This is a genomic window from Paenibacillus sp. JCM 9796, assembly GCF_055379675.1.
Genome location: NZ_AP043723.1, coordinates 1,434,988 through 1,550,330 on the forward strand (window position 1 = coordinate 1,434,988; position 115,343 = coordinate 1,550,330).

The following is a 115,343-nucleotide window of genomic DNA, read 5'->3' on the forward strand; positions in this document are numbered from 1 at the left end:
ACTTCTTCTTAGAAATTTACCAATTGAAGTTATGCGATCATCATCTTTCATAACCTCTTTTCCTTTAACCATTTTTTCGGACCCAAGTCGCATAGTTCGAAATTTGTATACCTTAAATATTTTCTTGTGAAGCCCCGGTCTTTCTTGTAAGAAGAACACTGGACCAGGTGAAGTAGCCTTAATTAAAACTGCAACTACAATCCATAAAGGAAGAAACATTACAAGTACTATTAAAGAGACCACGATATCAAATACACGCTTGATTATTTTTTGAAGTTTCTTATTGACCATCGCTATCCCTCTACCTCATAATCAATAGGAATCAAATACCCATCGCTAAGTTTTATTTCACCTTCGTGTTCACTCGTCTTAGCTGACCAAATTCTGAAAGTCTTACCTCCATTAATATAGAAAGCACCTGGATAAGGATGTGTGACTGCTCTAACCAATTTATCTGCTTCATCCATAGTCATGCTACTTAAAACCTCACCATCTTCTGGCTTTCTTCCTGGCCATTCAGTGGCATCAGATTCATTCTGTTTTGTAAGTGTGATGTTTTTATTGACAATATCATCCCAGTACTTTGAAATAAGAGTAATATGCATAGCATCCACTTTTTGATAAAGGTCAGTTGCTGTTGTGTTCTTATCAAGACTGATAACAGCTTGACCAATAATTTCTCCAGTGTCAACACCCTCATCAAGCTTAAACATCGTTACACCCGTTTCTTTTAATCCTTTAATAATGGCCCATGGTATTGCTGCTCTCCCTCTACCTACTGGTAATAAAGTAGGGTGCATTCCAATGCAGCCATACGTAGGTGTTTCAAGCACTTCTTTCCTGGCAATTTGTGACCATCCAATGATGAATAGCCAATCAATTTGATGTTCTTTCAAAGCATTAAGAACTTCTTGATCATTTATATTATCGATTTTCAAAAGCGGAGCACTATGTTCTGTTGCTATATCATCAAGATATATTCTTCCAGACTTATTCTTTGCTTTTTCATCCTTAAGCGTGATAAGTAAGTCCATGTTCCCGCCAATTCTATATATTTCTTCAATGCAACTTAGCCCCAATCGAACACAAGTAGCAAATGCTATTTTCTTCTTCAACCTATATCATCCTCACTAATATCTAGAATCCACGTCTAAATACACTTTCAAAGGCTTCAGCATAAACCATCCCAGCTTGTCCACCACGATAAGCAGCTAGTCCCTTAATTGCTTCATTACTTCTAGGATGAGGGTAATCTCTCATAACTCCGCGATATTGTGCTAGAGCCTCTATCTTTTTATCAACACTCACTTCACCAACTTCAATAAAAGTATTCGGTGAAAACTGGTTTATTGTTTTATTTAATCCCCATTCTGTAGATGATGGCACTTCCATGAAAAGCAGTTCTTTTAACGGCGTAACATCATTTCTGCGTTGGAATAGCCTCACTGCTGCTTGGCAAGCAAGGGAAGTATGCAGATGATCATTATTTAAGTCTGCTGGATGATGCGTAAAAACTACATCCGCTTCTGTTTCTATAATTGCTTTTTCTATAAATTGAACAAGCTTTAAGTGCGGTACCATGTTAAATTCAATGTTTGGAAAGTCACCTGTAATAACTTTATCAACGCCTAAAATATTCATAGAACTGTTCACATCTTCATTTAACTCTTCCGTGCTTGGTCGGTGATTTCTTGCATTAACATCACCCGATAAGATGCAAACATTCACTGAATGTCCTTCTTGAGCAAGCTTATACATGGTAGCGCCTGCCCCCAAAACTTCATCATCTGGGTGTGCAACAACAACTATATATGACATTATTATTTACCTCGCTTATGGTTGATTTAATTACTTAACTATAAACCCATCCCCAACTTTTTCTATGAGTATTACTAACTACAAGGCTTGTTGTAATTTCAACTCTTGCAACCTATAAATCCAGCCTTTAGATTGAACTTTAGTTGGCTAGTACTTAACTGGGATGTCAACATAATCCAACCAACTACTTACCCACTAAATACTAATTCCATCTACTCCACATACCCACGTCACAAACTCCATCCAATCAACCATACTAAATCAATAAATTTTTTCACTATACTTCTAACCCCAACCGTCTTCCTTTCTATTTCTCTACCATTCAATCATTCTCCTAAATCTGCTCAAAACTCCCAAAAACCTTGCTACACCTATGTTTCATACCTAATATCTATCTCAAATAGTCCCTTCCGATTTAACATTCAATATTTTAAATCGCAAACAGGACCGCACTTCACCATCATCTTAATTAGTTTCATTTTTGACGCTCTTATGATGAATGCTACATCAACCTTGCCATCTATAACAGCTACTTGCTTGTCTTTAAGTCTCCATCCATCTCACACAGCGAGAGTAACGTAATAACACGTCACTCTCCATAGGTAATTACCATTCGTTCATGTACAATAACTAATACAGACCTGTGGAATAGTCACAAAGTGAATTAAATTCTACATAGACCATCTTTTTCTCTTAATACACTACTCTCTCAATGTAGTGTCATTGTAAGTAAAAAATTTATTAATATGTCAATTATGCTTAATGCTAATGATTATCTTCTGTTTATCATACAAACTACAAATGGCCCCCTTATTATGAAGAAAGCCATTCCCAATAGCGCTAATATATATGTATGGATTTACGAAACATTCAAATAGCTCGGCACCATACTCTTCAAATACTCTCTGATCATGGCACGATCTTCGATTAACACTCTCTCCAGCTTCTTAAGCTCAAACTCAAGCTGCGATTGGTTAACAAACGTAGGTTTTCCGATGAAGATCCTGTCATGTTTCGTAGAGCCAATCCCTTCCTCATCGGTTAAGAGCTCCTCAAATAGCTTCTCACCGGGCCGAATACCGCTGAACTGAATCTCAATGTCCTCATACGGCTCAAACCCGGACAAACGAATCAAATCCTCGGCCAGTTGTACGATTCGCACCGGCTCGCCCATATCCAGGATGAATACCTCTCCACCTTGCGCTAGAGCACCGGCTTGAATGACTAGCTGCACAGCTTCAGGTATCGTCATGAAATAACGGATCATGTCGGGATGGGTAACCGTAACCGGACCTCCTAGTGCAATTTGCTGTTTGAAGTACGGAATTACACTACCGCGACTTCCGAGAACATTGCCAAATCGTACGGCTACAAACTTCGTTTTACTTGTCTTGTCCAGAGTCTGAACGATCATTTCCGCAATACGTTTGGTCGTCCCCATAATACTGGTCGGGTTGACCGCTTTATCCGTGGAGATGAGCACGAATCTTTCGCTTTCGAAGCGGTCCGCCGCCTCCGCAACGTTCTTCGTACCGAACACATTGTTCTTGATTGCTTCCGCCGGATTGCGTTCCATCAGGGGCACATGCTTATGCGCCGCCGCGTGGAAAACGACCTCTGGGCGAAACGTTTGAAACACTTCGTTAATTCTTTCTCTATCTTGTATATCGGCAATAACGGTCTCAATCGGTAATGCCGGATATTTCCTGCGCAGCTCCATCTCGATGTTGTAAATGCTGTTTTCTCCGTGTCCTAATAGCAGTAAGCATTTCGGATGGAAGGGAGCAATCTGTCTGCACAGCTCGGACCCGATGGAACCGCCGGCTCCCGTAATCAAGACCATCTTATTTTCCACATAATTCGCAATACCCTCAAGGTCAACCTTGATCGGGTCTCGACCCAATAAATCTTCAACTTCGACTTCCCGAATTTCTTTAACGGTTACTTTGCCGTTAATCAGATCGTTAAGTCTCGGAATAATTTTCAGTTTAGCTTTCGTCGACTTGCACACTTCAATAATTTCGGCAATCTCTTTCTTGGATAAAGAAGGAATGGCGATCACAATCTCATGAATGTTCATTTTATGTACAAGGTCGCTAATATTTTTTCTCGACCCGATAACAGGCAGGTTATGTATGCGCTGCTTATGTTTGGTCTTGTCATCATCAATAAAGGCAATCGGATAGAGTTCGGCATCCGGTTGATTCAGCATTTCTTTCGCAATCATCGCCCCGCAGTCTCCGGCGCCATAGATAAGGGCATGCTTCTTGGTCTCTCTCGGCTTTAAGAAGAAGCGATCCCGTACAATTCTCCAAGCAAACCGGGAGCCGCCGATCATGAGCATCAAAGTCTCGTAGTTACGAAGCATCACAGATAACGGAACTCTTTGCAGCGTAAACAAATATACAAGCGCGTATGAAATAATAACGCCTATGGTGACCGATTTGAAAATAGCTACAATTTCATGAACACTGGCATACTGCCATACCCGGTTGTAGAGCTTGAAATAACGCATCGTGAGGAAACATACGATACTGGAAATGACGCCGTAGAGCATCGCTTGCGTAAGGGTAGAGGATGGAATTTGCCCGTCAAAACGCAGTACATACGATGTCATGATGCTAAACCATATAATCATGATGTCCAACATGACAAGCATTGATAGCCGTTTCTCGTAACTCATGTCCATCCCCCAATTAATCATTACAATTTAATTTTTGGACTCAGGAGCCCCGTAGTAATAATAGTAATACGACTCCGCATTCTTCCGATCCATATTATTCAGAACGACGCCCAAGATCCGGGCCTTCACATGTTCCAGATGGGCCTTGGCTTTAATCGCCATGTCGCGCTTGACTTTCCCCGAGTCTATCACCAGGATAACGCCATCGCACTTGGTAGCGACAATCTGCGAATCGGTAACGGCCAATATAGGCGGCGCATCGATTAAGATGACATCGAACCGTTCCTTGAGATCATCCAGAAGCTTGGTCATCCGCTTGGAGGCCAGCATTTCTGACGGATTCGGCGGTATAGGACCGGATGTAATCAAGTTCAGGTTCGGAATATAAGACTCCCGAACGACTTCATCCAGTTCAGCTTGCCCGGAAAGAACGGAGGTCAAGCCCATACGATTAGACAAAGAAAAAGTATGATGCATGGTCGGTTTACGCAAATCCGCATCGATTAGGACCACTCGCATGTCCGACTGCGCATAAGCGACGGCCAAATTCGTTAACGTCGTCGATTTCCCTTCTCCCGGACCGGCCGAGGTTGCCATAATGACACGCAGCTCCTCATCGATTGCAGAGAACTGAATATTCGTACGCAGTGTCCGGTAAGCCTCCGAAATCGGCGACTTCGGATTCTCGTGTGTAATGATCGGCCTGCGATTATTGGTTGATGGTAACACGTGACGGTTCACCTACCTGTCCTGATCTTGTAGACGCGGAAGTGGCTTTCGTGCCGACCATATCTTCAGGCTTAATTCTTGCGATCATCGCCACAGTCGGCAGATCGAGATATTGCTTGATATCTTCCTCGGTCTTAATCGAGTCATCCAAATAGTCCATGACGAAAGCAAGTCCGACGGCAATCATCAGCGAGACGACTAAACTGATGGCAATGTTTAAGTTCGAATTCGGCTTTACTGGAACCGGATTATCCACATATACCGCTTCATTAAGCAGAGAAACATTGTCCACTTTCATAATGGATGGGATCTCATCTTGAAACACTTTCGAAACGGCATTCACAATGTCTACCGCTTTATTGTATGAGTTGTCTTGAACGACTAACGTCATTACTTGCGTATTATTGACGGAGCTTACCCGAACCTTATCGATTAATTGCTCAGCAGTCAGATTGAACTGCGGATACTCCGCCGCCACTTTCCCCATAATACGCGGTGTCTTGATGACTTCCTTGTACGTATCGATCAACCGAATATTCAAGTTGACCGAGTTGATATCGACTTGCTGGAGTCCTTGCTGCTCATTCGATTTATTCACAATTAATTTGGTAGAAGCCTCATAAACAGGTGCTATGAAAAAGTAACTAACTACGCCGGTCGAAATGGTACAGACCAGTACAAAAATTAGGATTAACCAGATCCGTTTGCGAATGATCTTGATGTAATCCCGCAAATCGAGTTCCATTATGTTCCCCCATCCCTAGCAAGACACCTATTGTCTAAAACTCGAAGCATTTAACACGGGTAAATTTACCATTTGTGTCTTCTCAAAGAGTGTACCTCCCCCCGCAAGGAGGGAGGTACATGATAGTAAATTACTTATTCAGCAAACGATAAATGACGACTGCCGCTTGCGCACGGGTGGAGTTAGCGTTCGGATTAAATGCCCCGCCTTCTTCGCCGACAATGATGCCCTGCGATGCGGACAATGCGACACCCGCTTTCAACGATGCGTTGATCGATGCGCTGTCGTTGAATGCTTTCAACGCTGCATCCGCATCGGCGACCGGCGCCAGATCCTTCACAGCTGTCAAGGCTCTGGCTGCAATAGTAGCCATCTCGGCACGCGTAATTTTACCGTTCGGATCGAATTGGCCTTCGGAACGACCGTTCACAAGACCGTGCTTCACTGCCGAAGCCACATACGGCTTGAACCAGTCGGAATCGTTCACGTCGTCGAAGCTTTCTGCTGCATTCGGAACATCGAGACCGAACGTATTGATGATCATTTTCGCGAACTCTGCACGAGTCACCGTATCATTCGGAACGAATTGCTTGTCCGCGCGACCTTCGACGATTCCCTTAGCCGCTGCCACCTCGATCTGACGTCCGGCCCACGCTTTAACGGATGCCGTGTCATCGAAGGTTACGTTGTTCTCGACGACTGTATAGGACGAGAATCCGCTGCGGTTGGCCGTTAGCTGGTTCGTGTCTGCATCGTACATCCCGCCGTAAATCACGAGTGCGCCGTCAACGATTTTCGCCAGTGTCAGTTTTTCTTTATCGAACTTGGAAGCATCCTTGATCGGGAGGCTTAATTGGACCGGTTCACTGAAGGTGGATACGACTTTGCCGTCAACTGTAATCGTAAAATCAAGCACCACAGAAGCGACCGGCAAGTCCGTGGCAGCCGTTGCTACGGACGCATCCAGGTTTTGCACATCCAAGGTGGTATCGCCTTTAAACGCATCCGGGCTGAGAGCAACACCGATGCCGTTAAACTCGACTTTGACATGCGCTACACCATTGCTTTGCGCAGCCGCCAAGATGTCTTTCGCGAGCGGAACCGCTACGGACTTCGCATTGATGTTGCCCAGCGAGAGCTTAAGCTCCACTTTCAGGCCTGCGGTGTTTGCACCTAGCGCTTTCAGCTTGTCCGTCAATTGCTTGGCTTGCTCCGCGAGCGCTTGGATCTGTTTAACCAAAGCGGCCGCTTCGATTTTCACTTCCGCTTTATCTCCGGTCACGGTAACTTTACCGGAAAGATCGATCGTCGCTGCTTTCTCAAGAGCTTCCGCCGCTTTAGCTGCCAGGTTGTCGAGGTACGCTTTCTTGCCGGCAGCATCCAGCTTCTCCAGCTCTTTAGCCGCATTATCCAATTCTTTGTTCACCGTATCGACTTGCGGGCTGGTCGGATTGCTTGGCGTTCCGCCGCCACCACCGCCCGTGCCGCCACCGCCGCCGCTGCCGTCGTCATAAGACAAGGTGATTTCTTTCTTCAGTAAAACTTTATTATGTAACGGAAGCGTATCGACTAATTGGATCCGGGCATAAATTTCGCCGGTATAAGTGCCTTCCGTCTTGGTGCTTGCCATCACTTTGCCTGTATTCTCATCATACGAAATGGCAGCGTTGCCGTTCGCAGGCTCGAAGCTCCAATCCAAAATAGCTGCCGGCACTTTTTGTCCCATAACATCAAAGGTAAAGCTGGTAGAGCCGCTTGTTCCGGATTCTACGACATTGCCTACCGAAGTGGCCGCCTCGTAACGCAGAACGGAAAGAGCTATATTTTCCAAAGCCTTATGTTCAGGATCCGCTTCATTGATGAGATTCATAGCCACATCGGCTACATCTTCTTCATTAATCGGGTTCGATTCATTAACCTTTTTCAAAACCGTGCTGAAATAATTGTTTGGATCATCCATCACTTTCTTAATAGCAGCTTTAATTTCGACTTTCATTTTGTTCTCGTCAACGGCTAATGCAGCCAGCTGCGCAAGAGACTTCTTACTGATCTGAGTCAGCAGCGAATCTTGAACCGCAAGCGCGTATTTAATCGCTTCATCGATCGTTAATTGAGGATCGTTCAAGTCCGTGTGGGCTTTATTCGCCAAGTCATTCAAGGTTTGGCGGATGACCGGATCGTTTAAATAATCGTAAGCCGCTTCTTTGTTCGTATTAAAGAACAAGCCGAGACTCGCAAACAAATTCAAAACCTTGGCCGAGCTAATGTCCTGACCAATCTTATCGGTAAGCGGTTGTACCAAGGCTACATCGTCAATCGCTTTAAGCTTGGCGCGGGCATCGCGGATCGGTTGCTTTTCCGTTGCGTCGTCCCACAGGAATGCCCGGTATTGCTGCAGCCTCGTTGCAACATCATCAATATCCGTTGCGGCATAAGCCGTGCTAATCCCAATCTTCTCGAACAAACCTTTGTTGCTCAGCGGCAGGCCTGCAAATGCGCTAAACGTTAAACTTGCAGCTACTGTAGTGGCTAATACCTTCTTCTTCACTATTCACATTCCTCTCCTCGTCAAACTTTATGTATAAAGTAATAGTCGAAGACACATCATCCCGTACCTGTGCGGCTGTAAGATATAGCGAACAGAGAGATTCACCTTCTATATAACTTTATCGACAGTTATAGATCTATTTGCATAGTTCTTTATACTCATTCTTCAATCTTGCTTTAAAAATGTTAACATGATCGGATAAGTCGGTCAATAAATATTGTTAAATCTAAACGTTTTTTTAGTTCCCGGGAACCGTGTCGCTATGACCAGAAGCTCCACCATTTCTTCTTATGCGCTTGGGGCGCAAGCACCGGGACTTCTTCATTATGAATGATTCTTCTCGCATTTTCTGTGAAATAGTCCACCCTGGCCTCCCCGCATTGCTCAGCCACCAGCGAATAGGCCTGACGAAGGGCGAACGCCCGGCTGTCGACATTGTGAGCGTCGGATGAGATAAAGTGAGCCAGGCCTTGCTCGCACCAAGCGAAGCATAGCTTCTGCAGCTTGCGGCCGAAGGCGCCGTTGACGGAATGGGACGTAAGCTGGGCCAGGGCGCCCAGATCGATGAGGCGGGCCAGCTTATCGGGAGATGCGGCAAGAACTGCGTTGCGTTCCGGGTGGGCGATGATCGGAATGCGGTTCATGAGCCTCAGCTCATGAATCATTTCTTCCGTGTAAGCAGGCACGTCGGCGGACGGCAGCTCAAGGAGCAGATAAGCGGTATCATGCAAAGTAATCGCATGGCCGGACTGCAGCTCGTCCAGCAGGTCCCGGTGAATCCGCACCTCTTGCCCGGCAAGCACCTTGACGGATATAGCGTTCTCCTCCAGCAGCGTGTTCAGCTTAGCGACGTTATGGCGAACTTGACCGCCGGGGTTCGTGTATTTTCCGTTATAATGATGAGGTGTAGCGATGAGGGTATGTATGCCTTCCTTCTCGGCCGCTCGAGCCATGAGAAGGGCTTGACGCTCGTCCGCAGCGCCGTCGTCGATACCGGGCAGTATATGCGTATGTATATCAATCAAGTTTCCATTCTCCCTACCTTCATATCATTCTTTATTGCATAATTAATTATAGAGGTTCGGGAACACGTTTGTCATTCGCGTTTTCTGTGAATTTTCGCACCATTTCAATGTTGGGATTTACTTCACAAATCGACAAGCAGTATAATGAATGACTGTGAACTGTTACGTTACTACCATCCATGTTATAATGAAATGAATGCGACAGGCAGGTGATCTCATTTCATGCAGAAAATTCCAGTTGTTCGTGATAAAAGAAGCTCCGATATTCTGATCATTCCGTCGGATGAAGTCGTGAAGATCGAAAGCATACGCGATAAAGAATACATCGTTCATACGGCGAACGATAAATTTTATTGGGCTGCCTCCCTCGAAGCTTTCGAAGAGTGTCTGTTCGAAGAAGGCTTTCGTTTGATCGATCAGATGAACGTCGTGAACATGAACCATGTGAAAGAATATGATCCGCGCAAAGGCGTCGTCAAACTGCAAACCGGCTCCTCCACCTCCTACAAGACCGCGTCGGCGGCATGGATACAAGGCGAACATGTCACCAACGTCATCAATCTCTTACGCAAGATGAAAGATCTGGACCACGGCATCCCGGAAGAGGACGACGACATCTTCGAAACGATCTTGGCGCAGGAAGAAGACTATCGGTTTGCCCGTTCATATGCGATGATTAAAGCGCTTTACGAGAAAAAAAAAGCCGAGATTCTGCTCGAAGAAAGCGAGCTGCGGTATAAATCGTTGTTCGAGCATAACCCCGATCCGATCTGCTCGCTCAATTTGAGCGGGCACATCACCAGCGTAAACCCGGCGATGTTCGCCGTTGCCGGCTATACGGAGAAAGATTTGCTTCACAAAACGATCGATACGCTGCTTGTTCCGGAACATTACGCCCGTTGGTCGCAGAGCTTCTTCGAAACGCTGAAAGGCGCGACCCCTCATTACGAGCTTTCGTTCCGGCACAAAAATGAGGACCGGCTGGTCGAGCTGAGCGTATTGAACTTCCCGATCTTCGTAGGCAAACAGATCGCAGGCGTCTATATGATCGGCCAGGACATCAGCGAACGCAAACGCGCGGAAGAAATGCTCATCCGTTCGGAGAAGCTGTCCATCGTCGGACAACTCGCGGCCGGTGTCGCGCACGAAATCCGTAATCCGCTGACTTCGCTCAAAGGGTTCGTACAGTTGATGCAATCCCGGGTAGCCGGGTTCGACAACTACTTCAACATCATGATGGAGGAGCTCGAACGCATCAACTTTATCGTCAGCGAATTTCTCGTCATCGCCAAGCCGCAATCGGTCAAGTTCCAGCCGAAGGATGCGGCCGTTATTTTGCACAATACGATATTGCTGATCGGTTCCCAAGCGATTATCCATAACGTCAATATTGTCACCGAAACGGATCACGACGTGCCGCTCATCAATTGCGACGAGAATCAAATCAAGCAGGTGTTCATCAATATTTTGAACAACTCGGTAGATTCCATGGAAGAAGGCGGCGAAATCCGCATTCAATTCAAAAAACAAGAGGACGGTTATGTCCTGATGCGTTTCACCGACCAGGGCTGCGGGATTCCGGAGGATCGCATTCCGAGATTGGGCGAGCCGTTCTATACGACGAAGGAGAAGGGCACAGGCCTCGGCCTGATGGTCACGTTCAAAATCATCGAAAGCCACGGGGGCAAAATGAAAATATTCAGCGAAGTCGGAAAAGGGACGACGGTTGAGATTTATATGCCCGCGGCTGATTCCGCTCCTTGTTAGCACCCTCATGAGAAAAGCCTGCCGATACCTCACAAGGTTTCGGCAGGCTTTTCCGTTGTAACGCCGGCAGGACTATCGGTTCAGCAGGCTTCCCACATAACGCAGCAGCTCGTTAGCCGAGGCTGTCGTGTACCCGTGTTCTTCCACAAGCCGCTTGATCACTTCGTTGATCCGTTTCAATTGATTTTCATCCGGCGTCTTGGTGGACGTCGTAATTTTCACGATATCCTTCAGATCGGTGAACAGCTTCTTCTCAATCGCCTCGCGCAGCCGCTCGTGGCTGCTGTAATCGAACCGCCGCCCCTTGCGGGAGTACGTGGACATGCGGATCAAAATTTCTTCGCGGAACGCCTTCTTCGCATTCTCCGAAATGCCGATCTGCTCCTCGATCGATCGCATCAGCCTCTCGTCCGGGTCCATCTCCTCGCCGGTCAGCGGGTCTTTAATTTTCCCCCAGTTGCAGTAAGCTTCAATGTTGTCGAGGTAGTTGTTGAACAGCGTCTTGGCCGACTCGTCGAACGAGTAAACGAACGCCTTCTGCACTTCCTTCTTCGCCAGCTCGTCGTACTCTTTACGCGCGATCGAGATGAAGTTCAAGTACCGTTCACGCTCATCCTTCGTAATCGAAGGATGCTGATCGAGACCGTCCTTCAGGGCGCGAAGCACGTCGAGCGCGTTAATGAACTCCAGGTCGTGACGAATCAAGGCGCTGGAGATGCGGTTGATGACATAACGCGGGTCGATCCCGGTCATGCCTTCCTCCAGAAATTCGTTCTGCATCTCCTTCAAATCGGCATCCTTGTAGCCCTCGACTTCTTGCCCGTCATACATGCGCATCTTCTTGACGAGGTCCATCCCCTGCTTCTTCGATTCCTTCAAGCGCGTCAAAATCGAGAAGATCGCCGCCGCCCGCAGCGAATGCGGAGCGATATGTACGTGTTTCATGTCACTCTGCTGGATCAGCTTCCCATATATTTTCTCCTCTTCCGATACCTTCAGGTTGTACGGGATCGGCATGACGATCATACGCGACTGAAGCGCTTCGTTCTTCTTGTTCGCAATGAACGACTTGTACTCGGATTCGTTCGTATGCGCCACGATAAGCTCATCTGCCGATATTAACGCAAACCGCCCCGCTTTAAAGTTGCCTTCTTGCGTCAAGGAAAGCAGGTTCCACAAAAATTTCTCGTCGCACTTCAGCATTTCCTGGAACTCCATTAACCCCCGGTTCGCCTTGTTCAGCTCCCCGTCGAAACGGTATGCGCGCGGATCCGATTCGGAGCCGAACTCCGTAATCGTGGAAAAGTCGATGCTGCCCGTCAAATCCGCAATGTCCTGCGACTTCGGATCGGAAGGACTGAACGTCCCGATCCCTGTACGGGTGTCCTCGGAAATAAGCACCCGCTCCACCAGCACGTCCTCGATGCGCCCCCCATATTCCTCCCGAACCCGAATTTGGCACGACGGGCACAGGTTGCCCTCAATCTTCACGCCGAACTCCCGCTCCACATCCGGCCGAAGCTCCAGCGGAATCAGGTGCAGCGGCTCCTCATGCATCGGGCAGCCCTTGATCGCGAAGACGGCGCCTTCGTCGGTACGCGAATATCGCTCCAGCCCGCGCTTAAGCATCGTGACGATTGTCGATTTCCCCCCGCTGACAGGTCCCATCAGCAGCAAGATGCGTTTGCGGACGTCCAGACGTCTTGCCGCCGAATGAAAGTATTCTTCGACCAATTTCTCGATCGGATGATTGAGCCCGAAAATTTCTTTCTCAAAAAATTGATATTTTCGATGCCCATTCTCCTCTACAATTCCATGAGAGGCGATCATTTCGTACACGCGCGCATGAGCCGTCATGGCAAGTCGAGGATTGTCGCGGAGCTTCTCCAGGTACTCGGCGAAGGTACCGGTCCATGCCAGTCTTTCGGTTTCCGTGCGATAATCGGCAATTTTCTTGAATATATTCATGATTCATAACCTCCTCCGGGCTTTGCGGCGCAAAACCAGCTTCATGAGCATCGGTACAGGATAAGGGCAGCAATAACATCCTTTGTATCGACATCGGGAACCCTCTTTCAGTAATCCGAAGTGTATTAAATACCTATGCAGGAAAGCGGACGAAGTTGACCGAAATTTTTAGACAAATTGTTGGATATGGCCTATAATGGCTGTAGTTAACAACCGATGGAAGGAGTGCGGACCCGAGTGGCGATCAAAAGCGAAACCGAGCTGTACGCCCCCGTCAAAACTTACCTGGAGCAGCTCGGCTATGAGGTGCGGGGCGAGGTGCGCCACTGCGATTTGGTCGCGATCCGCGGCGACGAGCCGCCGCTTATCGTAGAGCTGAAGCGAAGCTTCTCGATTCCGCTGCTGCTGCAAGCCATCGACCGGCTGCGGATGTCTCGCACCGTCTACGTCGCCTTCGAGAAGCCGGACAAAGGCAGAGCGCCTCACCGTGCAAGCTGGCCCGAGCTTCGAACCTTATGCGGCATGCTCGGGCTCGGGATGATGACCGTGCAGTTCTACAAAACAAAAAAACCTCGCGTCGAGGTTGAATGTCATCCGCCCGAAGCGGCCGAAGGCCGGCTGAGCGCCGGAAACGGACGGAGGCCCAGAACGAGCAAATATGCGGCCGGCAAGCTGGAGCAGGAGTTCCGCGAACGACAGGGCGACTACAACGTTGGCGGGAGCTCGAAGCGCAAGCTCGTGACCGCGTATCGCGAGAAATCGCTGCACCTCGCCGCACTGCTAAGGCAGTACGGACCGATGTCTCCGCGCAAGCTGCGCGACATGACCGGAAACAGCCGTTCGGCCGCCATGCTCCAGAAGAACGTATACCTCTGGTTTCAACGCGTGGAACGAGGCGTATACCAGCTCACCCCGCAGGGCGAGGAAGCGCTGCTGACGTACGCTCATGTCGTCCAGGCATTCCGGCTGGAACCCGTCCCCCTAACCGGGGAAACGAACGAAGCTGCAGCCGAACCCATCGGCAGCCTCAGCGGCTCCGTGTGACCGCGCAGCCCTGCGCTTCAACCCTGAATGTGCCGTCGGGCTCCCCGCTTGAGCAGCTCCTTGTGAATCCAAATCGCGGCTTGCGACCCTTCGCCCATGGCGATGACCGATTGCTCGGCATGCACGCCGATGTCTCCGGCCGCCCATACGCCGGGCACCTGGGTCATTTTCGTTCGCGGGTCGGTGACGATGTGTTTGTTCTCCATCCGCTCGATGCCGAGCGAGACCGCCCAATCGGAGTGAACCCTGTTCCCGCCGAAGGCGATGAATCCCCGTTCTCCCTGTATCGTCTCGCCCGTCGTTAAACGAACGCCGCCGAAGGCTCCCTCTTCCGAACCTCCGTTTCCTAAGACTTCAGCAATCTCCGCCTCCACGTATGCAATGCCAAGCTCCTCGAGCTTTCCCCTATGCGCGCTGCGGGTCGCCTTCCGTTCATGATTGACATACACCAGATCATCGCACCAATACTTCAGCGCGAGCGCCATTCCGGAGCCGGCTTCGCCCGCCCCCATCACGATCGTTCGTCTGCCGACCGTCTCGTAGCCGTCGCAATCCGGGCATACATACACGCTATAACCGAGTCTCTCTACCAATCCGGGTAAGGCCGGATAGCGGTCGGCAATGCCTGTCGCGATCAGCAGCGTTCTGCCCTTCAGGACCCCTCCGCTCCCACCGCCGTATAAGGCGACCTCGAACGTCTCCCCGTCGCGCGCGGCGGCAAGCGCTTCATCCTGCACGAACTCCACCCCTAACCGCTGCGCCTGGAGCTGTCCGAGCCGCCGCAGCTTCTGTCCGGAGACGCCGTCCGGCCAACCGATGAGGTTCCGGTAGCTGCGGCATAGCGTTGACCTGCCGTAACCCTTGTCCACAACCTTGACGCGGTGGCCGTAACGGCCTAGCTGAATCGCCGCTTGAAGCCCGGCAAACCCTCCGCCGACAATGATGCAATCGTACATAAGCAGAATGCTCCTTCCTCTCCCCGTTCAGTTACAACTAGTTTCCCCATAAGGATGGACATTCCATGCATGATGCTTCACGTAGACCTAAAAGCCTAATCTAAACTTTATAACTAGGTAAATTGGCCTATCCCCAGTTTTTAATGTACACTAAATTGGTAGGAGTCATTTGTATAGGAGGGGTCATCTTGCTTCGAACGCTTATGTGGATGTACCATCGCTTAATGAAAAACATTTATAAACGGAAAGGCTCTTGGCAAAGCGAGAAGTTTTACTATCACCATCAAAAGGAAAAACAGTACCGCGGGAGGTAAACTTGCCATATATTCTCCAGCCTCTCCGGCCTTACCCCTCCGTCGTGTGCGATGGCGAAGGTTCCGGAACGCGATCCGCCTCGATCAACCCGTACAGCGCGATTTGCAGCGCGGAGCTGCCGAGCAGTACCCAGGGCAGCACTTCAATGCCTGCGTTCTCCACCATGTATCTGGCGATTAATACGATAACGTTCACGCTTGGCCGGCTGATCAACCGGATCCGGTTCGTATCGGTCGATACGTCATACACGAGCGTCAAATAACCTACGCAATAGAAAGCGCTTGCAATCCCGTTGCAGACAGCGAACAGGAGATAGTAATTCACGAGATGTTCTCCCGTAAACACGACGGACAAATAAAAGACGGCATGCATGCCGATTCCGATACGGTAGCCGACCATGCGATCATTTTGCTTGATCTGCCACCCCCGATGATGAATGAGAAAATAACGGAAGTGTAGTTAACTGCGTAATAGATGCCGTTAATGGCCATACTTTCGGTCAACCGCCTCAGGTAAAGAAAGACACCGAACATGGAAGCTCCGAACTGAAAGCAAAGTGAATGAATAGCGATACGCCCGCCTCAACCGCCGCTCCAAGTCTCGCCTGCAGCAAACCGGGGCGCGTACCGTTCGTACGACGCCGGCTCTAGTCTCCGCTCCGGAAGGGAAGCCGTAAAAACCGCTTTCTCGCGACGTTTGAGCGCAATATCGGGCGCCTGCTTCTTTCTCTTGTATGAAGCGCAGTTATTTCCCGGAAACTCTCCCGAATGGATTGCAAAAGACACCGGTCCTGTAACCGGACCGGTGTCTTTGAATCGACCTTATTTTTTCAAGCTGTCCCATGTTTGTTGGAACTCGGTCAGCATTTGATCTTTCGTTTTTTGCTTCGCGACATAAGCCTGCATCGTAGCCGCGAACTTCTTGCTGGACGCTTCGCCGCCCGGGAATTTGAACCAGTTCCAGCTAAGCGTTTTGTTGTCTTTGCTGTAACGGATAATGTCGGCTGCCAAAGGTCCGAGAATCTTCTCGTCAGCTGGAATCGATTTGAACGCCGGGATAAATTTGAACTCTTCAACAATGTACTTTTTACCCATATCGGACGTTACGAGCCAGTTAAGGAACTTCTTCGCCTCTTCTTTGTTCGGCGAGTTTTTGTTAATCACCCAGTTGTTCGGTACGCCGACCGGCAGCTTGTCGTTCGCCGCTGCGTCGTCACTGATCGGCATCGGCAGGAAGCCGACCTTCAGGTTCGGGTTCGTCTGCGTCAATTGCAGCTGCGTCCAGTTCCCTTGCTGCGTCATCGCCGCTTTGCCTGTCGCGAACTCGGTCACTTGTGTTTTGTAGTCGGTTTGCAGCGGGTTTTTGTTGCCGTATTGCAGCTGCAGATCGAACAATTTCACCCATTGATCGAACACAGGGTTGCCCGGGATTTTAGCCGCACCGCTGTTCAAGTCGGCGATAAATTTGTTAGGATCCGGTTGGTAAGCGAACGGCAGGTTCACGAAGTGGTTGCCAAGCACCCACCATTCCGCATAACCGTTCACGAACGGTGTAATGTTTTTGGCTTGCAGCTTCTTCGCCGCATCCTCGAGCTGCGAGATCGTCTTCGGCGTCTCGGTGATGCCGGCTTGCGCGAACAAGTCCTTGTTATACAGGAAGCCGTACCCTTCCAGGTTAAGCGGCTGACCGTACAGCTTGCCGTCCTTGGTCATCGGTTCTTTCGCAACGTCGACGAGGTCCTTCACCCATGGCTCTGCGGAGAGATCCTCCAGGTGCTCAATCCATTTGTCAAGATCGGAGAAACCGCCGTTGTTGAAGATATCCGGTTTATCTCCGGAATTGAACTTCGCCATCAGCGCTGCGCCGTAGTCCGCGCCGCCGCCAACGGTGTCGATTTGAATTTTTACGCCCGGGTTCGCCTTCTCGTACTCGGCTGCCAATTTGGCAAGCGGCTCGGCGATTTCCACTTTAAACTGGAACATTTTCAGGGTGACGTTCTTCGCCGCTCCGGCATTACCTTCCGTTCCGCCCGTGCTTGGCGCTTCCTCTTTCTTAGCGCAACCTGCGGCAACGGACATCGCCATAATGGCCGCCAGACTCAAGCTTACGATTTTCTTTGCATTCATCGAAGTAACCTCCCTTATTTCTGAACCATTTTTATTTATGATTTACAAGTTTATTGTATAAAATGCCCACCTTGCCGAACACAGAGAAAATTGATCGAAAAGGTGGAACATTTTGAACAAACGCTTTCATTGGAAGTTCGTAACCCTGGGTATCCGGTTAGCCCTTAACCGAACCGGCCGTAATTCCTTCGATAATGAAGCGCTGCATCGACAGGAAGAAGATGATGATCGGAATGACGCCGAGCACGAGCGCCGCGAGCGCCATATCCCACTGCTTCGTATACTGACCGAAGAACGAATACGTCGCCAGCGGAATCGTCCGCAGATCCGGATTGTTCAATACGAGAAGCGGCAGCAGAAAGTCGTTCCAAATCCATAAGCTGTTCAGCAGGACGATCGTAACCGACATCGGCTTCAAGAGCGGGAAAATGATTTTCCAGAACACGCCGTACGGGGTGCATCCGTCCACCGTTGCGGACTCCTCGATTTCCTTCGGAATCGATTTAATGAAGCCGTGATACAGGAACACGTTCAACGATACGCCGAAACCGAAGTAACAAATGATGAGACCGAGCCGGCTGTCCATCAGACCGACCTCGCTGGCAACCTTCACGAGCGGGATCATGATCGATTGGAACGGAATGACCATCGCGGCCACGAACGCAAGAAACAGCCAATTATTGAAACGCGACGGATGGCGGACGAGCCGGTAAGCCGCCATGGAGCTGATCAAGACGAGTCCCAGGTTGCTGACCACGGTGATGATCAGCGAGTTCGAGAACACTCTTGGGAACTTCATAATCCCCCAAACCTTCGCATAGTTGGCGAGGTTGAACGATTGCGGCAAATTGGCCGAATTCACGAGCAGCTCCCCGAACGTTTTCATCGAATTGACGATAACGAAATAGAACGGTACGAGGAACAGCAGGCCCAGCACAATGCCCAGCACTTCAAGCGAGAACAGGCGGAAGTTGTAGTTTTTGCCCGATTCCATTACGCTTCGACCTCCTTCCGCTTCGTAACGGTAACTTGAATCATCGTAATGATGGCAACGACGATGAAGAAAATGAACGCTTTTGCCGTTCCGAGACCGTATCGGTTGTTCCGGAACGCTTCTTCATAGATGTTCAGCGCTACCGACTGGGTCGAGTTGAACGGACCGCCTTGCGTCAGCGACACGTTAAGATCGTACATTTTGAACGCCCATGAGATGGTAAGGAACAGACAGACCGTGATGGACGGCATGATCATCGGGAACGTGATGTTCTTCAATGTCTGCCAGCGATTGGCGCCGTCGATATACGCGGCCTCCTGCAGCTCCTTCGGCACGTTCGCCAGCCCCGCAATGTAGATGACCATCAAATAACCGGCATGCTGCCAGACGCTGACGATGACAAGCGCCCAGAAGGCGGTCGGCGAATCGCCCAGCCAAGGAAGCTGAAAAAACCAAAGTCCCGTCAGTTCGCCGATGTTGGAGAATCCTTTGACGAAGATGAACTGCCAGATGAACCCGAGCAGCAGGCCGCCAATGACGTTCGGCATGAAAAATACGGTACGGAGCATGTTGCGCGTCTTGAGCGCCTGCGTCAGCAGAAGCGCCAAGCCGAACGCCACCACGTTCGCAAGAAGAACTTCGGTGACGGTGAATCGTGTCGTGAACCAGAACGACCTATGGAAATCTTTATCCTCCAGGAGGATATGTTTGAAATTGTCAAAACCGATCCACTTGACGTTTGAGGTGACCCCGTTCCACTCGGTGAACGAGTAGTACATACTCATGACGAACGGGACGATGACGATGATGCCGAAGAAAATGAAAGCCGGCCCTACGAACACGAGCTGCTGCAGCGCGCTTGATAACCGCTGATTTGCTTTCATGGGTACCTCCCCCTTTTGGTCTTAAAGTTTGCAAAATTCTTGTAAAGTATACCCTTAGTATAGAAAGTGCGGCTGACAATGAACATGGAATCTCTTGTCGGATCAGGTGGAATTTATTGATCTTTGTTGGTACAATTAAGGGCGCTAGCGCCAAAATCAGGAGGGACGCCCTTGATCCGAAACAGCATCCGCAACAAGCTGATCTTATTTCTGCTGGCCGCAACCATCTTGCCGATCTCCACGTCGATCGTGATGACGTATTACGTCACCGAACGCCAGGTCATCCAAGATACGATACAGACTAACTCCAACCTGATTTATCAAGGAAAAACGAATCTCGTCAACTATTTGAACGGGGTCAAGCAGGCGACGCTGCTCGTTTACAATGACAACAATTTATATACGGTGATCGAGAACGGGGCCACCGGATTCGGCAGCCGCCAGGAAATTATACGGGGCTTGCTGAGCATCAACAACGCGGTTCAAGAAATTCATCAAGTGTACCTGTATCTGAGCAAAACGGATAAAGCGTTCCTGTATACGCAGGGCAATACGAATTCAAATGAAAGCAGCCAATCCAAATATGTGCCCAGCGTGGATAAAGGCAACGTCTGGATCGAGCCTACGCATTCGAGCCATACGTATGCGATGTTCCCTTTCAATCCGCTGCCGACCGCTACCGTCTTTACGTTTCACCGCTCGATTACCAACTCGCTGACGATGGAAGATCTCGGCACCCTCTCGGTAGACGTCAACGTCTCGTTCATCGAGTCAATCTGCAACCAGCTGATGTCGCAAGGCGAAGAGCTGTTCGTGCTGGACGCCGGCGGCAATGTGGTGTACGGCTCCAATGCCGAGTACCGCGGCAAGATGCTGGATGAGCCCTGGGTGCGCGACTTGCTCGCTCGCGAAGAGGAACGCGGCAGTCTGGAGTGGAACGGCGGCGGCTTTAGCGGCATCCAAATGTATGAGCGTATCCGCGAGCCATACGCCGATTGGATCATTGTCAAGCGTATTCCCAACGAGCTGTTGTATGAACATGCCAAACGGCTGACGTTCGCCAATACGCTCATTTTGCTCGCCTTCATGGCAGTCGTCATCATCGGGACCGTGATTGTCTCGATCCGGTTTACGGCGCCAATCCGGAAGCTGCTCGGGTATATCGGCAAAATTCAGACCGGCAACATGCAGGTCGATATTCACGTCAAAGGCAATGACGAGTTCAGCATTCTCGCCCATCGCTTTCGGGTGATGATGCAGACGATCAACCAGCTGATCACGAAGGAATATAAGCTGGAGATCGCCAACAAGACGAATCAGTTGAAGGCGCTGCAAGCGCAGATCAATCCGCATTTTCTTTATAATGCCCTGCAGTCGATCGGAACCCTTGCCCTGCAGCACGAGGCGCCCAAAATTTATTCACTGCTGTCCGCTCTCGCCAAAATCATGCGCTACAGCATGAACACGGGCGAACCGATCGTCCCCTTCAAACGGGAAGTCGATCACGTCCGTTCGTATTTGGCTTTGCAGCTGCACCGGTTCGAGAACGAGCTGACCGTCGAGTACCGCATCACGGACGAAGCGGCTGAGATTCCCGTACCGAAAATGATCCTGCAGCCGCTAGTCGAAAACTATTTCAAGCACGGGTTCGATCCGCGCAGCCAAATCGGGCGGCTCGAAATTGGCGGACGGCTGCTGGAGGGAAACCGGTTGGAGATCACCGTCGCCGATAACGGCAAAGGCATGAGCGCCCACCATTTGGAGCAGCTGCGCCGCAAGCTGAGACTTCCTATGGATGCCAGCGGCGAGGAGGACGGCATCGGGCTTTGGAATGTGCTAGCAAGACTCAAGCTCTACTATGACGACGAAGCGGCTATGATCGTTGAGCCTCATCAACCGGGCGGCCTCATAATCACCATAATCATTCCCTTACAACGCAAGGAGGCGGACGAAGATGATCGCCATGATCGTTGACGATGAGAAGCACGTGCGCGACGCGATTAAGCTGCTCGTGCCATGGACGACGTTCGGCATCGATACGGTGCTGGAGGCGCAGGACGGCGCCGAGGCTGTGGAGATGCTGCGGCAGCACCGGCCTCAGCTCGTATTCACCGATATGATGATGCCGCTGATGAACGGGATGGAGCTGATGGCGTGGCTGAGCGAGCATCTGCCATCCGCGAAGACGATCGTCATCAGCGGCCACGACGAATTCGACCTGGTGCGGCACGCAATCAAGCACGGCGGGGTCGACTACATCTTAAAGCCGATCGATGCGGAGCAGCTTGTGGAGACGACGCAGAAAACCGTCGCGCTGATTCGCAAGGAGCAGGACGAGCGGCGCCAGCAGCAAAGCTTGAACATGGAAATGAATCAGATTAAGCCCGTATACTGGGACACGATCTGGTCGAATTTGGTGAGCGAGCCCAAAACATACGAGAAGCATGCCAAAGAAATTGCCGAAGAGTACGGCTTGAGCCCCGACGTCACCTCGTGCCGTCTGGCGGTGCTAAGCCTCGATACGATCAGCGGCAAACTGAAGGACCGGTTCTGGTCGCAATGGGATCTGGTCTTCTTCTCGCTCATGAACGTCTGCAATGAAGTGCTGACGATGGACCGCGGTCAGCGGATCGGCGTCGCCTTCCGCTTCTGGAACAGCGAGAACGAGATCGTCCTCCTGCTGTTCCGTGAGCTGGAACGGTCGGAGGCCGTTTTCCTCCACATTCAGGAGTGCATCGTCAATACGTTCCAAAGCTCCATGGATATCGGCGTCAGCGGCGTACACCCGTTCCCGGACAAGCTGAAGGAAGCTTATGCGGAAGCGAAGCAAGCGCTGAGGCGCCGCAATCTGCTCGCCAGGCAGAAACGCATTCACGAGAACGACGACCGTCCGCCGCTCTCTGCCGGCGTGCTGTCGATGTCGGAGTACGCCGAAGCGATCCGCCTTGCGGTCCGCAGCGGCAGCGAAGAGCAAATTCGCAAATCCGTCGGCGAATGGATTGACGCCGTGCGGCGTCTTCCTTCGATCAATACGGAGCAGCTCGAGCTGTGGTGGCACGAATACAACACGCTGAAAACCCGCTGGATGAGCGAATGGTTCGGCGACGGTCCGCCTCCGCAGCGCACGCAGGACGACGCCCCGTTTCACGTCCCGATGGATGACGAAGGACGCTTATCGATCGATATGTGGGAGCAGCAGCTCGTCCGCAGCTTAACCGAGCTTTCGAAGCACATGCTGAAGTCGCAGCAGCAGGACAGCAACGTCATGTTCGAAATCGCCAAATATATACGTAATCATTATCATCAGGATATTACCTTGCAGGAGATCGCCAACCATTTCTACTTGAGCCGTGAATATATTTCCCGCAAATTCAAACAAGAGTTCGGCGAGAACTTATCCGATTATCTCAGCGGCATCCGAATTGACAAAGCCAAGCTGCTGCTGTTAAACCCTCACCTGCGCATCGCGCAGGTCGCCGCCATGGTAGGGTACGAAGATGAGAAATATTTCAGCAAAGTGTTCAAGAAAACGGTCGGAGTCTCTCCGAACGAATACAGGAAGGGGAGAGAATCTTGAATACTCCGATCGAACCGAATTTGCCGCAAGCCCCGATTCGCACTGGCCGGCCGAAGCAGGCAAAGCCGAGAACGTATACGATACTGATCGTTTCGTGGATCATTCTTGTAGGCTTGGGCATATGGGGAGCCAAAGCCTATACCGATTATCTGCAATTGCAGATCAAGACAGATATCGCCGCGCAAATCGAGAACCAGCTTGCCGCTGTGCAGGAAGACTATCAGAAGCAGATCGGCGACTTGAAGCAAAGCATGTCCGCCGATATGACCCAGTTGCAGTCGAAAATCGATTCGGTCAATGAGCTTCTCTCTTTCACGAAGGACAGCGCCAGCAGCAAAACCGACAACAGCAACCAATTGTATACGCAGCTGGCCGATGTGACGAAGAAGCTCGACGACTTGAAAAAACAACTGGATGCGCTGCAATAGGAGGTGCACCTGCGATGAATCCGATTCAACAAATCAACCGGGTGATGCTTCTCGCGTTGGCTCCGTTCCTCGGCGCACTCGGTTTTCTGGCGGCGGCGCAGCTCTCCGTAGAGCTTCCTAAACCGGTTGAACGGCCGCAGGTCGACCTGCAGCTGAGGGAGAGCCTCCAATCGGCGCTGACGAAGCTCGACCGATCCAAGGAGGATGCGGCGCTTACCCGCACTACCGTCGAGAAATACTTTCAGTTCTACGCCAAAAGCGCCGACGAAGCCGCCCGCCTGTCGAAGCTGGCGGAAGCCGCCGCCGAGCGCCCGGCAGCGATCTTCGACACGCGCGTAGCTTCCAAGCTCGGGGGGAAGGTGAACCGCTCGGCTTCTTCGGCGAATATCGATCTGAAGCTGTACACCTTCTCCGAGGAGCGTTACAAAGGGTACGCCTTGAAAGTTAATCTAAAGACCGATAAAGGGATGACAATGGTTCTGGGCGGCGACAAAGTCGGCGGCAGCGAAACGACGCTGCAAGCGGTGCGCCGCTACGGAGCGGTAGCGGGGGTCAATGCGGGAGGCTTCGCCGACGATGCGAAGACGGGCAAGCGGTACCCGCTCAGCACGACGATGGTCGGCGGCAAGTACGTATACGGCTTCGAGCCTTCCTTCGAAGACTTGACGTTCATCGGACTGAGCACCGATCGCAAGCTGATCGGAGGCAAGTTCTATAAGCAGGAAGATCTTGACAAGCTGAAGCCGTCGTTCGGCTCCACCTTCGTGCCAATCTTGCTGCAGAACGGCAAGAAGCAGCCGATTCCGCCCCAATGGGTCAGTTCTCCGGCACGCGCGCCGCGCACCGTGGTCGGCAGCTTTAAGAACGACCAGCTGTTATTTATCGTAACGGACGGATACGACGAGCGCGGCAACTCCGGTGCTACGCTCGCCGAGCTTCAGGACAAGCTTCAGTCGCTCGGCATCAAGGACGCTTACAATCTGGACGGCGGCGGTTCGTCGAGCTTGATTTTCGACGGACAAGTGATCAACCATCCGTCGGATAACGGAAAGCTTCGTCCGCTGGCAACCAACTTCCTGTTTTTTAAATGAGGCAATTGTTCACAGATTTATTCATTTTCTTGGAGTTTTTACGTTTTCTTTTAGGGGAAGGTTGGTTATAATATAGGGCGGGAGGTGCTGAATCATGTCCGCTACGTTTTGGCTTGTTATTACGGTGTTTGCTATGTTTATTACTGCGATGCTCACGGCCGCCTACAATGAAGATAAAACAAAAGGCTTGTAAGCCGTTCGCATGCGCACTCGCGGGTTGAAGGAACTCGGATAACCGGAAACGGACCGAATCGTTCAACCCGTTTGATTTATCGCGGCCTTCTCGATACATTATGTATCCGAGTTTATATGATCTAACACCTTATTTATGATGGCTCTTCTTCGGAACGGCTGCCTTCTCGTTCCTGCTTTTCATCCGAACCGCTTCCCGAACTTAAACCGCGCCAACGTTCACCGTCTATGCCCAGTTGATCCAACAAATCATCTATATCCAATTCAATCGGGGCTCGATTGGTCGTTGTCATTGTTTGTCACGTCCTTTAAAGTTATCGTATGCTACTAAAGTTCAATTCCAGTATATTGTGAAGTTTAGCATAACAACCGTTACAAAAAGGTTACAAAACCAACAAAATAATATACTTTTATTGTATCCTTTCTTAAATTTTAACTAAATTTTTGGTACACTGGTGAAATACATAGTCCTAATTAATCATTTACCGCTAGAGACTCGTTCACATTGGAGGACTTTGGACTTATGGCCCTACTGGCAACCAGCTACAGGATGAGTTATGAATTTACACCGAACCCCGATCCTGACGCCAAAACAATCGTACTGCTTCACGGTCTCGGTCTATCCGGCTCCTTCTGGCGATCGTTGATCCCGCTGCTGTCGGTTCGTTACTCGCTGCTCGTCTGTGATTTGCCCGGACACGGCCTAAGCGGCGAAACGTCGGAAGACGTCACGTTCGCTACCCTCGCTGAAGATCTACGCTTGCTGCTCGAATCGTTGAACATAAGCTCGGTTGTCTTGGTTGCTCATGACGCGTCCGTGTATATCGCCAGGCGTTTGGCCTCGTTAACCCCTTCCAGCGTGGAGCGCATGATTTATATCTCTCCTTATATGCCCCACACGCTGCCGGCTACGCTTACCGAGCTGCAGGATCGCAGGCTTCTGCTCGAACAAGCGCCGATGACGGTCTACGCAGCCGCCATGGCGCACAAGCTGACGGGGACTCCCGGCGATGCGCTTCTGCATCAACGCATCGTCCAAGCCCATGAGCGCGTTTCTAAGGCTTTATACATACAATTGCTCGACCTCGCCGGCTCCGAGCAGGCATTACATGAACAAGCTCACATCCGCAAGCCGCTTATGATCATATCGGGCGAGCTGGATGCAAGCTTTCCGCCCGGCATGGCGCATATCGCGCACATGCTGTTCGACGCCTCCGCCTTCCTGATCGTACCAGGCGCCTCCAACCTCACCTTCGTGGATCAACCGTTGTATACCTCGGACTTTATCGACCGCTTCGTGCGGAAAACGCCCTTCGAACCCGGTAAGCCGAAACCGGTGGAGGACGAGCTTAAGCAAACGCTTCGTGTCCTCTGGTCGGGACGCCTCCCTTCTGCCCCTGAACGCAACCGGTTGACGATCCGTTGTATCGGAACGTTCGAAGTCAGTCTGGGCCAGCGGCCGATCCGGCTCGGTTGGAACACGCGGCACGCCAAGAGTATACTGATGTATTTGGCGTATCACCGCTCGGCAACGCGGGAACAGCTGTGCGAAACGTTGTTTCCGGAGACGGCTTTCCCCAAGGCCATGCGCAACCTTCGCGTGTATTTAAATCATTTTAGCAAGCTGCTCGAAACGGAAGACGGGCAAGAGCCTTGCTTAACGATCGAACGGGATACGATCAAATTGAATATTGAAATCGATTGCGATCTATTCGTCCTCCTGCGGGAATTGCAAAGCGCTTCCGAACAAGCGGACAGCGCTTACAAGCTCAATCAGTGTGTGACTCTTTCCGAGCAGCTGCAGAGCAAAATATTGTCCGGCTGCTTCGACCCGTTCTCCATCACGCTCAAGGAGACCGTCGAGCAAGCATGGGAACAGTTATCATTATGGGCCGCCGATAACTGCTGCGAACGGGAACAATATGCGGAAGCCGTCCGCTTCCTGCAAAGCGGCCTGCAGTATGGCACCGGGGAAGAGCTCTTGTTCTACGACCGCCTGATCGCGATTTCTCAACGAACAGGCAATGCGAAAGAGCTTCGCAAGTGGATGCGCATGCGGAAGAAGGCCTGCGTCCCGACATAGCTGATAGCAAAAAATAAGACTTGCCCCGGCGCACGGCCGTCCGGCAAGTCTCTTTCGCGTCACAACTGCAGCACCTACGCCTGAGTGTTCTTCATCTGTTGCATTTCACCCAAGCATTCGGAACAAATGTATCTTTCTTTGAAGTCGCTGACCTGATCCATGGACCCGCAAAATACGCAGCGTGGGCGATATCTTTCCAGAATAATATGATCGCCGCTCACTAAAATCTCTACCGGATCTCCTTCGTTCATTTGATACCGTTTGCGTAGCGACTTCGGGAGCACTATTCGTCCAAGCTGGTCGACCTTCCGTACGACACCTGCCGGTTTCATCATTAATTCACCTCACCTTTACTCTACTTAACTTCCCGACTTCCCTTATATGGTTTCGACGCCAGTGCATAAATTCCTGCCACCGGCTTTCTCGCAACCGGCTTCCTCCACTGTTCGTTACCCGTTTCTTGTCCTTCTGAATCAGCCTATATCCGGCTCCCGATCACGATAATCCCGGGAATCCGATTTGTCTTAAGCCTTCATACAAAATAATCGCTGCGGAATTCGATAAATTCAGCGAGCGCACCGCATCGGTCATTGGCATGCGCATCAGCGCATCGGGATGCTCCGCCAAAATTTCCGGCGCCAGCCCCTTTGTTTCTTTGCCGAATACCAGAAAATCGCCGTCGCAGAACGTAATGTCCGTGTACAGCTTGTCCGCTTTCGTCGTAGCGAAGAAAAACCGCGCGTCTTTATACTTCTCTTTCACTTCTGCGAACGAATCGTGATATTCGAGCTTAACCGCGTGCCAGTAATCGAGACCCGCACGCTTCAAGGTCCGGTCGTCGGTGTCGAAGCCGAGCGGCCGTACCAAATGAAGCCATGTTCCCGTAGCGGCGCACGTTCTGGAGATGTTGCCGGTGTTGGCCGGAATTTCAGGCTCGACCAATACGATATGAAACGCCATTGTTCAGTTCACCTCAATTTTAACACTCGTTTTACCTTTTTTTAATACATAGATGACGGTCGGCTGCGATAATGAAGCTACTATGTGCTAAAGGAGACATGTCGAATGATGAAGAAGAAAATCCTTGTCGTTGACGACGAACCTTCCATCTCGATGCTTATAGAATTCAACCTGAAGCTGGTCGGTTTCGAAGTCCACTGCGTATATGATGGCGAAGAGGTATTCAGCGCCATTCCTCAATTTCGCCCGGACTTGATTGTGCTCGACCTGATGCTTCCGAAGATGGACGGCATCCAGGTGTGCCGCAAGCTGCGGAGCCAGAATAACATGGTGCCGATCGTGATGCTGACCGCCATGCAGGACTTGTCCGATAAAATTGCGGGGCTCGATAACGGCGCTGACGACTACATGACGAAGCCATTCAGTCCGCAGGAGCTTATTTCCCGTATCCAGGCGATTATACGCCGTATTCAAATTTTACCTTCCGCAATGGAGAACACGCCTGTCCAAATTGGCCCTATCGTCATTCGACCAGACCAGCGGGAAGTGAAGGTCAAGGGCGAAACGATCGAGCTGACGCCTAAGGAATTCGATCTGCTGCTCTTCTTATGCAAGCACCGGGGCAAAGTGCTCAGCCGCCAGCAGCTGCTGCACGGCGTCTGGGATTATCATTTCCTCGGCGACACGCGAATCGTCGACGTTCACATCAGCCACCTGCGCGATAAGATCGAAACGAACGCGCGGACTCCCGAATATATTGTAACGATTCGCAACGTCGGTTACAAACTGATGGAACCTAGCGCGAAAGAATCCTTGGCCTGATCGACAAAAGGAGCACCGTACGCATCCGGCGCGGCGCTCTTTTTTTACGCGAAAAAGCAGCTCCGCAAGACCCGTAAGCGCCCTGACGAAGCTGCTTGTCCCGGCTGTTAGCCGTTACGCTTCTGGAAATCGGCCATGAACGAAGCGAGCGCCTCGCAAGCTTCGAACGGTACGGCATTATACGTGGAGGCGCGCAGTCCCCCGACGTCGCGGTGGCCCTTCAGCCCGACGAAGCCGTGCTGTTCGGATTCCTTCACGAATTTCTTCTCAAGCTCTTCGTTTTCCATGCGGAATGTAATGTTCATCAGGGAACGATATTCCGGTTGGACGACACCGCGGTAAAATCCGCCGCTTTGATCGATGGCTTGATAAATCAAGCTGGTTTTCTCCCGGTTGCGCTTCTCCATCGCAGCCACTCCGCCGTTCTCCTTGATCCACTGAAGAACCAGGTTGACCATGTATACCGAATAAACCGGAGGCGTGTTGTACAGGGAGTTGCCCTTGGTATGCGTATCGTAGCGAAGCATCGTCGGAATACCTTTAGGCGTATCTTGAAGTAAATCTTCGCGCAAAATAACAACGGTTACGCCGGACGGCCCCAGGTTTTTCTGAGCACCGGCGTATATCATCGCAAACTTGGAAACGTCGACCGGACGGCACAAAATGTCGCTGGACATATCGCCGATCAACGGAACGCTGCCGGTATCCGGGTATTGGACGAACTGGGCGCCCCCAATCGTTTCATTCGACGTAATATGCAGATAAGCCGCATGATCGCCGAGCTTAAGCCCGCTTAGATCCGGAATACGCGTAAAATTGTCCGCTTCGGAACTGGCCGCAATCGCCGTTTCGCCGATCAATTTCGCTTCCTTGATCGCTTTGCTGGCCCAAGCGCCCGTATGGACGTAATAGGCGATTTGACCCGCTTTCAGGAAGTTCATCGGGATCATCGCGAACTGGGTGCTCGCTCCGCCCTGCAGGAATAACGTCTTGTAACCGTCCGGAATCGAAAATAGCTCCTTCAACAAGGATTGCGTATCTTCGTTCAATTTCTCGTATTGAGCGCTTCGATGAGAAATCTCCATAATGGACATGCCAATGCCTTGATATTCCACAAACTCTTCCTGTGCCCGCCTTAGTACTTCCAAAGGCAGCGCAGCCGGTCCTGCATTGAAATTGTAAGCGCGCTTTGTCACGAGATTCACACCTTCACTTTTCATAGGATATGGCTATGATAGCAAAGGTTAGCGCGCCGATTCAAGTGTAAGTTTCATGAACGAGAAGGAGGATGGATTCCGATGATTCCGAAGTTTCGATTATTTGTGGCTGTGCCGCTGCCTGAACAGGTCCGTCTCGCCGTATCCGCTTGGCAGAACGTATTGAAGCGCGACCTCCCTTTTGCCAAATGGGTGCATCCGGATGACCTGCACATCACACTTCTTTTTATAGGAAACGTCAATGCCGAGCGTCTCCATGAAGTCCGGGCGGCGCTTGATGCTGCTTGTACGGGGGCAAGCGGAAAAACGTTCAACCTGCAGTTGGGTAAGCTCGGGACTTTCGGCAAGAAGCAATCGCCTTCGGTATTATGGGCGGACATTCAAGGGGAACTCGCGCCGCTGGGCGCGATACAACGCCGTGTCGAAACGGCCATGCAGGATCTGCTCGGGATCGAGCCGGAACAGCGTGCCTACAAACCGCACCTTACGCTTGCCAGAACATACAACGGAACATGGGTTTGGAGCCCCGAATTGATGCGGCTTCACCCTCCAACCGATGAAGCAAGCGCCTGGCGATGCGACGAAGTCGTCTTGTACCGCAGCCATTTGGGCCAAACGCCTATGTATGAGCCGGTAAGCAAGCATTCGTTAGACTGACTCCTGCTCCTGCGGATCGAATCCTATGGCGGGATTGCACGTTTGGAGGAATAGAGGGGTTGGAATGCGTCAGCTCTCTATGTCACGGGTGTAATAAGTATGATCATCGGTAAGAGCCGGCTCTTTCCGGATTTCCATCTGGGTAACTTGATCTACAGGGGAAAGGGCCAAAATCTCCATGGCTTTAGTCGGATTTATGCCCAGTTGGCGCAGAGCGTGCCTAATGTCCAACGATATGGTCTTCTCCATAATTACCTCTCTTTTAGATCGATTTCCAAGTCAGATTTTCTCCTCATCCTTGTTACACATTTTATCGGGAAATCGCATTTTTTTTGATAGTCTTAAATGTCTATTTTTTCCAATATAAAGATTTTTTTAGACATTCAACATATAGCGAGAATGGGGGATTTGTCAGCTATTGTCACTGCGCTTGTTCGAATACGGCGGTTTGACTGCTTTTCAGCTGATGAACGATTCGGCGAAGCGAGTCTTTGCCCAGGCCCAAATCAGTCAGCTCTTGAATGATTTGAATCCATTCTTGATCGATCGGCTCCGGCTTATCGGACTCGTCGTGAAGAATGAGGGTTTGAACGTTGACGCCCAGTACCGGAGCCAGCTTGCCAAGAAACTGGATCGAAGGGTTCGATTGCAGGTCGCGCTCGATCGAGCTCAGGTACGATTTGGCTACGCCCGCCCGGGCGGCAAGCTCTGTTAAGGACATGCGTTTTTGATGTCGAAGATTTTGAATACGTGCACCGATCATTCGAGGATTCCTCCTATAATATGGGATCAATTGATTCCTTCGACTTATTTCAATACTGATTGTATCACAATCAGATACACTATGTATCTATTTTTGTTGAAATTAACAAATTTTGAGGCAAAAGTCCCTGGTCTTTTCTCCCTCTAGTTCTTCACAAAACTTGCTACATAATGTATAATCTAGTCGTACGTTAAGCAACACGATTCGACAAACGATTCACTGCGGCATATTGTTGGATTTTGGAGGGAAATAACCATGATCAAGATCGGGGATAGGATCGCTCTTCTTCGAGAAAAATTCAAGCTGACACAGGAAGAACTTTCCAAGAAGATCGACATTTCCCGCGCTTCGCTGTCACATTACGAGAAAAATCGACGAGAGCCGGATTACGATACCATCGTCAAATTGGCGGATCTGTTCAAGGTCTCTTTGGACTATATGACGGGGAGGACGGAAGACCCTCAACGAACTTTAGACCCGGATATCCGTTCGTTCGTCGATCAACTGGAATTGTCGGACCAGCAAATCCTGGAACGGTTTCAATTGACGGTAGACGGGAAGAAACTGACGCCCGATGAGGCCCGTCGGTTTATCGCCTTCGTCAGAGCGGAGCGAGAAACCAGATGACGGCTCTTACCGCGGCTTCCGCGGCTTCTTAGTAACGAACACCCGCACGTCCTGAGCTGGTATGTTGCTTAACGCTCTTGAAACGTTTATTAACCCTATGGGATGGGAATGCTTAGCAATGGGACTGCAGCTTCGCGGGGGCTTCCGTCTTAGCTGCCCGATCGCGATCAACCTTCGATGTTTAAGCTCCATTTACAATACTTATTGTATCACAAATCGGATACATTTCGTAACTATTTAATTGAAATTTGATTTATTTTTGACTTTTTTTAAAATAAGCGGGCAAAAATCAAGGTTGCGTTCTTCACAAACTTCGATACGTAATGTATAATTTAGTTAATGTAACGAAGGTCCGCAGATCCCCCCCTGTTCTATATAGCTTACGAACCGTAATTTTGTTTAATCGGGAAACGCATTCAAAGCCATGAATTCAACCCTACGGTTAACGGCAGCTCGAACCATCATCGGGTAGAAGCAACGGGAACATGGCATGCGGTTCGGAAGACTTGCGTGTAGGTGCTGCGTACCTTATAACCTCTATCTTAACAAGATACAACTTTATACCGATCGGGGTGAACACCATTGGGGCAAATTGGAAATCGTATCGCCGCATTAAGGGAGAAGCAAGCCTTGACTCAAGAAGAGTTGTCAATCAAGCTGGACATTTCCCGCGCGTCGCTTTCGCACTACGAGAAAAATCGCAGGGAACCCGACTATGATACGTTGGTGAAAATAGCGAATTACTTTAAAGTATCCATCGATTATTTACTCGGCCGCACACAAGATCCGGAAATGGTTTTGGATGCTGACGTTCGGCAATTTGTAGATAGCCTTGAACTTTCCGACGAACGCATCATGCAGCAATTTTTGCTCACGATAGACGGGAAACAGCTGACGGCTGAGGAGGCGAAGCGGTTTATCGCTTTTGTTCGAGCAGAAAGAAGCTTGTGAATACTTCACTTATGACTGGCTCCCTACACCTACTATGGTACGGACAATTGGTTTGAATTGATTATTTTATTCAAGCATTTCACAATAACCTCCCCCTGACCAAAGCCGATCTCACTGGTGTCAGGAAGGTTATTTTTTTTAAACCAATGAAAATCCATGGCCTCATTTTGTGGAGTTAATACACCGTCAATCCATACGCAGTAGGTTAATCCTATAGCATGCTTTCTTGGATCAATGCCTTCAAACCCATCTACTGGAAAATTCGATGGAGCATATTGAGCTACGAATGCCGGTTCACCATCGTTCAATACTTTCTTCAACTTTACATGATTCCCCAGTGATTCTGCTAACTGCCGTTGGATAGCCGATTGAAGGGATTCGCTATGACGCAATCTTCCGCCAATTGTACACCACTTATTACCTTGATGCGGTGTTTCTCTGAAGATCAAACCGATGGACTCCTGATGACCTTCTTTGTTCAATTGAATGGGAATAACATCTACACAAATAATAGGCAGCCTTTTTTGAATATCTTCCCATATTCTTGACTCTAACCAATTTGACACTCGATCACTCTCATTTCTTAAGACTAAAAAATTCCTTCAACGCATCGAACCAAATTTGATATCCGAAGTCATTCGGGTGAACACCGTCTTTCAACATCACATTCAATCCCAGCTTAGTTTGCATAAAGGAATCATAGATATCAATGTAATCCAGTTGATAGAAATGGGCTACTTCTGCTGTTAAGTCCACGTATTCTTTATACGTAGCTCCACTACCATTTGGACTTGCATCTATTTTCGGATTAGGCGATAAGAGGATGATCTTGGCATTTGGCACATTTTCTTTTAATTTCTTAATCATAAAGTCAAGGTTATCTCTTGTTTCTTGCAGAGGTATCGATTGTCCATGGTCATTCAAAACAAAGGTTTCGAACAGAATAATATCCGGCTTCTCAGCAATGATTTTATCCTCATAATGATTGAATACGACCATTTCCGTTGAGTATCCGGGGAAAGCGTTGGACTGAATTGTCACTTGACCAAGGCCGTTTAGGCTCACCAGATAACGGTCCAAAACATTATGCCACTTCTTCTCCGGACTGCTTGCTCCATCCCCGTTAGTAACACTGCTGCCAAAAGTAGACACTTTGGCTTGACCCTTTGTTAATACAAGATAATGCAAGTCATCAAGAACAGACCGTGGATTACCGTTAGGCTTATACATATTGATTTCCTCGATTCTGCTCCTCTCTCGAATTGCAAGCTCCTCCTCATATTTCGCCTTCGCTTCTTGAGCTTGAATACTATTAATGGTTCGTAGATAGTTTTGCCCATAATATATAATGCCTACGTTCAACAACACACAGCATAGTCCTAAAGAAATAATTTTTTTGTTTCCTCTTCTAGATTTCTGACTTACGATTAATGGCAAACAGAACACCTCCAAATAATCTCCGTATCCCCTAGAATTAGCTAGGGACCCCTAACAATTCACCACGTTGCAAGACCTCATATATACATATTGTATCATCATTTCACTTTATTCAATACAAATTGTATCTTTATTCTCATGTTCAAACTTTTTTTAAAATAAGTACTTCGAACCAAAAATAGTACATTAGAATCAGAGAGTCCTTTTGATTACAATAGATTTGATCCTATTTTTTCACCTCACTTTCGACCAACATCTCCTTTTCAATCAAATGCCGAATATCATCAATACTCATACCAACGTCTTTAACTTCCTTTGCAAATTGCAGCCATTTCATTTCATTTCCGCTTAAAGGATATTCTGAATCAACGTCTTCCCTCACTAAAGTTTCAAGATCAACACCTAACACAGGCACAATTTTTTTCAAAAATTCAACCGACGGGTTTTTTTGAATGTTCCGCTCGATTGAGCTTAAATACGATTTGGCTACACCTGCGCGATTTGCTAATTCCGTTATCGATATTTTTCTTTGCTCTCTGTAATATTGAATGCGCTTTCCAATCACAATATCACCATCACTTTCTCCTTTAATTACTAGTTAATGAGCGAAGTCATGCCGGAGCTTATACAAGCTCCGGCTTTTTATTTGTAATGCTAGTTTGACATACCTACAACGCTCATGCTTTTTTTCTTCCTTCCATTAATAATACTCTGATATTCTTTCTCAAGCTGCTGACCAACATGTTCCCAATCATAATAATTAGCAACAAATCGTTTTCCACGTTCCCCCATATCATCGCATATTTGCGGATTAGAAAGCAGATCCTTCATTTCAGAAGCAAAAGCATTCGAATCGCAGGGGGCCGCTCGACCGGCTCTATGAACTACCACTTCTCTCCAAATATTCACTTTATCTGATATGAGCACAGGTGTCCCGCATATGAGTGCTTCAATTACAGATATACCGAAATTTTCCGAATACGAGGGCAAAACAAACAAATCAGCTTCTTGTAAGGCTTCCAGCTTCTTTGTTCCAGTCAACATACCGGTAAATAGCACCTTGTCACCTATGTTGCGTTCACCAATCCATTGACGCACTTTTTCTCCATAATTTTCGTTATCGGGGCCGGCAATGACCAGAAAGGCGTCCGGAATCTGTTGATGAATTTTTGAGAAAGCGTCGACTAATATATCCAGACCTTTTTTAAAATTAAGCCTGCTGAAAAACAAAATGATTTTTTTTCCCGTAAGCTCCGGATACTGTTTTCTAAATCCGCCGATCTCGGGCATATTCGCATATTCGTCCAAATCTACCCCGTTCGGTACTACGAAGCCTTTACTGTTAAATGTAACCGGCCTGGCAAGAAGCATTTCCTCTTCGGTTGTGTAATGAAGCGCTGAAGCACTTTTCATGTTTTTATTTTCAAACAAAAGCTCCATAATTCGTTTACGTGAACGATTGCGTTGATAAATATAGGGATCTAGGGTGCCATGCGGCCTAACAATAAAGGGTACTCTGTAATGCCTGCAATACATCCCAGCCATCCAATTATGAAATAAATAAAGGGAATGCGTGTGCACGATATCATAATTTGGAATTTCACGCCTTAAAGCATTGGCTAACGAGAACGAAGTACCCCAATAACGAGGATTCTGTATGGGAAAATACCTTATTTCGACACCCTCATGGAATGTCGGCTTATAAAGCGGAACATCCAATACTCCGGGTCCGTCTTGATTTGTCGTAAAGATGGTTACTTGATGCCCCAGTCCCACCAAAGAACGAGCCATACCCATGATTGCCTTTGCAGGACCTCCATATCTGGGGGCTAAATTCGCAATTACATGAAGGATCTTCATAGTGACGCTTCCTTTCCTTTAGCTTAGACTAATACTGAAGGATTCTCATAATCATGTAGCTTCAGCTTCTTTCGTATGGATTTCTTCTCAATCTCCAATGATTGTCCTTGACCTTCATGAATTAAATTGAAGTGAATTCCAATTGAGCACCACAAGAAGAAACTCACTGAATTTCCCAGTGTAAACAATATACTTTCGGTAAACGAATAAACGAGTAAAACGATAAAGAAGGAAATTAATAATTCAAGCGACATAAATGAAGATGACGAAAACCTTCTTAATAACACATGTAATGAATAAGTCACCATCATAAGAAAAATCGATAACCCTAAAAATCCGGTGTTCAGCAGGACAACGAAATAATAATTATCTCTAGAAACCTTGGAGCTTTCCATACCCTGTCCTACTAAATACTCTCCCCATGTTTCATTGCTAAATAAAAAATGAGTCCATATCGTTACACGGTTGCTTAATAATTGATCCATCTCGCTAAGCACGGTTTGAAGATCAATAAAATGAAAGACACAAACCGTTAACAGCCCGACACCAAGTACAATGGGGACGGAATTTCGGATCGTAACATGTAATGAACGAAGCACGTACTTTCGAAGTAGGACGATCAGGAGTAACAAAATGATAGCTGTGAGAGCTGTTCTGCTCGCACTTAAATAAACCAGGTAACCATATGCAGGGGCTGCTGCAAGATACCCCCGTTTTTTTGTCAAATAAAATAATAACACCGTAACAAGAAATCCAAGAAAAGCATACAACCCCATAAAATTAGGATGACGGAAAAATCCAAGATAACGATTACGCAGACTGAACGGATCGAAATGAAACGCTTTGGGATCCGTGAAACCGGCAGCAACAGCAAAAGCCATACATATCGCGATTGCATAAAACACCGTTTTAACAAATGACAAGTAATCAATTTGTTTCCGCTTCATATAATTTGGAAGTAATAAAATACTGTAGAAAAACAGCAGGACATAAGAGCCAATGGAAAGAAGACTATTGAAAAACTGGGTATAGGTTGAACTATTCATAAGTCCAAAGCACATCACTACTGTCCAGCAGTAGAAGATGGCACTAAGCCATTTTATCGATGGCGATACATTCATCTTCTGCCTGATCAAATGGAAGAACAGAAGAAGAAAATGCGCGCAAACGATTATAAATTTTGTAAAATAAAAGAGGTTATCATTAAATTTCATGAATGATAAAATATTTATGGTTACAATTAGAAATATCCAAACATGAAACGTAATGTTTCTCACTATGGAACACAACCTTTTTTCCAAGGAAGATGTTAAACAAGGGATTGCATAGACCTTATGATGTGAGGCCGCCCAACCGAGATGTAATCAATCCCGTCCTTTCTGGCATCGGAAAGTTGAAAGCAATTTCGTCCGTCAAAAATAACGGGGGTTTTCATCCACTTATGCAGCTTGGAGAGATCCATGTTTTTAATTTCATCCCATTCCGTCAAGATAAAAGCCCCATCCGCTTCCTGAAGCGCTTCCTCCGGTGATTTCGCATATTCAATATTGGAATGAAGAAATTTCTTTGCTTTGGAACCGGCAATGGGGTCATATGCGACAACTTGGGCACCGCTATTCATTAATTCATCGATCATTCGGATGGAAGGTGCTTCGCGCATATCATCCGTATTAGGTTTAAACGAAAGTCCCAGCACGGCAAATCGTAAGCCTTTTATACTTCCATAGAATGATATAGCCTTATGCAGCAAACTTATTTGCTGCTTTTCATTAACTTTCACTACGGAGCGCAACAATTCAAAATCATAATGCATATTCCCGGCAATTTGTATTAATGCTTTCGTATCTTTCGGAAAGCACGAACCGCCGTAGCCGATCCCAGCCTTCAAGAAATGGGGGCTTATTCGATGATCCATGCCCATACCTTCCGACACTTTATCGATATTTGCGCCTAGCATCTCACACAGGTTAGCAATTTCGTTGACAAAACTAATTTTCGTTGCTAAAAAAGCATTTGACGCATATTTTATCATCTCGGAGCTGCGTCGATCTGTGATAACGACAGGAATATTTAATGGTTCATGAATGCTTTGAATCAGCTTCGCTGCACGCTCCTGATTGGCCCCGATAACGATGCGGTCTCCGTGGAATGTATCTTGGATAGCAGTACCTTCTCTTAGAAACTCTGGATTCGACACGACTTGAATATTCATGTCCTCAGGAACGTATTCCTGGATAATCGCTTCTATGTAATCGCCAGTTCCTACCGGTACAGTGCTTTTCATAACCAACACCGCATTTCTTTTCATATAGGGTGTCGAAGATAGGGCTGCATGTTCAACAAAAGATATGTCCGCCATCCCGTTTTCCTTACTCGGAGTTCCTACGGCTATCACGATGATATCTGATTCAGGAACTGCTTCCTCATAGGAATCCGTAAATCGTAACTTGCCTTTCTCCATATTTTTCTTAAGCAGCAGTTCCAATCCCGGCTCATAAATGGGGGACTCATAGCGATTGAGTTTCTTGATCTTATCCGGGTCTGTATCCAGGCAAACGGTTTGGTAGCCCAATTCAGCATAACAAACCGAACTAATGAGCCCTACATACCCTGCCCCTATAACAGTGATTTTCATTTTTTTCTCCTTCCATTTGAAAGCCCTATTTTAATTCCATACCAGATGAAACACAATAAGACGCCCAACATAATTCCAATCATATCCAATATGACATCCGAAGCAAGAGATGTTCGGTGCGTTGCGAAACGCTGCTGAAATTCGTCCAATGCCGCCAGCAAGCAGCCGCAGCATAGCGTCAAAGCAAGTGAAGCTAGCGGTCTAAAAAATAGAACAAGGATTCTGAATATTACAACGCCCAAAATTGAAAATTCGACCAAATGCGCCAGTTTCCTAATCATAAAACCGACGAAGTTTAAATAACCGATATGTTGAATGCTGATTTCGTTACCGTTGTACTGAAATTGAATCCATGATAACTGAGACTTCCATGTTTTTTCAGGCAAATACGTTTGGATCCAATACGTAATGTCCTGTTTTTCGTAGGACTGATTCGAAAAGTAATAAATGAATGATACCCAAACAAGCGCTAGTGTGAAATAAATCCAGAAGGATTTGATTTTAAACGCATGATTCAACTCCCCAAGAACTTTCAAGCTCCCTCGTTCCTGCCTAAAAACGGCAATGTTCTTCAATTTCATCCCATTGTGAAAGCATTCTTACCGAATCTTCGGAATCGAGTTCGATTCCCATTTGAACTTCGATCCATTGCATGTCTATTAGCGCCTTAATACTATGGAAACTGCCTGACGGAATTTTCAGCATATCCCCGGCTTGAACGTCTTGAATTCTTCCATCCATCGCGAATTGTCCCTTCCCGGAAAGAATGGTCCAATATTCGCAGCGTTTTTTATGTTCATGGTAGCTTAGACACTGCCCCTCCGTTACTTGCACTAAACGAGTCAAAGTTTCCGTCCCGTTGATCTGTTTTTTATAATTAAGCACCTTATACTGTCCCCATCTTCTCTCCTCAAACATGGGTCGCTGCACATTATGTTTCAACAGCTCCTTTAATCTGGGACTGGATGCTTTATCTGCGACCAAAATACCGTCTGGACTTGCTGCTACTACAACATCCTTCATGCCGATAACGGTAACCAAAACGTCCAATTCGTTTACAACATGCGTATTGACCGAATGTTCGGAGATAATGCCGTTGCCCATAGTGTGTGTTGACATTTCCTCGGTTAATGTATTCCAGGTCCCCAGGTCTTTCCAATAACCGTCATAAGCGACTACAACGGAACGAGTCGTTTTTTCGACAACCTCATAATCAAAGCTGATATTGGGAAGTTTGTCGTATTGCTTCAGCATTTCTTCGTATTGAATAGGCAATCCTTTTTCGATGAGAAGATTTATTACATAGTTGAGTCTAAAAGCAAACACTCCGCAGTTCCATAATGCTTTTTGTTCGATCAAACGCTCAGCTTCTCGCTCCGTCGGCTTTTCTGTAAAAAAGTTAATATACTGATAGTTTTTTTCATGCAGTTCATCTGAATCGTTCGGGACGATGTATCCGTATTTTTCTGACGGGTACGTCGGCTTTACGCCGATTAACGCCAGATCGGCACCTGAGTTCTGCAGACTCTGCTCAAGCTCATTTATATTTTCAAAAAATTTATTTTCCACATAAGAGTCCACGGGCAAAATCGCAACCACTTCATTTAATGGTGTTCCGATTATGGAATATAAGTAGATAGCAGACAATGCGATGGCCGGAAACGTATCCCTGCGTTCAGGTTCAACGATAATTTCCGTAATATGATTTAATTGCCTCTGGACAATCTCCTTTTGACTCTTCCCCGTAGTAATGATAACATCCTTAGCCAGTCCGACCGAATCGAGCTGCCGCCATACTCTTTGAACCATGGATTCCTTTTCTCCCGATTCATTGTGCAGAACTTTAAGAAATTGTTTGGACCTGGCATCGTTAGATAACGGCCAGAGTCGCTTTCCGGAGCCTCCTGATAACAGAACAAGCTTCATTCCTACCACTCCCATCATTTTTATCTATTTGTGTACCCTTGCTTACTCTATGAATCTTTTCCTCAAATATTTTGCCGGTACGCCCGCATGAACTTCATTCTCGGGAATATCGCGCACGACGGTGCTTCTAGCGGCAACAACCGCCATGGTCCCTACATGAACCCCGGGGTAAATAAACACATCGCTTGCAATCCAAGCCCCGTCCCTAATCGTTAGGGGCTTCGTAATTAATCCGAATTTAGCATCTGTCATGTCATGAGTCCCTGTACATAAATAGCAATTTTGCGAAATTGTGCAGTGGCTGCCTACCTGAATGAAATCAAGGCTGTAAAACTCCGTGTTGTCGCCGATCCAAGAGTAGTCCCCGATCGTAACCTTCCATGGGTAAGTAAATTTTGCAGTAGCCCGAATTTGTGCGCCCTGACCAATCTTTGCGCCAAACAGCTGCAATAAGAAACGTCTCCATCCATACATGTTGTGAATTGAAAATCGGAATAACGTACCCTGAACGAACCACCATAACAGTACGATGACATTACTTCTGCCGCGGGTGTACCAGTCCTGATTATAATGATCCAAACGAATTCTGTTCTCCATACGCAGAACTCCCAACCTTGCTTTTTTGGATTTTTTGCAATTCAAGTATTTTGGCATCCACCAAAAATCGATACCAGCAGCCTTGAAGAAAATGAAATACAATCCCTTCTTTTCCATCGAGAAATCCGAGTTTAAAGATATACCTATAGATGAAATATACCATGGGTCTGGTAAATAATGGAATTCTATAATAAATAAAATATTTTAGCCACCTATTTCTTTCTGCCTGACCTTTAAACAAACTCGGAATGACTTCGTCCTGGTTTTTCTGGATTTGTTTTTTATTTTGAAGGAATTCGGAAACTTCTTTATTTGAATACCAATTATGTTTTTGAGTCCACCATTCAAGATTTTTTGTATTGTTGTCGATCATATCCTTATCAAAAGTAACGGTCTCCCCTCCCAGTAAGATGATGTGCTCATCCATGAGCTTTTGCTCGCAGACGGCAGTCCCTGTTCTGAAGACCCTTAATAGACATTGCGGATACACGCCGCCATGTTTAATCCACTTCCCCATAAAATATACCCGGCGTTTGAGAATGATCCCGTTTGTTTCCGGCGGGAGCAAATTAATTTTTGTTTGAATTTCTTCACAAAGCTCCTCCGTTAATTCCTCGTCCGCATCCATTCTCATCGTCCATTGCGTGGTAATATCCGTATGCTTCAAAGCCCAATTAAATTGGGAAGCATGATCTGTAAACTCGTGCTCATAAAAATCCAGCCCTAAGCCTAAACAAATTTCTTTAGTCCGGTCCTTGCTAAAGCTGTCAACGATAACAAACCTTTTGGCTATTCCCATAAAGGAACGGATACACTTTTCAATATTGTTCTCTTCATCTTTCGTCAGTATAATAACGGTCAAATCAATCATGTTCATTCACCACCCTTCTTTTAACCTTGGGCATTAATACCGCCTTCATTGACATTTTCTTTTCCCGACGCAAGATCACTAATATCTCTATGAAAATTATGCATGATCGAATCAAGACCAAGCCGGTTTTCCGCATAAGTCCTTGCATTTTTCCCGTAAATTCTCCGTAACTCTTTATCCAGCGATAGAGAGTAGATGGCATCGGCCAGTTGTTCCATCTGTTCAGCCTGAACGACAACTCCCGCATTCGCTTCGCTCATCGCTTGTGCAACCGATGTATTTTCGTTTGCGGTAGCGATAATACAACGACCGCTGGCTAGTATCCCCGTCAGCTTGGAGGGCATGACTAAATCGGAAGCATTGTTCTTTTGAATGAGCAGGTGCACGTCCGCGGTATTCAATAAATCGTTAAGGCGTTCAATAGGCTGCAGCGGAAGAAAATGAACTTGCTTCAATCGCTGCTGCTCAGCCTGGAGCAGCAATCTCTCTTTCGCCACTCCCTCCCCGCATAAAATAAAGTGAATATGCTTAAATCTCTTTAACCTTTTGGCAACCTCCAATACAATTTCTAACCCTTGCTTTTCCCCCATGTTGCCCGAGTATAAATAGACGATATCATCCTTCCGTATAGCTAATTGCTCCCGATACGCGCTTATGTACTCGTCTAAAGGATACACGGATCGGGTATTTACCCAGTTTGGGAAAAACCTGATTTTATTTAACGCGACCCCCTTTTTTACTAATTTAGCCTTCATTTTTGCTGAAATCGTAGATACAACATCAAACCGTTTCATTAACCATTGTTCCACAGAAAGAACAACTGTTTTAAATATGGATTGATTAGGAAGTAGCCCGAGATCAAACGCAGCATCCACCTCAAAATCCTGGACATGAAGCCATGTTTTTATCCTGAAGCACTTAGCAAGCAATACCGATGCAGGTGAAATGACTAGAGGCGGCTCTACAACAAATAACATATGAGGGCGCCAAAACAGCTGAATGAACAAGATTGGAAAACTGGTAATTGCAAATGACAATAAATGTAGAAGACGATTAACCCCGGATACTTTAGAAGGGATCCATATCGGACAACGCCATGCCAGAACGTTGGGAAATAATTGTTCTTTCTGGTATCGAGTAGCCGAGTATCCCTTCTTAATTGCCCACTGCGGATAGTAAGGGGGGGCCGTGATGACTCTTACCTGATACCCTTGCTTGGACAGCCATTCCGCCAATTCCCCGTTATATTTGCCAATACCGGTTAATTCAGGAGCAAAGTTCATACTATAGATCAGAATTTTTTTTGCAGGCCCCATTCGATTCTCCTTTCCCGGCTAAGAAGTACTGACGCTCTTCAAGTATTTATTTTCCAATTCATGCCGGATCACATTGTTATATTCATTTTCGAGCGATTGGCCGATTTGATCCCAATGGAAATATTTCCGAACCATTTCTTCGCCATTTTTACCCATCGTATTCCTTAGGTCGGAATCCTCTAATAAAGTCCGTATCCGATCCGCAACGGATTCTTCATTACACTGGGTAATCAATCCAGCGCCATTATCCTCTATCTCTTTGCAAATATTCACCTTATCGGAAATAATCACCGGAGTTTTGCAGATTAAGGATTCGATAACCGCAATTCCAAAGTTCTCCGAGTACGAGGGAAGCACGAAGACATCAGCATCCTGAAGCACAGCCAGTTTATCCTGATCTCTGAGCATTCCAGTAAAAATAACGTGATCCGACAGTTTTTTGTCCAAGACCCAGCGCTTTACCTGCTCTCCATAGCTCTCATTGTCCGGTCCTGTAATAACAAGAGCAGCATCCGGGTGAGCCTTTATAACAACCGAGAAAGCATTAACTAACAAGTCCAGACCTTTTTTATAGTTTAATCTTCCGAAAAACAGTATGATTTTTTTTCCTTTTAATTGTTCATACCGATTTCTAAATGCACCTTGTTCCGGCATGTTCTGAAATTCCGCCAAGTCCAAGCCAAGGGGAACAACCATTCCTTTTGTTTCATAGCTAACGGGTTTAGCTAAATTCATCTCTTCTTCCGTAATAAAATGCAGCGCGGCTGCATGCTTAAAGTTCCTTTTTTCGAACAAAAACTCCAGCAGTCTTTTGCGGTTTCTATGACGTTTATAAATAAATGGGTCCAGAGATCCGTGAGGACAAACGATGTACGGTACCTTGTATTTCCTGCAATAGTGGCCAGCCGCAAAATTATGGAACATGTATAACGCATGGATGTGGACTATATCATTCTTGGGTATCTCTTCTTTAAGAGCATTGGCCAAGGGCATAGAAGTGCTCCAAAAATTCGGCTTTTGTACAGGGAAATATGTGATTTCTACTCCATCTTTAACAACCGGCTCGAACAAAGGAACACTAAGCCGATCATCACCGTCCTGATCAGTTGTAAAAATTCGAACTTCATGTCCGAGATTGGCCAATGCTTTTGACATTTCTAAGACAGCTTTGACAGGTCCCCCGTATCTTGGAGCGAGGTTTGATATTACATGAAGTATTCTCACGCATTCATCTTCCTTCTCAATGAGAATGTTTTTTTTCTACAACGTAGTTGCCCTGTACCCTGCTCTTTCCTAAAAAACCTCTTATGTGACTTAGCTCAAGAAAGCAAATGCCTACAGATGACCAGACAAAGATGCTCAAGGCATTCCCTATCGTGAACAAGACGCTTTCAGTAAAGGAATAAAGAAGGAGAACGAGCAGCACAGCAATGATCATACCTAACGCCTTTTGGGGGCTTCGACTGTACTGCTTCAGAAGACTGTACAGGGAGTTTAGAACCATGGCCAAGAAGAAGGCGAGTCCTAATAACCCTGTGCTTGTGATGACGACCAGATAGTAGTTATCCATGATCTCATTCGTCTTCAAGGTTCCTTGGCCAATCAGATAATCAAACCACCCTTCGTTTTTGCTTAATACACCGTTCCAAATCGTGATCCTGTTGCTAAGTGCTTGATCCACAGTTTCCAGCAGCGCGTTCTTGTCTACTGAAATAGCTAATAATGCGACAGGTACCATGAACAGAGGTAAAAATACAACAGGATGTTTAATCATTTGCAATAACGGCGGGTAAATGAACTTTTTCAAGGCAAAGAGGAGCAGCATGGCTATAACACAGTACAATGCAGTTCGACTGCCGCTCATGTCAATCAGTATCAAATAGAAGGGAAGCGTGAGCATATAGATAAAACGGCGACGAAGCAAGCACAGGATCAGAGACAGATTGACTCCAAAAAAAGCGTACAGACCTACTGAATTCGGATGTTGAAAGTATGCTAGATAACGATTTCTCAAGCTATAAGGATCAAGGTGAAACGATTCGGGATCGTTCCAGCCCGCCAAAATCGATATTCCCATGGAAAACAATAGCGAGACATAAAAGACTTGAACGATATCGACATACTTGATGTTCTTTTGCCAGATATAGCTTGGAAGTAAAATTAATGTGAAGACAAAGAGCATAACATAAGAAATAATGGTCATGCCCATGGAAAGGATGTCACCCAGGGATGAACTGCTCATGAGCGCTAGTGACATGATGATTATCCACAAGTAAAAGAAAATGGCTGTTATTCTGAAATAGGGAGTTATAAAAAAATTTTTTTTCTCGGCCCAAAAATAGACCAATATTAACGCTGCACAGAACAAGAAAATGAGATACTTTAACACGTACAAATAATCCATAAAACTAAACCGCATAAATGAAAGCACATTGCTTGAGACTAGAAGGAATAATAAGGTCTTAAAGGCGGCATGCTTCATTCTCCCCAACCTTTGTTTACTTTTTTTGGTGGAAGAAAGATCCGTTTTTGATTACTTAGCATTTTAGTAATCGTTTTTAAACAAAACAGCATTTCACTCGATTTTAAGAGCAACGCAACACTTAGGTAGGTTAGTGCCGCTGCAGCCAGCACCAACATCGTTTCTCCTGTGAGTACTAGCTTCGAATCCATACTTATTGCCAGCAGATTGACTCCCAACATCCCGCACATGACATACATAACCCCACCCATTGCGATAACCGAAATAACTGACTTCATAAATGGAAAAAGCTGCATGCGCTTTCCCGTCTTCTTATATATTTTTCTTCGCAAGATGTTATAAAGAACAAGGAAACTAATGATTTCTGAGATTGATGTACTTAAGGCTAACCCTTTAACTCCAAAGAACGGTACGGATATGGCATTTAAAGTGATGTTGATGCTCACCAGCAGGCTCGTATTGATAACGGGAGTCCTTGAGTCCTTCATGGCATAAAACGTTCGGAGTAAAAACTCTTTCCAGGAAAGAAAGGGAAGGCCCAGAGCGTAAAAACAAACAATAGACGCTGTAATCACGGTTGCCGCTTGGTCAAATGCTCCCCGTTCAAACAATATTTGCGTAAACGGAATAGCCAGGAACATTAATACTGCGGAAATCGGGATCATAAAGAATGAAAGTATCCCCAGCCCTTTACGTATCAGTTCCTTAAATTCCTCGTCTTTGTTCAGACCTACATGTTCAGAAAGCTTTGGGAAAAGAACCATCAGAATCGGCATCTGGACAATTCCGATGAACAAACTAAAAATCCTCTGGCCATAACCCAGGGCCGCGACGCTTCCCACCATTAAACCCGATGAAAAAAAACGGTCTACGACGACATTAATCTGTGTACCTAACCCTGTTGCTATCGTTGAAGGGGCCATTCTCAAAATCTTCATGAAATCAGCGTCTTTCAGGTTTAAATTCCATTTGTAACGTATTTGTCTCAGCCCTGGAAGTTGAATCGCGAATTGGGCTGCCACTCCAAATACGTAACACAATGTGACCCATTCAATTCCGCCCAGGAATCCTGCGGCAAACATACCAACAATAACGACGCCATTGTTAGGTATATTACTTAATGCCGAATATCCAAACTTGCTTTGAGACTGAAGGACAGCGGTTGCCCAACCGGAAAGACCGAGAAAAACCGTTACCGGCATCATGATTCGGGTTAAATGTATCGCCAATTCGCTCTGGTGTTCCGTAAACCCCGGTGCGATTGTATGAATAAGGAAAGGCGCGATCCAATATCCCACGAATGCAAATACACCCAGTACCAAAAGTACGATATGCAGAAGACTTAAGCTTACATTTCGGAATACGTCAACCTTTTTGTCTGCATACAAGACAGAAAGAACCGGTATTCCCGCCGTACCTATTGATGTTCCCAAAAAGCTGAATAGTATAAACGTTACCGTTTGAGCCATGATAAAAGCGTCAACCTCAGGTCCTACTCCGAAAAATGCAGCTAACGTAGATTCTCTTACAAAGCCCAACAAACGTCCTAGTATTGTTGCAGCAAACAACCAAATTGCAGGTTTGGTTAATTTTTCAACCGCTTGACTTGCTTTGGACTTATCAGCAAGAGCTAGCTCAGACAATGTATTTTCCCCCATGAATGTTCAGGGAGGCCGAATGCTGGCACGACCTCCCTGCATGTAATTACAAATGATCAAACCACAGATAAAATATTATTTTTGATTTCACGTTCAACGCGGAACAGGTCAGCCTCAATCATCATATGAATCAATTCTTTAAAGCTGACTTCCTGCTTCCATCCAAGCATTTCTTTAGCTTTAGAACAATCGCCAAGCAACAAATCCACTTCCGCAGGTCGGAAAAATTGGGAATCGACGATTACATAGTTCTCGTAATTCAAACCGACGTAGGAAAATGCGACATCCAGCAGTTCCCTGACCGTATGCATTTCCCCCGTAGAGATGACAAAGTCCTCGGCCACATTTTGCTGGAGCATTAACCACATTGCCTTGACGTAATCACCTGCAAATCCCCAATCTCGTTTTGCATCGAGGTTTCCCATACGGAGTTCGTTTTGCAATCCCCATTTAATTCTAGCCACGCCATCTGTTACTTTGCGTGTAACGAATTCAATCCCCCGTCTTGGCGATTCGTGATTAAACAAAATTCCTGAGCAAGCAAACATATCGAAACTCTCGCGATAGTTCACTGTAATCCAATGGCCATACGCTTTGGAAACTCCATATGGGCTACGAGGATAGAAAGGGGTGGTCTCTTTTTGCGGGGTTTCAAGAACCTTCCCGAACATCTCACTGCTTGATGCCTGATAGAAGCGTGCTTCAGGGCGTACGATTCTTGCCGCTTCCAGCATGTTTGTGACCCCTAAAGCTGTAATTTGGCCTGTCAACATAGGCTGTGGCCAAGAAGTTTCCACAAATGACTGGGCGGCGAGATTGTAAATCTCATCTGGATTGGCGGTTTTAACCGCATGAATAAGCGAAGAAAGATCCGTTAAATCTCCAGAAACCCAGTCAATTTCATTTCTTATGTGCGCAATATTATCATAATTAGGAGTGCTGGTGCGTCTTCGCATTCCGTATACTTTGTATCCCTTCTCCAATAATAATTCTGCAAGGTATGATCCATCTTGACCAGTAGTTCCAGTAATTAAAGCTTTTTTCATGTAGTCCTCCCCATTCTCAAGCTAATTTTGTATACTCGTTCTCCATAAACCATTGATAAGTTTGGGCTAATCCATGCTCTAGCGAAATCATCGCTTTCCAGCCTAAATTGTTTATTTTTGTGGTGTCCACGAGCTTTCTTGGAGTTCCATCCGGTTTATTCGTATCCAGAATAATTTCTCCCTTGTAGCCGGTAATTTCCTTGATTTTCTCCGCAAGTTCAAGGATCGATATATCTTCCCCAATCCCGATATTTATGATTTCATCCTCATAATAATTGTTCATTAGGTACAAACATGCATCAGCCAGGTCGTCGGCATGCAAAAATTCTCGCTTGGCGGTTCCCGTTCCCCAGATGGTAACTGATGGAGAATTTTGCAATTGGGCCTCATGGAATTTTCTCATTAGGGCAGGGAGTACGTGGGAATGATGTAAGTCATAATTATCATTTGGTCCGTAAAGATTCGTAGGCATAACAGAAATATATTGGGTACCATACTGCCGGTTATAGGCTTGACACATTTTGATACCTGCTATTTTCGCAATGGCATAAGGTTCATTTGTAGGTTCAAGCTGTCCTTCAAGCAAATACTCCTCCTTCAAAGGCTGCGAAGCATATTTAGGATAAATGCAGGTGCTGCCTAAAAACAGAAGACGCTTGATACCGTTACGATAAGCAGCATCGATCACATTAGTCTGAATGAGGAGATTATCCCGAATGAAGTCTGCCGGATACTCATTGTTCGCAACGATTCCTCCTACCTTCGCCGCAGCCAAAAATACATAATCGATCGAATGCCCTTGAAAGAACTCTTCTACTGCTTTGTAATCTCTTAAATCCAATTCCGAAGATGTTCGGGTTACAATATTAAGGTACCCGTTAGCTTCTAAACTTCTCACGATCGCAGATCCTACTAAGCCTCGATGACCCGCAACATAAATGGAACATGTTTTCTCCATATGTACTATATCCGCCTACCTTTCACTAATAAGCATCCTTCGATCCTAAAAGAAGTCTGATCGTTTTCAAAATAATTTTCAGGTCGAAAAAAAAGTCCCGCTGCATGATATATCGAATGTCCAACTCAATCATTTGCTCAAAATCCAGGTTATTTCTTCCGCTAACCTGCCACAGACCCGTACAACCCGGAGTAACCTTGAGCCGATTCATGTGGTAAGGGGAGTAATCCTTGACTTCTCTTGGAAGAGGAGGACGAGGGCCAACCAAGCTCATTTCACCCTTGATTACATTAAATAATTGCGGAAGCTCATCTATGCTTGTTCTACGAATAAACTTGCCTATATTGGTAATTCTTGGATCTTCCTTCATTTTAAACATGAGTCCATTTATCTCGTTTTTGCTCAACAAGTGAGTCAATAATTCTTCCGCATTAGAGACCATGGATCTAAATTTATACATCCGAAACGGCTTACCATCCTTACCTATTCTAGTTTGATAAAATAGAATAGGTCCCTTCGGATCTTCAAGCTTTATCAGCAAGGCTACGAATAGGAAAACTGGAACAAGCAGGATAATACCGCTCACCGCGCCGATAATATCCAGTATTCTTTTTGCAACGATGTATGCTTGACTAACTCGCCCAAAAGAATGATTCGATAAATCGCCAGTTTCGGATTTTATTTCCATGCCCATCTCTTTATCTCCTAACCATGCATTTTTACTGCATTTTCACGCTTAATAATTTCTCCAATCGCATTCAGTAAAGGAACTCGGAGTTCATGGTTCATCAGCGCAAAGTCCAAGGAGGTAAGAATGAATCCTAATTTTTCGCCAACATCATAGCGGACACCATCAAAATGATAGGCAAATACGTCCTGTAGCTCATTTAGCTTTTGAATGGCATCCGTGAGCTGAATCTCTCCGCCCGTTCCAGTTTCCTGTTTCTCCAAGATGCCGAATATTTCTGGCCTTAGTATGTAGCGGCCCATGATTGCCAGATTCGAAGGTGCTTTGCCTCTTGCTGGTTTTTCCACGAAATTGCTCACTTTATATAATCGCCCTTGCTTCTCTAGCGGATCAATAATTCCATATCGGTTCGTTTCCTCTTGAGATACCGGTTGTATGCCAATAATTGAACTTTGAGTTTCGTCATAGTATTGGATCATTTGCTTTAAGCACGGCGTTTCTGCATGAACAATGTCGTCTCCGAGGAGCACAGCAAACGGCTCATTGCCAATAAATTTTCTTGCGCACCAAACAGCATGCCCTAGTCCTCTAGGCTCTTTTTGTCGTATGTAGTGGATATCTACTATTTTTGAAGGGTGCTGTACTTGTTTTAAGAGTTCAAGCTTTCCTTTTTCCAACAAGTTTTGTTCCAATTCAAACGCATTATCAAAATGGTCTTCGATCGCTCTTTTTCCTTTTCCTGTTACAATGATAATATCAGTAATGCCGGATTGAACCGCTTCTTCAACGATATACTGAATCGTCGGTTTATCCACTATCGGCAGCATTTCTTTCGGCATCGCTTTCGTTGCCGGTAAAAAGCGCGTCCCCAGTCCAGCTGCAGGGATAATTGCTTTTCTAACTGTTGTCATAGTCACTACCTCCCGAATAAATAATTTGTATATAGTAAAATTTTTGTTACAGCTGCCTAATGGAGGTGATCACTTTACTTTATTCGGGATTGGAGCCATCATAGCTATAGTAAAATTGGTTTTTCCCATCATATTCCTTTTTATTAAGTACCACTCCAAGAATTTTAGCCTGCACATGCTGCAACCTCGCAATCGCTTTTTTCACTAATTCATTCTTAACTTTTCCAGAACTGACGACGAAAACGACACCATCACATTTCGCTGAAAGTACTTGTGAGTCGGTTACAGCCAATGTAGGAGGGGAATCAAAAAGTACATAGTCATAGGAGGCACATAGCTCCTCAATCAAATGATCCATTTTGTTGGAGGATAACATTTCAGCCGGGTTATGAGGAGCCGGACCTGCGGTTAAAAGCGTTAAATTGTCCACGTGAGTCTCATGCAACGACTGCAGTAATTCCGATTGACCAGTCAACACGTTAGTAATTCCATCTCTGTTGGATTTTTTAAAATATTTATGTAAACTTGGATTTCTTAAATCCGCATCAACAAGTACTACATTCTTGCCTTCTTGAGCAAATGCAATACCTAAATTGGAAATCGTGGTGGATTTACCCTCACCTGGACAAGTTGATGTAATTAGAATCCTCTGAATACTTTTATCTATTTGTGCAAATTGAATGTTAGTTCTTAACATGCGATATGACTCTGAAACAGCCGATTTAGGACTTTCATTAATGATCAGTCGGTAGTTACTGGCCGAGGCTGGCATATTTGGTTTCACCCACTTTAGTAATTTGATTGTCAGTATTCTGTTTATTAAAATCATTTTTTGAATATTTACTTATTGTGGCTAACACAGGGATTTGAAGAATTTTATTAACGTCGGTTTCGGTTTTAATGGTGTCATCCAAATAATCCAGCAAAAAGATCAAACCAAGAGAAATGACAAAAGAAACAATGATTGCGATCACGATGTTGATTACAGGTTTTGGACGTACAGGAACCAATTCTCCATTAGCTTTCGCCTCATTTAAGACCGTTACATTGTCCACCTTCATAATGAGATGAATCTCCGACTTAAAAACTTCGGATATGGAATTAACAATCTTTATCGCCTTTGCCTGAGAATTATTTTCGATAGAGACGTTGATAATTTGTGTATCGTTAACTGAGCTGACTTTTACATTTTTGATCAGCTCTTCAGAGGTCATCTCCAGATCCGGGTTGTTTGTGACAACCTTGTCCATGATTGCCGGAGATTTAATAATTTCCTTGTAGGTGTTCACTAACAAAATATTAGTTCGTACCGAATCCGGATCTAAATACAGTTGATTATTAGCATCGCTGCCTTTATTGATGATTAGTTTTGTGTTTGCTTCGTAAACCGGATTTATAATAAAAAAGCTAACTAGACCTGTTGCGACTGAAGTAACCAAGATCAATGTAATCATCAACCAAATTCTTTTTTTTATAATTCCGAAATAATCTTTTAATTCCAATTCCATTTTTAATTCTCTCCCAACCCATTATATTGATACAATTAGTATCATTACAAATGCGATTTAGTAACCTCCTTGGATAATTATCCGTTCTCGTCAAAGAACATTAAATTCACCACTAAATACAAATTGTATCAACGATTGTTATAACACTAATTTATGATACATTTTGTATCTTGTCAAGCGCTATTTACTTCGCACATTGATGACAGAGTATGTTTCCTTCCAAAAGTTAGAACAGTCATAAGCCTCTAGAGCACGGTTAAAAGGAAAATCTGTTATATGAACTAACCGTTTGGCCATATGAAATAAAGCCATTTGGTCCTCAGAGTTGGATTCGTAATGCAAACGATACTGATAGGAAAATAAAGTTTCATTGCTGTTTATTAGCCCAAGACCTGTACCGGTCAACCGTACGACATGAATAGGGCCTATAAATTCTAAAAGAAACGTTATCTCTATATCCGTAGGAATTTGCAAGGATGATGAAAACTCAATCGTCCTCATAGTCAAACCGTTAATTTTCACCCTTGCGTATTTTGTAAACACCGGTTTACCTTTCACTTTAATGATTGACAAACGACATTCCAATAAAGCATACACAGGATTAAGGATAGAAAGCCCAGTAAATATTTCGGATCTTTGCATCAGTCGCTTCCCTTCCTCCGCTTTATTGGTCAAAATAAAATTCGTGATACGTTTTGTTTCTTTTATGGTATATTAATTAAGATAATATACATTATGTATCTTTGTAAACCATTATATTATAAAAAAATTGTCAATTAGCAAATTTTCGACAGTATCGACTTGATTAATGACCATTTCGGTATCGAAGTGATGTTCCTGGAGGTGATTAAGGATGAAATACGGGGATCGAATAGCAATACTTCGGGAGAAATCAGCTTTAACGCAAGAGGAATTAGCCAATAAATTAGGCATCTCCCGCGCATCTCTATCCCATTATGAAAACAACAGAAGAGAACCGGATTTCAATACAACATTGAAAATCGCAAATTTTTTCCAAGTTTCAACGGACTATCTCATTGGAAGAGCAGATATCCCTGATCTTATGCTGACTGAAGAAAAAATATCGCTAAGAATGGAGGATTTTTGAAGTTTTAAATCCTACTGAGTAGTCAAAAGGTCTCTCCATCTTTATCACTATATCAACTTTTTTGTATTTCAACATATATTGACGCATAGGAAGTTATTTATTATATAAAGGTTGTGTGCTTGTGAGCTCGATTGAGGGGATTTACAATGTAATCGATTTCGGAGCGGACCGGAGCGGAGCAAAAGACAGCACTTCGTCTATTCAGCAAGCCATTCATGCAGCATCGGGCGCAGGCGGAGGTTCCGTGTATTTACCGGTAGGCGTTTATCTAATTAGCCAGACATTAGTCATCGATAAAGCTAATATCGGTTTAGTGGGGAATGGATTCGGGTCGATATTAAGAGCTTCCACTAATTTGGACTTTGTGATTAAAATAACCGGCAACAACGTATTCGGCAATCGAGGAGCGTCAATAAGAGACTTCTTTATCGACTGTGCTCGCAAAGCAAACAATGGGATGCTTATCGGATCGACGCCCCAGGGTACCGTTGTCGGTCGCTATATTCACAATGTTAATATAAGTTACGCTTTAAACTGGGGAATCGTCATTGATGCTGCTCAAAATAATCTTTTTTCTTTACTCGATCTTGAATATAATAACGGTCAGATGGCACTATTGAACGGCGCCGGGAATAATATGTTTTTAAAATGCGAGTTTAATCAAAGCACAAACCTTCCTCATCTTTTCATTGGCTCTAATCCAAATTTCTCTGGATATAATAACAACGATTTCGACAATGGGCCTGAAAATAATCACTTCATCGGCTGCGTCATTGAACGCGGATCCAATACCTATCCGCACAACATAAAGGTTGAATTCGGGAATAACAACCATTTCGATGGCTGTGACATTGAAACCACAGCCTCCAGGCTCGCAGGAATCGAAATCGCGGCAAAGGTCTCCTTCACGCAATTCAATTTTTGCCGGTTTAACGGAGCAAAGACCAATCCGAATCCGGCGATTAATAATAACGGCTACCGTACAACCGTTAGCCAAACGACTTTTGTGAATTACAGCAAGCTTGAGATCCGCACCTCCAATGCAATCATTATGAATAACAATACATCCAATACAAATACTGGATCCGTAAGAATACAAAACGTAGCCGGGAACATTGCAGCCAATATTAAAGATTCTTCTGCTCCCTATTACATTGATGCCTCATCACCGGATGCCTTTCCCAGCTCTCCTTCGCAATTCATTTTTAACGACAAATTTTTATGGTTTAGAAGTAAAGAAAGCTTGAATCAAATCCTGTTAACTGATAATTTCACCGGTTCCACCGTAACAACTGGTACTATTCATGAAGTCTCATTACAATTATCTTCGCCGGGAACATGGATGATTGACGTTTATAGCGCAAATGGAGATTTTAATCACAGTCGAGCAAACACGTTTCTTGCCAGATTTAGGAATAATTCAGCGTTCGATCTGAAAACAGTTCAAAAAATGATTGCAGATGACGCCCTCTCAGGTCAGCTGATTTCCTCCCTAAACGCTTCCGTAGATGAGTTTGGTAAAGTAACCTTGTCCGTCATTAGTCAAACCTCCCAAACCATTACAACCAAGTATCAAGCCATCAAACTCAATTCCTATTAGAACGATTTGATACGATTGTAATCCGTATATTATTCCGACCTAATCGCAAGGTTGTATTTAGCATTCCCTTCCTTATTGACAATTTTATAAGATGGGTCACCGAAATGTGGAAATTCAACGATGGTTTTATTGTAAACTTGAATGACCTCTGTTCCTTTCTTATAACTTTCGAAGCAACAATTTTTCAAATAATTTTTATACCCTTTTTGGATGACGGCCGGATGTCCTCCAAGTGCCCCTGGAAAATTGCAGTTTTCAAAATAATTTAAGTTTCCGTCTTTCTCAATCTTGACGATAGATTCTCCGCCCTCCGCCCCCAATGTGATGTCACAGTCCCTGAAAACATTCTTATTTCCATAATTAATCTTAATCCCGTATTGAGCGTTGCCTCTTTCGATCACAGCCTTCAGGAAGGAGTTATTGGTAGCACTGTTATTAAATCCGTTATTGTTATACCCTTTTATGGACGGATCAACATCCATAATAAGACCGAAACGACTAATTTTTTCAATTTCAATTCTCGTAAATAAGTTGTTTCCGGCACCGTTAAGCAAGGCGATCCCCATTTGTGCTACTTCAATATGCAAGCTTTGAAAGTTGCAGTTCTGGGTTGCATCCAACTGAAGAGCTGTGCCATTAATATTGTTGATTTGCAAATCATAAAAGCTTCTGCCAACCACAACGTTGTTTAATTCAATGCCCGAAGTCGCTTTATGATCCCCGTCTATGCACAAATCTCTAATAACGCCGTAACGGTTACCATACTGATTGATGGATGAGAGGATAAACATAGGAACAGCGGCTGTACTTTTTATTCTTGACTTATTTCCCTCACCTAAAAGGGAGATGTAGAGAGGGACGACGATAGAGGATGATATCAGATAAGTACCTGAAGGAAAAAAAACAGATTTATCCAAACTTCTATTAATAGCTTTTTGAATGGCGAATGTATCATCACTTTTCCCGTCACCTTTTGCTCCGAAATCTTTAACATTAGCGAACAATGCTGCATACGGAGACGCCTCTGCTTTTGCTTCATAACCTTGCAAAAAACTATCTTTAGCACCTTTACCGAGCGCGATCATTCCGATCCCGAATGTACTTAACATTTGAATTAGCTTCCTACGTGTAACTCGTTCGTTCTTCAAATGATCCATTACATGTCCTCTCTATGACGAAATCTTGATATTAGTAATTATAGTACTTAATACCATACATTAGGAGACCTAATTTTTAATTGTTTGGTCCCATTTTTTAAATATTATAGACAATTTTATCCATAAAAAGTCAGTTCTACATCAAGCGAAGCTTCTCACCGACTACAAAAATTGTAGATAATAAGCGAAAAGACTGCTCACAAGTCTTATGGACTTATAGAGCAGTCTTATTGAAAACAGGTTTGTTAATCCTTACAGATCGAAGTACAACGAATATTCGTGCGGATGAATGCGGATGGAAACAGCTTTCGCTTCGTCACGTTTCAAGGAAACGTAGTTGTCGATGAAGTCTTTCGTGAAGACTCCGCCTTCCGTCAAGAACTCATAGTCCGCTTCGAGCGCGTTAAGCGCTTCGTCGAGCGTACCCGGTACGCTGCGGATTTCGCCTTTCTCTGCATCGGACAGCTCGTAGATGTTCTTGTCGAGCGGGCCGTAACCGAGGGCGCGAGGATCGATTTTCTTCTTGATGCCGTCCAGACCTGCAAGCAGCATGGCTGCGAATGCGAGGTAAGGGTTAGCCGTGCTGTCCGGTGTACGGAACTCGATACGACAGCCTTTAGGCGTTACAGCGGCCACCGGAATACGAACGGCTGCCGAACGGTTGCCTTTGGAGAACACGAGGTTAACCGGCGCTTCGTAACCAGGAACCAAACGTTTGAACGAGTTCGTGCTCGGGTTCGTCAATGCGATCAAAGCCGGTGCATGGTACAAGATACCGCCGATGTAGTTCAAAGCGAGCTCGCTCAAGTTACCGTAACCGTTCTTGTCATAGAACAAAGGCTGGTCGCCGTTAAAGATCGATTGGTGAACGTGCATCCCGCTACCGTTATCGCCGAACAGCGGTTTCGGCATGAACGTAGCCACTTTGCCGTATTGGCGAGCTGTGTTTTGCACGATATATTTGTATTTCATCAAGTTATCGGCTGTTTTCGTCAACGTATCGAAACGGAAGTTGATCTCGCCTTGACCCGCAGTCGCCACTTCATGGTGATGACGCTCGATGCGAAGACCGGATTCGATCAACAGACGGCACATTTCGGAACGGATGTCTTGTTGGGAATCCGTCGGAGCAACCGGCACGTATCCGCCTTTATGGCCTACTTTAAAGCCGAGATTGCCGCCTTCTTCTTTACGGTTCGAGTTCCAGTGAGCTTCTTCGGAATCTACGAAGTAGGAAGAAGAGTTTTGTTTGCTCTCGAAACGAACTTCGTCGAAGATGAAAAATTCGGATTCCGGAGCAAAGAATGCTGCCGTACCTACGCCGGCTTTTTTCAAATATTCTTCAGCCTTCTGAGCGATGCTGCGCGGATCGCGCTCATAACGCTCGCCATCAGGCGTATGGATGTTACACATAATAACCAATGTCGGATGAGCAGTGAACGGATCGACAAAGGAGGATTCCGTATCCGGCATCATAACCATGTCGGACTCTTCGATGCCTCTGAAACCGACGATGGAAGAACCGTCGAAGGCTACGCCGTTTTGGAAAGTCTCTTCTTCAACTTCAGATGCAGGAAGGGAGATATGATGCGCTCTACCGTTAAGATCGACGAAACGGAAATCTACCCACTCGATGCCTTTTTCTTTGATGGTATTTAACACGTTTTGAACTGACATGGACTCACTTACCTCCTAAATTCCGAACATTTTGACCTGTTCGAGCGAACATTGTTCAAGTTTTCTCTTGGATATGTGGTTATTATAAAACTTCGCATCAAGAGCCGTCAATAGTTATGTAAGGTATTTTTTATGAAGGTGTTAGGTATGCTCACACCCGGCCGGGTTTTAGTCACATTTTCGACAAAAAAATGCTTAATCTCTTGCGGCATCCGCCTGAGATCAAGCATCCTTCTGTAAAAAAACGAATATTCGGTTACGAGTTCACAGCGGCGACGGGTTCCTTGACGGTATCGAAACGTTTGCCGCACAACGGCGCCAGCTTCTCCAAATCCTGCATCAGCCGGGCGAATTGGTCCGGGAACAGCGACTGAACGCCGTCTCCCGTCATGGAGTTGTCGGGGTCCGTATGCATCTCGACGATGAGCCCGTTCGCTCCTGCGGCAACGGACGCCTTGCTCATCGGTTCGACAAGCTCGCGACGACCCGTGCCGTGACTCGGATCGGAAATCACCGGCAGATGGCTGAGCGACTGCAGCACCGGAATCGCCGCCAGATCAAGCGTGTTTCGGGTATAAGACTCGAACGTTCGGATTCCGCGCTCACAAAGCATAACGTTCGGGTTTCCGCCAGCCAGTATATATTCAGCCGCATTCAGAAACTCATCGTACGTCGCGCTGAATCCCCGCTTGAGAAGCACCGGCGTTTGAATCTGGCCGAGCTTGCGCAGCAGATCGAAGTTTTGCATATTGCGCGTGCCGACTTGCAAAATATCGGCGTACTCAGCGCAGACATCCACGTATTCCGGCGTCATCACTTCGGTGATCGTCAGCAACCCGTGCTTCCTGCCGGCTTCCGCCATCATGACGAGACCTTCGACGCCGACGCCTTGAAAGCTGTAAGGACCCGTTCTTGGTTTAAATGCACCGCCGCGCAGCACTTGTGCGCCGCTGGCCTTCACCAGCCGCGCAATCTCATCGATCTGCTCCGGCGATTCGACGGCACACGGTCCGCCCATGACGACCAGCTGATCGCCGCCGATCTCCACGCCTTTCAATTGAATGATCGTGGGATCGGGATGAAAATCGCGGCTGGCCAGCTTATAGGACTTCGAGATTTTCACAACCTGCTCGACGCCGGACAATTGACGCAGCTGCTCGGCCAGCACAGGGCCCGCATTCCCGACGATACCGATAACGGTACGGTCTACGCCGCGTGAAATGTGAGCTTTCACGTCGTGCTTCTCAATATGGTGAACGATTTCGGAAATGCGCTCTTCCGGTGTTTTATTCGAAATGATAGCGATCATGCGGAACACCCTCTCGGTCAAATTTTCGTACATAGACGCTTCGACGCTTATACGCTTTTAAGCTTTTAATCACTAAAGCAAATATACAACGGAGACCCTCTCTCCGTCAAGTCTTGATTATTTTATGATCGTTATCCGTTCCCGTTCGTTGGCAGCAGCAGTTGTTCTTTTCGTTTACGCCGCTTCTCTTTACGGTTTTGGTCGACCCATTGCAGCGTCCAGCGGATCGGAAAGTAAGCGATGATGGCAAGAATGAGACCGTTGATCACGCCTCCGACGAACAGCTTCAAATAGAACTTCAGGAATCGGTCCAGCCATTCCGGCAATCGTTCGATCCAAGCGCCGTGAATGCCGTGAGGCAGCACGAGCGCCCCCATCTGGCGATGAAAAAACATCAGCGGCAAATAAATAACTTTACCGAACATAAAGCCGAGAAGAGCGGACGCCACGCTTGCGCGAAGCAAGTATACCAGTGGAAAGATGAGCAAAAAAGCAAGCCCGCCCGTCGGAAGCGTGAACATCTCGACGAATATCCCGATCGAAAAGCCCATGGCTACCAAGGCAGGCCCGCCTTTGGCCCGGGTCAACTGCAAATATTTATATCGAAACCAGCGGCCAATGGATCGGAGTTGGAACGTTTTTTTGAGTTTCGCCATTTTACGCATTTGCTGTTGTCCATTTCCTTCCTTGTCGATTACTTTGCGGCTGCTTTCGTTTTTGGCGTAGGAATTAACCGGCTCAAATTGACGGTCCGGCGAATTTCCCATGTAGCCGGATCGTTCGCCTCGTACTGCTCCAGGAAATGAATAACCTCTTTCGTAATGGGCGTCGGCGTCGATGCCCCGGACGTTACGGCTACGCGCCGCACCGGCTTCAGCCATTCCGTATTCAGTTCGGTGATGTCCGCAATACGATAGGCCTTCACGCCTGCAATCTCCTCGGACACCTGAGCCAGCCGGTTCGAGTTGTTGCTGCGCGGATCGCCGACGACAAGCACGAGATCGGCATCCTTCGCCTGTTCGGCTACCGCTTCCTGACGCACCTGCGTCGCCAGGCATATTTCATTATGAATTTCGGCATGCGGGAATTTCTCGAGCAGACGATTCATAATATGCTTGATATCCCACTGCGACATGGTCGTTTGATTCGTGATCACGATCTTCTCCGCGCTCAGCCCGAGCTCGTCGATTTCCTCCGACTTTTCAATCAAATGCACGCGCTCCGGCGCGACGCCGATCGCTCCTTCCGGCTCGGGATGGCCTTTCTTCCCGATATAGATGATATGGTAATCTTCCGCCGCTTTCTCGCGAATCAAGTCGTGCGTCTTCGTCACGTCGGGACAAGTCGCATCCACGACAGCCAGCCCCTTCTCGCGCGCGCGGCGGCGAACCTCCGGCGAAACGCCGTGCGCCGTGAAAATGACCGTGCCTTGCTCGATCTGATCCAAGATGTCAAGGCGGTTCGATCCGTCCAGCGTCACGATGCCTTCTTTCTCGAAGAAATCCGTCACATGGGCGTTATGCACAATCATGCCCAATATATATATAGGCCTCGGCAGATTAAAGTTTTTGGCCGTTTGCATGGCCAACGCCATAGCATCCACAACCCCGTAACAATAACCGCGGGGGGATATTTTGATCACGTCCACGCTTGCACCGCCTGTCGAAAATAGTCTTTATTTTTATTATACCTCATTCCCCTCACCGATGGAATGGCTGCTCTCCCGACCGCCCTCGAGCCCCGATCCGTGGGCAACCGGAAACCAGACCACGAACGTCGTCCCTTCGCCTTTGCTCGTCGTTACTTCGATGGACCCCTGATGCTCGTCAATGATCCACTTGGCGATCGACAAGCCTAGACCGGTGCCGGTTTTTTGTCCCCGTGACACGTCCGCCCGGTAGAACCGTTCGAAGATATGCGGCACTTCCTCTTTCTCCATGCCGATTCCCGTGTCTGCGATACGAATCCCGACCTGCCCGCCGTGACGCAGCGCGTCCATCCGCACGAAGCCGTGCTCCGTGTACTTGAACGCATTCTCGATGAAAATGAAAATCAGCTGCTGCAAATAATCTTGATTGCCGTAGATGGAAATATCCTCGGCCGGCGATAAATCTCCCACGATCCATTCGGCTGAGCGCGGAAGCATCTGAGCTTTGCGCGCCACCTCTTCCAGCAGCGGCTTCACCGCCAGCTCCCGCTTCTCGATCTGGAAGCCCGCATCCGCCCGCGCGAGCGCCAGCAGGTCATTAACCAACCTGGACATCCGCTGCGCTTCGCCGGAAATATCGCGCATCGCTTCCAGACTGAGCTCCACGGCCGGCAAATTCGACGGCTCTGCCTGCATCATCTGCTTCCACATCTTCTCGAGCAGCTCGACATTGCCGCGAATCGTCGTGAGCGGCGTCCGCAGCTCGTGCGACGCGTCCGAGACGAACCGCCGCTGCGCGCTATAAGCTTCTTCCAGCTCGGCGTAAGCGCCCTGAAGCCGGCCCAGCATGCCGTTGATCGTTTCGATCAGCACGCCGATTTCGTCGCCGGGCCCCTGATACTCGATGCGCCGCTGCAGATCCGCCCCCTTCTCGATCTGATTGGTCGCCGCTATGACCTGTTCGATCGGGCGCAGCGCCTTCCTCGCGAGAAACCACCCGATCGAGGCGGCGAGCACGATCACAAGCAGCATGGACAAAGTCAGCACCAAACGCAGCAGCACGAGCACCCGTTCGGATTGCCCAACGAAGAAAGCCGCCTGCAGCATGCCGATCGGCTGGTCCTTCGGGCCGAAGAACGCGGTTGGATACACCGGCGCGTTGTAAACGAGAAAGTCGTATCCGTCGATTTTCACCTTGTCGAACACGCATTCCTGGGCAAGCACACAGTTGACTTTAGACGGCGTCACATCCGGAAATTCGATGCCCGCTTCTATTAAGTCCGATGCGCGAAATTTACGCCCGTCCTGCAAATTGACGATCTGTACCAGCAGCTTGCTGCTGCGAATCGAGTTTCGTCCCTCCAGCTCGAAATTGAAGCTGAAGCCTTGCGACGATACCGTAGGCAGCGCCCGGACCCGTTGAAGCACATAATTCGCCTCGTCCTTTAATTCCGTCTTGATGCCGCTAAACAAAATGTAGTTCATGAAAAAATAAAGCCCCAACGCCAGGATCAGCAACGTAGCCGTCAGTATCCCGGTGTACCATAACGTCAGGCGCAGACGTATCGACATGTCAGCCTTCTCCTCTTAGCACATAACCCGCTCCGCGCACGGTCTGTATCAGGCGCTTATGCCCGTACTCCTCCGTTTTTTGCCGAAGCAGCGCAATATATACCTCCAGCACGTTCGATTCTCCGCTGTAGTCGTATCCCCATATTTTTTCCATAATGATATCGCGGGACAAGACGCGGCGCGGATTTTGCAGGAACAGGTGGAGCAGATCGAACTCCTTCGTCGTCAGCTCGATCCGTTGGCCGCCCCGGAACACTTCGCGCGTATCGAGATCCATGAACACATCCTGATACTGCAGCTTGTTCGCCTGGGTCTCGGCTTTCTCGGACGTTTTGCGCCGCAGGAGAACGCGAACGCGAGCTAAGAGCTCCTCGAGCGCGAACGGCTTGACCAAATAATCGTCCGCTCCCAAATCGAGACCTTTTACCCGATCGGACACTTCATCCTTCGCGGTCAGCATCAGCACCGGCACATCGGAGCCGCCTTCGCGAATGCGTCTGACGACCTCCCAGCCGTCGAGCTGCGGCATCATGACATCGAGGATGACAACATCCGGCTCGTTCTCCAGTATTTGCTTCAAGCCGTCCATGCCGTGATTGGCGGTAAACACCATGTACCCTTCGAAAGCCAGGCTGCGGCGGAGCATGGACGTAATTTTCTCATCGTCGTCGATGACTAATATTTTTTCTCTCATTTCGGTATACACCTGCCTCTGCCTTTATTGTAACGGAATTTGCTTGCCGAATCTAATGGTGCCAGCTCGTCTTCACGCAAAAAAAGAAGCAGGGCTTTTCTGCATACGTTGCCCTGCTTCTTTCCCTTGCAAGCTTGCGCTTACGGCATATTATTCCGCATTGCGGTTGCCGATCGTTACTTCAATGACTTGCTTCTTGCCGTCCCGCATAATGCCCAGGCTTACTTTATCGCCAACCTTCGTTTTCTTGATTGCTTCACTGATTTCCGAAGACGTCTTCACTTTCGTGCCGTTCAATTCGACGATGACGTCGTAAGGACGAATCCCTGCGCTGAAGGCCGGGCTCTTACGCTCGACTTGCGCGACGATTGCGCCTTCGTTATTTTCAAGCTTCAGCTCGGCAATCCATTCCTTGTCGATATCCTGCATGGAAATGCCCATATACGGAGCCGGCTCTTTCGGAATTTTTACATTGTTCTTCAGGTTGTCAAGAACCGAAGAGATTGTGCTCGTCGGAATCGCAAAGCCGATGCCTTGCGCTTGTGCGCTAACCGCCGTATTGATGCCGATCACTTCACCGTTCAGGTTAAGCAGCGGGCCGCCGGAATTCCCCGGGTTAATCGACGCGTCGGTTTGCAGCAAATGCTTGTAATCGCGCGTGCCGTTCTGATCCGGGATGCTGATCGGACGCTCTTTCGCGCTCAAGACGCCAACGGTGACCGTATGATCAAAGCCGTACGGGTTGCCGATCGCCACGACCCAATCGCCTACGTTCAAATCGTCCGCGCTGCCGAGCGGCAGAACCGGGAATTCTTTGCCGTTTTCCGGCGTTATTTTCAGCGCGGCGAGGTCGAGATCGTAGCTGTTGCCGAGCAGTTCGGCTTTGAACGGCTTCTCGTGACCCTGCACGTATACCCAAATTTCGTCCGCGCCTTCGATGACGTGCTCGTTAGTCAGAATATATCCGGATTTCTCGAAGATAAAACCGGTTCCCATCCCGCCGGGCTGCAATTGTCCGGAATTGTCCTGCTGTCCGTTCGTCCCGAAGTCGTCGCCGAAAAATTGACGGAAGAACGGATCGTTGAAGAGCGAGCTGCCGCCTCTCGAAGAGCTCTTCGCCTTCACCTTCGTCTCGATCTTCACGACCGCAGGGCTCGCCTGTTCGACGATTCCCGAGATGTTGTTAGGACGGGACATATCGAGCGCGGTCGGCTTCACCCCGCCATTGTTCGAGGAGCCTGCCGACGCCGAGCCTGTCGAGCCCGAACCGTTACCGGCCATCACGCCTTGCGCGCCGGTGAACAGGTTCATGCGGTCCGAGGCAAACATCAACGAGCCGACGACCAGCACACCCGCCATGAACGAGATGAACAAGCCCCGGAAACCGCTGTTCTTCTTCGGCGGCTTGCCGAACTGCCATTGACCGGCAGACGGCTGCTCAGCGCTCTCGTTTGTATAATAAGAACGAACCGGTTTGGGCGGCGTCACTTCGACTGGAGCGGAACCGACGCTGTCGCCGGCCATTGAATCCGAAGTCGAAGCCTTCGGTTTATAAGGACCGTAAGCGAAATAGTGCGAAGAGCGGCTTTCCGTCTCTTCCGGCAAGCTAGTTTTCGCCCCCTCATTATCGCTTGTCGTCTGTTCGCGCCGCTCCCGCTCTTCCGGCTTGCGGAAGAAATCGTTAAACGGGTTATAATTGTTGTTATTGTTGTTGTTTTGATCCATCTTCCATGCCCTCCGTTTCTCAAACTACGAGATTGATATAATGGCAACTGCTGCTGGAGGATTCGTTCCCCTTGATTCACATATTGCACGTCGAACCTTAAAGAAACCTTAAAGAAACCTAAAACGGAGTTAAAAGTATGTATACTTCCTGGGAGACGTTCACCCGAGGGATAGTCAGCCCAAAGAAGACCAGAGGGCTCAGCCTTGGTCTTCGAGCAGCCATTCGATTTCATTGGGGAAGCCAGCCGCTCTCCACTTCTTTCAGCAGCGTCTTCGCTTGGCTCACCCATTTGTCCTCCACCGGAGCGTTTTTGTCGAGCGGATCTTGAAATTGGTTAACCAACGACGTCACGAAACCGGCCTGGGCGTTCTTATCCATGCCTTCATTGTACACGTGCTTCAGCACAAACGGGGAACCAATCTCAATAACCGCCGTCGTCGATTCATTATCGCCGTCGAGCACCCCGTGGGTCACCTGGAACGGTATGCGCAGCCACACCTTGTGCGCTTCGTCCAAATACCGATCGAAATAACCGTGGTCGTAATCCCAGTTCCCGCCGAGCGAGAACTCCTTCGTATTTAAATACTGCCGGACCTGATTGAAAGCTTCCTCGCGTCCGACCAGCGTCGACTCCAATGGAACCATGGGATCCCCTCCGCAAAAAAATTCATACCCAAACTCCTAGATAGGATGAACGTTTTCCGGAAAAAATATGCTCATCGCCCGGTTCAATCATTTTTCGGGTCCAAGCCGCGGAACAGGGTTCGTTGACGGATTATTGCGTATGTAAATTAATCTAACGCATTCCGTTGACATTGTTGTCATGAGAACCTTATAATGAGGAACGAAAACGCTTCAATGAGTAAAAAGAGGAGTGAACGTTCATGGATTTAGCCGCCATACAGAGCGGTTTGGATACGATCTGGGTCGTGCTGACCGCTGCCATGATCTTGTTGATGGAAGGCGGCTTCGCTTTGTTGGAAGCCGGGTTCGTTCGGCAAAAAAACGCCGTCAGCATCATCATGAAGGTATTCGTCGACATTGCCTTCGGGGCTCTTGTTTTTTTCTTTTTCGGTTTCGGACTCATGTATGGCAAAGATTTCTACGGCTTGATCGGAACGACCGGCTTTATCATGGGAGGAGATCTTTCCCATATTCAGCTTACGATTACGCATGATACGTACTGGTTGTTCCAATGCGCATTCGTCATCGCCGTCATCTCCATCGTCTCCGGAGCGGTGGCGGAACGGATCAATTTTCATGCGTACATCTTGTTCACCGTTGCCATGACAGGTTTTATTTACCCGATTGCCGGACACTGGGTATGGAGCGCCGGCGGCTGGCTCGGCGGCCTCGGCATGATTGACTTCGCCGGTTCGGCCACCATCCACGCTTTAGGCGGCTTTGCAGCCTTGGCCGCGGCGATCCTGATCGGACCGCGGATCGGCAAGTTTTCGGAAAGCGGCGCGGCGAACATCGTGCCGCCGTCCAACTTGCCGCTCGCCTCCGTCGGCGCCTTTATTTTATGGTTCGGCTGGTTCGGGTTCAATTCGGGCAGCACGCTCAGCGCAACCAACGGTTCGATCGGCCACATCGCCGTCACGACGATGCTTGCGGCCGCTTCCGGCGGAGCGACTTGCATTCTGTTTACGATGATCCGCTACCGTAAAGCGGACCCGCCGATGGTCATTAACGGCTCGTTAGCGGGTCTCGTCGGCATCACGGCCGGCTGCGCGTTCGTCAGCGACTTGGCGGCGATCCTGATCGGTGCGGTATGCGGGATCGCCATGGTATTCGCAACCGAATTTCTTGAATCGAGACGGATCGACGATCCGGTCGGCGCGTTCGCGGTTCACGGCGTTAGCGGCAGCCTGGGAGCGCTCGCCGTCGGACTCTTCGCCCAGCCTGAACTGACGGAAGGCATCGGCCAAGGCTACAGCGGCTTGTTCTACGGCGGCGGCTTCCAATTGCTCGGCGTTCAAGCGCTCGGCTTAGTCGTCATCATCATCTGGGGCTTTTCCATGACCTGGATCGCCTTCAAGCTGATCAATAAAATGGTTCCCATCCGCGTCAGCCGCGACGAAGAACTCGTCGGCCTCGATGTCGGTATCCACGGCGTCCCGGCCTACAGCCAGGAGCACGATTTCATCGAGCTGAAACAGCTTAAAAATCGATAAGTCAACCTGAGGCTGCCGCAAGACAGCCTCGGGTTTCCCTCGCAACAAAAAAACACTTCCGTCTCGCGACAGAAGCGCTAACCCTTACGATCTATACAGGTTTCGATTGCAGTTCTTTCTCCAGCTCTTCGCTAACGTCGATCAAGTCGGTAGGCTGACTTTCGGTCAAGATGGCACGGGCTTGCTCGACCTCCAGACGCAGCGATCGAATTTGTTCCATAGGTTTTTTCACATAATGAATGTATTCGACGGCAAGATGATGATCCGGCTTTTTACCCGCAAATATACGGCGAAAAGCTGACATAGACTGATAGCTTCGTTCTTCCATTGCACGCCGTTTCTCATAACGTCCGATCGCTTGCTCGATTTCCGTGATTTGCGCCTCTCTATGAGCGATGTAAGCTTCTAAAAAAGGGTATATCTCAGCCGCTTTTCGCTTATTTACGCGCATCGAGTTCCCTGTCAGCAAAGCGTTGATCATGAAACATCACCTGTCCTAATATGTTAACATTCATAACAATAGATTTATTTTACACTAAAATACAGCCTTTGAAAACATTAAATTTAACATAAGCGAAAACAGGCAAACACTAAAAAAGAGACCTGGACGTTAAGCGTCCAAGTCTCCGTTGTTGTATGAAGTATACTTGCTTTATTTTTGAGATTCATTTGCTTTTCGGTTTTGCACGGCATTCTTCGCGTTGTTCTCAGCAGCAGCAGCCCCTGCTTCAGCCCCTACTTCTTCGGAAAACTCAGCGTTGTACTTTTGGTTTTGGTTTTGAATTTTGTTGTTTTGTTTGTTAGTGGCCATCGCTATCACCTCCCTGACAACCATAGTATGGTCCGAAAGGTGGTGGGTTATGATGGAAACTTATAGCAGCAGCTCTTCCTTGAGCTGGTTCCATAGCGCTTCGGTAATTTTGCCGCCGCCTTTTTTGACGACAAATACATTCAATGTTTTCTTGCCCCATTCTTTGTACACTTGATCTTTGGTCTCGAAATACAAGTCAATTCGCTTCCCTTTAATGGCGCTGCCGGTATCGGCGACGACGCCGTAGCCGTAACCCGGAATGTACAGCACCGTACCTAACGGAAATACATGCGGATCGGCGGCAATCGTAGAAAAAGAGGTGTGATCCCGCGTCACCTTGAGCCCGGAATAGGTTACACCGTACTCGGGATGGCCCGGGTTTTTGCCGGTCGATTCTCTACCTGCGTAATAGCCCGTCGCCGTTACTTGAACGGCCGTCAGTTTCGTAAGATCCTGCCGTTGATGCGGAAACAGCTTGTAGTTTTGTTGTCGGCTTGCCGCACGGGCCTCGGCGTTATTAGCGGCCGTTACAGGCTTGCTCTCTGGCTGGGAATGGGTAACCGTCGTCGTTTTGGATGAAGCAAGAACATTCGGCGCGGAAGCCGTAATGGCTTCGACTCGCGTCGATTGTCCGCTTTCAGGTAAGACGGACGGCTGTCGCTTATTTTCAAACCATATCAATACGGACAGCATCAACGCGATGAAACAAATCCATTTTGCATGGCTTGCGGTTCTAGGTAACATAAGTTTTTTTAAAACCTCCCCTTAATATAAAAGGCTGTCCATTGCGGGGAGGTTCTATACGCTACTCTTCCAAATATCGCCAGGAGGCCGGGACTAACGTCAAAACGCAAAAAAGCCTCATCCCTAAGGATGAGGCTTGCCGGGCTGGCTTCAGCGCCGATAGAAGTTAAACCTGTTTGGTGCGGATGTCTTCTTGGATCATCGCGATGACTTGATCCAGACTTTGCGCGCCCAAGTCCCCTTGGCCGCGTTTACGGACGGATGCTCCGCCAGCTTGCACTTCATTCTCGCCGACAACGAGCATGTAAGGAATTTTCTCAAGCTGCGCCTCGCGAATTTTATAGCCGAGCTTCTCATTGCGCAGATCGGCCTCCACACGCACGCCGGCCAATTGCAGCTTCTCTTGCACCTCTTTGGCGTAAGCGTCAAAGTTGCCGGAAACCGGCAGAACTTTCGCCTGCACCGGGCTCAGCCAAGTCGGCAATGCGCCGGCAAAGTTCTCCAGCAAGAAGGCGGTCATACGCTCCATCGTGGAGATGATGCCGCGGTGAATCACGACCGGACGATGCTTTTGACCGTCTGTACCTACATATTCGAGCTGGAAGCGTTCCGGCAGCAGGAAATCGAGCTGCGCGGTAGAGAGCGTCTCTTCCTTCTTGAGTGCGGTTTTGATCTGGACATCGAGCTTCGGTCCGTAGAAGGCCGCCTCGCCCTCGGCTTCAAAGAACGGCAACCCGAGCTCTTCCACGACTTCCCGCAGCATACGCTGGGACATTTCCCACATTTCGTCGTTCGGGAAATATTTCTCCGTATCCTTCGGATCGCGGTAGGATAAGCGGAAACGGTAATCCTTAATCCCGAAGTCTTCGTACACGTGACGAATCAGGTTGACGACGCGCGCGAACTCTTCCTTGATTTGATCCGGACGGCAGAAAATGTGCGCATCGTTAAGCGTCATGGCGCGCACCCGATGGAGCCCTGTTAAAGCGCCTGACATTTCGTAACGGTGCATCGTGCCGAGCTCGGCAATTCGGACCGGCAGATCGCGGTAGCTGCGCATTTCGGCTTTGTATACCATCATATGGTGCGGACAGTTCATCGGACGAAGCACAAGCTCCTCGTTGTCCATCACCATTTTGGGGAACATATCTTCCGAGTAGTGGTCCCAGTGTCCGCTTGTCTTATATAGCTCAACGTTGGCGAGAACCGGCGTATAGACGTGCTGGTAGCCGAGGCGCTCCTCCAAATCGACGATGTAACGTTCCATCGTGCGGCGAATTTTGGAACCATGCGGCAGCCAAAGCGGCAAGCCTTGTCCGACCTCGTTGCTGAACGTAAAAATATTCAGCTCCTTGCCCAGTTTCCGGTGATCGCGCTTCTTCGCTTCTTCCAAGAGATGCAGATGCTCGTCAAGCTCAGCCTTCTTAGGGAAAGCCGTTCCGTAGATGCGCTGCAGCATTTTGTTCTTGGAGTCGCCGCGCCAGTAAGCGCCGGCCACGCTAAGCAGCTTGAACGCTTTGATACGGCCGGTCGAAGGCAAATGCGGACCGCGGCACAAGTCAAAAAACTCGCCTTGATCATAAATCGTAATGACGGAATCTTCCGGCAAATCGCGAATTAACTCCAGCTTCAACGGATCCTCAAGCTCGCTAAAAATGGCGATCGCTTCCTGACGACTGACGACGCGACGGCGGATCGGCAAGTTCTCCTGCACGATGCGTTCCATTTCTTTCTCGATTTTGGTCAAATCGTCCGGAGTTAAGGAAGTCTCCATATCGATATCGTAGTAAAATCCGTCTTCGATGACCGGACCGATGCCCAGCTTCACGGCTTTGTCGCCGTAAATCCGTTTGATCGCCTGGGCCATCAGGTGCGCCGTGCTGTGACGGTACACCTCGATCCCGGCCTCGCTGTCGAGCGTAACGATTTCAAGCGCCGCATCTTCTTCGATTGCCGTATTTAAATCGACCGGCTTTCCGTTCACTTTGCCGATGACCGCATTCTTTTTCAGCCCGCTGCTGATGGAAGCCGCCACTTCTTCTACCGTAATGCCGCTCTCATACTCCCGAACCGCTCCGTCCGGAAAAGTTACCTTAACTGCCATCTTGTTCATCCTCCATATCCAATAAAAATAAGCGCATTCCTCCCGAAAGGGACGAGTGCGCTTAGCTCGTGGTTCCACCCTAATTCAATCCGCTCAGACGCTTTGGGCAGCTCGGTATCGAAACCGTTCCTGCTTCGCTTTGCGGATCCTCCAGCATTCGGTAACGGGAATGACCCGGTGACATATACTGGACGCCTGACCTGACGCCGTTCCATCTCACGGCTACAAAGGGGTAAATGGACGAAATCGTTCCGAAGGGACTTTCAGCCGGGTTCCCTCTCTCTGGGCGGCGCTTCAACCATTCATGTCTTTGATCGTTGCCTTAGCCTTTATTATATTCAGCGGCGGTCGAATGGTCAAGGTTTTGGCATAACCGGCAATACCCGCACAGCTCCACCCGATTTTCAAAAATTTGCGAAATCGTCTTGATCACCTGCGTTTCCGGCTCGCGTGTGTGGATATAGATTTTCTGCGGAGATACGGTGATCAGCGTGCTGACGATCATGTCTTCGAAGTTCATATCCTTCTCCAGCAGTTCTACCGTCACGACGGTCTCCGGATCGTCCGTGTCGATCTTTTCCATCCGGTCATTCAGCAGCATGAATTCACTGCCGCCTTTATGAATCAAGTGTACGAATGGAATCTTCGCTTCCTGTATATAGACAAAATATTGCAGCAATGAAATGAATTCCTGATACTGCCGGTCCATCACATATTCATCGACCGCATATTCGACGATATCGTGCAGCTCTTGCTTATAAGCCTGCAGACGAAAGCGAATAAATCCGTCCAAATGCAGTTCGGTTTGCTCCTGAATATAATCCGCGATTTCCGAAGCGATCAACGCTTTGCGCCGCAGGAAAGGCGCCCTTTTCTCCGGATCGTTCTCGCTTCTGGAACCCAGCAACTGCTCGCAATAGCTTAGAATTTGGTCCAATTCTTGCTCTTGCTTGTAATGATATTCGTCCCGTATCAGTTTGCGAAGCAGCAGGGGCTCTTCTTCGCCAATAATGTATTCCGCCAGCGCCTGAGCCGTCTCGTCATAAACGCGTTTCCCATCCTTCTTTAACTCAAAAGCCGGGAGCCGCCCTGAGATTTCAATCGCGCTCAACCCTTGCCGCCGTTCCAAGGTCATATGGATTTTGTTTTCGTTATGTAGCAGGTCGCCGGAACGCGTCAATACGCGGCTGAGGAGATCCGCCTGCAGTTCCGTGCGCTTCGATGCAAACACCGTTAACAGCTTCATGCCATCCACTCCTTTCGGGCCGTTGATTTCCTTTAAAGTATATGGCCCCTGAGTCTCATATATACAAATAACAAGCGTCCGTGGTATAGTAATATATGAGATTTACACAGAATTATGGAGTGAAGCCTTATGGTTTTCGATGTGGTTAATCATGTGAAATTACCGCGTTGGAACCGGAGGATCTTGAACGGTTATTGGGGAATGGCTGTATTGTCCATTGCAGCCACGGTTATCATTGCCTGGTTCGGTCGCTTTACGAATGCTATCGATTTTACAGTCGCTCGTGTCGGTCTGCATGCGCTGTGGACTTGTATCGGGCTTTTAGTCGTTGAAGCGGCATACGGCCTGTCGAAGCAATGGAGCGACTACATCATTATTCTGGGCGGCGCCCTCCTCTCCGCGAACCTGATTTCCGCTTTTCCTTTGGTCAGCCCGACGCTTACGACACTGTTTCTGCCGATATTGACTTCCGTCTTTTATTTCCAAAGGCGCAAAGTCATTTTTGCTTTTTGCGTCAGTTTATTTACATACTATGGCCTGTATGCGCTGCTGCTTCGTCAGACGACGCAGTACGGGTGGCTCGACGCTTTTGCGATGACGTTAATTTTATTGATCGGCGCTTTCGTCGGACTGGAAATTATGAGCCGCGGCACCGATTTGCTCAAAGATTTACGCTCCACTCTTGCCTCCGAACAAGACTTGCTTGTCAAAAATATAATGATGGATAAGCAGGCAAAAACCGATGCGCTTACCGGCTTATACAATCATATGTCGTTCCACGAGTATTTAGAGGTGCTGATCCGCCAAGGCGAACAAAGCGAGCTATCGTTTCAGTTGGCACTCCTCGACATCGACCACTTCAAGAAAGTAAACGATACCTACGGGCATCGGGCAGGAGACGCCGTCTTAAGCAAGGTCGCCGGCATCCTGCAGCGCTCGGTATCTCCCAATGACTTTCCTGCGCGTTACGGCGGCGAAGAATTCGCCATCCTGTTTACAGAAACCGATGTAACGGATACCATAAGTCAATTGGAGCGAATTCGCCACCACATCGCTGCGGTTCGCCACGAAGAGCTGAACGGCAATCAAGTGACGATCAGCATCGGGCTTTACGAGTTTCGAAGAGGGTGCGCGAAGGAAGAGTTGTTCGGCAAAGCGGATACCGCTCTGTATCGGGCCAAACACAAAGGACGCAATCGCCTGGAGATTTATCAAGATGAGCCGATGACCCTAACATCGTGATGGATGCAGGGGTCTTTTTTTGAGCTTCTTCGCTGTTTAAAGTGCGAACACCTGTCAATACTGGAAATTAAGAGACCAGTAGAGGATGAGGTGTTTTCAAATGTTTGTAGCAAATCTTAATGAAGGTCAGTTGGAAGAACTGCTTCATATTCCCGAGCCGTGGTATATCGATCGGGTTGATTTCAGCCTGGAAGCCAAGCAGTTGGACGTGTATGTGAAGTTTCGTCAGCGGGCGCTATTTCCTTGTGCCAAGTGCGGAGCCCCTAATCAACCTGTTCGAGATATTGCCAATCATGACCGCACATGGCGGCATCTGAATTTCTTCGAATATCCCTGCTATATTCATGCAGAGCTTCCCCGAACCAAGTGCGACCAATGTAATTCCATCACTGGGGTCAACGTGCCTTGGGCGTTAGACAAACCGAAACACTATTTCACCCTGCACTTCGATGCGCTTATCATAGCACTGGCTAAAGATATGCCGATGAACGCCATCAGCCGATTTGTAGGCGAGCACGATACACGCTTGTGGCGGATTCTCCATCACTATGTCGATAATGCCATCGCAGCACAGGATCTCTCGTATGTGACGAAGATCAATACCGACGAAACATCGGCCAAACGTGGTCACAACTACATCACCATATTCATGGACCCGGAGCAGAAAAATGTCATCTGCGTAACCAAGGGCAAAGATTCCAGCACATGGAGCGAGTGTAAGAAGCAACTGGAATCTCATGGCGGCAAAGCCGAAAACATTACCGAGGTTTGCATGGATATGTCGCCAGCCTTCATCAAAGGTGCAGAGGAGAACTTTCCAAAAGCCTCGATCACCTTCGACAAATTCCATGTGATACAGGCCGCAAACGAAGCCGTTGATGAAGTGCGCCGTACCGAACGGAAGAGCTGCGCAGAACTAAAAGACACGCGATATATGTGGTTGAAAAACCCGGAAAATCTGACTGCTGCGCAACAAGAAACGATGGCGAAACTGAAGGACTGCGATCTGGATACCGCCAAAGCCTACCGGATGCGGCTGATCCTCCAGGAGATCTATCGCTATCCGGCTGCAATCGCACCTATGGTGCTGCAAGACTGGATTCAGTGGGGACTGCGTTGTCGACTGGCTCCAATGGTCGAAGTCGCCAAAATGCTGCAAAACCACTACGATGGCGTCGTCCGATGGTTTTCATCCAAACTGACAAACGGTCTGCTCGAAGGCGTAAATAGCTTATTTCAAGCGGCCAAACGGAAGGCCCGAGGCTACCGCTCCGAAAAGAACATCATCGCTATGGTCTACGTATTGGCAGGAAAGCTGAACTTCGCCTTGAAATAAGAAAAGAATTGGCAACAGCATGGAGCCACGCATCGCTCGCACCTGAACCAATTCCCTTGTCCAGCACCAGTATGCCCATTTGTAGTCTTGTTTATGCTGCAACAGATGGTGGACGTGGAGCGAAGCATCTATACCAATTCCCTTGTCCGATTTTCAAAGGTTTTCTGGAAATTCGTAGAGCTAATTTTGGCTGGTAGCATCGCTAGTGGCGAAGAGCCTTTTTTGATTTATATGATACATAATGTATTTTATTTGAGCATTTCTATGATTCATGATACAATTTGTTTCATGGTATAACTTCTCGTCGAAGGAGGTTCGTCATGAAGCAGTCGCAAGGCCGATTTCCGTCTCCCGCGGCACAACAATTGGTACACCTGCATAAAAACTTGTATGTCAACCGCCATGATCCCAAATATCACGAGAAGGTGATCCGCTACCTCGATCCGCATTCACCTGAAGCCCATTACCGGTTAGGGCAGCATTTTGATCAAAAAGGACTGAAATCGAAAGCGCTCTACCACTACAAACAATCGATGAAGGTCTATCCCTCACCTTATTATTATCAAGCGTCCGGGGCCATTCGCCGTCTGGAGCAGAACGCGGCAGCGGGTGCAGCTACAGCTTCGGGAACGATCGCCGGACCAACTCCGGAGCAGCGGGCGGAACGGGCCTTTCCTTTATTCCTCAAGGTTCTCGTTATGACGTTGTTCATGATCAACATCGCATTGCTGCTCATTTTTTTTGCACCGTCCGCGATATCCAAAGCCGTCACCGTGTTATCACCCTTCACCGTTGGAAAATCGGTCACCTATGAGAGCGTCGAGAAGCCGTTTCTCCTGCACTTCCCGCACGGCGAGCCGAACCGTAAAGTCGAGGATGAGCTTCATCAAAAAGCTATAAAGCTTGCTGAAGCCTACCCTAACGCGCATATTGTCATCTATGGAATCGCCTCCTCGGCAGCCGGTGCGGAGCAGAAAGCGGTGCCTCTGACGAATGATGATTGGAAGCGGCAAGCTTTCGTCGTTGCAGAGTACAATCCGGCGATCGATCAAGCGGTGAAAATCCGGTTTGTTCATCCTGAATTGACAGCGGTCGGAGCGAATATTGTCCGCACAGCACTGAACGCTTATATATCGGAGCACGGCACCGCACCGCCCCGGCTTGACGATCTGCTGCAAGATTACCCCAACAATTATATGAGCTTCCTTCCCGCGGAAGGTCAATCCGGTTCGGCCTTGGTCCGAACCTTTTTTAATGGATCGGGCGGCTGGGTTTACGACCGTGAAGCGGCGGATGCGGAGAGCATGTTTTACCCGAACACGGAAACAGGAGACGAGCCGATTCCGTATACGCCCGTACAGCTGGTCGTCGAAGCCGCGCAGCATTCGCTGGAGCTGCGAACCGGCGATAGGCCGATCGCCCGGTACCGCATCGGTCTCGGTTCGGACAGCACGCCTACGCCGACGGGCTCATTCACAGTTGGCAACCGCGTTATCGAGCCCGAAGGACGTTCCCCCGGCGTATACGGCGCCGCAGCGCTCAGCCTCGGCAGCATTGCCATTCACGGCACCACGGACGTATCTTCGATCGGCCGCAGCGTCTCGCTCGGATGCATCCGCCTGAGCAACGAAGAGATGGCTTCGCTTTATCCGCTGACCCCGCGCGGGGCGCAGGTTGTGATTGTGCCGGCGGAGCCTGGCGGCACAGCAAGCGCGAACGTCGCCGCGGCGGACGCTTGGGCTCCTGCGCCTGCCGTCGCAGCAGACTCTACGGCTCCTACGCCAGCGCTTACAGAGGCGCTGCTGCTTGGTGCACGGTCGCAAAGCGGCCCGCTGAAGCCGGTTGAAACCGCAAAAGGCATTCTTTTCCATTGGCTGGGCTGAAGGATGAAAAGATCAAAAAGCGGAACTATGATTCGCTGTTAGCTTCCTTATCAGTCTACATGCTGACAAGGAAGCCAATAAGAAATCACAGTTCCGCTATTTCTTTTGCCAGGCGCTTTATATTATACGCCAATAAGGCAGCCAATCGATTTCAGCTATTGTTTAGTTCTGCATAATAAAGTCGTTCTCGACCTTCACGGACGCATCGTCGAATATGCGCAAAATCTCGTAACGCGTGTTGCGCTGCGCCGGGATTTTGCCAGCCTGACGGATCAGGTCCAGCGTGGAGGAGATGGTCACTTTATGCGTCGTGCCTGCGGCGGAAACGACGTTCTCCTCGATCATCGTCGAACCGAAATCGTTACAGCCGTAATGCAGCGACAGCTTGCCGACCTCCGGCCCCATCGTGACCCAGGACGACTGGAAGTTTTTGATATTATCGAGCATGATGCGGCTGATGGCCACATTCTTCAAATAAGCGTCGGCCCCGAGCTTCTCGGCTTTCAAATTCGTGTTGTCCGGCTGGAACGTCCACGAGATGAACGCAAGGAACCCTTCCGAAGGGTAGCCCGCCGCGATGCAAGCGTCTTGAGCTTCACGAACGCGCAGCAGATGCAGCGCCCGCTCTTCATTCGTCTCGCCAAAGCCGATCACCATCGTAGCCGTCGTATTCATCCCAATGCGATGCGCCGTCTTCATGACTTCCATCCAATCGGTCCAAGAACCCTTTTGACGGCTGATTTTCCGACGGGTCCGGTCGTCCAAAATTTCCGCGCCTCCGCCCGGCAGCGAATCGAGTCCGGCTTCGTGCAGCGCACGGACGACTTCTTCCAGAGATAAGCCTTCGGAAACCTCTTTCATCTTCATGATTTCTGCCGGCGAGAAGGAGTGCATCGTAATGTTCGGGAACCTTGTTTTAATCTCGCGCAGTAAATTTGTATAATAGCTGAACGGCAGATCCGGATTCGTACCGCCCTGCATCAAAATCTCGGTACCGCCTACGTCTATCGTTTCCTGGATTTTCTGGAAAATCGTTTCATCCGGAAGCACATACCCTTCCTTCGAGCCCGGAGCCCGATAAAAGGCGCAAAAACGGCAATAGACATCGCAAATATTCGTATAGTTCACATTGCGTCCGATGACGAAGGTCGTAATCGGCTCCGGATGATGCCGCAGCATGATCTGATTCGCAACGTGCCCCATTTTCTCGATTTGATCTGATTCGTATAACGTGACGCAATCTTCCGCGCTAATCCGATGGCCGGCCAGCGCTTGCTCCAATATCCGATCGACGGAACTCATCGCTCTCATCTCCTTTATGTCTTCCATCGTACCACAAAAAGCTTCCCTACGGCTATATGCCCCGCTCCGTGTTCACAGAAAAGCCGCCAACTCGCAAAGGAGCTGACGGCCCGGTCATGCAGGCGATATGTACACGCCGCTGCTGATTGATTTTCTCTTGCTTGGGATGTTATCCGTGCAGCGGCACTCCGCTTTCAATTTCTTGCTTCGCGAGGTCGATCGCACGCGACAAGTCCGCGATCAGATCGTCCGCATGCTCGATCCCTACGGAATATCGCAGCAGCTTCTCGTCGACACCGATCCTGCGGCGAATGTCTTCGGGAATATCAGCATGCGTCTGGACGGCCGGGTACGTCATCAGCGATTCGACGCCGCCAAGGCTTTCAGCGAAAGCGATCAGCTTGATATGGCGCAAAATCGGCTCGATATAACGGGCGTCTTTCATTTTGAAAGAAAAAATGCCGGTATTGCCCGAGGATTGCTTGGCTTGAATCTCGTGGCCCGGATGCGAAGGCAGCGCCGGGTAGTACACTGCTTCGACGTCCGGATGAGCTTGCAAATACTCGGCGATCTTCGTCGCGTTGGCTTGGTGACGCTCCATCCGGATCGCGAGCGTTTTCATGCCGCGCATCAGCAGCCAGCTGTCCTGCGCCCCCAGCACGGCGCCCATGGAGTTGTGCAGGAACGCCATTTGCTCGGAAAGCTCCTTGCCTTTCGTGACGATCAGACCGGCGAGCACATCGTTATGACCGCCTAAATATTTGGTGGCGCTATGAATGACGATGTCCGCTCCCAGCTCGATCGGCCGCTGGAAGAACGGAGTCAGCAGCGTATTGTCGACGATGGACAGGATGCCTTTCTTTCTCGCCCATCCACACACTTTCTCGAGGTCTGTGATCATCATCAGCGGGTTTGTCGGCGTTTCGATCAAAATCGCCTTCGTATTAGGCTTCGCATGCGATTCCAAGGCATCCATGTCGTTCGTATCGACGTATGTAGCGCTCACGCCGAATCGGGACATGATCTTCTCCAGCAAACGGTAGGTGCCTCCGTACAGATCGAGCGAGACGATCAAGTGATCGCCTTGTCCGAACAACGCGAAGATCGTTTGCAGCGCGGCCATCCCCGAGCTGCAGGCGAAACCGGCGTCCCCGGATTCCAGCTCGGCAATCGCTTCCTCCAACACTTTACGCGTCGGGCTTTTCGTACGGGCGTAGTCGAAGCCCGTGCTTTGCCCGAGCTTCGGATGGCGGAACGCCGTCGCTTGGTAGATCGGGAAGCTGACCGCTCCCGTTACCGGCTCTTCTTGGGATCCGATTTGCGCCAAGCGGCTTTCGATTCTCAATTCTTTGTTGTCATTGGAACTCATATGACATAATCCCCCTTGTACAAATCGTACGGCGTTTCCTGGTATACGTAGTAGTTTAACCAATTCGAGAACAGCAGGTTCGCATGCGCGCGCCATGTATTACGCGGCTGTTTGGTCGGATCGTCTCCGGGGTAGTAATGCTTCGGGATGGCGATATCCATGCCTTTGTTCACATCGCGGTCGTACTCAAGCTTCAGCGTACAAGCATCATATTCCGAATGACCGGTTACGAAAATGTGCTTGCCGTCTTGCGTTGCCACGATATACACGCCGGCCTCTTCGGACTCCGATAAAATTTCAAGCTGCGGCACCCGTTCGATGTCTTCGCGGCGCACTTCCGTGTGGCGCGATTGCGGCGCCCAAAATTCCTCGTCGAAGCCGCGAAGCAGCTTCACGTTCGGCTTGGAGACCGTGTGCGGGAACACGCCGAATATTTTTTCCGGAAGCCCGTATTTGGGCACGCCGTAATGGTAATACAGTCCGGCTTGGGCGGCCCAACATATATGAAGCGTCGAGGTGACGTGAGTTTTGCTCCATGCCATAATTTCTTTCAATTCATCCCAATAATTCACATCTTCGAATTCCATCGTTTCAACAGGTGCGCCGGTAATGATCATGCCGTCCATCCGTTCGTTCTTCACATCGTCAAACGTTTTATAGAACTGCTCCAAATGTTCGGCCGACGTGTTCTTGGACGTATGCGTCTTCGGATGCAGCAGAACGAATTCGACCTGCAGCGGCGTATTGCCGATCAGCCGGAGCAGCTGGGTTTCGGTCGTTTCTTTGGTAGGCATTAAGTTTAATATGGCGATCCGCAGCGGCCGAATGTCCTGGTGAAAAGCCACCGTTTCATCCATAACGAAGATGTTCTCTTGAATGAGCACTTCTTTGGCCGGCAAATGATCCGGAATTTTGAGAGGCATCGAATTCACTCCTTTTCATCGTTGGATTCCAAGTTTCTCGCACCCCGCGCCGCCGAAGTTTTCCGGACAACAGGAAAAAGCCTTCTTCGCGCGCACGAGAAAGGCCTTTGTATAAGTACATCGTCCTCTCTCATCTCTCAGAAATTATGCGCAACTTAAGCACACAACCTTCCGCAAGATTTAGCACCGTGCATGTCTTCGCCGAAGCAAATTCATGTCGGTTGCCGGGTATCATCGGGCTAGTCCCTCCACCTGCTCTTGATAAGAGTGTGAAACCGAATCTATTCAGTTCGTTTTGGATATTATTAATGTAATCGAAAATGTCCGAAGCGTCAAGCGGTACCTTAGGCGTCAAAACCAAAAAAACGCTGCGCCCACACCGTGTGAAGGTTCATTACATAAGCTATCCCAGGCGGAGTTTTTCTATAACAAAATGATTGTATTCTCAATTATGTAGGGGTATACTAGACAAGTATTCGACAAACTCATGCCAAAAAAGGGGTGTAGCAACCGAATGGACGGAGACCCGAGGAGTAGATCCCCGCGTTTAACACAATTGAATACTTCGTTTGGAACCCGGCCGTCTGTACCCGTTCGTTATCATAGCTCAACCCCCGTGTGACGCGTTACGTGCGGCGTCATCGTGAGTCATGCTGCTTGAACCGCAGCGGCCGCGTGTTCCTCTCGATCAACACAAAGGGGTGGAACCGATGAAGGCACGCTTAGTTCAGGACGGCGTTTTTACTATTGTAGACGATATTACCCAGACCGTTGTACCGCCTCAGCACGGATTTTATTGGATCGATGCTGAGCCTGAGGATTTGGAATTACTTCAGCCCTTATTCCATTTACATGAATTGGCCGTAGAGGATGTACTGACCGAGGAAGAACAGCGGCCGAAGATCGAGCTGTACGATACGCATTATTTTATCGTGGTTAACAGCATTCGGTTCGATGACGAAGAAATTTTCCTGCGCGCCCTTAACATCTTCTTGAGTAAACATTATATTATTACAATTACTCGGCAAAAAATTAATGAAATCCGCGCCTTAAAGCCCGTATTGTGGGAAGAGGAAGTCACGGCGCCGGACCAATTCTTATACCATCTAATCGACTTGATCGTTGATAATTATACGAATGTCGGGGACCGGATCGAAGCGAAGATCGAGAAGCTGGAAGAAGACATTCTGATGCATACGAAGAAATCGCATTTGAACGAAATTATCGGGCTGCGTAGCGAAATTTTGTGGTTGAAGAAGGTGCTCGTTCCGCAAAAGGAAGTTTTGAACACCCTCAATAAAAAAGACTTGAAGCTGATCAGCGAGCCGCTGCGCAAATATTTCGGCGACATCTACGAGAACGCCGTCAAAATTTCGGAGACGTTCGATACGTTCCGGGAATTGATGGGAAACTTGCGAGAGGCTTATCAATCGAGCATCGCCAGCAGGGCCAATGAGATCATGCGCGTGTTTACGGCGATAACGACGATCTTCATGCCGCTGACGTTTATCACCGGCATTTATGGAATGAATTTTGAGAAACTGCCGGGACTGCATTCCGAAATGGGCGGTTTCATTACCATTCTATTGATGGTCGTTGTCGGATTATCCATGTTCTTCCTTTTCCGCAAAAAAGACTGGCTCTAAGAGAGCCCAGTCTTTTTTGTTTTCCAACCGGGTTCGCGTTGTGTTTCAACTCCCCCCGATAATGTTTTAACTTGCCTCCCCTTGCTTGGGCCTTTCCGTGCGCCGGAATTTCAGCCTAAGCAGACGAAGCCACTCGTAGATGCGCTCCGCCTCTTTAGCCGAGAGGCTGTCCTGCGCATAAACCTTCTGCAGAATGGGTTTCAAATAACGATCGCCCTGCTGCTCGAACGCCTGCCAAGCGAGCTCCCGTTCCACAGCCGGAACCTGCTCCAGCACCTGCTCAATATACGGCGCCAGATCGTATCCGTCCCGATCCAGCTCCTCGATCCAACCTAGCAGCTCCTTACGCTGCACACGAATTTTCTCCTGCAGCTCATCCAGCATTTCGCCGCGCGAAATGGCTTCAAGCAGCACCCGCTTGTTCTCCAGCTTATCCGCTTCCGCTTTGCGCCGCCGCTCCTTCTCTTGGAGCAGCCATGTGTTGAACTCGGCCGGATTCACTTGCTCCTGAACCCAAGCCAGGGGGAACGAAGTTACGCGTTCTTGCTGGATCGTAATAGCCAGAATATCTTTTCCATACCGCTCCGCCTTCGCTTTGCCCATTCCCGGCAGTTGGCGCAGCTCATCCTCCGTATGCGGCAAGAAAGCGGCGATCATCTTAAGCAAACGGTTCGTCGCTATGATGAAAGGCGCCTTGCCGTCACTTGCCGCTTGTTTGAACCGCCATTGACGCAGCGCTTCGTACAGCGGCTCTTCTGCATGCTGTTCACTGTAATAATGCAAAAGTTGGGTGTAAGCCGTTCGATCGTCCATATCCGCAAGCTCGCTTATCCGTATGTCGAGCAGCGGTTTAAAACCTTCGCACTGTTTAGCGAAAACCCGCTCCCGAAAGACGGCCAGCATTTCCTCCCAGTGCAGCCCTTCATACCACGACTCCTGCGTCTTACGCCCGTCCTCCTGCACCTCCGTCCACATGATATGCCAGATCCCTTGCTGCTCGCCGATCGTGACCTGTGCCGTCCGTACGTTTCCTTCTTTGCCTGCCTTCTCCAAACTGTTCAGGAATATCAGATTCATCTTCTGCACCCTCCGTCGATTTTTTTTACTCAAACGCAAAAAAAAGCACCCTCTTCCCGATGGGAATGAGAGGTGCTTCCTCAATTTTGAACGTTTGAAATTATTTCTATATTATCATAACATTCCCTAATTGACAAGCTTGACACGTTAGCTGCCGGATAAGCTCGACCTGGAACGGACACAATGGTGGTGAAGGTTTTATTTCTTACATAATGGCCTGTAAAGGAGATCATCGCCATGAACGATAACGACGTAACCCGAAACGAAAGCCAGGAAGGTTTTATCGACGAAGCGCCGCACCGCAAATACACCGATCTGAAAACAGTCGAGTCGCAGCGGAACGACTTGACGGCGGAGGAATTTCCGGAGGGTCCTTACGGCAGCAGCCTCCTGCAAGAATCCTTAGGCAAGAGTTCGCCGTGGCGGGCAGACCAGCGTCCGCAAAACCGGTTTACGTACGAAAACCGCGAGCTTCATGCCGGTGTCTCACGCGGATATCCGGGCGCTCATCCTACCCATGATTCGACCGGGGACGATCAAGTCGAAGAATAGCGAACCCGGGCCCGATTTACAAAAAAAACGTTCCGCCGGAGCCGTCAACGACCCCGAGCGAAACGTTCATGTCTTGTTGTACAGCAGCTTACACTTTCATGACGCCGCCGGTGCTGGCCGAAGTCACGAGCTTGGAGTAACGCGCCAGGTAACCGGTTTTTACTTTTGGCTCGAAGCCTTTCCAGTTCGCACGGCGGCGCTCCATCTCTTCATCGCTGATTTGCAGCTCGATGGTACGGTTGATCAAATCGAGCTCAATGATGTCTCCATCCTCGACGAACGCGATCGGACCGCCCTCCGCCGCTTCCGGCGAGATGTGCCCGATGCTGATTCCGCGGGATGCGCCCGAGAATCGGCCGTCGGTAATCAGACCGACTTTCGCGCCGAGACCCATCCCCACGATTTGCGATGTCGGAGCGAGCATTTCCGGCATGCCCGGCCCGCCCTTCGGTCCTTCGTAACGAATGACGACGACGTGGCCCTCTTTCACTTTGCCGTTCGCAATGCCTTCGAGCGCCGCTTCCTGGGAGTCGAAGCAAATCGCAGGTCCTTTGTGATAACCGCCGACGGACTTATCGACTGCACCGACTTTAATGATGGAGCCGTTAGGCGCCAGGTTCCCGAACAATACGGCCAAACCGCCTTGCTCGGAGTGCGGATTGTCGAGCGGACGAATCACGTCCTTGTTCAAAATTTCATGACCCGCCACATTCTCCGCCAGCGTCTTACCCGTGACCGTGATTCGCGACCCGTCGATAGCGCCCGGCTTTTTCAACAGTTCGTTCAGAATCGCGCTTACGCCGCCCGCGTTGTGCACGTCTTCGATGTGGTAATCGGAAGCCGGTGCGATTTTCGCAAGATGCGGTACGCGCTTCGCCACTTCGTTGATGCGTTCGATCGGATATTCGATGCCCGCTTCGTGCGCCAAAGCAAGCGTATGCAGCACCGTATTGGTCGAACCGCCCATCGCCATATCGAGCGCGAACGCATTGTCGATCGCTTCGATGGTTACGATGTCGCGAGGCTTGATGTCCTTTTGGATCAGTTCCATCAATTGCTTCGCGGAACGTTTCACGAACTCTTTACGCTCCGGAGCAACCGCGAGAATCGTACCGTTGCCCGGAAGCGCCAGCCCCAGACCTTCGGCCAGGCAGTTCATCGAGTTGGCCGTGAACATACCGGAACAGGATCCGCATGTCGGACAGCCGTATTGCTCCAGCTCCTGAAGGCCTTTCTCGTCGATCTTGCCGGCTTGGTAAGCGCCTACGCCTTCAAAGACGGAAGACAGCGAGATGGAACGGCCGTCGCTTGTTTTGCCCGCTTTCATCGGTCCGCCGCTGACGAACACCGTCGGGATGTTGACGCGCAGCGCGCCCATCATCATGCCAGGCGTAATTTTGTCGCAGTTCGGAATACAAACCATCCCGTCGAACCAGTGGGCCGATACGACAGTCTCCAACGAATCGGCGATAATTTCGCGGCTTGGCAGCGAGTAACGCATCCCGATATGACCCATGGCAATGCCGTCGTCGACGCCGATTGTATTGAACTCGAACGGTACGCCGCCGGCTTCGCGAATCGCCTCTTTGACAATTTTCCCGAATTCCTGCAGGTGGACGTGACCCGGTACGATATCGATGTAAGAGTTGCACACCGCGATGAACGGCTTGTCGAAATCTTCCTCTTTAACGCCGGCGGCGCGCAGCAAACTGCGGTGCGGAGCACGGTCGAAGCCCTTTTTAATCATGTCGCTTCTCATTTTAGCTTTGGACATCTTAGTTGAAAGCCTCCGTTTCTATCGAATAAATCGTCTATTATAATTTAAGATATGCACTTCTTTCGATTGTACCATGTTTCGAGATAAATGAAAATGAAGAGATTGGCCGAAATTCCGCAGGATGGCGCCAAATTCGACTATTTTTGCCGCTGAACGGGGAAATCTGGTATAATGCCTTGAGACGCACGCCAAATGAGGAAGCGGAGGATGTTCGAGTGATGGAATTCGATTATTTATACGACGGGACGGAAGAGACGAAAACGAGATTTGTCTGCTTTGTGGGAGAGTCCTTGCGCCGATTCGACCTTGCAATTACAAGCACCAACCGGTTTTACGGCAAGAAGCTGGTTACGGATTTGCAAATCGGCCGTACGGCGGTCATCGGTCCCGACGACCTGGAAGAAGAAGGATACCTTGAGCACGTGTTTAAAATCAACGAGGAAGAAGCCGCTGAACTGACCGAGTTTCTGTCCGCCATCGTAGGGCCTGTTAACTTCACCGATATTTAATCGCCAAGAAGCCGGACCGGCCTGCATCTGCAGAACCGATTCGGCTTCTTTGTTTGATGGCCGGAAAGCTTGGCTTCCCGCTTCATCAAGCTCCCCCGCTTTACTCCCAGGCAAATTGCGTCGTCAGCACGTCCGCAAACTTCTTGCTTTGCTCTCTGCGCTGCTTACGCATCTCCGCACGTTGAACCGCGGTTTCATTCAGCCGGATTTCCTCCGCTGTTTGCGGGATCACCTTCGGAACGGCTACCGGCCGGTTATTTTCATCCAGTGCGACGAAAGTCAGGAACGAGGTAGCGGCGATATCGCGCTCTCCCGTGCGCAAATCTTCCTTAATTACCTTCACGAACACTTCTATCGAACTGGTGCCTGTGTAAGTGACGAACGACTCGAAACAGACCGAATCGGTCGGACGGATCGGGGTCAGAAAATCGACCGAGTCGGTGGACGCCGTCACCACGCTGCGCCGGCAATGCTTGTATGCGGCAATCGAGGCGATATCGTCGATATAAGCCATCAGCTTGCCGCCGAATAAGGTGTTATGATTGTTGACGTCTGTAGGGAATACCCGGTTCGTCTTGTAACAGCGCGTTTCTTTCACATATCTTTGTTCCATCGCAGAAGCTCCCCTTTGCAGGCTATAACCTGTTTTCGTTTTATTATACCTGCAAGGGATAGATTTACCAATGAGGCGGAGCACGCCGCTTCCCAACGTTCGTGAAACGCTTCTGAAAGCAAGGCGGCGCTTAGGGGCCATAAGCTTAGTAAACATTTTCTGAAGGATGGGAACAACCGAGCTTCCGATACCGGTTTCGGCAATAAATATTCGCTCAAAATTCCGCAAATGATCTTCTTTTAACTGCGATTATTAGCCCATCATTGACGAAGCTTTTCTTGCTGTATACAATAAGTTTAACGAAAATTTTCGTCAACCTGCCGCGATTCGTCTTTCGTGCGGAGGAAGCTGTTGGGAGGAACCTTCATCGTGAAGAAGCTAACGATCAAAACGATTGCGGAGCTGGCCGGCGTTTCCGTATCGACCGTTTCAAAAATTATGAACAACTATAACGACGTCAGCGATGAAACGAAGAAAAAAGTGCTGGAGATTATGGAAGCGAGCGGTTATACGCCATCCTTCAGCGCGCGAAGTTTAAGCAAAAGCAAATCGAATCTGGTGGGCGTTATATTCGCCGGCGAAATGAACCTCGAGATGAACCATCCATTTTTCCTCCACGTCCTCAGCACCTTTAAGAAGCGCATCGGGTTGTTCGGTTACGATCTGCTGTTCTTCTCCAACGAGAAGCTGCTTCATACCCGCGAAGATTACTTATCCCGATGTCGATATTTCAACATAGACGGCTGCGTAATTTTCGCCGGCGACGATATCGAGCCCTTCGTGCACGAGCTGGACCGCAGCGACATTCCCTGTATCGGCGTCGACCTGTCGCTTTCCGGCCAAAACTCGGGTTACATCATGACCGACAATACCAAGGTGTCGCGTAAAGTCGTCGAGCACTTTTATTTGAACGGCTACCGTGACATCGGCTTCATCGGCTCCTCGGTCAAATCAGAAATTTCCCACATTCGAGAAGAATCGTTCAAACAGGCGTTAACCAGCTTCGGCCTTTCGATCAATCCGAATTGGATCGTCAACGGGGTCGACTTCCACGAGAAAAGCGGCTACCAGCTGATGCAGCAGCTGCTTGAACAGGAGAAGCTGCCGACGGCCGTATTTGCCGCTTCGGATCTGCTCGCAATCGGCGCGATTCGCGCAATCCAGGAACGCGGCCTTGATGTGCCGGGCGACATCGCCATTATCGGCTGCGACGATATCGACGCCTGTAAATATACGACACCACCGCTCACCACCGTCCGCCAGGACCACGAAAAAATCGGCCTGCTCGCCGCCTTGATGCTGTTCGATCTGATGAACAATCAAATGGAGTCGACTTCGGTGCTCGTCGAGCCGGAAATGATCATCCGCTCATCCTGTAGGGCAAACTAAGCGGCGTCTTCTTTTCTCCAGGTAATTTCTTCCTGTACATCAATCTTCAAGGAGCTTTGATCGGGCGGCTTTGCCCATCCCCTTCTTCACTACGGTTCTTTCCTGTACGGATCCAACTAAAGTCGTGTCTAAACGACAGCTGTTGCGGTATAATGGAGCCAGACTGTCAGACACCGGAGGGAGTTCTCATCTTGTCTCAAAGAGTAAGGCTGTTATCGATTTGCATTGCGGTTTGCTTAATTATAGCAGCCAATTCCGTCATTTTTTTCGTTCTCACCCGGAACTCGCTGGAATCGAACCATAATCGGGAAATCGAATCGATCGCGCATCAAATCCAATCTTCCGTCGAACAATCGCGCATCGGCTCCAAATTATATGAAGACATGATCGGCGAAAAATTGCGTCTGGCGTCCATCGCCGCCCAACAAGCGCTGCCGGCCGATGTCGAAGAAGTGACGACCGACCAGCTCGTCGCGCTGCGGGACCGGCTGCAGCTGCAAGGATTGACGCTGCTCAAACGGACGCCTGACAACATCGTGCTGTATAAATCGTCCAATGCGGACGAGGTAGGCCTCAGCACGAAAGGCTGGGGCAACTGGTACAAAGCTTTTCAGGAATTGTTCGACAATCGGGACGTTACCATGGACTGGGGACAAAAGCTGCCCAATTATTGGTCGGGTCCTTATGAGATCGCGAGCGCCGACATCAAACGAATATCTAAATGGGGGTATTATTACGACGGCACGACCAATTACATGCTGGATCCTTATGTCGACGACACGGCATGGCGAAGATATCAAGAACTCACGGGGACGCAGGCTATTATCGAACGAACGCTCCAAACGTATCCGTTCCTGCTTGAGGTGACGGGCATCAACCCGGCCACGTTCGGGCACGAGAAGACGTTCATTACCGAAAAAGGGGAAACCCTCGATCCATTAGTTCACCGTCCGGTCTTCTTCGGAAGCTACGAGATCAAACATACCGAAAAAGACGCGCGCTTCATCCAAACCGCGATCCAAACGGGTGCGACCGTATCCTACCAAACAACCTATAACGGAAAACATATTCAAAAAACGTTTATTCCGGTCCAAAGCCAGCTGCTGGACGAAGCGACGCCGATTCCGGATCCGGACCTCTTGTACAAGCAATATGCGAAAAAAAGCGCCGAAGTGACCAAAAACCAATATTACGTCTTGAATCTCGTATCGGACATGGACAAGCTGGACGCCCAGCTCAGCAGCCAGTTTAAGACGCTGATGATCATTTTCGCAGGTTTGACGCTGCTCAGCATCGCCATTTTATTCGTGATCATTCGCTTGGTTAGCAACTCCAGGGACAAAGCGGTCAAGGAAACGTCGGAAACGTACGCCGAGGAAGTCAACCGGATGTTCTTGAACATACGGGGCCAGCGGCACGATTTCCTGAATCATGTCAATGTCATTCATTCGTTCGTCGAATTGGAGAAATACGAAGAGCTTCACCAATACACGAAAACGTTAGTGGAAGATATCGGGGGGTTGAACGACCTTATCCGGATCGGGCAGCCGGAGATCGCAGCCATCATACAAGCCAAGATGGTCACGGCGATGAACAAAAAAATTCAACTGATCCATAACATTGCGAGCATGGAGCGTATCATGACCGGGGCGAAATCGATGGACCTCGTTCGGATCATCGGGAACTTGATCGACAACGCTTACGACGAAGTGATGGAGCTCGATGCGGAGCTTCGGCATGTAGAGTGCAGAGGATGGCTGGATGGCAAGCACTTCCACTTTACCGTGATCAACCCGATGAGAAACGCATTAACCGAAGAAGAGCAAGCGTCCCTCTTCAGAGCCGGCTTCACGACCAAAACGGGTCAGAATCACGCCGGATTAGGGCTCGCCATCACGCAAAATTTAATCCACAAGCACCGGGGTACGATCAGCGTCGATGCCCGGGACAAGCAAATCGAATTTCATGTTTCGATTCCAATCGGGTGAGGGATGAACAATGTCTAGAGTCTTAACGGTCGCGATCGCCGAGGATCAGGAGCTGGACCGGAAGAAGCTGGAGATGTACGCCGGACGATTAGGCTTGAAGGTCGTAAGCTCGACGGCGTCGGGCACCTGGTTTCTTGACGATTGCTTAAAATACAAGCCGGATCTCGTGTTTCTGGACATCGGGCTTCATATGATGGACGGTATCACCGCTTACAAAAGGCTGCACGAACAAGGACTGGCCCCTTACCTGATCATGGTATCCGGGACGCAGGATTACAGCTTGGTCATAGCCGGATACGAGCTGGATTGCATCAGTTTTGTCACGAAGCCGGTCACATTCGAGCATTTATCGGCGGCAGTGGAGAAGGCAAGAACCGCTTTTGAAAAAGCTCTTACTTATATGCCTGCTCCGAATTCCCGCATTCTTGAGGTTAAAGCGAGCTACAAGACCGTCTTTATCAATGAACATAAACTCATTTACGCACAAAAATCGAAGGGCGAACGGAAAGCGTTCCTTTACATCGAGGGAGGGGAAGTCGTCGAAACGACTACGCCGCTTACCGAGATTTTAAGCCAGTGCTCGAAGCAAATTTTTTGTCCGAACCCTTCGAACCTGGTTAATCTGAATTTCGTGAAATCGATCCATGCGAGCGATCTGTTTTTCGGCACCTATAAGATCAAGCTGTTCCCGGACGACATCGAGATCGATCTGTCGCGGCGTAAGCGGAAAGAATTTGAACGGTTGTATCGTCATGAATAGATTTGAAACGTCCCCTGCGTCTTGGTTGACGGCAGGGGCTTTTATATTGCAGCGCTCTTCTTCAAGAAGATTGGCTTGAAACAGTTCGATATTTTTCGACATTTTTTTTACCGATGAACATAAAAATACAACCACTTGACGTCATCTTGATTCGTAAATCCTAAAGAATATTTTATAATTACAGCAATACTTTTCATCAGCAGCTAATAAGGGAGACTGAACAATATGACCGACAAGCTGGTATTAATCGTAGATGATGAAAACGAAGTCGCCGAATTAGTGGAAAAATATTTGAAACGTGACGGATACCGCGTCGTTAAGGCAGCAAGCGGTGCGGAAGCGATCCGGAAGGTTGAGCAGCATCGTCCGGACCTTGTGCTGCTCGATATGGCGATGCCGGGAATGGACGGTTTAGAGGTTATGCGCCAATTACGAAACCAGGCCCGTTATCAAGCTCCGATTCTTCTGATGAGCTGTAACGGCGATGACAGCGCTGTTATTCGCGGCCTCAGCTCAGGCGCCGACGATTACATCACGAAGCCGTTCAGCCCGGAACAGCTGGTCGCCCGCGTGAAGGCTCATCTGCGCCGCAGCGACATCCTCGGACGAATCAAGGAAGCACCGGAAACGATGACCCTCGGAAGGCTCAAGATCGATTTCTTGCACCGGACCGTATGGGTCGACGGAAGCCCCGTGCCTTTGTCAACGAAAGAGTACGATATCCTGTATCATATGATCCGGATGCGCGGGCGTGCGCTGTCCCTGGAGGAGCTGTACAGGCTGACTTGGGGCTTCGACAGCAACGGAGATACGCGTACGCTGCTCGTGCATATCAGCAATATCCGAAAGAAGCTGGAGCCCGATCCGGATAACCCCCGTTTCATCGTCACGGTTCGCGGCTTCGGTTACAAGATAAGCGGGTTTGACATTCAAGCTAGCGGGTGAATCAGTTTAGCGCAGAAAGGCCGGAAGGCGCCCTAAGGGCGCCTTCCGGCCTTTCTGCGTAGTTTATATCCCGATTGTCCCGCTTAGGCCACGACCGAATGGAACGCCGAGATTTCCTTCACTAGGCTGTTGAACTCAAGCTCCAAAAATTTCTCCCGAACCTTGTCGGGATCCGGCCGCCACAAGCTGTCTTCGACCGCACAATCGATCGGGGCGTCGCACTTGATGGTAGCGAGCTCCCGGCATAAATGCAGCATGTCCAGATCGGACTCGATCTTCGCCTTGACCGACTTCGATAGCGAAGGCAAATTGGCAACGATGCCGTCAATCGATTCGTATTCGAGCAGCAGCTTGACGGCCGTCTTCTCGCCGATGCCCTTGACGCCGGGATAGTTATCGCTCGTATCGCCGATCAGCCCCTTCAAATCGATGAACTGGGCGGCGGTAAGCTGTTTCTCCTCGAGCAGCGTTTGCGCATCGTACACGGCGTAGTTGGATGCTCCCTTTTTCATAATAATGACTCTTGTGCGATCCGTCACCAACTGAAGCATGTCGTGGTCCCCGGTTAATATATGTACGTTCGTGTCGTCGCTTTCGAACTTTCGCGCCAGCGTTCCGATGCAGTCGTCCGCCTCGAACCCGGCGATGCCGACATTCGGTATGTTGAAGCTCGATACGACCTCTTTCACCAGATCAAACTGCGGCACAAGCTCTAACGGCGCATCCGGGCGATTCGCCTTGTAGCCGTCATATTTCTCGGTACGGAACGTCTTGCTGCCCATATCCCAGCAGCAGATGACGTGGGTCGGTTTAAACCTGGATATCGCATCCAGCATATATTTGACGAAGCCGTACACCGCGTTGGTCGGCAAGCCGGCACTTGTTTTCCGAATGTATCCCCCATAAGAATTGGCATAGTAACCGCGAAAAAGAAGCGCCATTCCGTCGATCAGCATCACGTTATTGTTGTCCATTCCCTTGCATCGCTCCAACCTTTTTCCTCTCATTATAGCATAGGAACCAAGGGCTCGCATTGGAAACGAAACCCGTCTACAGCTCAGAGCGGTCTATTACCGTCCGAACCGATGTCGTAACAAGCGTTCTCCCGGCCGGGGGTAAACATGGCTGGAAGAGAGCCCTGACAAATACACGAAGGCTGTAGAAACGTTTGCACTATTCCTGTTGCCTTGCAGTATGTTCAACTTATGATTAAAAGCTTTTGCTTTAGCGTAAGCTAGCCGCAAATTTTGCGAGTTGACGGTTTACTTTTCCAACAAAATTAAGATAATATAAGAAAAGCAGCTGTTTGCAGCCCTTTCAAAAAACATTCGTGCTCAAAACGAACCTTCGCTTACGATACACCCAGCACTCGGATCCAAGGATAAACATCCACTTTTCGGTTCGTTAATAAAGCAAATGATTTCAAGAGCAGCCGCAATACAAACGTTTGCACCAACTATGCAAATGGCACAGGCTCGCTCCACTTTCGGAGGAACTCCATGAATGTAACCATTATCGATGTCGCCAAAAAAGCCGGCGTCTCGCCTTCCACCGTATCCCGCGTCATTTCCGGCCATCCGCGGATCAGCCCGGCCACCGTCCGCAAAGTGAAGGACATCATGGAGGAGCTCGGCTATCATCCCAATATGATGGCCAAGAGCCTCGTGTCCAAAACGACGCAGACCATCGGATTGCTGCTGCCCCGCTCCGCAGAGGAATTGTTTTTGAACCAATTTTTCTCCGAGGTGATACGCGGCGTCGTTTCTCAAGCAGCCCGTTCGGAGTACGATCTGATGATGACGACGGGCATCACGGAGCGCGAAGAAGTGGAAGCCGTCACCCGCTTGGTGCGGGGCCGCCGAGTCGACGGCGTTATTTTGCTGTACTCGCGGAATTCCGATCCGGTCATTTCGTTCCTGAAGGAAGAGCGGTTTCCGTTCGTATTGATCGGCCGCAGTGAAGAGCATCCCGATGTTTTATCCGTGGACAACGATAATGTACAAGCCGCTTACGACGTAACCAAGCATTTACTCGCGCAAGGCCACCGGCGAATCGGCTTCGTCAGCGGACCGCCCAATCTGATCGTGTCGCGAGACCGTTTGGAAGGCTACAAGCAGGCGCTCGCAGATGCCGAAGTGGAATTTCATTCGGAGTGGATTGTCGAGGGCGAGTTTTTGCAGGAAAGCGGATACCGGGCGATGTCGTTCTTTATGACGCTCCCGGAACGCCCTACCGCCCTCGTCGTCATGGACGATCTCGTCGCTTTCGGCGTGCTTCGCGGCTTGACCGAGCTCGGCTACAAGGTGCCTCAGGATCTCAGTCTAATCGGCTTCAACAACATCCCGATGTCCGAGCTCGCCTCGCCGCCGATCAGTTCGGTGGACATCGGCATTTACCAACTCGGTTATACCGCTTCTCAAACGTTAATCCGAGCGGTTAAAGGGGAAGCTATCCATCATACGAGAATGATCATTCCGCATCGCTTGATCGCGCGCGAATCATCTCTGCATCACATTCAACCCTAAGGAGCTGAACGCAATGACACAAGACAAAAAGCCTTATCTGATCGACGCAATTGCAGGAAATTCAAGGTTTCTGGCCTCTCTTGGACGAACGGGACGGCTGTTCCGCCTATGGTGGCCGCACATTGACTACCCGCAGCATGTCGACGAAATTCGCAGCGGTTTGTTCGTGGACGGACATACGACAGCAACCACCTGGTTCGACAGCGAGCAGGACGGATGGCGGCATGAGGCCGGTTATGTGCCGCGCACGAATGTATTCCGCGTCGAGGCTGTTTCTTCGCATGTGCCGGTATCCGTCGAAACGTTAGATTACGCCGTACCTTCCGAAGATATTTATGTGCGCAGCTACCGTTTCACGAACCGGGGCAGTGAAGCCGTGTCGTTCCGGTTCCTGTATTACTCTTCGTTCCGTTCGATGGAGACGTCTTATTACCATACGACATCGTTTGAAGAATCGAACGACGCGCTTGTTCATCTACGCCACGAGTATATTTTTTCGGTCTCCAGTTCAAACGTTTGCGCAGGTTATCAGGCTGGCTCCGCCTGGAGCGACGCGCAAGACGGCGAGCTTGACGGCAACGTGATCGATATGACTCCGGACGGGGCGCTCAGCTGGCGCTTTGACGACGTGCAGCCAGGCGCCGTCATCGATGTGCCCGTCTATATCGCCGCCGGCTCCACCCGGCAGGAAGCTTACGACACCTTGGCCAAAGCGAAAAGCCAGCCCGAAGCGCACTGGCGCGAGCTGACCATCAGCTATTGGCACGGTTTTCTGGCCGCTGCGGTTCCCGCTCCGGCCGCCAGCGAATCGGTTCGCGAGCTGTATGAACGTTCGCTGCTCGGGATGAAGCTGATGTCCGACGAGCGCAGCGGCAGCGTCGTAGCTGCGCCGGAATTCGACGAAGGCTTCACCCGCTGCGGCGGTTACGCCTACTGCTGGGGGCGCGACGCCGCCTTCATCACGACTGCGCTTGATCGCGTCGGCCTTCAGGAACTGTCCACCCGCTTCTACGACTGGACGCTGACGGCCCAGGATCCGGACGGCTCTTGGCAGCAGCGGCATTACCACGACGGACGCCTGGCACCGTCATGGGGGCTGCAGATCGACGAAGGCGCGTCGATCCTATGGGGCATGTGGCAGCACTACGCTCACACCCGGGACGCCGCGTTCGCGGACCGCGTCTGGCCGGCAGTGGCGAAGGGCGCCGATTTCTTGATCGGCTATTTGGACGCCGAAACCGGACTGCCGCTGCCGAGCCGCGATCTGTGGGAGGAGCGCTCGGCTGAGCATACGTATTCGGCTGCGGCCGTATACGGAGGGCTGACCGCCGCGGCATCATTCGCCCGGCTTCGCGGCGATAAAGCGCTCGCGGCCGGCTGGAGCCGGGCTGCCGATACGATTGCGCGAAGCATCCGCGAGCGATGCTGGAACGAGGAGCGCGGGGCCTTGTACCGCGCGTTGAAGCTGGGCGTGCCGGAAGGCGTTTACCGCGAAGCTGCGGCTCAAGGACAGCCTGTCTCGACATCGGTGAACGCGAAAGGATATGTCACCTATGCGCTTGAGTTCGATCCGGTTCTCGACATCAGCTTGCTTGGGGTGTCCGTGCCATTCGGCGTCCTGCCCGTGGACGATCCGATCATGATCTCCACCGCGGAAGCGGTAGAGCAGGCGCTTACAGCGCCCGTCGTCGGCGGTATCAAGCGTTACGAGAACGACCCCTACATCGGCGGCAATCCTTGGATTCTGACCACGTTGTGGCTATGCCACTACCGGATCGCGCGCGGTCAATACGACGAAGCTTGGCGTCATCTTCAGTGGGCGGTCGAGCATCGCACTGCGATGGGGCTGCTGCCCGAGCAGGTGGATCAATTGACCGGCGAAACGGCATGGGTCGTACCGCTGACTTGGTCGCATGCGATGTATATCCTTGCCGTACAGATGTTAGTCGAGCATGGACAAATCCCGGCCACGCAAGCGACGGAATCTTAATCCCTCTTGCCTGCCAAGCTTAGTCCCGCAGCGTTCTTCTTAACCCCCGGTAACCGCTCGCCTTTTCCCGGAGGTGCTGAAGAACTGGGCTTGGATGCAAGCAGAAATCAGACACTTCACATGAATAGCGGAACTCTGGTGCGCTATCTGCCTTACTAATCGGCTTTTGAGCCGATCATAAGGCAAATTAGATCCCATGGTTCCGCTATTTGTTTCAATACGCCCCAACCTGTGCAAATCATGTACTGAAGTTCCGCTATTCGATTTACAGACCGCTCTTCTTGCCGATCACTCGCAAAAACTCGCCGATGCGACGGACTGCCTCCAGCAGCCTGTCCTCCTCTTGTACCAGCGCAATTCGGACATATCCTTCGCCTTCTTTCCCGAAGGCGTCTCCCGGGATTACGACAACTCCCGCGGTGTACAGCATTTCCCGGGAAATCTGTCGAGATGTCCATCCGTGCGGGATCGGCGCCCAGATGAACATCGACGCTTTCGGCTTAGGGATTGCCCAACCTGCGGCGTTTAATCCTTCCACGACGATATCTCTCCGCCTTTGATACAACGCGGCTACCGAAACGCTTCCCGGCTCCATATCTTCCCGCATCGCCTCAATTCCCGCCCGCTGCACCGCGAGAAACACCCCGTAATCAATATTCGACTTCAACGTGCGCAGAGCACGCACCGCCTCCGGCTGTCCGACCATAAACGCGATCCGGCAGCCCGCCATATTAAAGCTTTTCGACAACGAATGAAATTCAACGGCGACGTCTTTGGCCCCTTCCACTTCAAGAACGCTCGGCGGCCGAAAACCGTCAAACGCCATTTCCGAATATGCGATATCGTGGACGATCAGCAAATCATGCTGACGCGCAAAATCGACAAGCCTCTCGAAGAAAGGCAGCGTGGCGACCGCCGACAGCGGATTGCTCGGGTAGTTGAGCAGTATGAACTTCGCCTGCTTCAACACATCCGCCGGAATCCGGTCCAGCTGCGGCAAGAAATCATGTTCCGCACAAAGCGGCACAAGATAAGGCGTCACCCCCGCGATCACGAGACTCGCCGCATAAATAGGGTAACCCGGATCGGGCACGATAGCCACATCGCCCGGGTCGGTCACCGCCAAGGCCAGATGAGAGAGCCCATCCTGCGATCCCATAAGCGCAACCACCTCCGTCTCCGGGTCAAGCTTGACGCCGAAACGATAGTCGTACCATGCCGCCACCGTTTGCCTGAATGCAAGCGTTCCTTCCGTGCCCGGATAACCGTACAACGTCGGGTCTGCCGCCGCCTCGCTTAACGCTCTCCTCACCCGTTCCGAAGGTCCGCGGTCAGGACTGCCGATCCCCAGATCGATCACGTCTATTCCTCGCGCAATCACTTCGCGCTTCCACTGAGCCACCTCAGAAAAAATGGCCGAACCGAGTTCGGCCAACCGTTTGGACTCCCTTTTTTTCATCGAATCCATCCCCGACTTCCACTTAATATGGTGTATCCCATGAATCGTTCATACCTTAAAAGTTAATGCCCGTCAATTCGTGCACCTGCCACATCATGTACAGCAGAACAACGGCCAGCCCCAAATAAGCGGCGCCGAACTTCCATCTAGCCGCCGTCGGCACTTCATAGTACCGATCGTTCTCGTGTACCGAGTAGTCGATCAGGCAAAGCATTTCCAGCTGCAGCCCGTTCTCCTTCTGTACCCGCGGCAGTCCCATCAAGCGTACCCGATGAATAATCGAGGGCTGGCTCATCGGAACCGTACCTCGAAAATCCAGGCTGTCCCAATAGATGTCGACCAGCTGCTGCTCTTCCTTCAAATCGGTATACGTCGTAAAAAACAAATCACGCTTATGCTCGGTTCCCGGAATGATATACCCTTGAGCGATTAGCGGTTCGGCGTCAATCATGAAGCTTAGCGTGAGGGAGCGCTTCTCCCCGTGTTTGCGGTTTTTCACGTATTTCTTATACAGGTCATAGGCAAATAACGCCCAGATCAGCATCAAAATCGGACTAAACCGGTAAATAATGAACGCGAGCCCGCCGATCAGACCGACCAGCCAAAGCCAGCGCGTAACCGCGGTTGAAATGCGGCCGCCGTCCAGCGGATGAATCGGGAGCAAATTCAGCAAATTGATGAAAAAGCCTACATAAGATAACGTATACAGAAAATCGCTATCCTTCACATAGGCTGCGCCGAACACAGCCATCGCCCCGATTGTCCCCAGCAGCGGCCCGCCGAAGGCGAGATACGCTTCCGTTACGGCATCCCGGGGATGACGCTTCATACTGATCATCGCTCCGAGAAACGGAATAAATACCGGCGCCGTCACCGGCAGCCCCTTTTGCTTGGCGGCAAGCACATGACCGAGCTCGTGCACAAAGATAAGCAAGACAACGCCTACGGCGAATTGCCAGGGATAAATGATCGCATACGCTCCGACGGAAATCGCCATCGAGATGATGGCTCCACCAGCTTTTCCTAATTTAAGCAGCGGAAGCAGCAGCTTCAGCTGCGATAACAAGAACATGACTGCGGCTCCGATGAACCATAGGGGGTTTTGCTTGTTCCTCTCTTTTTTTTGCTGCAAACCAGGCCACGCTCCTTCAGGGTTTATACGGACCGGCTCCAGTTTTCCGTGTACTGCTCCGGCTTGAAGCCCACCGTCACCCGTTCGCCGTCCGTTACGACCGGGCGTTTGATCAGCATGCCGTGGGAGGACAACAGCTTGATTTTCTCCTCCTGCGAAAGATGAGGCAGCTTATCTTTCAATTGCAGTTCTTTGTACACGTCGCCCGACGTATTAAACCACTTTTTAATATCGAGTCCGCTTCGTGCAATTAAATCGGTCAGCACTTCCACCGTCGGCGGATGTTCCTTGATATGATGTTTGTTCACAGTCCAGCCTTCGTTTTCAAGCCATTTCACCGCGCTTCGGCACGTGCTGCAGGTCGGATATTCGTAAATCGTAACCGTGTTTTTATCATGCGTTGTCGTCATTGTGTTCAACCTCGTTTCTTGAATTCCCTTTTATTATACCGATGACCCGGAACGGCCTGCAAATCTACGCGTCTCCAGGGTTGAAAAAAGCGATGCCGCGGTCACATAATGAGGAAGAAGCCCAGATTCGAAATCCGCTGATAAAGGAGAGCGCCGTCACGTGATTTACATCATTAAATTTGTATACGCGTTTTTGCTGCCGCCGGGCCTCTTCGTCGCGCTTCTGCTGCTCGCCGCCGGATGGCTGTACCTCAAAGTAAACCGCAAAGCCGGATGGACGATGCTGGCAGCGGCCTTGCTGCTGTATGCAGCTTCGATCCAGCTCGTGAGCGACCCGATCGTGCGCAGTCTGGAGAACCGGTACACTGTTCCTGACCGACTGGACGGCGACGTATACGTGATGCTGACGGGAGGTGCGCTCGGCGGTGTTGCGAGCCCGGCGGGAGAAGGGCAGCTATCCGGCTCAACGCTTCAACGCGTCGTATCGGCTGCCGAGCTGTACAAGCAGAAGCCGCTGCCGATCCTCGTATCCGGCGGACAAGTGAACGAGAACACCGGGAACGAGGGGCAGCTTTCCAAACGGACGCTGCTCCGCTTAGGCGTACCCGAGCAGGACATTTTGCTCGACGATAAGAGCCGCACCACCCGGGAAAACGCGCAAAACAGCAAGGAGCTGCTGACGAAAACCGGACTGAGCCGCCCGATTCTCATCACATCGGCCTTCCATATGGCCCGGTCGGTGAAACATTTTGAGGCTCGCCAAGTCATCGTGACTCCGTACCCGGTCGATTTCCGAACGAGTCCGGGCACGCTCCCGCGAACGTACATGCAGCTGTTGACGCCCAAGTCCAGCTCGATGGACGATATCGCGGTCGCGCTGAAGGAATATTTGGGCATGCTCCAGTAAATACGAAAAATCCGCGGGCCGGTTTCTCCGATCGGAGCCGCCCTGCGGATTTTGATTTGCGCTTTACCGTGCAAGTCGTGCCAAGCAATGCTCCATATCGTCCGGCATCGGCGCCTCGAACTCCATCCACCGCTTCAGTGTCGGATGCGTCAAACCAAGCGTGCATGCATGAAGCGCATGCCTGTCGATCCCGGCTTCAGCGGATTCGCTCTTGAAGCCGTACAGCTTATCGCCGAGCAGCGGGTGGCCGAGATGCTGCATATGCACGCGAATCTGGTGTGTCCGCCCCGTCTCCAGCCGCAGCCGGACAAGCGTCGCTTCGGCGAACCGCCGCTCGATCCGGTAGTGCGTGACCGCGGCATAGCCCGTTTCCGTTACGATGCGGAGATGCGGAGCGTCCGGATTGCGGTCGATCGGCGCATTCACGGTGCCGGCATCGTCGGCCATGCGCCCGTGGACGATGGCGAGATACTCTTTCTTCAACTGATGCGCCTGCATCTGCTCGGAAATTTGCTGGTGGACGTAAGGATTTTTGGCTACCGCCAGCGCACCGGACGTCTCCTGGTCCAGCCGGTGAATGGGACGGAAACGGAAGTTTTCTCCGCGCTCGCGCCAGTAATGAACGACGCCGTTCGCGATCGTTCCGGTGTAGTGGCCATGCGTCGGATGCACGATAAGGCCTGCCTCTTTATTGAGCACGAGCAGTTCCTCATCCTCGTATAAAATGTTGAGCGGCATCGGCTGCGGCATAATGTCGTCCGATTGTTCCTCGATCATGCGGACGGCAACCCGATCGCCGGTTCTCACCTTCACATCGATGTATTTCCGCTCGCCGTTCACGGTTATGCCCTGCTCCGTCATTTTTAAGCGCGAGAGCAGCTTGCGGGACACGCCCAAGCGGCTGCGAAGGACAGTACGCAGCACAATGCCGTCGTCTTCCGGCGGCACTACATATTCTAAAGGCTTATAGTAGGTTGTCATGATTTACGTCTGAACACCTCGGCGCTGCGCGCATACTCCACATCGGGGACTGCTGCGCGATGGTTGGCCGTACGGGCGATCGTGAAGAACAAATCGGACAGGCGGTTCAAATACCGGCGGACCTCTTCGTTGATCGGCTGCGTCCGCGCTAACGTCACGACCCGCCGTTCCGCCCGGCGGCATACCGTCCGGCAGACGTGCAGCGTCGAAGATGCCACGCTCCCTCCAGGCAAAATAAACCGCTTGATATCCGGCGTTTCCGCATCGTATTTATCGATCCATGTTTCCAGGCGATCGACCATCTCCGCCGTTACCTTGTAAGGCCGAAGCTCTTGCTTCAGCAAAGCCAAGTCCGAGCCGCAGTCGAACAGCTCATGCTGAATCTCCAGCAAATCGGCGAGTAAATCGGCATCTCTTCCCGCATCCAGGAAGCCCATCGCTTGCCCGACAAAGCTGTTCAATTCGTCCACCGTCCCGTACGCCTCGACCCGAACGTCGTCCTTATCCACACGGCCCCCGATCACACCGGTTTGTCCCGCATCTCCCGTACGCGTATAGATTCGCATTCGAACGCCTCCTGCCTGTTGATTATTTATTTTGTATCATCTCATATAAACGGTCCATATCCAAGTGCATCCGCACGTGGTCGGCCAGCCGGTCGAACGCCGCTTCGCGCCGCTCCAGAAAGCGCAGGGCTGCGGGCAGCGGCTCCCAGCCTTTGGCCACGCGGATTTGATTCAGAAACGCGCGCCTGAAGCCGTCATTATGCAAGATGCCGTGCAGGTACGTCCCCCATTGGCGGCCATTCGCCGATGCGGCACCGTCCGCGGTCAGCTCATCCGAGTCAGGAACCGTTCCTGCAGCAGCGAATCCGCAAGGGCGCACCCGGAATGCGGGTGTTACCGGTTCGAGAAAGGTTGTCCGCCCCATATGAATCTCGTAACCGGTGACGGGGCAGCCGGCTTCGCCGGCGCCGGCGTACAACGCTGTACGGCCTTCGACGCGTACGGTCCGTTTGTCGCTTGCAAACACCGTTTCGGTAGGGAACAGGCCGAGGCCCGGCAGTTCGGGGCGATCGGACTCGACAAGATCAGGATCGAGCAGCCGGGCGCCCAGCATCTGATATCCGGCGCAAATGCCGACGATCCAACCGTCATGAGCCGCCAGCGTCTGGATTTGGCGGTCCAAGCCCGTTTCGCGGAGAAAGAGCAGGTCGTCGACCGTGTTTTTGCTCCCGGGTACGATAACCGCATCCGGCCGGCCGAACTCGGCGGCTGTCGTGACGAATCGAACCCGCACATCCGGTTCGTACAGGAGCGGATCGATATCCGTAAAATTCGACAGGCGCGGGTGGCGGATGACGGCGATGTCGAGCACACCGTCTTCGTCCGGGGTACCCTTGGGAGCGCCATGTCCGCTTGATTCAGCCAGCTTCCGGTCAAGCGAAGCCGAATCCTCGTCTTCGAGGCCGAGGTCAGGCAAATAAGGAATGACCCCGAGCACCGGCTTGCCCGTACGCGCCTCCAGCCAGTCGATGCCCGGCTTCAGCAGCGTCGCGTCGCCGCGAAACTTGTTGATCACGAAGCCCTGAACGCGCGCCCGTTCCTCCGGGGTCAAAATATCGAGCGTCCCGACGAGCGACGCGAACACGCCGCCGCGGTCGATATCCGCGACAAGCAGCACCGGAGCGTCCGCCCACCCGGCAAGCCGCATGTTGACGATATCGCGGTCCTTCAGGTTGACCTCGGCCGGACTGCCCGCCCCTTCAATCACGACGATATCGCATGTTTGCCGAAGCCGGTGCAGGGCCTCTTTCACGACCCCTTCCGCTTCGGGCAAATATCGCTCCCGATATGCGCGCGCGTCCAAATCGCGGTAAGGCTTGCCATGCACGACAACTTGGGACACCATGTCTTTTTTGGGCTTCAACAAAATCGGATTCATATCGGTCGTTGCCGCGATCCGGCAGGCGTCCGCCTGCATCCCTTGTGCCCGCCCGATTTCTTTCCCGTCGGGCGTCACGTAAGAGTTGAGCGACATGTTCTGCGACTTGAAGGGCGCCACCCGATGACCATCCTGCAGCAAAATGCGGCAAAGCGCTGCGGTCAGCAAGCTTTTGCCGACGTCGGACGCCGTGCCCTGCAGCATTAGCGTCGCCGCGTAAGGCGGCGAACCGGCCGAGCCCGCAGGCCCCGGCCGGGCAGCGGCAGCCGCGGCGATTGTGCGGGCGCTTGCAGGGGAGCTCGCCGCCGCCGAAGCTTTTCCAGCAGCTTGACCGTCTGCAAGCAGCGCCTCGAGCGCTTCCCGCAATGCGGCGATCAGCCTGCGATGGTCCTCCGGCCGCTTGACGGCCAGCCGGCCATAGGAGGCATCCAAACCGGGGAACGTCGAAGCGTCGCGGATCAGGATACCCCGTCGGCCCATCTCCCGCTGCAAATCCCCGATCCGCAAGCCTAACGGCCGCAGCGAGAACAATACGAAATTGACCTCGCTGTCGTATACTTGAAGCCCGAGCCCCCTCAGCCCGGCGACAAGCTGCTCCCGCGCGGGCTTCAGCCAAGCGAGCGTCCGCTGCGCATAATCGCGGTCGTCGAGAGCGGCCGCGCCGATCCATTGCGCCGGCGCGTTCACGCTCCACGGCACCTGCAGACGCCGCAGCTCGGCGATCCGCTCCGGATGCGCGACCGCATAGCCGAGCCGGATGCCGGGAACCGCATAAAACTTCGTCATCGATCGGATGACGATCAACCGCCGGCTTTGCGCCGCAGCTCGCGCCAGCGTAAACCGCTCCTCCTCCGCGACGAAATCGAGAAACGCTTCGTCCACGATCGTATGGGGACTCTCGCAGCCTCCCTTGCCGAGGCTGCCTTCTGCAAGCGCCTGCCGCACATCGGCGGGCAGCAATCGGCCCGTCGGGTTGTTCGGGTGACCGAGGAACAGCAGGTCGCACCCCGATGCGGCCGCTTGAAGAGCAGGCAGCTGCAGCTCAAAGCCGCGGTCCGCTTGAACAGGAATATCAACAATACGGCCGCCGCATTTATGGACCGCTTCTTCGTATTCGCTGAAGGAAGGCCGCACCAGGCCGGTCGTCCCGGGCCGCAGCGCCCGCACCGTCAAATCGATCAGCTCCGCGGCTCCGTTGCCGACGAGTATGCAGGCCGGGTCAACGCCGTGTCTGGCGGCCAGCTTCAGCGTCAGCTCCCGCACAGCCGGGTCCGGATAATGCGCGAGCTCCCGCCACCGATCCGCCAGCATCGCTCGTACCGCCTCCGGAGGCCCCAAAGGATTCATATTGGAGCTGAAATCCAGAAACCCGTCCTTCGGCTGTCCGAATATGTCGGCCGCCGTCCGCAAATCCCCTCCGTGTCCGTATTGTTCCAGCATGAGACACGCTCCCTTCTTGTATCATCTCACCGCCATCATCCACAGCAGCAGCAGCAGCGCCGCTTCGATCGTTTCATTCATCGCGCCGTACGTGTCGCCGGTCAAGCCGCCCAGCTTTCTGGCGATATACGTGCTCATGACCGTGCCGAGCACACCTGCCGTCAAGCCGAACGCCAGCGCCAACCTTAGGCCTTCTCCGGGCGTCGAGCTTATCCAGCCGGCAGCTGTTAAGCCGCAAATGGTTAGCCAAGACAGCGCCAGAGCAAGCGCCGTTTGCACGCCCGCATGCCGCCATCCGACCCCGCGAAAAAAACCGCCCAGCCCGCCGCTTTGCGACGCTCTCGCATAGGGCCAGCCGACGATCGCCGCCACCATGAACCAGCGGCTCCACAACGGCGCAAGCGAGACGAGCGGCCAGCTGGAGGGCAGTCGTTCGCCGGATGTGCCGAGCAGCTCGGACAACAGCGACCATTTGATGAGCAGCAGCAGCACGCAAGCAATGACGCCCATGGCGCCGACGCGGCTGTCTTTCATAATTTCAAGCATACGCTCGCGAGAGCGGTGACTGAAAATTCCGTCCGCCGTATCCATGAGACCGTCCAGATGCAGCGCGCCGGTCAAGGCGATCCAGCCGCAGAGCGTCAGCGCAGCCGCTACCGTCGGCGGCAGGCCCAAGGCCGTCAGCATACCGCCGAGTACAGCAACGAGCCCCCCCAGCACCCAGCCGACGAACGGATAAAAAACGACGCTCCGCCGAAACAAAGCGTCATCGTACTCGAGCCGGACCGGCACCGGAAGCCGGGTCAAAAACTGAAAGGCCGCCGCGCAAGCGGCACCCCACGCTCCGATCAGAGCGACAACAGCGCGCATATCAGCAGCCCTCCTGCCATGAGATAACTGACGCCGTACAGCATCCCCACCGTGCGGACGATATCGTCCCGTCCGCGCTGCCGCAGCGGCCAGCCCATCCGGGCGCGTTCGCTGGCGCGCCCATGGTAGACGTTCACGCCGCCAAGCTCGATGCCCAGCGCGCCGGCCGCCGCCGATTCAGGAATGCCGCTGTTCGGACTCGGATGCAGCTTCGCGAAGCGAAGCACCGCCTTCGCCGCGCGCTTTCCCGACATACCCGGCGCGCAGCACGCCCACACTACGAGCAGCAGGCCGGCCAGCCGGGCGGGTATGTAATTGAGCACATCGTCCCAGCGCGCCGAGGCCCAGCCGAAATCCGCATACTTGTCGTTCTTGTACCCGACCATCGAATCCAGCGTGTTCGTCGCCCGGTACAGCATCGCCAGCGGCGCGCCTCCCAATAAAGCGAAACAAATCGGAGCTGTGAACGCATCGACGATGTTCTCCGCCACCGTCTCCACCGTGGCGCGCGTCAGCTCCGGCTCCTCCAGCTTCGTCGTATCGCGCCCGACGATATAACCGGTGAAGGTGCGCGCTTCGGCAAGCCGTCCTTCCCGCAGCGGCACATAAACGGCCATCGCCGCTTGCTTCAGGCCTTTGACCGCGATGGTGGTCGAGATGAACCATACGTTAACCGCGTACCCAAGCCATGGATGGATCCAAAACGCCGCCCAGACGATGGCGTAGATGACGGCAAACGCCAAACCTACCGTCAGCGCTGTCAATACGAGCCCGCGCCTGCGAAGCGAAGCGGGCGGCAACGGCCGCCCGTCCTCTCTTAGCCGGCGCTCCAGCCATCCGATCCATCGCCCGATCCACACAACCGGATGCGTCAACCAGCGCCAGGCCGGATCGCCGACGATCCAATCCGTGACGATCGCGGCCAAGGCCATCCAGGCCGCTTCTTCCCAACTGTATACAAGCAACTCCGTTCCCTCGCCTTCCCCGGCTACAGACGAAACTCACGGCTTTTCAACTCAACGGCAATGCCGGCCGTAACCAGAAACACCTGGTCCGCTTCCCGGGCCAGACGCTGGTTCATACGACCGGACAAATCGCGGAATAACCGTCCCAGCTTATTTTCGGGCACAAGCCCGCTGCCGACTTCGTTCGTGACAAGCACGACAGGCCGATCCAGCTCCCGGAAAGCTTCAACCAGCTCCCCGATCTTCCCTTCCAGCAGCCGATCGCGGGCGCTGTGCCCTTCAAAGCGCAGCAGCCAGTTCGACAGCCATAAGGTCAGGCAGTCGACCAGCACGACCGGCGCATCCGCCTGACGCAGCGTCTCCGCCAGCGCGTAAGGCGCTTCCGCCGTCGTCCATGAAAAACCGCGCTCTTCGCGCTCCTGGCGATGAAGCCCGATACGCGCTTTCATCTCTTCGTCATACGCGTGCGCCGTCGCAACGTACAACCCTTCGGGGGCGAGCGTGGCGGCATACCGCTCCGCGAAGGAGCTTTTGCCGCTGCGCGCGCCGCCCGTCACCAACACCTTCATTGCACGAGCCTCCCGATGCTATCTGTTTTTGTGAATGCCTACGCCAAATGCCAAATGCCGAACCTTGAACGAAACCGCTCAGCCGCCTCCCCTATCTCCCGGCCGCGGACCGGTGGGGCTACACCTTCTCCGGCGTACTCTTATCCACCGCTTGCGAGATGCCAGCATCGTCGAACGTCGCCATCTGGCTCATAATATTTACGGCCGCTTCGATAAGAGGGAAGGCGAGCACAGCGCCCGTTCCTTCGCCGAGCCGCATATCCATGCGCAATATCGGCGCAAGGCCGATTCGCTCCAGCAGGCGGGCATGCCCCTGCTCGTGCGACAGGTGCGAAGCGAGCATATACGACGTGCTGAGCGGGGCAAGCCGCGATGCGATCAGCGCAGCCGACGACGAGATGAAGCCGTCGATCACGACCGGGCAGCGATGCCGGGCGGCCCCGAGAATGACGCCGACAAGCCCGGCGATCTCCAGCCCGCCCACCTTCGCCAGCACGTCGATCGGATCGTCGGCATTCGGCCGATTCCGCTCGATCGCCCGGCGAATGACGTCCTGCTTATGCGCCAGCCGCACGTCGTCAATGCCGGTCCCGCGCCCTGTCGCTTGCACCGTGTCGGTCGCGCCGAGCACGGATAAAATCGCCGAGCTGGCCGTCGTGTTGCCGATGCCCATCTCGCCCGCCGCGAACAGCCGGTAACCGCGCGCGGCCAGCTCGCCGGTCAAGTCGAAGCCGGCGGCAATCGCCGCAATCGCTTCTTCACGCGTCATCGCCGGGCCCTGCGCCATGTTGGCCGTTCCTTTGCGCACCTTGCGCGAGACGAGCGACGGATGGCTCAAGTCGGCATTCACGCCGACGTCGACGCAAACGACATCGGCTCCGACCTGGCGTGCCAGCACGTTGACGGCCGCACCGCCGTTCAAGAAGTTCAATACCATCTGCGGCGTCACTTCCGACGGGAAGGCGCTCACGCCCTCCTCGCACACGCCGTGGTCGCCGGCCATCACAATGACCGCTTTACGCGACAAATCCGGGTACAACTGCCCCGTAATCCCGGCAAGCTGCTTCGCCATATCCTCAAGCCGGCCTAAGCTGCCCGGCGGCTTCGTCAGCCGATCCAGCCGCGCTGCGGCTTCCGCCCACTTGCCGTCATATATAGGCTCAATACCGGAAACGAAGTCCTTCCACCTGTCGTTATTCATCATGAACGCCCCCTGCCAATAAAATTTGCGGGACGCCCCGTTCGGGATGAGACACCACGAACGGCCGCGTACCGTATACCCTTTCGAGCAAATCCTCCTGCAGCACATCCCCCGCTCCGCCAATCCCGGCAATGACGCCTTCGTGCAGCAGCAGCAGCCGGTCACAATATTGCGCGGCCAAGTTCAGATCGTGAAGCACCGAGACGACCGTCATGCCGCACTCCTTCTGCCACAGGCGAATCCTATCCATCATCTCGAGCTGGAAGCCGATATCGAGGAACGTCGTCGGCTCGTCCAGCAGCAGCAGCTTCGGCTGCTGCGCCATCGCCTTGCCGAGCGCGACACGCTGGCGTTCTCCGCCGCTCAGCGCGTCGACCGGGCGTTCCCGCAGCGGCTCGAGCTTGAGCCAGCGAATGACGCGGTCGACCAAGGCGGCGGCGTCTTCCGCTTCATCACCGAACCAGTTCTGATACGGGTAACGGCCCATCTCCACCACTTCCTGCACCGTGAAGCCAACCGGCTGCAGCGCATCCTGCTGCAGCACCGCGACCTGCCGGGCCAGCGCTTTACGCGAGTACTCGCCGACCGGCTTGCCCGAAAGCTTCACCGTCCCGCCGTCTATCGGCTCGACGCCGGCCATAGCCTGCAGCAGCGTCGATTTGCCGCCGCCGTTCGGACCGAGAATGCCAAACCATTCCCCCGGCTCCACCTGAAAGTCGATGCCGTTCAGAACTGTCCGCGCGCCGTACCGCTTCACCACCCGTTCCATCGCAACCTCGATCATGGCAAGTCCCCCTTCGCCGCATTCGCCAATCTCCGCCTAACCGCCGTCCAGCCTCCTCCTTCGTTTCCTAGCGTCCCCTTACCGTTTCCCTGCTGCGCTCACACCGCTTGGTCCCGAATGATGCGCTTTCGTCGTCGCAACAAATAAGCGAAGAACGGCGCGCCCATGAATGCGGTCACCACGCCTAGCGGAATCTCCGTCGGACTAAGCAGCGTGCGCGCAAGCGTATCCGCGAGCAGCACGTAGATGGCGCCGCCTATCACCGATAACGGCAGCAGCAGGCGGTAATCCGGCCCGGCGATCAGCCGCAGCAAGTGCGGCACGAGCAGTCCGACGAACGCGATCACGCCGGAGACGGATACGGCCGCCGCCGTAATTAATGTGGAAGCGATCAATACGATCAGCTTGGTGCGCTCGATGTTGACGCCTAAGTATGCCGCTTGCCGCTCGCCTAGCGCGAATACGTTCATGGCCCGGCCGTAACCGGTCAGCACCGCTACGCCAATTACCAGGTAAGGCAGCAATATCAACGTATACGACCAACCGCGAAGCGCCAAGCTGCCCATCAGCCAGAATATAATTTCATTGATGACCTGCTTCGACATCGAGACCATCAGCGAGACTAGGGCCGACAAAAACGCCTGCATCACCACACCCGATAAAATCACCGTTTCGATCCGCAGCTTGCCGTCCGCTCTCGCCAGCATCAGCACGACCGCAAGCGTTAGCGTTCCTGTACCGAAGGCGACCGCCGGAACGCTCCATTCGCCGAATACATACTGCAAGCCGAATAAGATAAGAAAGGAAGCGCCGACCGACGCGCCCGAGGAAACGCCGAGCGTGTACGGATCGGCCAGCGGATTGCGCAGCACCCCTTGGAAAGCGGCGCCAGCCAGTCCCAAGGCCGCTCCGACGAGCATCCCGAGCACGACGCGAGGCAGCCTGACCTTCCACACGATTTGCTCCGAAGACGTTTGCCAATCTACCGTTAAGCGCCCCTCCATGCCAGGCAGGTGATGCAGCAATATTTTCCAGACGTGCACGAAAGGCACCTGCACCGAGCCGACCGATAATGAGACGGTTGCGGCTAACAGAAGCAAGACAAGGCAAGGTCCGCCCCATAGCATCAGCTTCCGCTTCATTAGTTCACCAGTTCCGGATAAATTCCTTTGGCGATTTCCTTCAAGCCTTCCGTAATTCGCGGACCCGGACGGCTTGTCGTATCTTTATCGATGCCGGCCAGCTTGTTTCCTTTCACCGCTTCGAGCTGATCCCAGCCGCTGCGCTCGCGAATGATTTGGTCGAGCGATTTTTTCGACTTGTCGTCGATCAAATTTTTCGGATACAAAATGACCTGCGGGTTTGCGGCGATGACTTTCTCTTCGCTCAGCTTGACGTACCCTTTCTCCGATGCGTATACGTTGATCCCGCCTGCCGTCTCGATCAGTTCGCTCAAAAACTCGCCCGAACCGACGGTATAGCCCGGGGAAAATTCGATGAACACTTTTTTCCTCTGCTCCGGCTTTACTGATTTTACAGCGTCGACCACGCTTTGCCGATCCGCTTTCATTTGCTCGACGAGCTTCCGGGCTTCTTCTTGGCGATCGAAAATTTCGCCCATTCTCTCAATGTTCGCCAGGACGTCGTCCATCGTTTTCGGCTGTACCTGATACAGATTGATCTTCAGCTCGCGCAGCTTGTCCACCGTCGGCGCTTTCATGGAAACGCCGGTCAGAACAAAATCGGCGCCCGCTCCGATCAGCGCTTCTTCGTTCGGCTTCGTGATGCTGCCGAGCTTCGGCTTCGTCGCAGCTTCCGCCGGGTAATCGCAATAATCCGAGACGCCGACGATTTTACTCCCGAGTCCGAGCGCAAACAAGATCTCCGTTTCGCTCGGTGACGTCGAAGCGATCCGCTCCGGCGCTTTCTCAAACACGAATTCCTTGCCTGTCGCATCCTGCACCTTCAGCGGGTATGTCGTCCGCTTCGCTTGCTCCGTTCCTTCCTGCTGGCTGCTCTGCGCTTTCGGCGGGTCGACGAGCTGACCTTGGTTCGGCGCGGTCGCCTTACTGCCGCAAGCAGCCAATGCGGCCGCAAGCGCTAAGCTGACGACGGCCGTCGTCAGCTTTCGCAAGTATCGTTTTGTGCTGGTATTCATCATCTTTTCTCTCCTTCATTCATCATTGGCTAGAACGTTCCCTTGACTGAACATACAAAAAAACCTCCGCCTGCGGACGCGAATCCGGAGCAGAGGGCATGTTTCAGACCCGGTCCCGGGTCGTAAAGACCTGGGGCCGGAGCAAACCGCCGCTGCGCTCCTTTTCCGCGAAAGGAACAAGCGTATGAAGTTCGGGCAGGTTTCCTGGCTTCCGGGCTCCTTTCGGCGCTTTCTCGCCTTCCCAACCGGCAATTGCCGGCAAGTGGCTATCAGAGAGAGCTTATCGCCCGGTTACAGTGGCGGGACCGCGCCGGAATCGCACCGGCTTCCCTTTTAACCTGCGAACCAGCGGCTTTCGCCGCCCGCAGGCACCCGAACCTTTATTTAGAACAACGCCGCTTATTGCCCAATCGTTCAGGACAACGGCTATTTTTGCGCAATGTGCTTCATCACTTGCTTCGCTTTTTCAATATCCGGCGCATTTTGCGGAATGAACGCGTACAAGTCTTGGCCGCTCAGGCCCAGATCGGCGAACCATGTCGTCTTCTCGACCGAGATGCCGAATAAGTGCTTTTCGAGCTTGCCGTCCGGATTCCCGTCCACCGGCAGTTCCAGCACTCCGTCCGGGAAGTCTTCCGCCTTCGCCAATTCGTCGAGCGGCACGTATCCACCCTGCTTACCCAAGCCCCGGAATTGATCGCCGGGAAGGATGAGAATTCCGTTACCGGCCGCCGCAACCTCAATGATCATCTTCTCGAGCGAAAACATCGGGGAGACCGCGACAGCCACCGTTGGGGCTTCTCCCACTTTAGACACAAGGGCCGCTTCAAGCTTCTCCGCCGCACCGCCCGGCATGCTTGTCGATGACATGATAAAAATCGGCACGTCCGCTTTCGTTCCTCCGCCGCCGCATCCGGCCAGAAGCATAAGGACCAACGCGATGACCAGCCAGCTTCCTTTCCTCAAATCCTTTTCCTCCCATTTGCCGCGTTGCGTCAAAACATTCATCTGCTAGGTCTCTATCGACCTATCTTACCATACCCGAAAGGCTTGTATCAAAATATAAGGAATAACGAAAAGAAGCCGTTCAGGAACGGCTTCCACGATGACGATTCATATATTCATTAATTTTAATGTCCAGTTCCATACTAATCTCGACGACTCGAGGGGAAGTTAACGTATTCCCGCTTTGGACTAACGATTCCAGCTCTTGTCGCAGACGGTAAATTTCATCTTCTAAAGACGTTGCGGATGAGTTTGTTTTCCGTTTACCAAAAATCCACTTGGCATTGCGATCGTTCTCTTGAATCCATACGACGTTCAAATACTGCCGAAGCCGATATTCCGGAAATGCCATCGTTCATCCCTCCCGTTCCCGATCTTTAGACCTATGGATAACAGCTTCATAAAGGATTTATCTATGAAACTTCCATACATCTAACATACCAGTTTTGGAGAAACTTGAAAATGACTATTTTTGTCGAACCTACAACTTTTTCATGAAATTTCCTATTCGATCGATCGCTTCCGTCAATTGACTGACCGAATAGGCGTAGGAACAGCGTAAAAAACCTTCGCCGCCCAGTCCGAACGCAGATCCGGGCACCGCCGCGACCTTCCCCTCGAATAAAAGGCGCTGCGCAAATTCCTCCGAGGTAAGGCCGGTCGCTTGAATCGAAGGAAACGCATAAAACGCTCCTTGCGGCTCATGGCACGGCAAACCGATCTGGCTGAAACCATGCACAACTAACCGCCTGCGCTGATTGTACGACTCCACCATCCGGTCCTTCTCCTCCAGCCCGTGCCGAAGCGCTTCGATGGCCGCCACTTGGCCCATTGACGGCGCGCACATGACGGTGTATTGATGGATTTTCAGCATGGCCGCAATCAAATCGCGGTGTCCGCAAGCATACCCCATCCGCCATCCGGTCATGGCGAAAGCCTTGGAGAACCCGCTAACCAGAATCGTCCGGTCGCGCATGCCGGGTATGGAGGCGAAGCTGACGTGCTTTTTCTCATACGTCAGCTCGGCGTATATTTCGTCCGAGATGACGATAAGATCGTGCTCCTCGACGATTTTGGCGATAGGCAGCCAATCCTCATAGGTCATGATGCCTCCCGTCGGATTGCTGGGGTAGCACAAAATCAGCACTTTAGAGCGAGGCGTGATGGCCGCTTTCAATGCTTCAGGCGTCAGCTTGAACTGATCTTTGGCGAACGTCTCGATCCCTACGGGAATGCCGCCGCCGATTTTCGTAATCGGGCTATACGAAATATAACAAGGCTCCGGGATCAGAATCTCGTCGCCCGGCGTAACCAACACGCGAAGCGCCAGGTCGATCGCTTCGCTGCCGCCGACCGTAACGAGCACCTCGTCCGTCGGTTCGTAAGGGACCTGGAACGAATCGTACAAGTATTCGGCGATAGCTTCGCGCAGCTCCGGCAAGCCGGAATTCGGCGTATATTTGGTGTTTCCCCTCTCCAGCGCATAGACGCATGCTTCTCTGACGTGCCAAGGCGTGCTAAAGTCCGGTTCGCCGACGCCAAGGGAGATGATATCTTTACTGCCGACAGTCAGATCGAAAAACTTGCGGATCCCCGAAGGCGGAATTTCGCGTACAAGCGGAGCAATATAGCTCGACATCGATTTCTTGGTTTGACTTTGACTTTGTTGTTCTATCATCGTTCACGACGTCCTTTACGGTGAGATTAGCAGACGGCTGTCGTCCTGATGATCCTCGAACGAAATCCCGTCCTGTTTATACTTTTTCAAAATAAAATGCGTCTTCGTCGACAGCACGCGATCGATCGGGGACAACTTGTTCGATACGAACGACGCGACTTCCTTGAGCGTCTTGCCTTCAATTTCAACAAGCAAATCGTACGCTCCCGACATCAAGTAAACCGACTTCACTTCCGGATATAAGTTAATACGCTCCGCTATGGCATCGAAACCGCGGCCGCGTTCAGGTGTAATCTGCACTTCGATTAAAGCGGTGACTTTCTCGCTATCCACTTTGGCCCAATTCACGACCGTCGCGTATTTTACGATAACGTTCGCTTCCTCGAGCTCGCGGATCGCCTCCGCCACTTCCGCCTCCGGTGCCGCAAGCATAGTCGCGATCAGGGCTGGTGTGCGGCGAGCGTCTTCCTTCAGCAGCTCAATGATTTTCATTTTGAATTGTTCCATGGACTCATCCTCCTGTTTAAACAAGAAACTATTTCTTCATATTACACCTATCGCACCCGCTTGGCAAAGCAAAAATAGGTGATTCCTCTTCGAGGTTCCGGGCGCAAAAAAAAGGCGTTCAGCTTCATTCCGCTGGACACCTGATATGGGCACTGGTAGGATTGGCGGGCTTGGCCGCTATGAATGAACGGACGACTTCGACGATGCAACGGGCAGCAGCTTACGCATATACATTTCAATCTCCCGGTTACGGTACTCCGGCAATATGGAAAATTCCATCTGCGAAGCGGCGTTATTGTCCGACAGCCGGCCGAGGCCAACTAATCGTTCTTGATCATAAGCGGCGATAATACGCCCGCTTTGACATATCGTTTCATATTCGAAGACCGGAAAGCCGTCGGCTTCTCCCGCCATAGAGTCGATCCATTGACGAAATTGCGCTTCACCCGGAAGCTCGTTATGCAGCGCGATTTTCATTTCGCGATTCTCCTCCCCTGATTCAGGACCGTAACATCCACCTGCTTTATATTTATTATTATACACATTATTGAATAAATATGCAAACCCTCTGAATGAAAAATACCCGGCTTCTTAGCCGAGTATCTTTGTATTCGTTTAAAAAATATCCATGCTTAAATAGCGTTCGCCCGTATCGGGAGCTATGCATAACACCCGTTTGCCGGCTCCAAGCCTGCGCGCCACCTGCAACCCGGTCCACACCGACGCCCCTGCCGACGGCCCGACAAGAATGCCCTCGCGCCTGGCGAGCTCGCGCATCGTATGCAGCGCGTCCTCGTCGGATACTTGCACAATCTCGTCGTATACGCTCGTATTCAAGATCGCCGGAACAAAGCCCGGGCTCGTCCCGACCAGCTTGTGCGGCCCCGGCTTGCCTCCGGACAGCACCGGCGAGCCTTTAGGCTCGACGACATAAATCTGGATGTCCGGCAGCTCCTTGCGAAGCGCTTCACCCGTACCGGTAATCGTGCCTCCCGTTCCGGAAGTGGCGACGAACGCATCGAGACGCCCTTCCATCTGCTCGAGAATTTCGAGCGCCGTCGTCACCCGGTG

At 50.5% G+C, this 115,343-nt stretch carries 108 protein-coding genes and 2 riboswitches (2 of these 110 only partly in view); of the genes, 28 read left to right on the top strand and 80 right to left on the bottom strand.

Annotated features, from left to right (window positions below; genetic code table 11):
* The 8 genes from ACZ439_RS07050 to ACZ439_RS07085 all read right to left on the bottom strand — a co-directional run.
* Positions 1-291, bottom strand: the 5' end (the start) of a protein-coding gene (locus tag ACZ439_RS07050) for a sugar transferase (protein ID WP_464620812.1). Its footprint begins 369 nt before the window's first position; 291 of the gene's 660 nt are visible here — the first part of the coding sequence; it begins with the start codon at positions 289-291; the stop codon falls past the left edge of the window.
* A 2-nt stretch (positions 292-293) separates the two neighbouring features.
* Positions 294-1,115: a formyltransferase family protein gene (locus ACZ439_RS07055; protein ID WP_054796078.1), complete on the bottom strand. Its 822-nt coding sequence runs from the start codon at positions 1,113-1,115 to the stop codon at positions 294-296.
* 22 nt (positions 1,116-1,137) lie between these two features.
* Positions 1,138-1,818, bottom strand: a complete 681-nt coding sequence (locus ACZ439_RS07060; protein ID WP_054799864.1) for a PIG-L deacetylase family protein — start codon at positions 1,816-1,818, stop codon at positions 1,138-1,140.
* Between the two features lie 859 nt (positions 1,819-2,677).
* Positions 2,678-4,501 (bottom strand): polysaccharide biosynthesis protein, encoded by a 1,824-nt coding sequence (locus tag ACZ439_RS07065; RefSeq protein ID WP_054796094.1) that lies wholly within the window; start codon positions 4,499-4,501, stop codon positions 2,678-2,680.
* A gap of 27 nt (positions 4,502-4,528) precedes the next feature.
* Entirely contained in the window at positions 4,529-5,230 is a 702-nt protein-coding gene (locus ACZ439_RS07070) for a CpsD/CapB family tyrosine-protein kinase (RefSeq protein ID WP_054796077.1), read from the bottom strand.
* Entirely contained in the window at positions 5,211-5,975 is a 765-nt protein-coding gene (locus ACZ439_RS07075) for a YveK family protein (protein ID WP_054796076.1), read from the bottom strand. Before ACZ439_RS07075 ends, ACZ439_RS07070 begins: the two co-directional genes overlap by 20 nt.
* Before the next feature lie 130 nt (positions 5,976-6,105).
* Positions 6,106-8,523, bottom strand: coding sequence for an S-layer homology domain-containing protein (locus ACZ439_RS07080; RefSeq protein WP_464620813.1), 2,418 nt, complete (start codon positions 8,521-8,523; stop codon positions 6,106-6,108).
* Positions 8,524-8,783: 260 nt separating this feature from the next.
* Positions 8,784-9,548, bottom strand: coding sequence for a tyrosine-protein phosphatase (locus ACZ439_RS07085; protein WP_054799861.1), 765 nt, complete (start codon positions 9,546-9,548; stop codon positions 8,784-8,786).
* A 222-nt stretch (positions 9,549-9,770) separates the two neighbouring features.
* Between ACZ439_RS07085 and ACZ439_RS07090 the strand changes: the two genes are divergently transcribed.
* Positions 9,771-11,315: an ATP-binding protein gene (locus ACZ439_RS07090; protein WP_464620814.1), complete on the top strand. Its 1,545-nt coding sequence runs from the start codon at positions 9,771-9,773 to the stop codon at positions 11,313-11,315.
* Between the two features lie 72 nt (positions 11,316-11,387).
* Here ACZ439_RS07090 and ACZ439_RS07095 read toward each other — a convergent pair whose 3' ends face one another.
* On the bottom strand, positions 11,388-13,283 hold the full coding sequence (locus ACZ439_RS07095) for a PrkA family serine protein kinase (protein WP_127608286.1): 1,896 nt from the start codon (positions 13,281-13,283) through the stop codon (positions 11,388-11,390).
* Positions 13,284-13,520: 237 nt separating this feature from the next.
* Between ACZ439_RS07095 and ACZ439_RS07100 the strand changes: the two genes are divergently transcribed.
* On the top strand, positions 13,521-14,327 hold the full coding sequence (locus tag ACZ439_RS07100) for a DUF2161 domain-containing phosphodiesterase (protein ID WP_127608287.1): 807 nt from the start codon (positions 13,521-13,523) through the stop codon (positions 14,325-14,327).
* Between the two features lie 17 nt (positions 14,328-14,344).
* On the opposite strand, the gene ACZ439_RS07105 is transcribed toward ACZ439_RS07100, so the two are convergent.
* Positions 14,345-15,283, bottom strand: a complete 939-nt coding sequence (locus tag ACZ439_RS07105; protein WP_464620815.1) for an NAD(P)/FAD-dependent oxidoreductase — start codon at positions 15,281-15,283, stop codon at positions 14,345-14,347.
* Positions 15,284-15,628: 345 nt separating this feature from the next.
* Positions 15,629-15,922, bottom strand: a complete 294-nt coding sequence (locus ACZ439_RS07110; protein WP_464620816.1) for a hypothetical protein — start codon at positions 15,920-15,922, stop codon at positions 15,629-15,631.
* A 3-nt stretch (positions 15,923-15,925) separates the two neighbouring features.
* On the opposite strand from ACZ439_RS07110, the gene ACZ439_RS07115 reads away from it, so the two are divergent.
* Positions 15,926-16,057 carry a hypothetical protein gene (locus tag ACZ439_RS07115; protein WP_464620817.1) on the top strand — a complete coding sequence of 44 codons (132 nt, stop codon included), beginning with the start codon at positions 15,926-15,928 and terminating at the stop codon, positions 16,055-16,057.
* 362 nt (positions 16,058-16,419) lie between these two features.
* On the opposite strand, the gene ACZ439_RS07120 is transcribed toward ACZ439_RS07115, so the two are convergent.
* The 3 genes from ACZ439_RS07120 to ACZ439_RS07130 form a co-directional block, all read right to left on the bottom strand.
* The gene (locus ACZ439_RS07120) at positions 16,420-17,724 is read right to left on the bottom strand and encodes an ABC transporter substrate-binding protein (protein WP_127608289.1); all 1,305 of its coding nucleotides are present in this window, start codon (positions 17,722-17,724) and stop codon (positions 16,420-16,422) included.
* Between the two features lie 157 nt (positions 17,725-17,881).
* Positions 17,882-18,718, bottom strand: a complete 837-nt coding sequence (locus ACZ439_RS07125; RefSeq protein ID WP_054796071.1) for a carbohydrate ABC transporter permease — start codon at positions 18,716-18,718, stop codon at positions 17,882-17,884.
* Positions 18,718-19,602 (bottom strand): carbohydrate ABC transporter permease, encoded by an 885-nt coding sequence (locus ACZ439_RS07130; protein ID WP_127608290.1) that lies wholly within the window; start codon positions 19,600-19,602, stop codon positions 18,718-18,720. Before ACZ439_RS07130 ends, ACZ439_RS07125 begins: the two co-directional genes overlap by 1 nt.
* 171 nt (positions 19,603-19,773) lie before the next feature.
* On the opposite strand from ACZ439_RS07130, the gene ACZ439_RS07135 reads away from it, so the two are divergent.
* From ACZ439_RS07135 to ACZ439_RS07150, 4 genes are read left to right on the top strand one after another with little or no spacing between them, the layout of a single operon-like run.
* Positions 19,774-21,576 (top strand): cache domain-containing sensor histidine kinase, encoded by a 1,803-nt coding sequence (locus tag ACZ439_RS07135; protein WP_464620818.1) that lies wholly within the window; start codon positions 19,774-19,776, stop codon positions 21,574-21,576.
* The gene (locus tag ACZ439_RS07140; protein WP_464620819.1) at positions 21,557-23,179 is read left to right on the top strand and encodes a response regulator; all 1,623 of its coding nucleotides are present in this window, start codon (positions 21,557-21,559) and stop codon (positions 23,177-23,179) included. Before ACZ439_RS07135 ends, ACZ439_RS07140 begins: the two co-directional genes overlap by 20 nt.
* Positions 23,176-23,607, top strand: a complete 432-nt coding sequence (locus ACZ439_RS07145) for a hypothetical protein (RefSeq protein WP_127608293.1) — start codon at positions 23,176-23,178, stop codon at positions 23,605-23,607. The genes ACZ439_RS07140 and ACZ439_RS07145 overlap by 4 nt, the downstream gene beginning before the upstream one ends.
* A 14-nt stretch (positions 23,608-23,621) precedes the next feature.
* Positions 23,622-24,698: a phosphodiester glycosidase family protein gene (locus ACZ439_RS07150; protein ID WP_127608294.1), complete on the top strand. Its 1,077-nt coding sequence runs from the start codon at positions 23,622-23,624 to the stop codon at positions 24,696-24,698.
* A gap of 326 nt (positions 24,699-25,024) precedes the next feature.
* On the opposite strand, the gene ACZ439_RS07155 is transcribed toward ACZ439_RS07150, so the two are convergent.
* Positions 25,025-25,183, bottom strand: coding sequence for a hypothetical protein (locus ACZ439_RS07155; RefSeq protein WP_155614500.1), 159 nt, complete (start codon positions 25,181-25,183; stop codon positions 25,025-25,027).
* Positions 25,184-25,413: 230 nt separating this feature from the next.
* Between ACZ439_RS07155 and ACZ439_RS07160 the strand changes: the two genes are divergently transcribed.
* Positions 25,414-26,973: an alpha/beta fold hydrolase gene (locus tag ACZ439_RS07160; RefSeq protein ID WP_054799857.1), complete on the top strand. Its 1,560-nt coding sequence runs from the start codon at positions 25,414-25,416 to the stop codon at positions 26,971-26,973.
* Positions 26,974-27,047: 74 nt separating this feature from the next.
* Here the strand turns inward: ACZ439_RS07160 and ACZ439_RS07165 are convergent, their stop codons facing one another.
* Positions 27,048-27,305: an AbrB/MazE/SpoVT family DNA-binding domain-containing protein gene (locus tag ACZ439_RS07165; protein WP_127608331.1), complete on the bottom strand. Its 258-nt coding sequence runs from the start codon at positions 27,303-27,305 to the stop codon at positions 27,048-27,050.
* 163 nt (positions 27,306-27,468) lie between these two features.
* Positions 27,469-27,933, bottom strand: coding sequence for a tRNA (cytidine(34)-2'-O)-methyltransferase (locus tag ACZ439_RS07170; RefSeq protein ID WP_054796066.1), 465 nt, complete (start codon positions 27,931-27,933; stop codon positions 27,469-27,471).
* Between the two features lie 105 nt (positions 27,934-28,038).
* On the opposite strand from ACZ439_RS07170, the gene ACZ439_RS07175 reads away from it, so the two are divergent.
* A complete protein-coding gene (locus tag ACZ439_RS07175; protein ID WP_054796065.1) occupies positions 28,039-28,755 on the top strand; it encodes a response regulator transcription factor in 717 nt (238 codons plus the stop codon).
* 107 nt (positions 28,756-28,862) lie between these two features.
* Here the strand turns inward: ACZ439_RS07175 and serC are convergent, their stop codons facing one another.
* A complete protein-coding gene (serC, locus tag ACZ439_RS07180) occupies positions 28,863-29,951 on the bottom strand; it encodes a 3-phosphoserine/phosphohydroxythreonine transaminase (RefSeq protein WP_464620820.1) in 1,089 nt (362 codons plus the stop codon).
* Between the two features lie 102 nt (positions 29,952-30,053).
* On the opposite strand from serC, the gene thpR reads away from it, so the two are divergent.
* Positions 30,054-30,629 carry an RNA 2',3'-cyclic phosphodiesterase gene (gene thpR / locus ACZ439_RS07185; RefSeq protein WP_054799855.1) on the top strand — a complete coding sequence of 192 codons (576 nt, stop codon included), beginning with the start codon at positions 30,054-30,056 and terminating at the stop codon, positions 30,627-30,629.
* Between the two features lie 421 nt (positions 30,630-31,050).
* On the opposite strand, the gene ACZ439_RS07190 is transcribed toward thpR, so the two are convergent.
* Positions 31,051-31,392, bottom strand: a complete 342-nt coding sequence (locus ACZ439_RS07190; RefSeq protein ID WP_054796062.1) for a helix-turn-helix domain-containing protein — start codon at positions 31,390-31,392, stop codon at positions 31,051-31,053.
* Positions 31,393-31,647: 255 nt separating this feature from the next.
* On the opposite strand from ACZ439_RS07190, the gene ACZ439_RS07195 reads away from it, so the two are divergent.
* Both ACZ439_RS07195 and ACZ439_RS07200 read left to right on the top strand, forming a co-directional pair.
* On the top strand, positions 31,648-32,019 hold the full coding sequence (locus ACZ439_RS07195) for a helix-turn-helix domain-containing protein (protein WP_054796061.1): 372 nt from the start codon (positions 31,648-31,650) through the stop codon (positions 32,017-32,019).
* 582 nt (positions 32,020-32,601) lie between these two features.
* Positions 32,602-32,970 carry a helix-turn-helix domain-containing protein gene (locus ACZ439_RS07200; protein ID WP_127608299.1) on the top strand — a complete coding sequence of 123 codons (369 nt, stop codon included), beginning with the start codon at positions 32,602-32,604 and terminating at the stop codon, positions 32,968-32,970.
* A gap of 32 nt (positions 32,971-33,002) precedes the next feature.
* On the opposite strand, the gene ACZ439_RS07205 is transcribed toward ACZ439_RS07200, so the two are convergent.
* From ACZ439_RS07205 to ACZ439_RS07305, 21 genes are all read right to left on the bottom strand, one after another.
* A complete protein-coding gene (locus tag ACZ439_RS07205) occupies positions 33,003-33,536 on the bottom strand; it encodes a DUF4916 domain-containing protein (protein WP_430105979.1) in 534 nt (177 codons plus the stop codon).
* A gap of 10 nt (positions 33,537-33,546) precedes the next feature.
* Positions 33,547-34,407 carry an SGNH/GDSL hydrolase family protein gene (locus ACZ439_RS07210; protein WP_430105982.1) on the bottom strand — a complete coding sequence of 287 codons (861 nt, stop codon included), beginning with the start codon at positions 34,405-34,407 and terminating at the stop codon, positions 33,547-33,549.
* Positions 34,408-34,633: 226 nt separating this feature from the next.
* A complete protein-coding gene (locus tag ACZ439_RS07215) occupies positions 34,634-34,972 on the bottom strand; it encodes a helix-turn-helix domain-containing protein (protein WP_430105985.1) in 339 nt (112 codons plus the stop codon).
* Positions 34,973-35,061: 89 nt separating this feature from the next.
* A complete protein-coding gene (locus tag ACZ439_RS07220) occupies positions 35,062-36,267 on the bottom strand; it encodes a glycosyltransferase (protein ID WP_464620821.1) in 1,206 nt (401 codons plus the stop codon).
* A gap of 23 nt (positions 36,268-36,290) precedes the next feature.
* Positions 36,291-37,313 carry a hypothetical protein gene (locus ACZ439_RS07225; RefSeq protein ID WP_464620822.1) on the bottom strand — a complete coding sequence of 341 codons (1,023 nt, stop codon included), beginning with the start codon at positions 37,311-37,313 and terminating at the stop codon, positions 36,291-36,293.
* 263 nt (positions 37,314-37,576) lie between these two features.
* On the bottom strand, positions 37,577-38,902 hold the full coding sequence (locus ACZ439_RS07230; protein ID WP_430105991.1) for a UDP-glucose dehydrogenase family protein: 1,326 nt from the start codon (positions 38,900-38,902) through the stop codon (positions 37,577-37,579).
* On the bottom strand, positions 38,899-39,438 hold the full coding sequence (locus tag ACZ439_RS07235; protein WP_464620823.1) for a VanZ family protein: 540 nt from the start codon (positions 39,436-39,438) through the stop codon (positions 38,899-38,901). Before ACZ439_RS07235 ends, ACZ439_RS07230 begins: the two co-directional genes overlap by 4 nt.
* Positions 39,439-39,454: 16 nt before the next feature.
* Positions 39,455-40,828, bottom strand: a complete 1,374-nt coding sequence (locus ACZ439_RS07240; RefSeq protein ID WP_430105995.1) for a sugar phosphate nucleotidyltransferase — start codon at positions 40,826-40,828, stop codon at positions 39,455-39,457.
* A 42-nt stretch (positions 40,829-40,870) separates the two neighbouring features.
* Entirely contained in the window at positions 40,871-41,425 is a 555-nt protein-coding gene (locus tag ACZ439_RS07245) for a WcaF family extracellular polysaccharide biosynthesis acetyltransferase (RefSeq protein ID WP_054796093.1), read from the bottom strand.
* Entirely contained in the window at positions 41,394-42,302 is a 909-nt protein-coding gene (locus ACZ439_RS07250) for a glycosyltransferase family 2 protein (protein ID WP_430105997.1), read from the bottom strand. Before ACZ439_RS07250 ends, ACZ439_RS07245 begins: the two co-directional genes overlap by 32 nt.
* Positions 42,303-42,316: 14 nt before the next feature.
* Positions 42,317-43,612 carry a glycosyltransferase WbuB gene (locus ACZ439_RS07255; RefSeq protein ID WP_430105999.1) on the bottom strand — a complete coding sequence of 432 codons (1,296 nt, stop codon included), beginning with the start codon at positions 43,610-43,612 and terminating at the stop codon, positions 42,317-42,319.
* Positions 43,613-43,630: 18 nt separating this feature from the next.
* Positions 43,631-44,836, bottom strand: coding sequence for a glycosyltransferase (locus tag ACZ439_RS07260; protein ID WP_464620824.1), 1,206 nt, complete (start codon positions 44,834-44,836; stop codon positions 43,631-43,633).
* Between the two features lie 16 nt (positions 44,837-44,852).
* Complete coding sequence (locus ACZ439_RS07265) at positions 44,853-45,821, bottom strand: O-antigen ligase family protein (protein WP_464620825.1); 969 nt, start codon at positions 45,819-45,821, stop codon at positions 44,853-44,855.
* Positions 45,822-46,090: 269 nt separating this feature from the next.
* Positions 46,091-47,737 carry a murein biosynthesis integral membrane protein MurJ gene (gene murJ, locus ACZ439_RS07270; protein ID WP_464620826.1) on the bottom strand — a complete coding sequence of 549 codons (1,647 nt, stop codon included), beginning with the start codon at positions 47,735-47,737 and terminating at the stop codon, positions 46,091-46,093.
* 71 nt (positions 47,738-47,808) lie between these two features.
* Positions 47,809-48,798, bottom strand: coding sequence for a GDP-mannose 4,6-dehydratase (gmd, locus tag ACZ439_RS07275; RefSeq protein ID WP_430106007.1), 990 nt, complete (start codon positions 48,796-48,798; stop codon positions 47,809-47,811).
* A 16-nt stretch (positions 48,799-48,814) separates the two neighbouring features.
* A complete protein-coding gene (gene fcl / locus ACZ439_RS07280; protein WP_054796044.1) occupies positions 48,815-49,756 on the bottom strand; it encodes a GDP-L-fucose synthase in 942 nt (313 codons plus the stop codon).
* A gap of 25 nt (positions 49,757-49,781) precedes the next feature.
* On the bottom strand, positions 49,782-50,444 hold the full coding sequence (locus ACZ439_RS07285; protein ID WP_464621116.1) for a sugar transferase: 663 nt from the start codon (positions 50,442-50,444) through the stop codon (positions 49,782-49,784).
* Between the two features lie 17 nt (positions 50,445-50,461).
* Positions 50,462-51,355 carry a UTP--glucose-1-phosphate uridylyltransferase GalU gene (galU, locus tag ACZ439_RS07290; RefSeq protein ID WP_430106010.1) on the bottom strand — a complete coding sequence of 298 codons (894 nt, stop codon included), beginning with the start codon at positions 51,353-51,355 and terminating at the stop codon, positions 50,462-50,464.
* A gap of 79 nt (positions 51,356-51,434) precedes the next feature.
* Complete coding sequence (locus tag ACZ439_RS07295; protein WP_430106013.1) at positions 51,435-52,052, bottom strand: CpsD/CapB family tyrosine-protein kinase; 618 nt, start codon at positions 52,050-52,052, stop codon at positions 51,435-51,437.
* A gap of 55 nt (positions 52,053-52,107) precedes the next feature.
* A complete protein-coding gene (locus ACZ439_RS07300) occupies positions 52,108-52,863 on the bottom strand; it encodes a YveK family protein (protein ID WP_430106015.1) in 756 nt (251 codons plus the stop codon).
* 180 nt (positions 52,864-53,043) lie between these two features.
* The gene (locus ACZ439_RS07305) at positions 53,044-53,505 is read right to left on the bottom strand and encodes a hypothetical protein (protein WP_054796042.1); all 462 of its coding nucleotides are present in this window, start codon (positions 53,503-53,505) and stop codon (positions 53,044-53,046) included.
* A gap of 211 nt (positions 53,506-53,716) precedes the next feature.
* Between ACZ439_RS07305 and ACZ439_RS07310 the strand changes: the two genes are divergently transcribed.
* Both ACZ439_RS07310 and ACZ439_RS07315 read left to right on the top strand, forming a co-directional pair.
* The gene (locus tag ACZ439_RS07310) at positions 53,717-53,971 is read left to right on the top strand and encodes a helix-turn-helix domain-containing protein (RefSeq protein WP_430106021.1); all 255 of its coding nucleotides are present in this window, start codon (positions 53,717-53,719) and stop codon (positions 53,969-53,971) included.
* Between the two features lie 121 nt (positions 53,972-54,092).
* A complete protein-coding gene (locus ACZ439_RS07315; RefSeq protein ID WP_464620827.1) occupies positions 54,093-55,571 on the top strand; it encodes a glycosyl hydrolase family 28-related protein in 1,479 nt (492 codons plus the stop codon).
* Between the two features lie 29 nt (positions 55,572-55,600).
* Here ACZ439_RS07315 and ACZ439_RS07320 read toward each other — a convergent pair whose 3' ends face one another.
* The 9 genes from ACZ439_RS07320 to ACZ439_RS07360 form a co-directional block, all read right to left on the bottom strand.
* A complete protein-coding gene (locus ACZ439_RS07320; protein WP_430106025.1) occupies positions 55,601-56,680 on the bottom strand; it encodes a right-handed parallel beta-helix repeat-containing protein in 1,080 nt (359 codons plus the stop codon).
* Positions 56,681-56,980: 300 nt separating this feature from the next.
* The gene (gene glnA, locus ACZ439_RS07325) at positions 56,981-58,405 is read right to left on the bottom strand and encodes a type I glutamate--ammonia ligase (protein ID WP_127608323.1); all 1,425 of its coding nucleotides are present in this window, start codon (positions 58,403-58,405) and stop codon (positions 56,981-56,983) included.
* A 256-nt stretch (positions 58,406-58,661) separates the two neighbouring features.
* Positions 58,662-59,714: a 3-deoxy-7-phosphoheptulonate synthase gene (gene aroF / locus ACZ439_RS07330; protein ID WP_054796092.1), complete on the bottom strand. Its 1,053-nt coding sequence runs from the start codon at positions 59,712-59,714 to the stop codon at positions 58,662-58,664.
* A 131-nt stretch (positions 59,715-59,845) separates the two neighbouring features.
* On the bottom strand, positions 59,846-60,481 hold the full coding sequence (locus ACZ439_RS07335) for a DUF2062 domain-containing protein (RefSeq protein WP_236595999.1): 636 nt from the start codon (positions 60,479-60,481) through the stop codon (positions 59,846-59,848).
* On the bottom strand, positions 60,409-61,362 hold the full coding sequence (locus tag ACZ439_RS07340) for a 4-hydroxy-3-methylbut-2-enyl diphosphate reductase (protein WP_054800066.1): 954 nt from the start codon (positions 61,360-61,362) through the stop codon (positions 60,409-60,411). Before ACZ439_RS07340 ends, ACZ439_RS07335 begins: the two co-directional genes overlap by 73 nt.
* 36 nt (positions 61,363-61,398) lie before the next feature.
* Positions 61,399-62,934, bottom strand: coding sequence for a sensor histidine kinase (locus ACZ439_RS07345; protein WP_127608325.1), 1,536 nt, complete (start codon positions 62,932-62,934; stop codon positions 61,399-61,401).
* A gap of 1 nt (position 62,935) precedes the next feature.
* Positions 62,936-63,628: a response regulator transcription factor gene (locus tag ACZ439_RS07350; protein ID WP_127608326.1), complete on the bottom strand. Its 693-nt coding sequence runs from the start codon at positions 63,626-63,628 to the stop codon at positions 62,936-62,938.
* 150 nt (positions 63,629-63,778) lie between these two features.
* Positions 63,779-65,353 (bottom strand): S1C family serine protease, encoded by a 1,575-nt coding sequence (locus ACZ439_RS07355; RefSeq protein ID WP_054800065.1) that lies wholly within the window; start codon positions 65,351-65,353, stop codon positions 63,779-63,781.
* Positions 65,354-65,582: 229 nt separating this feature from the next.
* Positions 65,583-65,999 (bottom strand): YugN family protein, encoded by a 417-nt coding sequence (locus ACZ439_RS07360; protein WP_127608328.1) that lies wholly within the window; start codon positions 65,997-65,999, stop codon positions 65,583-65,585.
* A 239-nt stretch (positions 66,000-66,238) separates the two neighbouring features.
* On the opposite strand from ACZ439_RS07360, the gene ACZ439_RS07365 reads away from it, so the two are divergent.
* Positions 66,239-67,531, top strand: a complete 1,293-nt coding sequence (locus tag ACZ439_RS07365; RefSeq protein ID WP_464620828.1) for an ammonium transporter — start codon at positions 66,239-66,241, stop codon at positions 67,529-67,531.
* Between the two features lie 91 nt (positions 67,532-67,622).
* Here ACZ439_RS07365 and ACZ439_RS07370 read toward each other — a convergent pair whose 3' ends face one another.
* The 5 genes from ACZ439_RS07370 to ytxC form a co-directional block, all read right to left on the bottom strand.
* A complete protein-coding gene (locus ACZ439_RS07370) occupies positions 67,623-68,012 on the bottom strand; it encodes a hypothetical protein (protein ID WP_174817585.1) in 390 nt (129 codons plus the stop codon).
* A 171-nt stretch (positions 68,013-68,183) separates the two neighbouring features.
* Entirely contained in the window at positions 68,184-68,342 is a 159-nt protein-coding gene (locus tag ACZ439_RS07375; protein ID WP_164751842.1) for a hypothetical protein, read from the bottom strand.
* 60 nt (positions 68,343-68,402) lie between these two features.
* Positions 68,403-69,086 (bottom strand): 3D domain-containing protein, encoded by a 684-nt coding sequence (locus tag ACZ439_RS07380; RefSeq protein WP_155614526.1) that lies wholly within the window; start codon positions 69,084-69,086, stop codon positions 68,403-68,405.
* A 166-nt stretch (positions 69,087-69,252) separates the two neighbouring features.
* On the bottom strand, positions 69,253-71,190 hold the full coding sequence (gene thrS / locus ACZ439_RS07385; RefSeq protein ID WP_141335221.1) for a threonine--tRNA ligase: 1,938 nt from the start codon (positions 71,188-71,190) through the stop codon (positions 69,253-69,255).
* A 322-nt stretch (positions 71,191-71,512) separates the two neighbouring features.
* Positions 71,513-72,436: a putative sporulation protein YtxC gene (ytxC, locus tag ACZ439_RS07390; protein ID WP_054796036.1), complete on the bottom strand. Its 924-nt coding sequence runs from the start codon at positions 72,434-72,436 to the stop codon at positions 71,513-71,515.
* 129 nt (positions 72,437-72,565) lie between these two features.
* Between ytxC and ACZ439_RS07395 the strand changes: the two genes are divergently transcribed.
* The 3 genes from ACZ439_RS07395 (at position 72,566) to ACZ439_RS07405 (ending at position 76,897) form a co-directional block, all read left to right on the top strand.
* Positions 72,566-73,678, top strand: coding sequence for a GGDEF domain-containing protein (locus ACZ439_RS07395; RefSeq protein WP_141335223.1), 1,113 nt, complete (start codon positions 72,566-72,568; stop codon positions 73,676-73,678).
* Positions 73,679-73,778: 100 nt separating this feature from the next.
* Positions 73,779-75,014, top strand: a complete 1,236-nt coding sequence (locus ACZ439_RS07400) for an ISL3 family transposase (protein ID WP_464620829.1) — start codon at positions 73,779-73,781, stop codon at positions 75,012-75,014.
* A gap of 320 nt (positions 75,015-75,334) precedes the next feature.
* Positions 75,335-76,897 carry a L,D-transpeptidase gene (locus ACZ439_RS07405; protein ID WP_464620830.1) on the top strand — a complete coding sequence of 521 codons (1,563 nt, stop codon included), beginning with the start codon at positions 75,335-75,337 and terminating at the stop codon, positions 76,895-76,897.
* 162 nt (positions 76,898-77,059) lie between these two features.
* Here the strand turns inward: ACZ439_RS07405 and mqnC are convergent, their stop codons facing one another.
* The 3 genes from mqnC to metA all read right to left on the bottom strand — a co-directional run bounded on the left by mqnC (position 77,060) and on the right by metA (position 80,491).
* Positions 77,060-78,199 carry a cyclic dehypoxanthinyl futalosine synthase gene (gene mqnC / locus ACZ439_RS07410; protein WP_054797971.1) on the bottom strand — a complete coding sequence of 380 codons (1,140 nt, stop codon included), beginning with the start codon at positions 78,197-78,199 and terminating at the stop codon, positions 77,060-77,062.
* Between the two features lie 169 nt (positions 78,200-78,368).
* Positions 78,369-79,568: an aminotransferase class I/II-fold pyridoxal phosphate-dependent enzyme gene (locus ACZ439_RS07415; RefSeq protein WP_127608220.1), complete on the bottom strand. Its 1,200-nt coding sequence runs from the start codon at positions 79,566-79,568 to the stop codon at positions 78,369-78,371.
* Entirely contained in the window at positions 79,565-80,491 is a 927-nt protein-coding gene (gene metA / locus ACZ439_RS07420; RefSeq protein ID WP_054797969.1) for a homoserine O-acetyltransferase MetA, read from the bottom strand. Before metA ends, ACZ439_RS07415 begins: the two co-directional genes overlap by 4 nt.
* A gap of 127 nt (positions 80,492-80,618) precedes the next feature.
* Positions 80,619-80,759, bottom strand: a riboswitch (SAM riboswitch).
* 442 nt (positions 80,760-81,201) lie between these two features.
* Here metA and corA point away from each other — a divergent pair.
* Positions 81,202-82,137 (top strand): magnesium/cobalt transporter CorA, encoded by a 936-nt coding sequence (gene corA, locus ACZ439_RS07425; RefSeq protein ID WP_127608221.1) that lies wholly within the window; start codon positions 81,202-81,204, stop codon positions 82,135-82,137.
* A gap of 66 nt (positions 82,138-82,203) precedes the next feature.
* Here the strand turns inward: corA and ACZ439_RS07430 are convergent, their stop codons facing one another.
* Entirely contained in the window at positions 82,204-83,214 is a 1,011-nt protein-coding gene (locus ACZ439_RS07430) for an HRDC domain-containing protein (RefSeq protein ID WP_127608222.1), read from the bottom strand.
* A 237-nt stretch (positions 83,215-83,451) separates the two neighbouring features.
* On the opposite strand from ACZ439_RS07430, the gene ACZ439_RS07435 reads away from it, so the two are divergent.
* Positions 83,452-83,766, top strand: a complete 315-nt coding sequence (locus ACZ439_RS07435; protein ID WP_054800212.1) for a hypothetical protein — start codon at positions 83,452-83,454, stop codon at positions 83,764-83,766.
* A gap of 88 nt (positions 83,767-83,854) precedes the next feature.
* Here the strand turns inward: ACZ439_RS07435 and ilvD are convergent, their stop codons facing one another.
* The gene (ilvD, locus tag ACZ439_RS07440) at positions 83,855-85,540 is read right to left on the bottom strand and encodes a dihydroxy-acid dehydratase (protein ID WP_127608223.1); all 1,686 of its coding nucleotides are present in this window, start codon (positions 85,538-85,540) and stop codon (positions 83,855-83,857) included.
* A gap of 218 nt (positions 85,541-85,758) precedes the next feature.
* On the opposite strand from ilvD, the gene ACZ439_RS07445 reads away from it, so the two are divergent.
* Positions 85,759-86,052 (top strand): DUF3055 domain-containing protein, encoded by a 294-nt coding sequence (locus ACZ439_RS07445; protein WP_054797974.1) that lies wholly within the window; start codon positions 85,759-85,761, stop codon positions 86,050-86,052.
* 100 nt (positions 86,053-86,152) lie between these two features.
* Here the strand turns inward: ACZ439_RS07445 and ACZ439_RS07450 are convergent, their stop codons facing one another.
* The gene (locus ACZ439_RS07450; protein WP_054800215.1) at positions 86,153-86,665 is read right to left on the bottom strand and encodes an acyl-CoA thioesterase; all 513 of its coding nucleotides are present in this window, start codon (positions 86,663-86,665) and stop codon (positions 86,153-86,155) included.
* A 369-nt stretch (positions 86,666-87,034) separates the two neighbouring features.
* Between ACZ439_RS07450 and ACZ439_RS07455 the strand changes: the two genes are divergently transcribed.
* The 4 genes from ACZ439_RS07455 to ACZ439_RS07470 all read left to right on the top strand — a co-directional run bounded on the left by ACZ439_RS07455 (position 87,035) and on the right by ACZ439_RS07470 (position 91,747).
* Positions 87,035-88,054: a LacI family DNA-binding transcriptional regulator gene (locus tag ACZ439_RS07455; RefSeq protein ID WP_330164513.1), complete on the top strand. Its 1,020-nt coding sequence runs from the start codon at positions 87,035-87,037 to the stop codon at positions 88,052-88,054.
* Between the two features lie 191 nt (positions 88,055-88,245).
* Entirely contained in the window at positions 88,246-90,042 is a 1,797-nt protein-coding gene (locus ACZ439_RS07460) for a sensor histidine kinase (RefSeq protein ID WP_464620831.1), read from the top strand.
* Between the two features lie 10 nt (positions 90,043-90,052).
* Positions 90,053-90,802: a LytR/AlgR family response regulator transcription factor gene (locus ACZ439_RS07465; protein ID WP_464620832.1), complete on the top strand. Its 750-nt coding sequence runs from the start codon at positions 90,053-90,055 to the stop codon at positions 90,800-90,802.
* A 225-nt stretch (positions 90,803-91,027) separates the two neighbouring features.
* Complete coding sequence (locus ACZ439_RS07470; protein WP_054797961.1) at positions 91,028-91,747, top strand: response regulator transcription factor; 720 nt, start codon at positions 91,028-91,030, stop codon at positions 91,745-91,747.
* A gap of 83 nt (positions 91,748-91,830) precedes the next feature.
* On the opposite strand, the gene ACZ439_RS07475 is transcribed toward ACZ439_RS07470, so the two are convergent.
* Positions 91,831-92,721 carry a 5'-3' exonuclease gene (locus ACZ439_RS07475; protein WP_054797960.1) on the bottom strand — a complete coding sequence of 297 codons (891 nt, stop codon included), beginning with the start codon at positions 92,719-92,721 and terminating at the stop codon, positions 91,831-91,833.
* Positions 92,722-93,246: 525 nt separating this feature from the next.
* Between ACZ439_RS07475 and ACZ439_RS07480 the strand changes: the two genes are divergently transcribed.
* Positions 93,247-94,272: a LacI family DNA-binding transcriptional regulator gene (locus ACZ439_RS07480; RefSeq protein ID WP_127608228.1), complete on the top strand. Its 1,026-nt coding sequence runs from the start codon at positions 93,247-93,249 to the stop codon at positions 94,270-94,272.
* 13 nt (positions 94,273-94,285) lie between these two features.
* Positions 94,286-96,262, top strand: a complete 1,977-nt coding sequence (locus ACZ439_RS07485) for a glycoside hydrolase family 15 protein (RefSeq protein WP_464620833.1) — start codon at positions 94,286-94,288, stop codon at positions 96,260-96,262.
* A 265-nt stretch (positions 96,263-96,527) separates the two neighbouring features.
* Here ACZ439_RS07485 and ACZ439_RS07490 read toward each other — a convergent pair whose 3' ends face one another.
* Genes ACZ439_RS07490 through ACZ439_RS07500 form a run of 3 tightly spaced genes read right to left on the bottom strand, consistent with a single transcriptional unit; the run spans position 96,528 to position 99,263 of the window.
* Positions 96,528-97,721: an aminotransferase class I/II-fold pyridoxal phosphate-dependent enzyme gene (locus tag ACZ439_RS07490; protein WP_141334960.1), complete on the bottom strand. Its 1,194-nt coding sequence runs from the start codon at positions 97,719-97,721 to the stop codon at positions 96,528-96,530.
* A 55-nt stretch (positions 97,722-97,776) separates the two neighbouring features.
* Entirely contained in the window at positions 97,777-98,853 is a 1,077-nt protein-coding gene (locus ACZ439_RS07495) for a site-2 protease family protein (protein WP_464620834.1), read from the bottom strand.
* 23 nt (positions 98,854-98,876) lie between these two features.
* Positions 98,877-99,263 carry an arsenate reductase family protein gene (locus tag ACZ439_RS07500; RefSeq protein ID WP_127608232.1) on the bottom strand — a complete coding sequence of 129 codons (387 nt, stop codon included), beginning with the start codon at positions 99,261-99,263 and terminating at the stop codon, positions 98,877-98,879.
* 160 nt (positions 99,264-99,423) lie between these two features.
* Between ACZ439_RS07500 and ACZ439_RS07505 the strand changes: the two genes are divergently transcribed.
* Positions 99,424-100,170 carry a YdcF family protein gene (locus tag ACZ439_RS07505; protein WP_054797959.1) on the top strand — a complete coding sequence of 249 codons (747 nt, stop codon included), beginning with the start codon at positions 99,424-99,426 and terminating at the stop codon, positions 100,168-100,170.
* Between the two features lie 63 nt (positions 100,171-100,233).
* On the opposite strand, the gene ACZ439_RS07510 is transcribed toward ACZ439_RS07505, so the two are convergent.
* The 16 genes from ACZ439_RS07510 to cysK all read right to left on the bottom strand — a co-directional run.
* Positions 100,234-101,151 (bottom strand): RluA family pseudouridine synthase, encoded by a 918-nt coding sequence (locus ACZ439_RS07510; protein ID WP_141334966.1) that lies wholly within the window; start codon positions 101,149-101,151, stop codon positions 100,234-100,236.
* The gene (locus ACZ439_RS07515; RefSeq protein WP_054797958.1) at positions 101,148-101,717 is read right to left on the bottom strand and encodes a cob(I)yrinic acid a,c-diamide adenosyltransferase; all 570 of its coding nucleotides are present in this window, start codon (positions 101,715-101,717) and stop codon (positions 101,148-101,150) included. Before ACZ439_RS07515 ends, ACZ439_RS07510 begins: the two co-directional genes overlap by 4 nt.
* A gap of 22 nt (positions 101,718-101,739) precedes the next feature.
* Entirely contained in the window at positions 101,740-104,535 is a 2,796-nt protein-coding gene (locus ACZ439_RS07520; protein ID WP_464620835.1) for a cobyric acid synthase, read from the bottom strand.
* Between the two features lie 21 nt (positions 104,536-104,556).
* On the bottom strand, positions 104,557-105,405 hold the full coding sequence (gene cobS, locus ACZ439_RS07525) for an adenosylcobinamide-GDP ribazoletransferase (RefSeq protein WP_464620836.1): 849 nt from the start codon (positions 105,403-105,405) through the stop codon (positions 104,557-104,559).
* Positions 105,384-106,370, bottom strand: a complete 987-nt coding sequence (gene cbiB, locus ACZ439_RS07530; RefSeq protein ID WP_464620837.1) for an adenosylcobinamide-phosphate synthase CbiB — start codon at positions 106,368-106,370, stop codon at positions 105,384-105,386. Before cbiB ends, cobS begins: the two co-directional genes overlap by 22 nt.
* A gap of 23 nt (positions 106,371-106,393) precedes the next feature.
* Positions 106,394-106,939 (bottom strand): bifunctional adenosylcobinamide kinase/adenosylcobinamide-phosphate guanylyltransferase, encoded by a 546-nt coding sequence (gene cobU / locus ACZ439_RS07535; protein WP_054798129.1) that lies wholly within the window; start codon positions 106,937-106,939, stop codon positions 106,394-106,396.
* A 118-nt stretch (positions 106,940-107,057) separates the two neighbouring features.
* A complete protein-coding gene (gene cobT / locus ACZ439_RS07540) occupies positions 107,058-108,140 on the bottom strand; it encodes a nicotinate-nucleotide--dimethylbenzimidazole phosphoribosyltransferase (RefSeq protein ID WP_464621117.1) in 1,083 nt (360 codons plus the stop codon).
* On the bottom strand, positions 108,133-108,924 hold the full coding sequence (locus tag ACZ439_RS07545) for an ABC transporter ATP-binding protein (RefSeq protein WP_054798131.1): 792 nt from the start codon (positions 108,922-108,924) through the stop codon (positions 108,133-108,135). The genes cobT and ACZ439_RS07545 overlap by 8 nt, the downstream gene beginning before the upstream one ends.
* Before the next feature lie 98 nt (positions 108,925-109,022).
* Positions 109,023-110,066: a FecCD family ABC transporter permease gene (locus ACZ439_RS07550; protein WP_127608240.1), complete on the bottom strand. Its 1,044-nt coding sequence runs from the start codon at positions 110,064-110,066 to the stop codon at positions 109,023-109,025.
* Positions 110,066-111,082 (bottom strand): ABC transporter substrate-binding protein, encoded by a 1,017-nt coding sequence (locus tag ACZ439_RS07555; protein ID WP_464620838.1) that lies wholly within the window; start codon positions 111,080-111,082, stop codon positions 110,066-110,068. The genes ACZ439_RS07550 and ACZ439_RS07555 overlap by 1 nt, the downstream gene beginning before the upstream one ends.
* Before the next feature lie 177 nt (positions 111,083-111,259).
* A riboswitch (cobalamin riboswitch) is annotated at positions 111,260-111,473 on the bottom strand.
* Between the two features lie 35 nt (positions 111,474-111,508).
* Positions 111,509-112,048 (bottom strand): hypothetical protein, encoded by a 540-nt coding sequence (locus tag ACZ439_RS07560; RefSeq protein ID WP_464620839.1) that lies wholly within the window; start codon positions 112,046-112,048, stop codon positions 111,509-111,511.
* Between the two features lie 121 nt (positions 112,049-112,169).
* Positions 112,170-112,439, bottom strand: a complete 270-nt coding sequence (locus ACZ439_RS07565; RefSeq protein WP_054798132.1) for an aspartyl-phosphate phosphatase Spo0E family protein — start codon at positions 112,437-112,439, stop codon at positions 112,170-112,172.
* A gap of 129 nt (positions 112,440-112,568) precedes the next feature.
* Positions 112,569-113,765 (bottom strand): aminotransferase class I/II-fold pyridoxal phosphate-dependent enzyme, encoded by a 1,197-nt coding sequence (locus ACZ439_RS07570; protein ID WP_127608241.1) that lies wholly within the window; start codon positions 113,763-113,765, stop codon positions 112,569-112,571.
* 15 nt (positions 113,766-113,780) lie between these two features.
* A complete protein-coding gene (locus tag ACZ439_RS07575) occupies positions 113,781-114,272 on the bottom strand; it encodes an Lrp/AsnC family transcriptional regulator (protein WP_054798133.1) in 492 nt (163 codons plus the stop codon).
* Positions 114,273-114,449: 177 nt separating this feature from the next.
* Positions 114,450-114,749 (bottom strand): hypothetical protein, encoded by a 300-nt coding sequence (locus ACZ439_RS07580; RefSeq protein WP_054798134.1) that lies wholly within the window; start codon positions 114,747-114,749, stop codon positions 114,450-114,452.
* 138 nt (positions 114,750-114,887) lie between these two features.
* Positions 114,888-115,343: the 3' portion of a cysteine synthase A gene (gene cysK / locus ACZ439_RS07585; protein ID WP_127608242.1), read on the bottom strand. 471 nt of this gene lie beyond the right edge of the window; the window shows 456 of its 927 coding nt (coding positions 472-927); its start codon lies off the right edge, out of view; the stop codon is at positions 114,888-114,890.

Coding starts and splice junctions, on each gene's coding strand:
- ACZ439_RS07165 (WP_127608331.1), bottom strand. CDS start 27,305: ATGAAACCGGCAGGTGTCGTACGGAAGGTCGACCAGCTTGGACGAATA.
- corA (WP_127608221.1), top strand. CDS start 81,202: ATGAAGGCACGCTTAGTTCAGGACGGCGTTTTTACTATTGTAGACGAT.
- gmd (WP_430106007.1), bottom strand. CDS start 48,798: ATGAAAAAAGCTTTAATTACTGGAACTACTGGTCAAGATGGATCATAC.
- ACZ439_RS07075 (WP_054796076.1), bottom strand. CDS start 5,975: ATGGAACTCGATTTGCGGGATTACATCAAGATCATTCGCAAACGGATC.
- ACZ439_RS07250 (WP_430105997.1), bottom strand. CDS start 42,302: ATGAACATGATTGATTTGACCGTTATTATACTGACGAAAGATGAAGAG.
- ACZ439_RS07060 (WP_054799864.1), bottom strand. CDS start 1,818: ATGTCATATATAGTTGTTGTTGCACACCCAGATGATGAAGTTTTGGGG.
- ACZ439_RS07400 (WP_464620829.1), top strand. CDS start 73,779: ATGTTTGTAGCAAATCTTAATGAAGGTCAGTTGGAAGAACTGCTTCAT.
- cobT (WP_464621117.1), bottom strand. CDS start 108,140: ATGAATAACGACAGGTGGAAGGACTTCGTTTCCGGTATTGAGCCTATA.
- ACZ439_RS07475 (WP_054797960.1), bottom strand. CDS start 92,721: ATGGACAACAATAACGTGATGCTGATCGACGGAATGGCGCTTCTTTTT.
- ACZ439_RS07500 (WP_127608232.1), bottom strand. CDS start 99,263: ATGACGACAACGCATGATAAAAACACGGTTACGATTTACGAATATCCG.
- ACZ439_RS07240 (WP_430105995.1), bottom strand. CDS start 40,828: ATGAAGCTTGTTCTGTTATCAGGAGGCTCCGGAAAGCGACTCTGGCCG.
- ACZ439_RS07120 (WP_127608289.1), bottom strand. CDS start 17,724: ATGAATGCAAAGAAAATCGTAAGCTTGAGTCTGGCGGCCATTATGGCG.
- ACZ439_RS07580 (WP_054798134.1), bottom strand. CDS start 114,749: ATGAAAATCGCGCTGCATAACGAGCTTCCGGGTGAAGCGCAATTTCGT.
- ACZ439_RS07565 (WP_054798132.1), bottom strand. CDS start 112,439: ATGGCATTTCCGGAATATCGGCTTCGGCAGTATTTGAACGTCGTATGG.
- ACZ439_RS07300 (WP_430106015.1), bottom strand. CDS start 52,863: ATGGAATTGGAATTAAAAGATTATTTCGGAATTATAAAAAAAAGAATT.
- ACZ439_RS07490 (WP_141334960.1), bottom strand. CDS start 97,721: ATGAAAAAAAGGGAGTCCAAACGGTTGGCCGAACTCGGTTCGGCCATT.
- ACZ439_RS07265 (WP_464620825.1), bottom strand. CDS start 45,821: ATGGGCATGACCATTATTTCTTATGTTATGCTCTTTGTCTTCACATTA.
- ACZ439_RS07375 (WP_164751842.1), bottom strand. CDS start 68,342: ATGGCCACTAACAAACAAAACAACAAAATTCAAAACCAAAACCAAAAG.
- aroF (WP_054796092.1), bottom strand. CDS start 59,714: ATGATCGCTATCATTTCGAATAAAACACCGGAAGAGCGCATTTCCGAA.
- ACZ439_RS07155 (WP_155614500.1), bottom strand. CDS start 25,183: ATGACAACGACCAATCGAGCCCCGATTGAATTGGATATAGATGATTTG.
- ACZ439_RS07435 (WP_054800212.1), top strand. CDS start 83,452: ATGAACGATAACGACGTAACCCGAAACGAAAGCCAGGAAGGTTTTATC.
- mqnC (WP_054797971.1), bottom strand. CDS start 78,199: ATGAGTTCCGTCGATCGGATATTGGAGCAAGCGCTGGCCGGCCATCGG.
- ACZ439_RS07065 (WP_054796094.1), bottom strand. CDS start 4,501: ATGAGTTACGAGAAACGGCTATCAATGCTTGTCATGTTGGACATCATG.
- ACZ439_RS07150 (WP_127608294.1), top strand. CDS start 23,622: ATGAATCCGATTCAACAAATCAACCGGGTGATGCTTCTCGCGTTGGCT.
- ACZ439_RS07430 (WP_127608222.1), bottom strand. CDS start 83,214: ATGAATCTGATATTCCTGAACAGTTTGGAGAAGGCAGGCAAAGAAGGA.
- ACZ439_RS07520 (WP_464620835.1), bottom strand. CDS start 104,535: ATGCTGGAACAATACGGACACGGAGGGGATTTGCGGACGGCGGCCGAC.
- ACZ439_RS07415 (WP_127608220.1), bottom strand. CDS start 79,568: ATGAGTTCCAATGACAACAAAGAATTGAGAATCGAAAGCCGCTTGGCG.
- ACZ439_RS07485 (WP_464620833.1), top strand. CDS start 94,286: ATGACACAAGACAAAAAGCCTTATCTGATCGACGCAATTGCAGGAAAT.
- ACZ439_RS07555 (WP_464620838.1), bottom strand. CDS start 111,082: ATGAATACCAGCACAAAACGATACTTGCGAAAGCTGACGACGGCCGTC.
- ACZ439_RS07125 (WP_054796071.1), bottom strand. CDS start 18,718: ATGGAATCGGGCAAAAACTACAACTTCCGCCTGTTCTCGCTTGAAGTG.
- ACZ439_RS07305 (WP_054796042.1), bottom strand. CDS start 53,505: ATGCAAAGATCCGAAATATTTACTGGGCTTTCTATCCTTAATCCTGTG.
- ACZ439_RS07360 (WP_127608328.1), bottom strand. CDS start 65,999: ATGGTTCCATTGGAGTCGACGCTGGTCGGACGCGAGGAAGCTTTCAAT.
- ACZ439_RS07175 (WP_054796065.1), top strand. CDS start 28,039: ATGATGAAGAAGAAAATCCTTGTCGTTGACGACGAACCTTCCATCTCG.
- cobS (WP_464620836.1), bottom strand. CDS start 105,405: ATGCGCGCTGTTGTCGCTCTGATCGGAGCGTGGGGTGCCGCTTGCGCG.
- ACZ439_RS07470 (WP_054797961.1), top strand. CDS start 91,028: ATGACCGACAAGCTGGTATTAATCGTAGATGATGAAAACGAAGTCGCC.
- ACZ439_RS07170 (WP_054796066.1), bottom strand. CDS start 27,933: ATGGCGTTTCATATCGTATTGGTCGAGCCTGAAATTCCGGCCAACACC.
- ACZ439_RS07550 (WP_127608240.1), bottom strand. CDS start 110,066: ATGAAGCGGAAGCTGATGCTATGGGGCGGACCTTGCCTTGTCTTGCTT.
- ACZ439_RS07395 (WP_141335223.1), top strand. CDS start 72,566: ATGGTTTTCGATGTGGTTAATCATGTGAAATTACCGCGTTGGAACCGG.
- ACZ439_RS07480 (WP_127608228.1), top strand. CDS start 93,247: ATGAATGTAACCATTATCGATGTCGCCAAAAAAGCCGGCGTCTCGCCT.
- ACZ439_RS07245 (WP_054796093.1), bottom strand. CDS start 41,425: ATGGAGAACAGAATTCGTTTGGATCATTATAATCAGGACTGGTACACC.
- ACZ439_RS07105 (WP_464620815.1), bottom strand. CDS start 15,283: ATGTACGATTGCATCATTGTCGGCGGAGGGTTTGCCGGGCTTCAAGCG.
- ACZ439_RS07190 (WP_054796062.1), bottom strand. CDS start 31,392: ATGATCGGTGCACGTATTCAAAATCTTCGACATCAAAAACGCATGTCC.
- thrS (WP_141335221.1), bottom strand. CDS start 71,190: ATGGCAGTTAAGGTAACTTTTCCGGACGGAGCGGTTCGGGAGTATGAG.
- ACZ439_RS07220 (WP_464620821.1), bottom strand. CDS start 36,267: ATGAAGATCCTTCATGTAATTGCGAATTTAGCCCCCAGATATGGAGGT.
- ACZ439_RS07255 (WP_430105999.1), bottom strand. CDS start 43,612: ATGGGGCCTGCAAAAAAAATTCTGATCTATAGTATGAACTTTGCTCCT.
- ACZ439_RS07380 (WP_155614526.1), bottom strand. CDS start 69,086: ATGTTACCTAGAACCGCAAGCCATGCAAAATGGATTTGTTTCATCGCG.
- ACZ439_RS07115 (WP_464620817.1), top strand. CDS start 15,926: ATGTTCTCCCGTAAACACGACGGACAAATAAAAGACGGCATGCATGCC.
- glnA (WP_127608323.1), bottom strand. CDS start 58,405: ATGTCAGTTCAAAACGTGTTAAATACCATCAAAGAAAAAGGCATCGAG.
- ACZ439_RS07345 (WP_127608325.1), bottom strand. CDS start 62,934: ATGTCGATACGTCTGCGCCTGACGTTATGGTACACCGGGATACTGACG.
- ACZ439_RS07230 (WP_430105991.1), bottom strand. CDS start 38,902: ATGAAAATCACTGTTATAGGGGCAGGGTATGTAGGGCTCATTAGTTCG.
- ACZ439_RS07140 (WP_464620819.1), top strand. CDS start 21,557: ATGATCGCCATGATCGTTGACGATGAGAAGCACGTGCGCGACGCGATT.
- ACZ439_RS07225 (WP_464620822.1), bottom strand. CDS start 37,313: ATGAATAGTTCAACCTATACCCAGTTTTTCAATAGTCTTCTTTCCATT.
- ACZ439_RS07285 (WP_464621116.1), bottom strand. CDS start 50,444: ATGGAAATAAAATCCGAAACTGGCGATTTATCGAATCATTCTTTTGGG.
- cobU (WP_054798129.1), bottom strand. CDS start 106,939: ATGAAGGTGTTGGTGACGGGCGGCGCGCGCAGCGGCAAAAGCTCCTTC.
- ACZ439_RS07195 (WP_054796061.1), top strand. CDS start 31,648: ATGATCAAGATCGGGGATAGGATCGCTCTTCTTCGAGAAAAATTCAAG.
- ACZ439_RS07515 (WP_054797958.1), bottom strand. CDS start 101,717: ATGCGAATCTATACGCGTACGGGAGATGCGGGACAAACCGGTGTGATC.
- ACZ439_RS07350 (WP_127608326.1), bottom strand. CDS start 63,628: ATGAGAGAAAAAATATTAGTCATCGACGACGATGAGAAAATTACGTCC.
- ACZ439_RS07405 (WP_464620830.1), top strand. CDS start 75,335: ATGAAGCAGTCGCAAGGCCGATTTCCGTCTCCCGCGGCACAACAATTG.
- ACZ439_RS07090 (WP_464620814.1), top strand. CDS start 9,771: ATGCAGAAAATTCCAGTTGTTCGTGATAAAAGAAGCTCCGATATTCTG.
- ACZ439_RS07095 (WP_127608286.1), bottom strand. CDS start 13,283: ATGAATATATTCAAGAAAATTGCCGATTATCGCACGGAAACCGAAAGA.
- ACZ439_RS07575 (WP_054798133.1), bottom strand. CDS start 114,272: ATGGAACAATTCAAAATGAAAATCATTGAGCTGCTGAAGGAAGACGCT.
- ACZ439_RS07465 (WP_464620832.1), top strand. CDS start 90,053: ATGTCTAGAGTCTTAACGGTCGCGATCGCCGAGGATCAGGAGCTGGAC.
- ilvD (WP_127608223.1), bottom strand. CDS start 85,540: ATGTCCAAAGCTAAAATGAGAAGCGACATGATTAAAAAGGGCTTCGAC.
- ACZ439_RS07160 (WP_054799857.1), top strand. CDS start 25,414: ATGGCCCTACTGGCAACCAGCTACAGGATGAGTTATGAATTTACACCG.
- ACZ439_RS07570 (WP_127608241.1), bottom strand. CDS start 113,765: ATGATAGAACAACAAAGTCAAAGTCAAACCAAGAAATCGATGTCGAGC.
- ACZ439_RS07450 (WP_054800215.1), bottom strand. CDS start 86,665: ATGGAACAAAGATATGTGAAAGAAACGCGCTGTTACAAGACGAACCGG.
- ACZ439_RS07335 (WP_236595999.1), bottom strand. CDS start 60,481: ATGGGAAATTCGCCGGACCGTCAATTTGAGCCGGTTAATTCCTACGCC.
- ACZ439_RS07510 (WP_141334966.1), bottom strand. CDS start 101,151: ATGACAACCTACTATAAGCCTTTAGAATATGTAGTGCCGCCGGAAGAC.
- metA (WP_054797969.1), bottom strand. CDS start 80,491: ATGCCTCTCAAAATTCCGGATCATTTGCCGGCCAAAGAAGTGCTCATT.
- ACZ439_RS07130 (WP_127608290.1), bottom strand. CDS start 19,602: ATGAAAGCAAATCAGCGGTTATCAAGCGCGCTGCAGCAGCTCGTGTTC.
- ACZ439_RS07370 (WP_174817585.1), bottom strand. CDS start 68,012: ATGATCAACGCTTTGCTGACAGGGAACTCGATGCGCGTAAATAAGCGA.
- galU (WP_430106010.1), bottom strand. CDS start 51,355: ATGACAACAGTTAGAAAAGCAATTATCCCTGCAGCTGGACTGGGGACG.
- ACZ439_RS07355 (WP_054800065.1), bottom strand. CDS start 65,353: ATGGATCAAAACAACAACAATAACAACAATTATAACCCGTTTAACGAT.
- fcl (WP_054796044.1), bottom strand. CDS start 49,756: ATGGAGAAAACATGTTCCATTTATGTTGCGGGTCATCGAGGCTTAGTA.
- ACZ439_RS07310 (WP_430106021.1), top strand. CDS start 53,717: ATGAAATACGGGGATCGAATAGCAATACTTCGGGAGAAATCAGCTTTA.
- ACZ439_RS07365 (WP_464620828.1), top strand. CDS start 66,239: ATGGATTTAGCCGCCATACAGAGCGGTTTGGATACGATCTGGGTCGTG.
- ACZ439_RS07545 (WP_054798131.1), bottom strand. CDS start 108,924: ATGATCGAGGTTGCGATGGAACGGGTGGTGAAGCGGTACGGCGCGCGG.
- ACZ439_RS07295 (WP_430106013.1), bottom strand. CDS start 52,052: ATGTTAAGAACTAACATTCAATTTGCACAAATAGATAAAAGTATTCAG.
- ACZ439_RS07320 (WP_430106025.1), bottom strand. CDS start 56,680: ATGTTAAGTACATTCGGGATCGGAATGATCGCGCTCGGTAAAGGTGCT.
- ytxC (WP_054796036.1), bottom strand. CDS start 72,436: ATGAAGCTGTTAACGGTGTTTGCATCGAAGCGCACGGAACTGCAGGCG.
- thpR (WP_054799855.1), top strand. CDS start 30,054: ATGATTCCGAAGTTTCGATTATTTGTGGCTGTGCCGCTGCCTGAACAG.